Raw genomic sequence first — 110051 nt, forward strand, 5'->3', positions numbered from 1 at the left:
GTTCGAGAACACCGCTAATGAGCGATGGGTGTATCGATATGATGCGCTCGGTCGGCGTATTGGCAAGCAGGCGGCGGATGTCAGGCCGGAGGTGGGGCACAGGCATCGCGATGAGGGAGCGCGGACCTGGTTCCTGTGGGACGGCGATGCGATGGCCGGCGAGGTGCGGCAGACGGCGCTTATCGAGAGCGAAGCGCGGTTTTATGTGTATCGGCAGGAAGGCTTCGAGCCTCTGGCGATGCAGGTCGATGATGGGGCTTGTAAGCGGATTTACTTTTATCAGAATGATCCGAATGGTGCGCCAGTCAGGTTAAGCAGCGCGGACGGTGACATCGTTTGGGAAACGCACTACAGTGTTGCGGGTGGGATCGATTGGTGCGAAACGCGGAAGGTCGAGCAGGCGATTCGGTTGCAGGGGCAGTACTTCGATCATGAGTCGGGGTTGCATTACAACCGGTATCGGTACTTTGATCCCGGCACTGGGCAGTTCATCTCGCAGGATCCGATCGGACTAGATGGTGGAGAAAATCCATATCAATTTGCGCCCAATACTTTTGGATGGGTAGATCCATTAGGGCTGAAGTGTGGAAAATCACTCTCGCAACGATTGTTTGAAAGTAGGTTGTTCGGAATCACTTCTAAGCTGCTCGGGCATAGTGCGGCTACGGCTGATCGATCGCATGGTGTGTTAAATAAGCCGGGTGGCCTGTTTAAATTTGGTTGGTCGAGCAATCAAAGTAAAAGCAATGGTTGGGGGCAACAACTAAGAATCGGAATTGGAAGCAAAAAGTCCCAACCAAATCAGGCGTTATTTCACGTCTATGTTCCGGGAACGTTTGTGCCGAACGTTAATGCCAATCCTGTTATTCAGGCCGCACAGAGGGCAAGAGGGCGATGAAGATGTCTGATTTCCATTCGAACATTGTCTGGAAGATTGAGATAATTAATTCGATCCTCGAGAAGGTTCACCTTAAAAGGCTTGGTGATAGAGATTGTGTTTTTATCCCGCAGACAAGCGACAGCTATTTTGCTTCGTATTTACTTGATAAAAATCCGTTCGTTAGACTGGCAATCGAAATTGGCATGGATTATGTTCAGATTGGGATTGATAGGATAGCAGAGGCGATTGTGTGGAATGACTTAAATATCAAAGCCGATCCAAGGTCATTTGAGGATGAAATTTATTCGTTATTATCTGGTGAGTTTAATGTGAGGCATTGTGGGCAAGGGTACACTCGCGTCAAAATTTTTAGAAAAGGGGTTTTAGTAAAGGATATTAAGTATGTGAGTGGTCTGTTTAACTGGTTTGGTTGTGATTCAGAACAATACCCCCCTTTGTGTGGCGTTTAGTTGGGATGGTTTATTTCTTAATTTAATTATATGGGCCGCAAAGGCGGCCCCTTTGCATGTTTATTCGGCGGTAATCACAAGCCTACCGTGGCCAACGTTAATCTTGACGCGCTGCCCAGGGCTGAATCCGGCCTGCTCGATCCATCGTCCGGCGAGCTTGAGCCACGGATAAATCGGCGGTTCTTTGCGTTGCCAATGCGGCTTCTTCGAACGGCTGTCGCGTTGGATCTGCTGAACGGTCACGAAGCGTTCCGTGACGGATGGGCTTGCTTTAAGATTGGCGTCAGCCATAGTCAACTCCCTCATTGAGTTGGTTGAGGTCAGCGAGCCGCCTGGGTTGCCGCCCGTGCGGCTCGCGCTTTTACTGCGTTTGCTATCTCGCCATCAGCTTGCTCATCTGCGAGCGTTTGACGAGACTGTCCATCAGAACGATCAGCGCCTGCTGGTCTTCGTCCGAAAGCAAATCCATCTGTTCGTAAAGCTCATGCAGCCGCGGGTTGTGAATGCGCGGCTCGGTGGGCGGTTCAAGCCCGACGAGGGCATCGACGCTGGTTTGCAGCGTCTGCGCGATCCGGACCACTGCGTCGAGCTGTGGCAACGAAGCGCCGCGCTCCCATCGGTTGTAGACCCGTTTGTCCACTGAGAGCAGTTCAGATAGACGGGTCTGCGTCATCTGCCGTGCTTCGCGAGCAGCGCGCAGGCGAGCGGCGAACTCTTCCATGTTGATCTCACAAAACCAAAGCTGAAGGGAAAGTGGTCATTGTAAGAACCCCATGTAGAGCGAACGCCTGATGTCTATATTGTAGTCCAAATATAAATCTACGACAATGTCCATTGAAAGGTTTTAGACGGAGGCGGATCGATGGCGCGCATCGCGGAAGCAGAGCTTGAGCGGCTAAAGGCGGAAGTGTCGGTGGAGCAACTGGTGCGTGCGCAGGGTATCGAGCTGGTGAAGTCGGGCCGTGACTGGCGCGGGTGTTGCCCACGGCGTATCACTTGTATCTGCCGGGGCCGCGCCGGGGCGTGTTCAATGCGGAAGGCGTGCGCGGTCAGAAGGAAGTGATCGTGTGTGAGGCGATCATCGATGTGTTGACGTTCTGGTGTGCGGGGTTCCATAACGTGACCGCGGCGTTCGGCGTGGATGGCTTCATGGATGAGCATGTGGCGTTGTTCAAGACGTCGGGCGTTGAGCGGGTCATCATTGCGTTCGATCGTGATGCGGCGGGCGACGCGGGCGCATTGAAGCTTGCCGAGCGGTTGATGAGCGAGGGCTTCAGCTGCTATCGGCTGAAGCTGCCGCACGGGTTGGACGCGAACGAGTACGCGCTGAAGGTGACGCCGGCGGCGAAGAGCCTGGGCATGTTGATCCGTAGCGCCGAATGGCTCGGGAACGGGAAGGCGCCTGATCGCGCATGGGCGCCTGTTGCGAGCGCGGTCGTGAAAACCACTCCCTCTTTAGCCGCTAAAGAAGAGGTCGAGCTGGCGAGCGCGCCCGAGCTGGCCGCGCCGGCGGCGTTGCCCGCGACGGTTGAACCTGCTGCGCCGTCGCTCGATATTGGTCTGCGCCAACAACTCTTCGATTCCCGCCTCACCGAGTCGTTTGCGCCAGCGCGTTAGGCTCGACGGATCGATGGGTGGCTCGGTCTGCAGAAACACTTCGCCCGTGAAGACTTGCCAATAAGGGTTTTCGACCCACTGCCACACAACCTTTTCATCGGACAGGTCAAACGTGTGTTGAAGATAGAACAAACCAGCAATCAAGCGCGGGGATGTCGCGGAGCGTCCGGCAACAGACACGAAGCTTGCACTCATCGTCGTGCCGAGATGCGCCCAGTCGATCAACCCGGCCAGGCGCACCAGTGGATGCCTCAAATTGATCTGCTCAAGCAGCGGCTGGCGGAAGAAGTCTCGCTCTGTCACACGCGCTTTCGGACCCATTCGAACCTCATCGGAATTTGCAGGCTTGCACGCGCTAATATGCCTGTATCCTTCAATCCCGGTAATCCAGTTTCGCCCTTAACAGCTCGTCAGCAAGGGACTTCGAGATTTTTAAGGATCGACTGATTACAATCCACCGTGTTCGACGTTGATTCTCACGCGCTGCCCGGGGCTGAACACCCGGCCTGCTCGATTCAGTACCCGGCGAGCCTGAGCCACGGATAAATCGGCGGTTCTTTGCGTTGCCAATCACGCACAGTCGATCCGCTCGGGCGCGTGTTGAACATCCGTTGCGATCCGTTGGGACGGATCGTGAGTCGCATCGCGGCGCGCAGCTGAGAGGACAAGCACGATACCCGTTTCCCGACAAACCAGTCCCTTCTCCGCAACTTCCGACGCTTCAGATACATTCGCCTAAGGGTTAACGATCCCGGCAGTTCAGATTAATCGTGTATTCCCTGCTCCAGCCGCTTCATAAAATTACGCATATAAGAAAAGCTTTGAAGGCAGAGCGCGTGTTGGTTTGAGAGGCGAGCCAACTAGGGATAGCGCCCCGCATAGGCGGGGCGCGCGTCCTGACGGCAACTGCGGACTCACTTCAAAGAAGCACGCAACGTCTCCGCCGCCGCGACCATATTCCTGAGCGCCGGAATAACCTCATCCCACTGACGCGTCTTCAGCCCGCAATCCGGATTCACCCACAGGCGTTCCGCCGGAATCCGCTCTGCCGCCTTCCTCATCAGATTGACGATATGTTCCTGGCTCGGAATGTTCGGCGAATGGATGTCATACACACCCGGCCCAATCTGATTCGGATACTTGAAGTCATCGAAGGCATCGAGCAGTTCCATATCCGAACGTGACGTCTCGATGGTAATCACATCCGCATCCATGTCAGCGATCGAGGCGATGATGTCGTTGAATTCCGAATAGCACATGTGCGTGTGAATCTGCGTTTCATCCTGTACGCCATTGGCCGTGATGCGGAACGATTCCACCGCCCAGCGCAGATACGCGTCCCACTGCGCGCGCCGCAACGGCAAACCTTCGCGAAGCGCCGCTTCGTCGATCTGAATCACACGGACGCCGGCCCTCTCGAGATCCAGGACTTCCTGACGAATCGCGAGCGCCAACTGCTGGCATGACACCGAGCGAGGTTGATCGTCACGTACGAAAGACCAGTTAAGGATCGTGACCGGACCGGTCAGCATGCCTTTCATCGGCTTGCTGGTCTGCGAGGCCGCGTACCGCGTCCATTCCACCGTCATGGCCTTCGGGCGGCTGATATCGCCGAACAGGATCGGCGGCTTGACGCAGCGCGATCCATACGACTGCACCCAGCCGAACCGACTGAACGCATAGCCGTCCAGCTGCTCGCCGAAGTATTCGACCATGTCGTTGCGTTCGGCTTCGCCATGCACGAGCACATCGAGCCCGAGCGCCTCCTGTTCGCGCACCGCACGGGCGATTTCCTGCTCCATCGCCGTGCGATAGCTCGCGTCGTCGAGTTCGCCGCGCTTGAACCGGCTGCGCGCCTGACGAATCTCGCCGGTCTGCGGGAACGATCCGATAGTTGTCGTCGGGAATGCGGGCAGGCCGAGAATCGCGGCCTGCTTCTTCGCCCGTTCTTCGTAGCCGTGTTGACGCTTGCCGAGCGTCGCGTCGATGCCTGCAATGGCTGCCTTCACCGCCGGGTTATTGACGCGCGGAGACCGACGCCGGCTTTCGATGGCGGTTGCGTTCGCGCCAAGTTCATCGGCGACGGATTTTCGGCCATGATTCAACGCGCCGGCCAGCACTTCCAGTTCCCCGAGTTTCTGCAGCGCAAAAGCGAGCCACGACTTGATCTCGGTATCGAGTTGAACTTCCGTGTCGAGGTCGACCGGCACGTGAAGCAGCGAGCAGGACGGTGCGATCCACAACCGATCACCAAGTTGCCGGTGCAGCGGTTCGAGCCATTCGAGAATCGCGTTCAGGTTGCTTTTCCAGATATTGCGTCCGTCGATCGCGCCGACGGACACCACCGCCGTGTCCGGCAGCTCAGCGGCGGCGGCCTCGATTTCTTTACGTGCGTTGATCGCATCGATATGCAGCCCGTCGATCGGCAATTGGCACGCGAGCGAAAGGTTCTCCTGCAACTGGCCGAAGTAGGTGGTGAGGAGCACTCGCACGCGTCGGGCGGACAGTGCATCGTAAGCAGTGACGAACGCAGCGCGCCATGCTTCGTCCAGTTCGGTGACGAGCGCCGGTTCGTCGATCTGCACCCAGTCCACACCTTGCGCCGCGAAATGATCGAGCAACGCGGCGTAGACCGGCAGGATGCGCGGCAGCAGTGCGAGCTTGTCGCTGTCGTCTTTCGCCTTGCCGAGCCACAGATACGTCACCGGCCCGATGATGACCGGCTTCACATTCACGCCCAGCGCGCGCGCCTGCGAAACCTGTTCGACCAGACGTGACGTATCGAGTTTGAAGTGCGTGTTCGCATCGAACTCGGGGACGATGTAGTGATAGTTGGTATCGAACCACTTGGTCATCTCGCCGGCGGCGACGCCCGCGCAGCAGGCGGCGTGCGCTTCAGCACCCGCCGCCGAGCGGCCGCGCGCAACGCGGAAGGTGTTGTCCAGCGTGTCGCCGTGGAAGTCGCGCACGCGTTCGGGCAGATTGCCAAGCGTGAAGCTCATGTCGAGCACTTGATCGTAGAACGCGAATTCGCCGACGGGTACATAGTCCAGACGCGCCTGTTGCTTCCAGTGACGTTCACGCAGCTGCGCGCCGACCGTTTTGAGTTCATCGAGCGACGACTCGTCCTTCCAGTATTTCTCGAGCGCGAACTTCAATTCGCGTCCGGCGCCGATGCGCGGAAAACCCAGGTTGTGTGTCGTGACCATCGCGCGTGTCGTCCATGAAAGTGGCGGTAGCGACGATGATAGAATTTCCGATGTATGAATAAAAATGGTAAGTTTTCATACAATGATCAAATTCGTTCATGGAGCACGTCATGCTGGAACGCAGTCATTTGCTCGTCGTGCGTGAGGTCGAGAGGCAAGGTTCGCTGACTGCCGCAGCGGAGGTCCTGAATCTCACGCAGTCGGCGCTGAGCCACACGGTCAGGAAGCTCGAACAGCAATTGGGCACGGCGGTCTGGACGCGTGAAGGCCGTTCCATGCGGTTGACGCAGGCGGGGCACTACCTGCTTGGTCTGGCGAATCGGCTGTTGCCGCAGTTCGAGCATGCCGAAGCGCGCATGAAGCAGTACGCACAGGGCGAGCGCGGCACCTTGCGCATCGGCATGGAGTGTCATCCCTGCTATCAATGGCTGCTTCGCGTGGTCTCGCCGTATCTTGCGAGCTGGCCCGACGTCGATGTGGATGTGAAGCAGCGTTTCCAGTTCGGCGGAATCGGCGCGCTGTTCGGCTTCGACATCGACATCCTCGTGACGCCGGACCCCTTGAAAAAGGAGGGTTTGCGCTTCGTGCCGGTGTTCGACTACGAACAGGTCCTCGTGGTCCCGGAGGACCATGCGCTGGCATCGGCGGACTACGTCACGCCGGAACAGATCGGGTCCGAAGTGCTCATCACCTATCCGGTGGAAACTGACCGGCTCGACATCTACACGCAGTTTCTGACGCCGGCCAACGTCGTGCCGCGGCGGCACAAGGTGATCGAGACGACGGACATCATGATGCAGATGGTAGCGAGCGGCCGGGGCGTCGCCGCGCTGCCACGCTGGCTCGCGGAAGAGTATGCGGACCGGATGCCCATTGCGCCGCTCAAGCTGGGCCGGAAGGGCATCGCGAAGAAGATCTATCTCGGCATGCGCGAGTCGGACCAGGGCATCGACTATCTGGCGGCATTCGTCGACCTGGCGCGCGGGGCCGACGGCGCGCACGCACGCATGCGGGCGTGAACCTCGGCTTCACGCGTCGATGTGAAAGCTCACCACCTCCTGCACCCGTTCCAGCGCAAGCCGTAACGTCTCCACATCCACCGATCCCAGCGCCAGCCGCAACGCATGCGGCACGTGCGCCGTCGTGCAGAAAGGCTCGGCCGTCGATACCGAGATCCGTTCCTGTATCAGCGCCTTCGCGATGCGGTCCGCGCGGACGTCTTCCGGCATCGGCAGCCAGATGAAATAGGACGCGGGATGCGCCAGCCGTTTCAGGCGGCTCAACGCGCGGGCCGCCACTGTCTGGCGCATCGTGGCATCGGCGCGCTTTTCCGCTTCGAGTCGCTCGACCGTTCCGTCTTCGAGCCAGCCACAGGCCAATGCTGTCATTACGCCAGGCGTGTTCCACGTCGTCACCCGGATCGCGCGTTCGATCTTCGACACCCGCTCGCGCGGGGCCACGACATAGCCGACACGCAATCCCGTTGCCACGCTCTTCGAGAAGCCCGACACATACACCGTGATGTCCGGCGCGAGGGCCGCGAGTGGGGGCGGCGCGTCATCGGCGAGAAAGGCATAGGCGGCGTCCTCGATGATGAACAGCCCATGCTTGCGCGCGATCGACACGAGTTGCCTGCGTCTGCTCGCCGTCATCACCCAGCCGAGCGGATTGTGCAGCGTGGGCATCGTGTAGATGGCGCGGACGCGACGCCGCTTGCAGAGCGCTTCGAGCGCATCGGGATCGGGTCCGGCGCCGGACGCGGCGAGCGGTGCGAGTTCCAGCCGCTGCGACTGCGCCAGCAACTTGAAGCCGGTATAAGTGAGCGCGTCCACCGCTACCACATCGCCGGGCTTGAGCAAGCCCATGACGGTGGTCGCCAGACCATGCTGCGCGCCATCGACGAGCAAGACCTGCTCTGCGTCGATCGAAAGTCCGCGGCGTTCGAGATGGCGCGCGACGCACGCGCGTTCGTGAAGCCGTCCGGCATGCGGCTGATAGCGCAGCAAGGCCTCCAGATTCCCCGCAGATGCCAGTTGCCGCAACGCCGTGCGCAGCAATTCCGTCTGCCCCGCAAGCGCGGGATAGTTGAAGTTCAGATCGACCATGTCCGAGGCGATGGCGACCTGATCGATGCCCAGCCCGTTCGGCAGGCCGGCTTCCTTCACGAAAGTACCGCGCCCGGTCTCGCCGCTGACGAGTCCCATGGCGTCGAGCTCGGCGTACACGCGCGTGGCCGTGACGATGCCGAGTCCTTCGCGCGCGGCCAGTTCACGATGCGTCGGCAGACGTGTGCCCGGCTTAAGTTGGCCCGATGCGATATCTTCAGCGATGCGGTCGACGATCTGTTTGTAACGTGCAGGCTGTGGCATGAGACGCGTCCGGAACAGGATGTATCCATGACAATCATTTGATTGTATTCATGGCTGACCGTAGCATGCCTGAACTATCCCCGCCATGAAAGGTTGTCGCCATGCACATCGCCATTCTCACGTTCAATGGGTTCAACGAACTCGACTCGCTGATCGCGCTCGGCATTCTGAATCGCATCAGGAAGCCGGACTGGAAGGTCTCGATTGCGTGTCCGTCGGCGGAAGTGACGTCGATGAACGGCGTCGTCATCCGGGCGCAGGCCACGCTGGAGGAGGCGAGCGCGGCGGATGCGGTGATCGTCGGCAGCGGCAGGCAAACGCGCGACGTCGTGGCCGATGCCGCATTGATGGCGCGCATCCGCCTCGACCCCAGCCGCCAGTTGCTTGCGGCCCAGTGCTCGGGAACGCTGATCCTCGCGAAACTCGGCCTGCTGAACGATGTACCCGCCTGCACCGACCTCACCACGAAGCCGTGGGTTCAGGAAGCCGGCGTGCGCACGCTCGATCAGCCTTTCGTCGCGAACGGCAATGTGGCGACGGCGGGAGGATGTCTTGCATCCCAGTATCTGGCAGCCTGGGTGATCGCGCGTCTGGAAGGTGTCGATGCGGCATGCGCCGCGTTGGATTATGTCGCGCCGGTCGGCGAAAAAGACGAATACGTCGAACGCGCCATGAAAAATATCCTGCCGTTCGTGGACGCTGCCGCGCCCGTGTGACGCAGCGGAATTCGTGCACTGCAAAGCCCGTCGCCATGCGCGCGACGGGCATTTTCATGCTGCATCCGCGCATGAAGCAAATCTCCATCGAGGCGCAGAACCGTCCGGGAAAGTCCCGAGAGAAACATCAGACGTCTGATGTACATTTCAGTGACTGCCAACCGAGAGACCTTCATGCGCCTGAGCGTCGAGCGTTCGATGAGCGACAAGATCCAGGCGTCGCTTCTCGACATGATCCATGAGCGCAAGCTCAAGCCCGGCGATCAGATTCCCACTGAAATAGAGCTTTGCGAGCTGCTCGGCGTCGGCCGGTCCAGTCTGCGCGAGGCCGTGGCGCAGATGATCTCGCACGGGCTGCTGTCGCGTCTGCAGGGCAAGGGCACCTTCATCAGACAAATTTCGCTGAAGCTGCACGGCGGGCTCGATGATCTGATGTCGGTGACGGACATGATCCGCAGCGTGGGCGCTGTGCCGTCGACGAGCCGCAAGCAGATGGAGCATGTGGCGGCATCGGAGAGTCTGGCGGAGAAGCTCGGCATCCGGCCCGGCGATCCGTGCGTGCGCATCGAGCGCGTGCGCCGCGCGGATGACGCCATCGCCGCGTACTGCATCGATACCATCCCGAAGCACGTCTTCGACGGCGCGGAGGGCGAGTTGGGCGAATCGCTGTTCGGCATGCTGGAGCGCACCGGACGCCGGCTGTCGCACACCCACACGTCGATCCAGCCGACCATCCTGACGCCGCGCGACCTGCCGGAACTCGGCGATGGTTTCGGCCTGTTCCTGCTGCTGGACGAAGTGGATTTCGATCAGAGCGGCGAGCCGCTCTGCTACAGCAACGACTACTACAACACGAGCATCTTCAAGTTCGATCTGGTGCGCAAGCGTCGTTGAGCGCGCGTGCCGGAGCACATCGGAGGAGGCACCGATGGAGTTTGAAGCTTTCACGGCGCAGGAACTGGCCGCGTATCTGGGCGGCGTGCCCGACGTGCGCGCGCTGCTGGGCGATCCCGCGGATCTGGATGTCGCGGAAGTCGGCGACGGCAATCTGAACTATGTGTATTTCGTGACCAACACGAAAACGCCGCAGCGCAGTGTCGTCGTGAAGCAGGCGCCGCCGTTCCTGCGTCTGGTCGGCAAGACCTGGCCGCTGTCGTGTCAGCGCATGGAGCATGAAGTCGCCGCGTTGCGGCGCTTCGGCGCGCTCTGTCCGCAACATGTGCCGAAGGTCTATCACGCGGACAGCACGCGCTTCCTGATGGTGATGCAGCATCTCGCGTCGCATCGCATCCTGCGGCAAGGCCTGATGGACGGCACGGTCTATCCGATGCTCGCGCAGCATCTGTCGGCGTATCTCGCCCATACGCTCTTTTTCGGCTCCGATCTCTTTCTCTCGGCCGACATCAAGAAGCAGGCAGCCGGCGCGGCCATCAATCCGGAACTGTGCAAGATCACCGAGGATCTGGTTTTCACCTTTCCGTTCGAGGCGCATCCTTCGAACGTCTACAGTCCCGCGCTGCCGCAGGCGGCCATCGAACGGCTAAGGACCCACGAACCGCTGCGCGCCGCCGCCGCCGACATGAAGTGGGCCTTCATGAACCACGCGGAAACGCTGCTGCACGGCGACCTGCATACCGGCTCGATCATGGTGAACGCGGAAGACACCTTCGTGATCGATCCCGAGTTCGCGTTCTATGGCCCAATGGGTTTCGACGTCGGTGCGCTGCTTGCGAACCTGCTGCTCGCGTACTTCTCGCGCGACTGGCACGGACGTCTCGACGGACGCGATCCGCTCGAATACCAGGAATGGCTGCTCGACCAGATGACGCGCATCTGGAACGGCTTCAGCGCGCAATTCGTGGCGCTGTGGCGCGATCACGAAAGCCGCAGCAAGCGGCCGTTCATCGGCGGCGGCGCGGACGGCCGCGCGGTCGCGGCCTATCGAGCGCACTTCATGCGCCGGCTGCTCGCCGAGTCGCTCGGCTTCGCGGGCTGCAAGATGATCCGGCGCATCGTCGGCATGGCGAAGGTCGCGGAGATCACGCGCATCGCCGATGCCGAAGCGCGGGCCCGCATCGAGATGCGCTGTCTGCGTTGCGCGGAGACCTTGCTCGTGCAGCGCGCGGCGCTGGGCGACATCGAACAGGTCGCGACGCTGGCGCGCGAGCTCCAGCGCGATGCGGTGTCAATGTAACGGCGGCTCGTTTCGCACAGGTTTCGCACAGGGAGACTTCATGGATTCGCAGCGCTTGTTCAGCACGCTTCCCCCGACGATCGAATGGCGCGACGGCGATCTGCTGCTGCTCGACCAGACGCGTCTGCCGCATGAGATCGTGGTGGAGAACGTGGCGGACGTGCAGTCCGTCTGGCGCGCCATTCGCGAGTTGCGCGTGCGCGGTGCGCCGGCCATCGGCGTGGCGGCGGCATACGGGCTGTGCATCGCGATGCGCGACTCGACCGCGTTGCCCATCGCGGAGTTTCGTGCGGCGCTCGAACGTCAGGCGGTGTGGCTCGAATCCGCGCGGCCCACGGCGGTCAATCTGAGCTGGGGCTTGCGGCGCATGCTGGACCGCGCCCGCGCGACCGACGCACACGATGCCGCGACGCTGTATCAGGCTTTGGTCGAAGAGGCGCGCCGCATCCACGAGGAAGATGTGGCGCTGTGCGAAGGCATCGGCATGCATGGCATGGCGCTCATTCGCGAAGGCAGCGGCGTGCTCACGCACTGCAATGCCGGTGCGCTTGCGACCACCGGCACCGGCACGGCAACCGCGCCGATCTACGCGGCGCATCGCGCGGGACGCGCCTTCAAGGTCTACGCCGACGAAACGCGCCCGCTGTTGCAGGGCGCGCGCCTCACGGCGTTCGAATTGCAGCAGGCGGGCGTCGACGTGACGCTCATCATGGACAGCGCGGCGGCGTCGATCATGTCGCAAGGACTCGTCGATCTGGTGATCGTCGGGACGGACCGCGTCGCGGCGAACGGCGACTTCGCCAACAAGATCGGCACGCTCGGCGTCGCCATCGCGGCGCATCACTACGGCATTCCGTTCTATGTCGCGTGTCCGTCGTCGACGCTGGACCTGCACACGGCCGGCGGCGCGCGTATCGAAATCGAGGAACGCGCGGCAGAGGAAGTCACGCATCTGGCCGGGCGTCGCGTCGCGCCCGACGCCATCCAGGCCCGCAATCCGGCTTTCGATGTCACGCCGCATGCGCTCGTGACCGGCTTCATCACGGAGCGCGGCATCGTGAAGCCGCCGTTCGAGCACGCGCTGCGCAGTCTGTTCGCGGCCGAGGGGAATGCCGCATGAGCGCGATGCAGGAAGTCGCGCTGCGGCAAGGGATCGTCGAGACAGCGCTCGAGATGGAACGGCTGGGCATCAATCAAGGCACGTCGGGCAACGTGAGCGCGCGGCATGGCGACGGCTTCCTGATTACACCAAGCGGCGTCGCCGCGCGCGAGCTGGACGCAGGACAGATCGTCCGCTTGCCGCTCGACATCGCCGACGACGCCGACGTGTTGCGCACCGCGCGGCCGTCTTCGGAATGGCGCATTCATCGCGACATCCTGCGCGCGCGCGGCGACATGCATGCCGTCGTCCACACGCATTCGATCGCGGCCACCGCGCTTGCCATTCACGGCCGCGAGATTCCCGCGCTGCACTACATGGTGGCGGCAGCAGGCGGCAACTCCGTGCGTTGCGCGCCCTATGCGGTGTTCGGCAGCCAGCAACTGTCGGATCACGCGCTGGCGGCGTTGCAGGACCGCCGCGCGTGTTTGCTGGCGCATCACGGCGTGATCGCGTTGGGAACGGACCTGGCGCGCGCGGTCTGGCTCGCGCATGAAATCGAAGTGCTCGCGCGGCAGTATCTGCTGGCGTTGCAGATTGGTGCACCGCCCGTGCTGTCGGATCAGCAGATGGAAGAAGTGCTGGAGAAGTTCAAGACTTATGGCAGGCGCAGCAACGAAGCTCGCTGACGGCAGCACGGAGCAAAAAAGCCAGCGCAGCGCTCACCGCAACGTCATCGCATTGAACCACTCGTACAACGGAGACAACCATGGCCTGGAGTTCAGCAAGATTCGACAGTTGGGGCACGTTCGGCAAATCCACGGGCGCCGTCGTGCTGTGCGCGGCCGCCGCGCTGACCGGATGCTCGAAGAGCGACAACTCATCGTCCACGAGCAGCACCAGTTCAGCGGCGAGCGCGAGCGCGCCCGCCAGCGCACCCGCGAGCGCGGCGGCGACGAGTTCGGCGGGCGGCAAGCCGAAGATCGGCTTCTCGATCGCGACGCTCAACAACGCGTTCTTCGTCGGCCTGAAGGCGGGCGTCGAACGCGGTTCGAAGGAGCAGGGCTTCGAGCTCGTGCAGACCAACGCGAACGGCGACGCCCAGCAGCAGGTCAACGACGCCCTCAACCTGCTGAGCCAGGGCGTGACGGCCATCGTGCTGAATCCGATCGACTCGAAAGCGATCATCCCCGCCGTGCAGAAGGCGAATGAAATGAACGTTCCGGTGTTCACGCTGGACCGCGGTTCGGATGGCGGCAAGGTGACCTCGTTTGTCGCGTCGGACAACGTGGCGCTCGGCCAGACCGGCGCGAAATGGATCGCCGAGCAACTGAAGAAGCGCTACGGCGAGGAGAAGGGCAACGTGGTGGACCTGATCGGGCTGGTCGGCACGACGGCGGCGACGGACCGTGAGAAGGGCTTCAGCGAGGAGATCGCCAAGTATCCGAACATCAAGGTCGTCGCACGTCAGGAAGGCGCGTTCGACCAGGAGAAGTCGCTCAACGCGATGACCAATATCCTGCAGAAATTCCCGCAGATCGATGCCGTCTTCGGCGCCAACGACGACAACACCGTGGGCGCGGAAAAGGCCATCGACAATGCCGGGCGCTACAAGCCGCTTGGCGACAAGGAGCATATCCTCGTGATCGGCGCCGACGGCACCGCGCAGGCGCTCTCAGCGATCCGCGCGGGCAAGCAGGACGCCACCATCTCGCAGAATCCGATCATGATGGCGGCTAAGTCGCTGCAATTCATCGCGGATTACAACGCGAAGAAGGACGTGCCCGCGAACTACGCGTGGCCGACGATGCTGATCGACAAATCCAACATCGACTCGGATGAAGTGAAGAAATACGGGCTGTGGTCGGAGGAAGTGAAGCAGTAAGGGCAACCGGCGGCCGTGTGTCCTTCCGGGACATGCGGCCCGCACACGGAATGCGGATCATGACAGTCGAAACACAGGCTCACGCGCGTACCGCCGCCACATCGGCCAAACCGTTGCTGCGCATGCAGGGCATCGTGAAGAGCTTTCCCGGCGTGAAGGCGTTGCGCGGCGTCAGCCTCGAGCTGCACGCAGGGCACGTGATGGCGATCGTCGGCGAGAACGGCGCGGGCAAGTCGTCGCTGGTGAAGACGCTTTCAGGCGCCTACGAACCCGATGAAGGCACGATCGAGATCGACGGCATGCCGCTTGCGCGCGGCACGAACGCCGCCATCGACGCGGGCGTGGCCGTGATCTATCAGGAGCTTTCGCTCATCAACGACATGACGGTCGCGGAGAATCTGTTCCTCGGCCGCATGCCCGCGCGCAACGGTTTCATGAGGATGCGCGAAGCGAACCAGATGGCGCGTGAAGCGCTCGCGCGCGTCGGGCTGGACAACGTGCCGCCCTGGATGCGCCTCGGCGATCTGCCGCTGAACAAGCGTCAGCTGGTGGAAGTCGCGAAGGCGATTGCACGCGACGCACGCATCCTCGTGATGGACGAACCCACCGCCGCGCTGCAAAGCCACGACATCGCGAATCTGTACGCCGTGGTGCGGCGGCTGCGCGCGGAAGGCATGGGGATCATCTTCATTTCGCACCATCTGGAAGAGGTGTTCGAACTCGCGGACTCGGCGGTCGTGATGCGCGACGGCGCGACGGTCGGCGCGCGCCCGATGTCCAAATGGACCGAGGCCGATCTCGTGCAGGCCATGGTCGCGCGCAATCTCGAATCGTTCTATCCGTGGGAGCCGCGTGAATACGGTCCCGTGGTGCTCGAAGTCCGCGATCTCGCCAGCGCGCCGCTGCTGCGCAACGCGAGCTTTGCGGTGCGCGCGGGGGAAATCGTCGGCATTGCGGGGATCGCAGGTGCGGGGCGCACGGAGTTGCTGAAGACCATCTTTGGCGCGCTGCCGGTGACAGGCGGCGAAATCCACGTGCGCGGCAAGAAAGTGAGCAATCACTCGCCGACGCAAGGCGTGCGGCATGGCCTCGTCTACACGTCGGAGGACCGCAAGCTCGAAGGGCTGGTGCTGGAGGCGAACATCGAGGAGAACATCGCGCTGTCGAGCCTGAAGGCGCTGGCGAGCGGCGGCTTCGTCAGCCGCGCGAAGAAGCGCAAGCTCGCGCACGAAGCCAGCGCGCGTTTCGGCGTGCGAGCTTCGTCCGTGTTGCAGATCACCGGCACGCTCTCCGGCGGCAACCAGCAGAAAGTGATTCTCGGCCGCGCGACGGCAACCAGCCCGTCCGTCATCATGCTCGATGAACCGACGCGCGGCATCGACGTGGGCGCGAAGTCGGAGATCTACGCGCACATGGTGACGATGGCGCGCGCGGGCGCGGCGGTCGTCATGGTGAGTTCGGAGCTGCCGGAACTGCTCGGCATGTCGGATCGCGTGCTGGTGATGTATCGCGGCACTATCGTGACCGAGATTCCGCGCGCTCAGGCGAACTCGGAAACCGTCATTCAGTGGGCAACGACAGGAGCAGGCGCATGACCTCCACAGCAGCCGATCGTGCAGATTCCGAGGCGCTCTCGCGCCGCGTGATCCGCCAGTTGCGCAGCGGCATCGGGCCGTTGTTCGCGGCGCTCGTCATCATATGCGTGGCGCTTTCCATTGCATCGCCGGAATTTCTCACCACCAGCACGCTGACCAACATCATGGTGCAGGTGTCCGTCGTGGGCATCGCGGCGGTGGGCGGCACCTTCGTCATCATCACGTCGGGAATCGATCTGTCGGTCGGCTCGCTCGTGGCGCTGAGCGGCATGGTCGCCGCCACCGTGATGGCCGGCTCCAGTCCGGGCGCGGTAGGACTCGGCGTCGCGGGGCTGTGCGTGGCGCTCGCCGTCGGCGCGGGCGCGGGCGCGCTCAACGGCCTCGCGGTCTCGTGGCTGCGGCTCGTGCCGTTCATCGTCACGCTCGCGGCAATGGCCATGGCGCGCGGTCTCACGCTCGCCATTTCCGATGGCCGCACCAAGTTCGATTTTCCGAGCGCGTTCACGCTGTTCGGCGCGAAGACGGTCGCCGGCCTGCCCATGCCGATGGTCGTCATGCTCGTGGTCTTCGTCATCGGCCACGTATTGCTGCGCAAGACGACTTTCGGACATCAGGTGTTCGCCGTCGGCGGCAATCAGGAAGCGGCGCGGCTCGCGGGCATCCCGGTGCGGCGCGTGGTGTTCTTCACCTACATGCTGGCCGGCGTCACGGCGGCGATCGCGGGCATCGTGCTGGCCGGGCGGCTCAATTCCGCGTTGCCTTCCGCTGCAAATGGACTCGAGTTGCAGGTCATCGCGGCCATCGTGATCGGCGGGACTTCGCTCGCGGGCGGGCGCGGGTCCATTGTCGGCACGTTCATCGGCGTGGTGCTGATCGGCGTGATCAATGTCGGCTTGTCGCTGCTCGGCGTGAATCCGTTCTGGACACAGTTCATTCAAGGCGGCGTCATCTTCGCCGCCGTGCTGCTCGATGCCCTGAGCCAACGGCGCAAGCCCTGAACACATTGGAGACGCCCACCATGAAGAAAATCATCAACCAGCCGGACGTATTCGTCGACGAGATCATCGAGGCGCTGCTGCTCGCCCATCCGCACTGGATCCGCGCCGCCACCGCCGATCAGCGCGCACTGGTTCGCGCCGATGCGCCGGGCAAGGGCCGTGTCGGCATCGTGACGGGCGGCGGCTCGGGCCATCTGCCGGGCTTTCTGGGTTACGTAGGCGAGGGCTTGTGCAGCGGCGTCGCGGTGGGCAACGTGTTCTCGTCGCCGTCGTCCGAGCAGATTTTCGAAGCGACCAAGGCCGTGAGCGGCGGCGCGGGCGTGCTGTATGTGTACGGCAACTACGGCGGCGACGTGCTCAACTTCGATCTCGCGGCGGATCTGGCGGAGGCTGAAGGCATCGACGTGAAGACGGTCGTGCTCACCGATGACGTCGCCTCCGCACCGAAAGACCGCGCAGCCGACCGGCGCGGCGTCGCTGGCATGGTGTTCGCGTTCAAGTGCGCGGGCGCGGCGGCGGAGCGCGGCGATTCGCTCGACGACGTGACGCGCATCTGCGCGAAGGCCAATGCCAACTGCCGCACGATGGGCGTCGGCCTCTCGCCCACCATTCTCCCCGCCGCCGGAAAGCCGACCTTCACGCTGCCCGAAGGGGAAATGGAGATCGGCATCGGCATTCATGGCGAACCGGGCACGCATCGCGGCAAGCTGGAATCCGCCGATGCGATCGCCGAGCGCATCACCACGCAGATCACCAGCGATCTCGCCGCTCCGAAGGGCTCGCGCGTCGCGCTGCTGGTGAACGGGCTGGGCGCGACGCCGCTGGAAGAACTGTATCTGCTGTACCGGCGCTCGGCGAAGCTGATCGCGGATCAGGGGCTGAAGATCGCGCGTTCGTATGTCGGCGAATATGTGACGAGCCTGGAAATGGCGGGTGCGTCGATCACCCTCATGCTGCTCGACGACGAACTCGAAGCGCTGCTCGACGCCCCCGCGCGCTCGCCTTTCTTCCGCGACGGCACCGAATCCTGAAGGAGCGATCCATGAGTGTGACGAGCCAGGAGCTTCGCGACATCCTCACGCGCACGCTGAACGCGCTGCCTGCCCATGCCGATGAGCTGCGTGATCTCGACGCAGCGCTCGGCGACGGCGATCTCGGCATTACGGTGCAGTCGGGATCGGTGGCCGTGGTGAAGGCGCTGGCCGCGCTGCCCGCCGAAGCGACGCTGAACGAAACGCTGCTGGCGGCCGCAAAGGCGTTTTCGACGGCGAATCCATCGACGTTCGCGGCGCTGATCGGCGGCGGACTGCTCGCGGCGGCGAAGACGGTGAACGGCAAGGACGCGTTGAACCGCGATGATGTGCTCGCGATCGGTCAGGCGGTGGCCGGTCGCATCATCGAGCGCGGCAAGAGTCAGGTCGGCGACAAGACCGTGCTCGATGCGCTCGTGCCGAGCCTCGACGTGCTGGCCGCGTCGCAGGGCAGCACCAGTGACGCGCTCGATGCGATGATCGCGAAGGCCGACGAGCAGGTCAACGCAACGGCCGCGATGCAGTCGAGGAAAGGCCGTGCGGCGTGGGTGCAGGAGCGCAGTGTCGGTCATGCCGACCCTGGCGCGACCGCGTATCTCCGCTTTCTCCAGGCCTTGCGACAGACACTTTCAGCCTGAGCACGGGCAAACCTAAGCGCGCTTCTTCTTCAACACGACTTCGCCCTTGCCCGAATGCACGACCTTGAGTTTCGTGCGGGCGAGGGCGAGCGCTTCTCCCTGCGTGCCGACACACGGACTTGAGCCAGGCAACGGCTTGCGCGCGCTTTCTTGCAGCGCGAACACCGACATCATGCCGATCACCGAGGCCGCCATCAGATAGTAGGCGGGCATCAACAGGTTGCCGGTTGCATCGACGAGCCATGCCGTGACCAGCGGCGTCGTGCCGCCGAACAGCGATACCGAAACATTGAAGCCGATCGCCAGCGCGCCGTAGCGGATGCGCGTCGGGAAGAGGGCGGGCAGGGAAGAAGGCATGACGCCGGTAAACGTGGACAGCAGCGCGCCGAACATCAGCAGGCCGAGAAACACGAGAGAAGGCGCACCGGTGCGCACGAGCAGCAGCGCCGGAATCGAGAGCGCGAACAGGCCGATACACCCAGCCATCATCACGGGCCGGCGGCCGAGACGATCGGAGAGATGGCCGGCGCACAGCGTCATCGGGATCATCAGCAGCATGACGAGCAGCACGAGCAGCAGGCCGCGCGTCTCGGCGAAATGCAGCGTCGCCGACAGATAGCTCGGCAGATACGAAAGCGCCATGTAGTCGGTGACGTTGAAGATCAGCACGAGGCCGACGCATTGCAGCATCGGCTTGCCCTGATGCGACAGCAACTGCAGGAACGATTCCTTCGGCCGCGAGCGCTCGTCCTTCTCGCGCGCCTGCGCCTCCTTCTTGAACGCAGGCGTTTCCTCCAGCCTCATGCGGATGTACAGGCCGACCAGACCCAGCGGCCCGGCGATCATGAACGGCACGCGCCAGCCCCACGAGAGCAGCGCATCATGCGGCAGCAAGGCGGTCAGCAGGGCGACGGTGCCCGCGCCGAGGATGTAGCCCATCAGCGTGCCCACTTCGAGGAAGCTGCCGAAGAAGCCGCGCCGCGCATCGGTGGAGAACTCGGCGATGAAGGTCGCCGCGCCGCCATATTCGCCGCCGGTGGAGAAGCCCTGCACGAGCCGCGCGAGCAGCAGCAGGACGGGCGCGAAGATGCCGATCGACGTATAGGCCGGAATGAGGCCGATGCAGAAGGTGCCGGCGGCCATCATGATCATCGTCATCGCGAGTACGCGCTGGCGGCCGATGCGGTCGCCGAGCGGGCCGAACACCATGCCGCCAATGGGCCGCACGAGAAAGGCTGCCGCGAAGGTGCCGAAGGTTGCGATCAGCTGCGCGGACGGACTGCTCGACGGAAAGAACACCTGGCCCAGCACCACGGCGATATAGCTGTAGACGCCGAAATCGAACCACTCCATGGCATTGCCCAGCGCCATTGCGCCGACCGCGCGTTTGAGCAGCGCGTGATCGACGACGGTAATGTCGTCAAGCGTGACGGGCGGTGACGGCTGCGAGGCGGCATGACGCGCGTGCGTGGGGCTCACTAGTCTCACTCCTTTAGTGCAGGCTAGGGAGTGTGCGGATCATCGCGCCTGACTGCCTTCGCTCACGCGTCTGGAAACCGGCGGAAAACGACACGGCTGCATGGCGGTGTCGGAGACGCGCGAACAGGGCGGCTTCAGAGCGTCGTCGTGCCGCCGACACATGGAGCATGCGGCGGCCGCGTGCGCTGACGCGCTCGCCCTTTCATGACGGGCTTTGCGGGCATCTGCCGCGCACACTGGCATGGGCCATGCACTTTGGGGCGCGTGACGTTATCGATCCGCGAAGGAAGCCGCCATGAAACCCCAGTTCATCATCATTCTTCTCGCCGCGAGCGTGGCATGGTCCGCCGTGCCTGCGTTAGCCGGCGATTGCAGCATGTCGAAACGCGTCTGCCGGGTTTCACATGCGGACCGATTCGCCGGTGCCAAGGCGTCGCCGCACGCGGTGCGCGGCGTCGACGCCCATCGCACGCAGCCCGGAAAGCACGAGCAGCGCGACAGCATCGACGCCTGGTATCGCGGAGGCTGAACTCCCCGCGCGGCGCTCAATCGAGCGTGATGCCGTCGAAGCGGTGTCCGCCAAGCGGGCTGATCAGATAGCCGTGAACGCGCTTCGAGATCGGCTGGAAGATGTTGGCGTGCGCGAGCGGCGTGTACGGCACCTGATCCTTGAACACCACCTGCGCTTCCTCGTACAGCTTCGTGCGCGCGTTCTGATCCGTGATGAGCCGGGCCTTCGCAAGCAGGTCGTCGAACTGCTTGTTGCACCACTTCGCCATGTTGCTGCCGTGCACCGCGTCGCAGCCCAGCGTGGTGCCGAGCCAGTTGTCAGGATCGCCGTTGTCGCCGAGCCAGCCGTAAAGAATGGCGTCGTGTTCGCCGTCGGTCTTCGCGCGCTTGTTGTACTCGGCCCATTCGTACGTCACGATGTTCGCCTTCACGCCGATCTTCGCCCAGTCGGACTGGATCAGCTGCGCCATCAGACGCGCGTTCGGGTTATAGCCGCGCTGCACCGGCATGGCCCACAGCGTGATCGTGAAGCCGTCCGGAAAGCCCGCTTCCTTCAGCAGCGCCTTCGCCTTCGCGGGGTCGCGCGGCGCGTCCTTCAGCGCCTTGTTATAGGACCATTGCGAGGGCGGCATCGGATTGGTCGCCACCGTGGCCGCGCCTTCGTAGACGGTCTTGATGATCGCTTGCTTGTCGATTGCCATGTCCAGCGCGCGGCGCACCTTCACGTTGTCGAGCGGCTTGTGGGTCGTGTTGTAGCCGACATAGGCCACGTTGAAACCGACGCCCGACAGCACCGTGAGTTTCGAGTCCTGTTTCGATGTGGTGATGTCCGCGGGACGCGGGAACGACGTCACCTGGCATTCGCCGCTCGCGAGCTTCTGCTGACGCACGGCCGCGTCGGGCGTGATCGAGAAGACGAGCTTGTCGATATGCACGTCCTTGCGGTTCCAATAAGTCGGATTCACTTCGTAGCGGATGGTCGAATCCTTCTGGTAGTCGCGGAACACGAACGCGCCGGTGCCCACCGGCTTCTGGTTGATATCTTCCGGCTTGCCTTGCTTGAGCAATTGCGCCGCATACTCGGCCGAGACGATCGACGCGAATTCCATCGCGACGTTGCGCACGAACACCACGTCCGGCGTCTTTAGCGTGAAGCGGACCGTGTTGTCGTCGAGCTTCTCGACCGAGGCGATGTTCTTGTCGTAGCCGAGATCGGTCAGATAGGGAAAGCTGACCGGATGCGCCTTCTGGAACGGCTCGTTCGGGTCGATCATGCGCTTGAACGTGAACACCACGTCGTCGGCGTTGAAGTCGCGCGTCGGTTTGAACCAGGGTGTCGACTGGAACTTCACGCCGCGTCGCAGATGGAAGGTGAAGGTCTTCGCATCCGGCGACTCGTCCCATTTCTCGGCGAGGCCGGGCGTGAGATCCAGCGTGCCGCGCTTGAATTCGACCAGCGTGTCGTAGACGGCGTGAGCGCCCGCGTCGAAGTCGGTGCTGGTGGTGTACTGCGCGGAATCGAAACCGGCGGGGCTGCCTTCGGAACAGAACACGAGCGTCTTGCTCGCAGCCGATGCAGCCTGTGAAGACAGGGCGAGCGCGGCAAGGAGGGATACGGCGAGAGTGCGTCGTCTGTTGATCATTGTTCTTGTTGCCCGGAAGAGTTGGCTGGCCGCCCTGCGGCGGACGCGAACCCTACTCTACCCGAGCCGACTTTTTTTCTCGCGACGCGGTTCTACAAGGTCCGCAAAGCGAAACGCTTGAGCTTGCCGGTTTCCGTGCGCGGCAAGGCCGCGAGGAAGGTCACCAGACGCGGATACTTGTAGGGCGCGACGTTGCGCTTCACGAAGGCCTGCAACTCGGCGGTGAGGGCATCATCGCCGATGAAACCCGGATTGAGCACGACGAAAGCCTTCACGATCTGGCCGCGCGTCTCGTCCGGCACGCCGATCACGCCGCACTCCGCCACGGCTTCGTGCTTCATCAGCACGCTTTCCACTTCGGGCCCGGAGATGTTGTAGCCCGCCGAGACGATCATGTCGTCGGCGCGCGCCTGATAGAAGACATAGCCGTCTTCATCGATCACGACAGCATCGCCGGGCAGGTTCCAGCCGTCGCGCACGAAGTTCTGCTGACGCGGGTCCGACAGATAGCGGCAACCGGTCGGACCGCGCACCGCGAGCTTGCCGAGGGTGCCGGGCGGCACGGGCTGCATGGCGTCGTCGACGGCCTGCACGACATAGCCAGGCACCGCGCGGCCGATGGCCTGATCGCGCACCTCCGCGCCCGCCGACGAGATGAAGATATGGATCATCTCCGTGCCGCCAATACCGTCGATCATCTCGATCCCGCTCGCGTCACGCCACAGAGCGCGCGTGGAGGCAGGCAAGGCTTCGCCGGCGGAGACGGCTTTTTTCAGGCTCGATATATCGAAGCGGCCGATCAGCGGCGCCATCTGCCGATAGAAGGTCGGCGCGGTGAACACGATGCTGGCCTTGAAGCGCTCGATGGTGTGCAGCAAGGACTCGGGCGTGAGCTTTTCCAGCAGCACCGTGGATGCCCCGGCGCGCAACGGAAAGCACAGCAGCCCGCCGAGCCCGAACGTAAACGCGAGCGGCGGCGTGCCGCAGAACACATCGTCGGGCGTGGGCTTGAGGATATGGCGCGGGAACAGGTCGCACATCGCGAGCACGTCGCGATGAAAGTGCATGCAGCCCTTCGGCGCGCCCGTCGTGCCGCTCGTGAACGCGATGAGGCAGACATCGTCGGCGGCGGTGTCGCAGGCGTCGAAATGATCGGGCTTCGATGCCGCCAGCACCTCCAGCGCGTCCGGGGCATCGTCGTGGAAGGTGAAGACTTGCGTGAGCGTGGCGCAATGATGCTCGCCCGCCTCGCGACAGCGCGCGAGTTCTTCGGTGAGGCGCACGTCGCAGAGCGCCGCCGAGATGCGCGCCTTGTCGATGATCTGCTTCAGTTCCTTCGCGCGCAGCAGCGGCATGGTCGGCACGACGACCAACCCCGCTTTCAACGCCGCGAGGAACGCCACCGCCATCTGCAAGGTATTCGGTCCGCGCAGCAACAGCCGGTTACCGGGACGCAGGCCCATTTCATCGACGAGCACATGGGCGCTGCGATTCACGAGCGCATTCAGTTCCCGATAAGTCGTCGCGTGCGGCGCGCCGTCTACGTCCGACCAGATGGCGGGACGCTCGCCATGACCGGCATCGATGGCCCGGTCCAGCAGTTCGGTCGCGCAATTCAGGCGCGGCGGATAAGCAGTGTCGGCATTGTCCAGCAGAAGCACGGGCCATTGATCCTGAGGCGGCAATGAATCGCGCGCGAAGGTATCGACGTGTGCGGACGGTTCCATGGCGCGCTCCGTTCAGTCGGGAATGACAGCCGTTGCTTCGATTTCCACGAGCGCATCGTCTTCGATCAGCGCGACGACCTGCACGGCGCTCATCGCGATGTCGTAGTCGCCGATATGCTCGCGAAACGCCGCACCGATCTCCTTCGCCGCCGCGAGATACGCGCGCTTGTCGGTCACGTACCAGGTCATGCGCACGATGTGGTCCGGCTTGCCGCCTGCCTCGCGCAGCACGGCCGCCACGTTGCGCAGCGCCTGCGCGGCCTGCGCGCCGAACTCGCGGCTGACGAAGCGCGCCTGTTCGTCCCAGCCAATCTGGCCGGCGATGTACACCTGCGTGCCACGCACCGCGACGCCGTTCGCATAGCCGCGCGGCTTGATCCAGCCCGGAGGCAGAAGCGTTTTCTTCATGTGTCCGATTCCTCCTGCAAGGCGCGGCTCGTGCCCGGCGCGAACTGTTCGATGGCGCGGGCGATGTCGCCGGGAATGTCGATTGAACGGCCATCGTCGAGCGAGGTCGTCACGAGAACCTGTCTGGAGCGGAAGCGCACTTCGCCGTTGCACTGGCACACGATCCCGATGCGCACCGAACGCTGCCCCACCGAATCGACACTCAGCGAGAGCGTCACGGTTTCGCCGAGACGGCTGGGACGCGAGAATTCGCAGTTGAGCTTGACGATGGGCAGCCCGACGCGGCGCACCGAAATCATGTGCGCATACTCGATGCCGAGCGCGTCGTCGAACCAGTCTTCGACCAGCGCATTCGTCATCACGAGGTATTGCGGAAAGTAGACGATGCCGGCCGGATCGCAGTGCGCGAAGCGGATGCGTACCGGCATCTCGAAGGTGGGTGTCATCGCGTGCTGTCTCCCTGCGCCTTCAGCAGATCGCGCCCGACAATCAGTTGCTGGACCTCGGTGGCGCCCTCATAGATGCGCAGCGCGCGAATCTCGCGATACAGCGACTCCACTGCCATGCCGCGCTTCACGCCGAGCCCGCCCCACAGTTGCACGGCTGCGTCGATGACCTGCTGCGCGCCTTCGGTCGCATGCCATTTCGCCATGGCGGCTTCGCGCGTGACGCGTTCGCCCTGATCGCGCAGCCAGGCCGCGCGATAGACGAGCAGCGCGCTGGTATCGATGGTCAGCGCCATCTGCGCGAGCTTCGCCTGCGTCAGCTGGAAGTCGCCGAGGGTCTGGCCGAACATCTGGCGTGATGTTGCGCGCGCCAGACCTTCTTGCAGCGCACGCCGCGCAAAGCCCAGCGACGCTGCCGCGACCGAAGTGCGGAAGATGTCGAGCGTGCGCATCGCCAGCATGAAGCCTTCGCCAGGCGCGCCGAGCATCTGGTTGCGCGGTACGTTCAGCGCGTTGAAACGCAGCCGCGCGAGCGGATGCGGTGCGATCACGTCGATGCGCTCGGCAATCTCGAGCCCGTCGGTGTCTGCATCGACGATGAACGCGCTGATGCCTCGCGCACCCGGCGCTTCGCCTGTACGCGCGAACACCACATAGAAATCCGCGATACCGCCGTTCGAAATCCAGGTCTTCTCGCCGTTCAGCACGTAGGTGTCGCCATCGGCGTGAGCTTGCAGCGACATCGCGGCTACGTCCGAGCCGGCTTCGGGCTCCGACAGCGCGAACGCCGCCAGCGCCGTGCCGGCTGCGACGCGCGGCAAGTAGCGCTGCTTCTGTGCATCGGTGCCGGCGAGCGTGATGGCGCCCGAGCCGAGCCCTTGCATCGCGAACGCGAAATCCGCCAGGCCGTCGTGCTTCGCGAGCGTTTCGCGCAGCAGACAGACGGCGCGCGTATCGATGGCATCGCCCGACGCGCCGTAAGCCGTGCCGCCGATGCAGTGCCTCAACCAGCCCGCCTCGCCGAGCATGCGCGCAAGCTGCTTGCAGGCGGTGTCAGGATCGGCGTGATCGATGTGCTTCAGATGCGCCGATGCCCATGCATCGGCCTCGCAAGCCAGCTTACGATGACGGTCCTCGAAAAACGGCCACGCGAGCGCGCTGTGCGGATCGACGGTCAATTCAGTCTCCTTCGAACACGGGGCGGGACTTGGCGGCGAAGGCGCGGTAGGCGCGCTCGAAGTCGCGCGTGCTCATGCAGATGGCCTGTGCCTGTGCTTCGGCTTCGATCGCTTCGTCGATGCCCATGTTCCATTCCTGATGCAGCATCTTCTTCGTGATGCCGTGAGCGAAGGTCGGTCCCGCGACGAGATCCGCGGCGAGGCGTGCCGCTTCATCGCGCAGGGAATCCGGTTCGCACAGGCGGTTGTAGAACCCCCAGGCATGCGCTTCCTCGCCCGACGCCGAGCGGCCTGTGAACAGCAGTTCCGACGCGCGCCCCTGCCCGATGATGCGCGGCAGGATCGAACACGCGCCCATGTCGCAGCCCGCAAGCCCGACGCGCGTGAACAGAAACGCAAGCTTGCTGCGCGCGGTGCCGAGCCGCAGATCCGATGCCATCGCGAGAATGGCGCCCGCGCCCGCGCAGACGCCGTCCACCGCTGCGATCACCGGTTGCGGGCAATGGCGCATGGCCTTGACGAGATCACCGGTCATGCGCGTGAAGAGCAGCAGCTCGGGCATCGGCAGATCGATCAGCGGCGCGATGATGTCATGCACGTCGCCGCCGGAGCAGAAGTTCTCGCCCGCGCCCTGGATCACGACGGCATGCACGTCCGTCGCATACGCCAACTGGCGAAACAGGTCGCGCAGCTCGGCATACGATTCGAAGGTCAACGGATTCTTGCGTTCGGGCCGGTTCAGCGTGATCGTCCCGACACCGCCCGCCACGCACCACAGGACATGTTGCGCGCGATACCCCGCGAGTTCGATGCGGTTGCCGGCGAGAAGCGCTGCGGCGGCGGATGAGCTCATCGATCGCTCCTTCATTCCTTGAATGTCTTCAACAGATGCTGCTTGAGTTTGCCGAGGCGCTGATGCGTCTGCGACTTCTCGTTCAGTTCGAGTCCGCCAAACATCTCGACGACCCATTGCTCGTGAGCGGCAGCCATCTTGTCGAACGATGCGCGGCCTTGCGGCGTGAGGCGAACGCTGATCGAACGGCGGTCGTCGGGATCGGCGTAGCGCGACACGAGCCCTTCCTTTTCGAGCTGATCCGTGATGCCCGTCACGTTGCCACCCGTGACCATCATGCGGCGCGACAACTCGGTCATCCTGAGCCCTTGCGGATGCCGTTCGAGCTGCGCCATCAGATCGAAGCGCGGCAGCGTGGTATCGAACTCGGCGCGCAGGCGCTTGCGCAGTTCGGCCTGGACGAGGTTGGTCGTGGTCAGCATGCGCAGCCACAGACGCAGGCCCATGTGGCTGTCCGCGCCAGTGCTCATTTCGAGATCGACGACATTGTCCGCCGGCTTTTCGACGCCCTTGCGCGGGGCTTTTGCGTCGCCGGCGGCGGGCGCTTTTCGGTTGCGTGCGGCTTGCGTCACGTGACTTCTCCACCGGAAACGGAAATGGACTGGCCGTTCATCGAAGCCGATGCGGGCGCGCAGAGCCACAGCACGGCACTGGCGACTTCCTCGGGCTGGATGAAACGGCGTTGCGGATTGTTGCGCATGAGCGCTTCGCGTGCGTCCTGCTCGCTGCGCGAGGTCTTCGACATGATCTGGTCGAGCGATGAACGCAGTAACTCTGTCTCCGTATAGCCGGGACAGACGGCGTTGACCGTGACGCCCTTTGTCGCGACTTCGGCGGCCAGCGCGCGCGTCAGGCCGATGACGCCGTGCTTCGCGGCGCAATAGGCGGCGACGTAGGCATAGCCGGTCTGCCCGGCCGTGCTCGCGACGTTGACGATGCGGCCGAAGCCGCGTTCGAGCATCGATGGCAGCACGGCGCGGGTACAGAGAAACACGCCTGTGAGGTTCACGTCGAGCATGCGTTGCCACAATGCAGCATCGGTTTGCGCGAAGGGTGCGGCCTGGGCATGGCCCGCGTTGTTGACGAGCACATCGACCGGGCCATGGCGTTCCACGGCACGCGCGAAGGCAGCGGCGACTGCGGCTTCATCGGTCACGTCTACCGGCACGCAGGCTGCGTCCGCGTCACTGCGCATTGCATCGCGTTGCGCTTCCAGGCGCGCAAGGTCGCGGCCCATCAACGTGATGCGCGCACCGGCTTGCGCCAGCGCTTCCGCGCATGCAGCGCCTATGCCGCTGCCGCCACCGGTTATCACCGCATGTTTGCCGTTCAGAGAGAACATTATCAGACGCTTCCTTCGGCGCGTTGTGCGCGTTCTTGCGGACTGAGACTCGCATGCTCGGCGGCGCTGGCACGCTCGCGCTCCAGATTGCGTTCGAGTTGCGATTTCGCGGCGGCATATTGGCGAGGCCACGCGATATCGAAATAGCCGATCTTCGCGGCTTCGGTCAGCGTCCACGATGGATTGGCGAGATGCGGGCGCGCCACCGCGCACAGGTCGGCGCGCCCGGCAGCGATGATGCTGTTGACGTGATCCGCCTCGGAAATCGCGCCCACGGCCATCGTGGCGATGCCTGCCTCGTTGCGGATGCGGTCGGCGAAGGGCGTCTGGAACATGCGCCCGTACACCGGCTTCTCGTCCTTGCTGACCTGGCCCGACGAGACGTCGATCATGTCGGCGCCCGCCGCCTTGAATGCGCGTGCGATCTGCACGGCATCGTCGGGAGTCGTGCCGCCATCGACCCAGTCGTGCGCCGAAATGCGGACTGACATCGGCTTGTCTTGCGGCCAGACGGCGCGCATCGCGCTGAAGACCTGCAACGGGTAGCGCAAGCGGTTCTCGAGCGAGCCGCCGTATTCATCGGTGCGACGGTTCGTGAGCGGCGACAGAAAGCTCGACAGGAAATAGCCATGCGCGCAATGCAGTTCGAGCCAGTCGAAGCCCGCTTCATCGGCCATGCGGGTGGCGCGCACGAATTGCGCCTCGATCTCGCGCAGGTCGTCGTGCGAGGCTTCGCGCGACCACTGGCTCACGTCGCGCAGATACTGCTGCGGCGATGCGGAGACGAGCGGCCAGTTGCCGTCCGGAAGCGGTTGATCGATGCCTTCCCAGGCCAATCGCGTCGATGCCTTCGCGCCCGCATGACCGAGCTGCATGCCGATCTTCGCGTCCGACTGCGCATGCACAAACGCGACGATGCGCCGCCACGCCGCAAGCTGCCCGGACGTGTACATGCCGGGGCATCCCGGCGTGATGCGAGCCTCCGCTGACACGCAAGTCATCTCCGTCATCACGAGCGCGGCGCCGCCCATGGCGCGCGCGCCGAGATGCATCAGGTGATAGTCGCCCGCGATGCCATCGACGGCGGAATACTGCGCCATCGGCGATACGACGATGCGGTTCTTCAGCGTGACGCCGCGCAGCGTGAAGGGCGTGAACATCGGCGGGACGGCGCGCTGGTTCGTGTCGCGCACGATGCCGGAGCGTTCCGCGAGCCAGTGTTCGAACGACGCGAGATAGCGCGCGTCGCGTTCGCGCAGGTTTTCGTGCGAGATGCGTTGCGAGCGGGTCAGCAGCGAGTAAGCGAATTGCTCCGGCTCGAACGACGCGTAGCGGTCCACGTTTTCGAACCATTCAGTCGAATTGCGCGCGGCGTTCTGGATGCGCAGGACATCCACGCTGCGGACTCGGGTGTAGTGATCGAGCGCGCCTTCGAGATCGCCGTCACGCCTGGCGAACGCGGTGTCGATGCTGTTCGCCAGTTCGATTGCATCTTCCAGCGCGAGCTTCGTGCCCGAGCCGATGGAAAAGTGCGCGGTGTGCGCGGCATCGCCCATCAGGACGACGGGTGTGCGCTCGCCGTTCGCGTCCTCTCGCCAGTGAACCCACTCGCGATTCACGACGCGCGGGAAGCGTATCCACTGCGCGGAACCGCGCAGATGCGATGCGTTGGAAATCAGCGGATGGCCGTCGAGATAGCGGGCAAAGAGCTTCTCGCAGAACGCGATGCCTTCCTCCTTGCTCATATCGGCAAGGCCTGCCGCGCGCCAGACGCGTTCTGGCGCTTCGACGATGAAGGTCGAGGTGTTGTCGTCGAAGCGATACGCATGCGCCTGGAACCAGCCCCATTCGGTCTTTTCGAACGCGAACGTGAAGGCGTCGAAGCATTTGTTCGTGCCGAGCCAGACGAAGCGGCAGTCGCGCAGGTCGATATCCGGCTGATACGTGGCGGCGTATTTCTGCCGGATCGCGCTGTTGGCGCCGTCGCAGGCAATGATGAGATCGGCTTCGTAGTCTTCGTCGTTCACGACGTGCGTTTCGAAGACGAGCTTGACGCCGAGTGCTTCACAACGCGTCTGCAGGATATTGAGCAGACGTTTCCTTCCGATGCCGCAAAAGCCGTGACCCGACGAACGGACCGTGCTGCCGTTGATATGGACTTCGATGTCGTCCCAGTGATTGAAGGCACCGAGAATGGCTTCGGCGCTGGGAGCGTCGGCGGCGCGCAGATTGCCCAGGGTTTGATCGGAGAAGACGACGCCCCAGCCGAAGGTGTCGTAAGGGCGGTTGCGCTCGACCACGATGACCTCGCTGGCGGGATGCCGGCGCTTCATCAACAAGCTGAAGTAAAGCCCAGCCGGGCCGCCGCCGATGCAGACAATGCGCATGCCGGGTTCTCCAGTTCGCGTTTGCTCGTGGAGATAATTTAGAGTCGAATAGTTTAGATGTCAAGTAAATCGAGTTGTGAGCGACCGTTGCGGATCCGCTCGAGGAGAGCGTTGCAGGCGTGTCCCTTGGGTTATCGCGAAGGCGCGTGCCGGGGAACAGGATGACTTGTGCGCCGATGCCAACGAAGTCATCCAATGCTCTGCGGTGGAGACTTGCATCAAACCCATGCAGCGCCTATACAGAGATATCGTTCCGGAATGCGTGGCCGTGAGAACGATAGGGCGCGTTCTGCAGATGGATGTCGCCGATGAGATCGACGCCGGATGTCACCGGAACCAACCCAACACACCTGTCGACATGACCAAAGTCTTCAATGCATCAGCCGCCGATAGCGGGCTGAGTGTCAAGGCTTACTCGGGCGATCATTGCGTTCTGCTCGCATTCAGTCTGGCCGATGACCTGACTGAACGCCTGGCGGGATTCGCCGTTCAACGCTCATCTTCGGCGAGAGAACATTGGACATGGCTCGGCAACCGTCTGAATTTTGCAGGCGCCTATACCGATCCGGACGTATCGCACGATCATAAATTCTTCCCTTCCAATACGGCGCCGTTTCAGAAGTTCTGGTGGATCGACTTTCCGCCGGAAGACTCGAAAGGAAGTCTGCGTTATGAGGTCATCGTCAGACGTTTCAAGGACGGCAATGATGACACGTCGATCGAACTGGTCGATGATCAGCGCGTCAAGCTCGAAATAGAAGTGGCTCCGTTCCGAAGCGGTCTGATCGAAGTGGCTTTCACGCGCGGTTATCTGTCATCCCAGGCCTACGCGGACAAGTTTCACAATGCGCCCTTTCAGCGCCGGCAGAGCAAGGGAAAATGGAATTTTGCCACCGCCCCATTCATCGAACAGTGGACCTGGCTTGGCGGACATGCACGTCAGGCGATTATCGACTTTCTGAACGACTGTCATACCGACACGACATGCACGCTCGATGCATGCGTCTATGACCTGAACGAGCCTGACATGATCAATGCGTTCGCGTCGCTAGCGCAAGCCGGACGCTTACGCCTGCTTGCCGACGATGCCAGACTTCACGGTCCAAAGTCCGCACACGGGCAGGCGTTCGAATTCATTCGCAACTCAGCGGAAGCGGAGCATCAAGCCAATTTCAAGCGTGGCAAGTTCGGGCGCTTTCAACATAACAAGGTGTTGATCAAACGGGATGCGTCCGGGCAGGCGATACGAGTGCTGAGCGGGTCGACGAATTTCTCGGTCACCGGACTGTATGTCAACGCAAATCATGTTGTCGTGTTTGACGCCAGGGCGGTAGCCGCGAAATACGCAGCGGCGTTTCAGGCAGCATTCGACACCGGAATGGACGCCTCCGCGTTCCAGAAAGCCGACATCGCGCGCAGCGAGTTCAATATCGATGACGCCAGCTTACCTGCGATCGCGCTGTCCTTCGCGCCACACGCGCATCCGACGTCTTCATTGGAGTCGCTTCTGTCTGCCTTGAAGGACGCCGAGAGTTCCGTTATCTTCGCCGTGATGGAACTCGGCGGAACGAGCAAGGTGCTGGAAACACTGCGTGAGCTACACAACTCGCACACCGTTTTCTCGTACGGCATCTCCGATAACGTCGAAGCCGTCGACAATACGGTGAATGGAACGACAGTCTATACGCCTGATCGGGGTGGCGAGCTTGTCTATTCGAAGGAGAACCCCGAGAAGTTTCCGCCGCCGTTCAACGCCGAGCTTGAGGTGCGCAACGCCGTGGCCCACATTGTTCATCACAAGTTCGTGGTGGTCGACTTCAACAGCGCTCATCCCGTTGTGTTTGGCGGTTCATCGAATTTGGCCGAGCTTGGAGAAGAGCTGAACGGCGACAACCTGTTCGCGATTCATGACAAAGCGATTGCCACCGTTTTCGCCATCGAAGGTTTGCGTCTGGTGGATCACTATGCGTTCGCGGCGGCACTCAAGCGCGCCGAGGCGGGTGGAAAAGCCCCTGCGCCCTTGTGCCTGAAGAAGAACAGCGAAAGATGGTATGCCTCGTACTATCAAGAGGGCAGCATCCGGCAAACGGAGCGTTTGCTCTTCACCCGCTGACACGCACTCTCGTGCTCAGTCCAGCCGTTCCCGCGTAACCAGCCCGCTCGCCGCATCCCACTCTTTCGGCGTCATCCTCTTTACCAGCACGCCGATCGTCCAGATATGCCCTTCCGGATCTTTGGCACGATAGGTCCGCTCGCCGTAGAACTGCGTCTCCGGCTCCGCAACGATAAGGGCGCCTGCTGAACGGGCGTGTTCGCAATGCGCGTCCACGTCCTCGCCCTCCGCGAGTTGCACATGGACGGACTGCGTGTTCTTGCCGTCGATGGAACGCGGGCTGCGATGATCGTCGCTCCATTCCCGGCCGATCATGACAACCGAGTCGCCGAAGGTCAGCTCGCCGTGCACGAAGTCGTCACTGGCGTCGAGGATCACGAAGAGCGGCTCGAATCCGAATGCCGCTTCGAGAAAGCGAAAGCCGAGTTTCGGATCGCGGTAGGACACCGCGCTCGACAAACCTTTGAGGCGATAGAGTTCATTCATGTCGCTGCTCCCGGGTGAGGGTTGAATGAAAAGCGTGAACGCCTGCTCATTCCATGCCTCACGGCCGGGGCGCTTCGCCGGTCAACGCCGTGCGTAATCCCTTGCGGAACACAACGATGAGGCGAGGGCGAGCTTCGTTTCATCCTCGCCACGAAGACGCGCGAGCCAGCGGTTCGCGTCCTTCGACATCGCCGTGATGGGGCTCGTCAGACGTTGCAGCATGGCTTGCCCTTTGGTGACCACCTGCACGTTTTCCATCATGCCGCGGTCTTCATGATCGAGGATATGGCAATGCATGACGAACTCGCCCGTGTAATCCTCGTAGACGGTGCGCATGGTGAGCGTATAGCCCGCCTTGATGAACAGCGTGTCACGCACCACGCCCTTGAGATGGCAATACTCGGTATCGGTGCCTTCTCCGGAGTTGCAGTCGCCGTTCGCATCGAAGATGGACGTCGTGCCGTTCTTGATGTCCATGATCTTGAACTTGTTGATATGGATGTGGAACATGTGCGGAGCAAAAGGCGACGCCGTGATGTTCCATTCATCGGTCGTGCCGAGTGTACCCGTTACGGGAATGCTGGCGGGATCATAGCCTGCGCCATTGATGGTGAAGCCCGTCGGAAGCGTGATGTCGAACGTCGCATTGTTCACCTGTTCGATCGGACCATCCACTTCGGCGGTCGGCGCAAAGGCGGTCAATTGCAGCGAATTCAACTGGCTCTTGACCGTGGACGGCAGGAGCGGATTGGCCGCGACAAGCTGATTGCGGATATAGACCCAGTACTTCGAGTGACTGCCTTCCGTCGTGTTCGGGATATTCACGCCGGGACCGACCCGCGCGAGCGACAACAAGCGCCGATCCTTGACCTTGGTCGCGGTCGGGCGGAAGTTGATGGTCTGCGAACTGGGCGCGGCTTCATCGAGAACGCAATAAAGTCCCGGCGATGGAAACGCCACGAGCACGTCGCTGCGATAGCCGGGATTCATCGCGTTGACGTCTTTTTCCAGCATGTTCGTCATCGTGATGCCGTCTTCGGCGAATTCCAGCTGCTTGACGACCTCACCGCTGCACACCTGATCGAGCGTGATGGTTTGCGATGCCTTGGTGTGCGAGTTGGAGAGTGCGTTGGCGGCCGTGTTGGTGGCGGCGTTGACTTGTGCCGCGCTCAGCGAAGTCGAGTCCGCCACACCGAGCACCGCGAGGTTCGCACGCACGATCTTCACGTTGATCGTGTCGCGATTGCCGCCATGCACCATGCGGAAGCGGCGCACCTCGCCCGCCGGCACGAAGGTCAGCGCACTCGGAAAGACCGGCTGCACCACGCCGTTGATCTGCGTGTAATGCCCCGAGACGATCCACGATGAATTGGCGCCGGGTGGCTGGCCCACGCGCGTATCGAAGATAAAGCCGAGTTGATTGTTATAGCCGCGAATCTGCCCGATCTTGCCCGCCGGGCAGGTCCACTCGCCGGTCGTGGGATCGAGCAGGGGCGTGGTGGAGGTGGCATCGGAGAAGCACGCGTACTCGATCTGCTGGAACAGCAAGACATGTTCACGCAGCGGCAGCGGGAGCAGACGGCGCTTGAGTATCGTGTCGATATCCGCGCTGCCCGCCTGGGTGCTGCGCGCCTGCCGCGAGCCGCGCACGATCAGCACGCCGGCCATGCCGCTCGATACGTCGATTGCCGTCGAGCCATGCAGGTGCGCGTGATACCAGAACGTCCCCGACGGATGATCGGAAGGAATCTTGTACACGTACTTGTGCTGATACGCGCCCAGCGCAGGGTTGGCCTGGACATCGGCTTTCGGATGGACCGTGAGCAGCACGTTGTCGGCGGGGTCCATCGGCGAGACATGCAGGCCGTGCGTGTGGATGTTCGTGTCGTTGAAGCAATGCGGCGTGATGTGCTCGATGCCCGGAATGGTGCTCGCCGGGCAGGTATCGGTCGGATTTTTCGGAAGGTTGTTCGTGAAGTTGAGCGTGAGCGTCGACCCGGTCTTGATGCTGATGGTCGGTCCCACCGGACAGCCGTTGTACGAGCGCATGTTCACCGTATCGAATGCGTTCGTGGACGGGTTGTAAAGCTGATACGTCGCCATTTGCGCCGTCAGGGAAACGCTTGCGGTGTTGCCGGATGGATTCAGCCCCGCTGCGCATTGCAGACGCTGGATAATCGAAGCGAGTCCGTTCGAAGTGGATACGACCGTGTTGTCGGCCGTGCTGTCGGCGGTATCGTCGACATCGGTGAATGAACGTGCGTTCAGGTTGGCCTGGGCGAAACATAACCCAGGCATCACCGCAAGCGCGAAGATCAGAGCGTGGCATGCCTTGACCATCGATGGAATGGCATTCATAACCTTCTCTCCTCGTTGCGATTCATTGCGATCGCTCATCCGCGCAAAGGGAGATTAGGTAATTACAAAATCGGTCGCGCGGCTATCGATTCTCTAACGTGGGGTAACGCACATAGCATTTTCAGGCACCGGAACGTGGCCATGTTTTCACTTTTTTAGTGCCATCTTCCTTGCGCGTGCGTTGTCCTCATCAAGCTTCTCAACTACCTCCCCGGTAAATCTCGCGCATCTCCGCAGCCTGGGCGCTGTTCTGGAAGTCGGCCTGTTCGCGCATGACCTGCTCGCGCGTGAGGGGAGCGGGCGTGTCGGATTGCATGGATGTTGCCGTCGAGGGGGCGGGCTGATCCGTCGCGGACTGGGCCAGGCACGATCCTGCCGTGACCGTTGCCACCAGTGCGATACCGGCGGCGATGATTCGATTGCATTGCATGATGTTCTCCCGGGACGTTTGCTTCGTCAGCCTGATTGGCCCGTGCCGATCAGGTGCTGTGAAGTGTCGGTCGATGCCGTCATGCTTTAAAGACACACAGGTAGGCGTATCGAGTTTCCGGTAAAGAAAGATGTAGATATCCGCAATCAGGAAAGCTCGTTCGGATCGCTACATGTGTATATGTCCCTTCGAATCGCATGCTGCTATTCTGATTTGATCGGCATGCAGCAGCATTCGCGGACAGTGGAATTTCTGACCGGGCATCGTCATGAAATCGTCAGGTTTCGGGGTGCGCAAGTTCAGATCGGCGGCTCAGGAACGGGCGTTCAGGAAAGACTATGCGCGCCGTTTCTCTGCGCAGCGTCTGTTGGCCATTGCCATCTTTACCGCGTTGTGGATTCTGTTTTCCGTCATCGATTCGCGACGCCTCGACGTGCTCGATCCCGCGCATCTGCACCATGCCGAAATCCTGCTGTTGAGGACAGGCGGCGCAATCGGCATGCTGATTCCCGTCGTGCTCTGGACGCCGCGCGCACTCGACGAACGCTGGGCTGTCGGCTTGCTGAGTCTCTGGACATTCAGCAGCTGGTTTTCCGTCGTGCGCTTGCTGGAGATCTATGTCGGCAACTTTCCGTGGCGTGAAGCCTATTCGATCCTGACGCTTACGCTGTTCATGGTCTTCACGGCTTTCAGGCTTCGCGCGATCACGGCGGCGTGGCTCATAGGAACCTGTGTCGCGGCCTATCTGCTGATGCTGCTTTTCGCACCTCCCGACGAGAAGCCCGGCTGGCATCCCGAGGCAGCGCTGGGTCACGGCGTGGTCATCGTCATGACTTATGTGATCGGCGTGATCGTGAGCATTCCGCTCGAACGCGCGGCACGGCGCGAATTCATCTATCGGCGTAACCTGCGCGCGGCCCGGGCGCGTGTCGAAGCGGCCTCGCGCGCGGTCAACGAGCAGAATCAGCGCATGCAGGCGTTGCTCAAGGAAAAGGAGCGGTTCTTCTCAGCGGCCTATCACGACATCCAGCAGCCGCTCGCCGCAATCAATCTCTTCATACGCAGTGCGCGAGCCCGGATCAAGGACGGAGAGGCGGCAGAGCGGGATCTCGCGGTGGTGGAGGAAACAGCTTCCGACATTCTCGGCATGTTCAAGGACATCCAGGACTACAGCGAGCTGGGGATGTATGTGCCGCGACTGACGCCTGTCAGCACGCACGACCTGCTGACCGAAGTGGTCGAACAATTCCGCGAGGCGGCGCGTTTGCAGGGAATCGGCCTTGCAATCAGCGCGCGCCGGCAGCATCCGCCCTTCATCGAAACCGACCGCCTGCTGTTCAAGCGCGCCCTGTCGAATCTGGTGTCGAACGCAATCAAGAACACGAAGTCAGGCGGCGTCGTGCTCGGCTGGGTACGGCTCGGCGACCGGCTGCGCATCGATGTGCGCGACACGGGAATCGGCATCGCGCAGGTGCATCGCGAGGCGATCTTTGCCGAGTATTTCCAGATCAACAATCCGGGTCGCGACCGCTCGAAGGGACTGGGGCTGGGGTTGTCGATCGTGCAGCGTGTAATCCGCATCCTGCCGGGACATGAGATGAGCTTCGCCTCGGTGGAAGGGCGCGGGTCGCGCTTCTCGCTCTACGCAAAAATATCCGAAGCGAAGCCCGCGGCGTGCGCGAGCGAGACGGCCATCCCAGCCAACGCGCCCGATCTCGACGGCCTCTACGTGCTGCTGTGCGACGACGAACCCGCCGTGCTCGAAGGTCTGCGGCGTCTGCTGTCGAGCGCGGGCGCACGCGTGGATGCGGCCGAATCGATGGCGGGCTTCGAAGCCATCCTCGCCGATGACTCCCGCATCCCCGATCTCATCGTGACCGATATCCGCCTGCGCGACGGCGTCACCGGCACGGACGTGGCGCAGCGGATCCGTCGGCACTTCGCATGGACGGGCACGATCCCCGTTGCGTTCATCACCGGCGAACTGCTGTCCGATCACGTCCTCCAGGACTTCCCGCAACCGTTCCTGCTGTTGCGCAAGTCGTCCGCGCCTGCGGCTCTGCTGGCGTCGATCAGCGAATACGTCACGGCCCGGCGGCGGGTCAATGTCGATCTGGCGAAGGATGCGTGACCGGCGGCACGCCGAGCGTGATGCCCTTGTCGGCCATCATGACGATGAGTTCGGTCCGTCGCCGCACGTCGAAGTGCGCCAGCAGGTGGCTGATGTACTTGCGCACCGTGATGTCTTCGAGTCCCATCTTCGCGGCAATGGCCTTCGACGGCAGACCGCGTACGAGCCATGCAAGCGTTTCGAATTCCCTGGGCGTGAGTCCGAAACCTGGCGCGTCCCACGGCGCGTGTGCTTCCTGCACTGGCGGCTCCGGCTCCTGACCGGCTTCGAACGCGCGTCTCATGCCGGCGATGCTCACAGCCGGCAGGAACACGCCCCCTGAGAGCACGGCGCCGATCGCGGCATGCAGCGCCGAAGGCGAGGACGACTTCGGCACATAACCCATCGCGCGCAGTTCGATGCAGCGGCTGACCGTCTCCACGCGTTCATCGGCGGAGATCACGACCACGGGCAAGGCAGGCCGCGCGTCCTTCAGGCGGACGAGGCCCTCGCAGCCGTGGCCGTCAGGCAGTTCGAGATCGAGGAAGACGATGTCCGGATGATCCTGCGTCGCGAGCTGCATGCCTTGCGCCAGGGTGCTGGCATGCAGCAGCTCCACATCGGGAAAGCGCTCCGTGACGAGCAATGCGAGCCCGGCTCTGAAGAGTGCGTGATCGTCGATGAGCAATACGCGCATCGCATCGTCTCCCGTTCACACGTGCGAGTTATCCCGAAGCTCAAAGCATGGTACACGCGCTTGGCGGTGCCGGCAGGACGATGTGCTGGTCCATGCCGCATGCAGATCGGGACCAGGACGTCGCTGGTCCGCCGCCGCTGTGCCGAAATCGTTATCGGCGCGGGTGTGTTCGACCAAGACCGCGCAGTGGCCCTTGCTTATGATTTTCGCCATGAAAACACTCTCTCATATCGACATCGTCGATTCGCATACCGGCGGCGAACCCACGCGCCTCGTGCTCTCCGGCGGTCCCGATCTCGGCCGGGGGCCGCTCGCAGAACGGCTCGCGATCTTCCAGCGCGACTTCGACCGCGTGCGCGAAGCGGTCGTCAACGAGCCGCGCGGCTCGGACGTAATGGTCGGCGCGCTGCTGTGCGAACCGCACGATCCCTCGTGTTCGGCGGGCGTGATCTTCTTCAACAACGTCGGCTATCTCGGCATGTGCGGTCACGGGACCATCGGCCTGATTGCCTCGCTCGCGCATCTCGGCAGGATCGCGCCGGGCATGCACCGGATCGAGACGCCGGTGGGCGTGGTCGAAGCCGAACTGCACGACGACGCCAGCGTGACCGTGCGCAACGTGCCCGCGTATCGCTATCGGGCCGACGTGGCGCTCGATGTGCCGGGCGTCGGGCGCGTGCATGGCGACATCGCGTGGGGCGGCAACTGGTTCTTCCTCGTCGCCGATCATGGCCAGGCGCTCGATTACGCACGCGTGGAAGCGCTCACCGACGTCACGTGGGCCATCCGTGCCGCGCTCGAAGCGAACGGCGTGACGGGCGCAGACGGAGCGGTCATCGACCACATCGAACTGTTCGCGGATTCGCCCACGCCCGGCATCGACAGCCGCAATTTCGTGCTCTGTCCCGGCAAGGCCTACGACCGTTCACCTTGCGGCACGGGCACGAGCGCCAAGATCGCGTGCCTCGCGGCGGACGGGCTGCTCGCGCCGGGCGTGTCGTGGCGGCAGGAGAGCATTGTCGGCAGCGTGTTCGAGGCAAGTCATGAGCGCGACGACACGCTCGCGCCGGGCTTCATCCGGCCCAGCATTCGCGGCACCGCGCACGTGAACGCCGAAGCGCGGCTGATTTTCTCGAACGACGATCCGTTCGCATGGGGCATCCGCACATGACCATGAGTGCCGGGTCGGGGCTTCGGCATCCGGATGTGATCGTGGTGGGCGCGGGCATTGTCGGGGCGGCGTGCGCGCATGAACTCGCGCTGCAGGGCGCGAATGTGCTGGTGCTGGATCGCGCGGGCATCGGCGGCGGCGTGACGGCGGCGGGTATGGGCCACGTCGTGGTCATGGACGATACGCCGGCCGAGTTTGCGCTCTCTTCGTGGTCGCGGCGCTTGTGGCTCGATCTCGCGCCGCGCCTCGATGCGCGTCAGGCGTTCGTGCGTTGCGGCACTGTCTGGGTGGCCGCCGACGACGAGGAATACGACCTCGCCGCGGAACGCCGGGATGCGTTGATGCGTCAGGGTATCGCGTGCGAGATGCTCGACGCACGGCAGTTGCGCGACGCGGAGCCGTTTTTGCGGGACGGCTTGCGCGGCGGCATGATCGTCCCCGACGATGCCGTGGTCTACGCGCCCTCGGCGGCCGCGTGGCTGCTGGGCAATGTATCGGACATGGGCGCGTCGTCGGGGCATGGAAGCATTGCTTGCCGGACTGGCGCGCAGGTCGCGCGGCTTACTGGCGAAGGCGTGATGCTCGCCGATGGCGAACAGCTTCGCGCGGGCGCAGTGCTGCTTGCCAACGGCCTGCAGGCCACGGAACTGCTGCCCGATCTGCCGATGCAGGCCAAGAAAGGGCATCTGCTCATCACCGACCGCTATCCCGGCACCATCCGCCATCAGATTCTCGAACTGGGCTACATCAAGAGCGCGCACAACACGACGGGCACCTCAGTGGCGTTCAATGTGCAGCCGCGTCCGACCGGGCAGTTGCTGATCGGTTCGTCGCGACAGTTCGACAGCGTCGATCCGGCCATCGAGCCGGCCATTCTGGCGCGCATGCTGCGGCGCGCAAGCGAGTATCTGCCGCAACTGGCGACGCTCAACGCGATCCGCGCGTGGACCGGTTTCCGGCCCGCCACAAGCGACGGTCTGCCGCTGATCGGTCCGGCGGATGGTGCGCAGACCGTGCCGCTGTGGCTCGCGACGGGTCATGAAGGGCTCGGCGTGACGACCGCGCTCGGGACCGCGAAGCTGATTGCCGCGCAGATGACGGGCGCGCAGGCAGACGTGGCGATCGATGCGACGCCTTTCCTGCCGTCGCGCTTCGGCGATACGCGTTCCGTGCAAGGGGTCAGCGAGGGAGTCGCGCATGTCTGAAACGCAGTTGGCGGTGCTCATCGACGGACATCGTGTCAGCGTCGCGCGCGGCAGTTCGGTCGCGGCGGCGGTGGCGCTTGCGGCCGGCGGCGCGAATGCGGTCACGCGACGCTCGGTGAGCGGCGCGGCGCGGGGTCCGCTGTGCGGCATGGGCGTATGCCAGGAATGCCGGGTCACGATCGACGGCGTGCGGCACAGACTCGCCTGTCAGACGGTGTGCGCACAGGACATGTCGATCGAGACGGGACTCTCACGGAAATGAAGTACGACATTCTGGTTGTCGGCGCGGGGCCGGCGGGATTGCAGGCGGCACGTGTAGCGGCCGAGGCGGGCGCGAAGATCGCGCTCGTCGATGACAATGCGTTGCCCGGCGGCCAGATCTGGCGGCAGGGACCGAACCATCCCGCGAAGGGCGCGGCGCGAACGGCCATCGATACGCTCACGCGCTCCGGCAACGTCACGCATCTCGGCGGGACTCGCGTGGTGCAGGGATTGCCCGAGCGACAGCTTCTCGTCGAGGATGCATCGAGCGGCTACCGGATCGGCTATGAAAAGCTGATCGTGGCTACCGGCGCACGCGAGCGCTTTCTGCCGTATCCCGGCTGGACGCTGCCGGGCGTGACGGGCGCGGGCGGATTGCAGGCACTCATCAAGGGCGGCGTGCCGGTGCAGGGCGAGCGGATCGTGATTGCCGGAACCGGACCGTTGCTCTGGGCAGCGGCAGTGACCGCGCGGGAGCAGGGCGCGCAGGTGGCGGCCATTGTCGAGCAAGCCGCTCCGGGTGACGTGAGACGCTTCGCCATGGGGCTGGCAGGCACGCCTGCGAAGCTCGTCCAGGCGTTGCGCATGCGCTTCGATCTGCGCGCGACACCTTATTACTGCGGCGCTCACGTTGCTGAAGCGGAAGGCCAGTCACACATCACGCACGCGCGCATTCGGCGTGGCAATGAAGACATAAGAATCGCATGCGACCGGCTTGCGTGCGCATACGGTCTGGTGCCGAACACGCAGACCGGACTGGCGCTCGGTTGCGAACTGATGACCACGATGGACGGCACGACTGCCTTGCAGGTCGACGAATGGCAGGCGAGCTCGGTGCCGCATGTCCTTGCGGCAGGCGAATGCACGGGCGTGGGCGGCATGGAGCTCGCCGCGCTCGAAGGCCGGATCGCGGCGCATGCGGCGCTCGATCAGCGCGACCACGCGCAAGCACTGTTCGGTCAGCGCGCACGCTACCGGCGTTTCGCTCGACGCCTGCACGAAGCCTTCGCGCTCGATCCGTCACTGCGCGCACTCGCGGCTCCCGACACGATCCTGTGCCGTTGCGAGGACGTCCGCTTCGGCGAGGCGGCGCAGTATCGGACGTGGCGGGACGCGAAGTTGCAGACACGCTGCGGCATGGGTCCGTGCCAGGGCCGGATCTGCGGCGAGGCCGCTGCGTTCTGCTTCGGCTGGGGACCGGAAGGACAGCGTCCGCCGTTCTCGCCCGCGCGCATCGAGACCTTGCTCGAAGCATGATGCGTGCGATGACCGAAGGCGTAATCGCCGCGCCAGATGCTGCTGAAGACCCGGCTCGATGCCGCGTCGCGACTGCTTGCCAGCGACGACAGCATCACCGGCGTCGCCACGCAGTGCGGCTATATCGACCACAGCGCCTTCACGCGTCAGTTCAAGGCGACGGTGGGCATCACGCCGAGTCAGTATCGCGCGCTGCTGCGCACCGCCGAGCGTCGCCAGGGGCCACGAAGGCCACGCGCCACTGTGCCGATTTCGTCTTTTCGTGGCGCGAATGCACGCAAGCCGCAGGCCTTTTGATTGGCGATACTTCAGATCATGGCCGAGGGCATGAAGCCGCCGCCGAAACGTCACGCGGGCACGCCCTCCATGCAGAATCATTCAACGCCCAGAGGAAGCACATGAGCAAGAACATTTTCACGGGTGCCATTCCGGCGCTCATGACGCCGTGCACGGCCGAGCGCACGCCCGACTACGACGCACTCGTCGCGAAAGGGCGCGAGCTCGTCGGCCTGGGCATGAACGCCGTCGTCTACTGCGGCTCGATGGGCGACTGGCCGCTCCTGACCGAAGCGCAGCGCCAGGAAGGCGTGGCGCGCCTCGTGGCCGCCGGTGTGCCGACCATCGTCGGCACGGGCGCGGTGAACTCGAAGGAAGCGGTGTCGCATGCGGCTCACGCAGCCAAGGTCGGCGCACACGGGCTGATGGTGATTCCGCGCGTGCTGTCGCGCGGCGCATCGGCGGCTGCGCAGAAGGCGCATTTCTCCGCGATCCTCGAAGCAGCTCCCGCGCTTCCGGCCGTGATCTACAACAGCCCGTACTACGGTTTCGCCACGCGCGCTGACCTGTTCTTCGAACTGCGCGCGAAGTACCCGAATCTGATCGGCTTCAAGGAATTCGGCGGCGCCGCGGACATGCGTTATGCCGCCGAGCACATCACCAGCCAGGACGACACCGTCACGCTGATGGCAGGCGTCGATACGCAGGTCTTCCATGGTTTCGTCAACTGCGGCGCCACGGGTGCGATCACCGGTATCGGCAACGCGCTGCCGCGTGAAGTGCTGCTGCTGGTGGACCTGTGCGGCAAGGCGGCGAAGGGCGATGTCACCGCGCGTCGCCAGGCGCGCGAACTCGAGGCGGCGCTCGCCGTGCTGTCGTCGTTCGACGAAGGAACCGATCTGGTGCTGTACTACAAGTATCTGATGGTGCTCAACGGCGACAAGGAATACACGCTGCACTTCAACGAAACCGATGTGCTCAGCGAAGCCCAGCGCCGCTATGCCGAGACGCAGTATGAGCTGTTCCGCAAGTGGTTCGCGGGGTGGTCGAAGGAAGTGATCGCCTGACGGGTAGCCAGCCCGCTGCCGAACGATCCCGGCACGGGCTCAATCCGGAAAGGGCAGTTCGACCTGCCCTTGCGCGCGATTTTCAAAGACGTTCAAGGTCATCGCGACCAGCGTGTAGTAACCGAGCAAGCCGGTCAGGTTGACCACGATCACATGGCCGAACCGCGCAACGGTCCGCTCGTAGGTCTCATCGGACACCCGGCGCGTCTCGTTCAATTCCCTTGCGAAGGTGTGGATCAGGCGATCGTCGTCATCGTCGAAGGCCGGAGCCGTTCCCTGGCGAAGCGCTTCGGCTACGTGGGCGGGCAGGCCGGCCTTCAGCGCGATCGGATGGTGAATGTGCCACTCGGCCTGCGAGCGCCAGTGCGCCGCCACCTCCAGAATTGCCAGCTCCGAGAGCCGCAACGGCAACCCTGTTTCATAACGGCAGAATGCGCCGAGCCGCTGCGCGTGGCTGGCCAGCGCCGGACTGTGGATCCAGCTCAGGAAAGGACCATCCAGATTGCCGCGCGGACCGTTCTCGATCTCGTCGAGAACGGCGCGCTGTGTTTCGCTGGCGGCGGTCCGGTCGAACGCGGGAAGACGTTTGCATATCATGGAGCGGTTTTCCTTTGATGGCCGCACGGACGACGCGTCAGTGCATGGGCTCGCCTTCGAGCCGATGCGTCGGCAATTCGCCGGGCGATGCCGTGCGGCCGGCGGGCAGTGCGAAGCTTGCGATCAAGGCGATGCCGCAGGCCCCGATCACGAAGTAAGCCGGCGCGGCGAGCGAGCCGGTTTCGCGAATCAGCATGGTCGCCAGCAAGGGCGCGAAGCCGCTGAACACGAGCACCGACGCGTTATACGAGAGCGCGATGCCGCTGAATCGTACCTGGGTGGGAAACTGGTCGGCAAGCACGGACGCCCAGGTTCCGCTGGCGAGCGAGAACACCACGCCTGCGAGCACGAACAGCACCATCAGGTTGACCGTGTGGCCGACGAGCGCCTGATAGAACGGATAGCTCAAGAGCACAAGCAGCGCGGCCGAGGCACGCAGGAGATGGCGGCGCGGCACCTTGTCTCCCAGCCAGCCGGCGGCGAGCAGCCCGAACGAGCTGACGATCAGATAGGCATTCTGCGCGAGCGCCGCGGTCTTCGGCGCATAGTGAAGCTGCTGCACCAGATAGGCCGGCATGTGTCCGTACAGGATGCCGTTGACGCCGGCCATCACCGCGATGGTGAGCGCCGCGGCCGTGACCGCCTTGCCGTGATGCCGCAAGGTTTCGCGAAACGGCTGCCGGTTCACGGCGCCATGCATTCTCCTGAACTCGGGTGATTCGTCGAGATTGCGCCGCATCCACCACGAAGCGATCCCGCACACTCCGCCGAACAGGAACGCGACGCGCCAGCCGTACGCTGCTGCATCTGCGCTCGACAGCACCGTCTGGATGACGAGATTGACGATCGTCGCGAGCAGCACGCCCACGTTGACGGCGCAGATGATGATGCCTGCGGCAAGACCAGCCCGTCGCGGCGCGGCCTCCACCGCATAGGTGATGGCGCCGGGCATTTCCCCGCCGACGCAGAAGCCCTGGATCATGCGCAGCACGATCAGCGCGATCGATGCCGTGATGCCCCAGCTCTGGAAGTTCGGCAACACCCCGAGGCAGAGGGTCGCGGTCGTGACCACGATGATGGAGCCGATGAACACCGGGCGGCGGCCGAAGCGGTCGCCCCAGCTGCTCAGCACGATGCCGCCGAGCGGGCGGATCACATAGCCGATCGCCAGCACGGAAAACGCGGCCAGCATGCTCAGCAGCGCGGACGCGTTCGGGAAGAACTGCGCCGCGATGTGATGGGCGAAGAATCCGTACACAATGAAGTCGTAGAACTCCAGCGAGCCGCCGAGGCTCGCGATGAGGATCATCTTCCACTGCGCGCGCGACAGTCCCGGCGCGGGCGCGCCGCCGGTCTCGCCGATGGGATTGCGGGTTGTCTCCATGATTTCTCCGTAAGACTGGCTTCTGTGTCCAATGCACGACGTGCACAAAATGCGCGATGCGTTCAGGCGTGTTCCATGCGATACCGCGGCAAAGCGCGGGCGAGCAGACCGTCCACGGCCTGCAGGTCCGGTGCGACGCCGAACACGTAACGGTCGGGCCGCAGCAGCACGGCGACCGCGCCTGTCGCTGCGAGCCAATCGCGCACCGGAGCCGCGTTGCTCTCGACGAGCACGAGGTCCGCCTGCGCCGCCGGTTCGTGCAGATCCGGGCAGGCGGCGAGCACGCCCGGCAGCGCGACCAGCGCGAAGCGATAACCGACCGTGTCGTCGAGCAGCCGGCCGTCGTCGAGGCGAGGCTGCGGCGCGACGTGCCCTGCAGTGCCCGATGCGTCCTCCTGCCACGCGCCGGGTCCAAGCTGCGGTTGCGGCGTGACGAAACGGCGGATGGCGTCGGCCATGTCGCGGTCCCGGGCATTCGCCAGATCGGGATGCGTCATCTGGATCACGGCGCCGAGTTGCACGGCGGTTTCGATGAACTCGCGCACATGTGGCGAGCGTTCCGATTCATAAGTGTCTAGCAGGGATTCGGATGCTTCGCCGCGCAGCACGGCGCCGAGTTTCCACGCGAGATTCGATGCATCGCGAATGCCCGCGGCCATGCCCTGTCCCATGAAGGGCGGCGTCTGGTGCGCCGCGTCGCCTGCCAGAAGCAAGGCGCCGCGCCGCCAGCCGCGAGCGACGACGGAATGGAACGTGTAGAGCGCCGAGCGTTCGAGCCGCGCATCGGCAGGCGTGACCCAGCGCGCCAGTTTGTCCCACAGCCAGTCGGAGGAAGAGAGCTGCGCGGGGTCGTCGTCGGGCATCACCATGATTTCCCAGCGACGCCGGTTGCCAGGACCGCGCGTGTAGGTGCACGGGCGGGCCGGGTCGCAATACTGGATCGAGTAGTCGCCGAGATCGGGGCGGGGCGCGTCGAGCATCACGTCCACCACGACCCAGCGTTCGTGCGATTTCAGATCGGTCAGTTCGGTGCCCATGAAGCGCCGCGCAATGGAACGTGCGCCGTCGCAGCCCACTACATAACGCGCAGTGGCGCGGCCGAACCTGCCGCAACTCGTGTCCTCGAAGCGCAGCTGGATCCCTTCGGCGGTTTCGTCGAGCGCGAAGACCTCGTGACGCAAGCGCACGTCGGCGTTCGCCTGCCGCGCCAGACGGTCGCGCAGCGCGTTTTCGAGTTCGGGCTGATGAAACTTGTAGCTGGCGCACCAGCCGTGCGGTCCGATGCAGGTCGGACGCTGCCAGTCGATCAGCAACCGGCCCTGCGCGTTCACGAACTTCATGCCCGGACCGACGAACAGATTGGGCAGCAGCGCATCGGCGATGCCGAGGGTCTGGAAGACGCGCATGCATTCACCGTCGAAATGCAGCGCGCGAGGCAGCCCGAAGATGTCCTTGTCGCGCTCCAGCACGAGCACCCGCAAACCCTGGAGCGCGAGCAGGTTGCCCAGCGTGGCGCCGGTCGGTCCGAGGCCGATGATCGCGACGTCGTACTCGCACGTATGCGTGGGGATGATTTGATCTGCCATGTTCAACTCCGCCTGAAGAGACGCCGGGCGCATTTACGCTTCGTCCGCGACCGGATTGGACAGCACGCCGATGCGGTCCACTTCCACTTCCACGACATCGCCCGGTTTCATGAAAAGCGGCGGAGTCCGCTTCGCGCCGACGCCGCCCGGCGTGCCGGTCACGATCACATCGCCGGGAAAGAGCGGCGTGAAGGTCGAGAGATAGGCAATCTGTTTTGCGATGCCGTGAATCAGCATGTCGGTGGTCGCGCGCTGAACTTCCTGTCCGTTCAGGCGGGTGACGAGCGTCATCAAGGTGTCGGGGCCAAGCTCGTCGCTCGTGACCATCCACGGGCCGAAAGCGCCGGTGCGGTAGAAGTTCTTGCCCGGTCCCCATTGCGTGGTGTGGCGCTGCCAGTCGCGCACCGAACCGTCGTTGTAGCAGGCATAGCCCGCGATGTGATGCCACGCGTCCGCTGCGGCGATGCGCCGTCCACCGCGTCCGATGATCACTGCAATCTCGCCTTCGTAGTCGAACTGCTGCGACTCGGGCGGACGCAGCATCGGTTGTCCGTGTCCAACCTGTGAGGCCGGCAGGCGCATGAAGATCACCGGCTGTTCGGTGGTCTCGCGATTCGTTTCCCGCACGTGCTCGGCGTAGTTCAGGCCCACGCAGAAGATTTGCTGCGGATTGGGAATGACGGGCAGCAGGCTCACGTCAGAGAGCGTGTAGTCAGGCGCACCGTCCTGCGCGGCGCGCGCCGCCTCGCTCAGTGCGTCGGCGGCAAGCAGCGCCTTGAGGTCGGCGAAGCGTCCGCCGAGACGCGCGCCCAGATCGAAGACGCCCTTGTCCCGCACGATGCCGAACGAGGAACCCTGCAAGGTCGAGAAGCTGACGAGTTTCATTGATGCTCCAGTGATAAAGAGGTTGGCTAAGCTGCTGGGCTTGTCGAAAAAAACTTGTGCAATTATCGTATTTTGAGAATAAACTGGATTTACCAAGCGAGACAACGTATTTTTCTTAAGGGTTTATCACTACTGGAGACGAAGATGGATGGGATCAAGCAGAAGCGGCCGGGACTTTCACTGAGCCACATGGGCTTTTACGTGAATGATCTGGCACGTCTCGAAGACTTTTATGCGCGCGTGCTGGAGTTCACCGTGACCGATCGCGGCACGTTGCAGACACCGAACGGCGAAGTGCGGCTGGTGTTCCTGAGCCGCGACCCGGCGGTGCATCACCAGATCGTTCTCGCGAGCGGACGGCCTGCGCATCTCGCGTTCAATCCGATCAACCAGATTTCGCTGGAGGCGGACAGCCTCGCCACGCTCAGGCGGTTTCATCGCCGGTTCAAGGAGGAAGCGCTCGAAGACATTCATCCGGTGACGCACGGAAACGCGGTGTCGATCTACGCGCGCGATCCCGAGGGCAACCGCCTGGAGTTGTTCATCGACACGCCGTGGTATGTCGACCAGCCCATGCGCGTGCCGGTCGACTTCAGCCTGCCGGATGCCAAACTGATGGCGGAAGTCGAGCGTCACGCACAGACGCTGCCGGGCTTTCGTCCGCGCAGTGTCTGGCAGGCCGAGATGGCGAAGCGCATGGGACTGGTGTGAAGGCGCGGCGCGCAGGGGCAGGGACGAAGGCAGCGCTCGCTATAATCCATTCACGTCCACGGGATCCCTTGTCCAGATGTCGAGCATCACCAGACTCTTATCCATCCTCGAACTGTTTTCGGAAGCCAGGCCGTTTCTGTCGGCGGAAGACGTCGGGGCGGAACTCGATTGCTCGATTCCAACCGCGTACCGTTATGTCCGCGAGCTCGTCGATGCAGGCCTGCTCGTGCGGTTCGCGGGAGGCGACTATGGCCTGGGTCCGCGCATCATCAAGCTCGACTATCACTTGCGCATGTCGGATCCGCTGCTGGCGGCGGGTCAGCCGGTCATGCACGAGTTGAGCGAGCACACCGGTTTCGACATTGTGATGTCGCGCTGGTACGGGAACGAACTCGTGGACACGCATCGGGAAACGCACGATGCCTCGCTGGATCTCCGCTACGGCCGCGGGCGTCCGCGCCCGCTGTTCCTGGGCGCGGCGTCGAAGGCCATCCTGTCGACCTTTCCCAAGGCCAAGCTCGCGGCGCTGTTCGAGCACTACGCCGAAGACATCGCGCAAAGCGGCCTCGGCGATTCGCTCGACGCGTTTCGCGGCGCGCTGCTCAAGATTCGCCGGGCAGGCTTCTATTTGTCGAGGGACGAACTGGAGACCGGCGTGTCGGCAGTGGGCTCGCCGCTGTTCACGGACGATTCGGGCGAGGCGGTCGCCGCGCTTGCGGTGATCGTGCCCACGCAGCGTCTGGAGTTCGTGAACCTGGAGCGCATCGTCGAATCGGTCAAGGAGGCGGCCGCGCGGATTTCACAGCGCACGCGCGGCGTGATCGAGAGCCGGCAGGGCGCAGTGGAACAGCAGACTCGTAACCGCGTTTCGACGTAGTATCAGTCGAACCCGTTGACTGGAGCCCTTTCGTGAACACGACCATCAAGGCCATTGCATTCGGCATCGCCCTCCTTCCTGTGGTGTGCCACGCGCAGGCAGGCGGCTGCGACGCCAAGCGCCGTTCACTGGAGCAGGAGATTGCCTATGCCCAGGCGCATGGCAACAAGCAGCGCGTCGATGGACTGGAAACTGCGCTCGCGCAAATGAACGCGAATTGCACCGATGCCTTGCTCAAAGACCAGGCACAACGCAAGGTGACGCAGGCTCAGCAGAAGCTGGCCGAACGCGAGCGCGATTTGCGCGAGGCGAAAGCGGACGGCAAGAGCGCGAAGAAAATCGCCGAGCGTCAGAGAAAGGTCGATGACGCCCACGCGGATCTCGAACGCGCGCAGGCGGAAGCGGCGCAGTAACGTCCGCTGCCGGCGCCTGACGAGGCGATCGCTAATCGGGCGTCTTCATATCCAGCTCGAAGTGCGGCGCGTTGCGGCTTTCAAGCAGATGCAGGAAGCGATCCTGCGTCGCTCGCGCATGCGCAGGGAGATACTGCACCAGGGCCGCGCGATCCTTGCGTTTCACGATATCGATGATCTGCTCGTGTTCGCGCAGGTTCAGATCGAACTGTGCGTTCTGTTCGTCGGGCGTCGCTTCGGCTTCCATCTTGTAGAGATGCACCAGCAGCCGCCTGACATGACGGTGCGTCGATTGCGCGAACTCATAGAAGAAGCCGTTGCGCACGGCCTGATTCATCCGCATGTGAAAGCGCTCGTTCAGCGCGGTGATGTTGAGGAACGCGCGCGCTTCCACCTGCTTCACATACTGCGCCTGGATGGCTGACAGGTCGTCGGCCAGTCCCGGTTCGAACCGCATCAGTTGCGCGAGGATGTTCTCCGCCAGTTGATGCGCGACCAGAATCTCGCCGATCTCCTCGAAGTCCAGCTTGCGCACAAAGGTCCCGCCGCGATTCGGCAGGATATTCACGAAGCCTTCCGCCACCAGCCGGTTGACCGCCTCCCGCGCGGGCGTGCGGCCGAGCATGAAGTCGTTGAGCAGCATCGGTTCGTCGATACGGCTGCCCGGCGGAATCGACAAGTCGATGATGCGGGACCGGATGGCGTTCACCGCGGCATCGGTCTGGCTCATCGACGCTTCTCCCGCCGCGCCGTCGACGGCGTCTTCCGGCAAAGCCTGCACCTTCTCTTCACCCTTCTTTCGCATGGTGGTCTTACGCGCGCTCTTCGCCGTTGCGGCACGTGTTCTGGGCATGAACCTGCTCTCCTGCGACAAATCGTCGGAATTTACATATACGGCAAGTATATAGAAATTCCGTATCGACCCGGAATCCGCGTCATGAAAGCCTTCGAGCGAGCCAGAAGTACGTTATTTTGAAAAGTATACGCCACGTATATTAGCGTGCTATGTTTGCTCCAACGGTGCTTCGGAGCGGCCTTCGAGGTGCGCTTGAACGCCGCTTCCACGACTCGAAGGACAGGGACATCGCATGACAGAAACCATTGAAGGCATCGAAACGCTCGTCGGACAAAAGGTCCGGCGCGACATCAGCCGTCTCGTGGCATTCGCCAGGGGCAACCTCGCCCGCGCGGCCGAGTCCATCGCAACGCATGCCTCGCCGCATGTCGGCATCGTGTGCGGATTCTTCGTGCGCCATGCCGAGCCGCCCTCGCCGGAAACCGACGGACTCAACGGCATGGCGCAACTGGCCGCGGGTCTCGTGGAAGCGGGCATTCGCGTGACGGTCATCACCGACGCGCCCTGCGCCAAAGCCGCATGGGCCGTGACGAAAGTGCTGCCGGGCAAGGTGGGCCTGGAAGTCGTGGCGGTCGACGATTCGGCCGTGCGTGATCTCCGCGCGCGGCTCGAAGCGGCGGAGCATCCGCTCACGCATCTGGTCGCCATCGAACGCTGCGCGCTCGGCTCGGACGGACGCGCGCATCGCGAGCACGGATGGGACATCTCCGACGACACCGCCGCGCTCGACTATCTCTTCACCGATGAAGGCTGGACCGCGCCGTGGAAGACCATCGGCATCGGCGACGGCGGCAACGAGATCGGCATGGGCGTGTTGCCGAAGGAGATCGTCGAGCAGGACATTCCGAACGGGCCGCTGATCGCCGCGCGCACCCCGGCGGACTATCTGATCGTGTCGGGTGTCGCCAACTGGGGCGCCTATGGACTGCTGGGCGCGATCGCGGGCTTGCGGCCCGAACTCGCTACGCGCCTGCTGACGCACTTCAACGGCGCCTTCGAACATCAGGTGCTGGAGGCCGCGGTGCAGATCGGACAGGCCATCGACGACAGCCGTGTGGACCGTCTCGGGCAGTTGCAGATGACGATCGACCGCCTGCCGCTGGAGGATCACGTGGCGATCATCGACGGCATCAGCGCGCTGGTCGCGCGCGGCGCGGCGTCGGGCGTCCCGGTCTGAGGCAACGCTCATGCGACCCGACCCGTCCATTGTCCTGCTGCATGCCACGCCGGTGGCGATCGAACCGGTCGTGCGGGCGTTCGCTTCGATGTGGCCGGAAGCGCGCCTGTCGAACCTGCTCGACGACGGCCTGACCACCGCCCGCGCGCAGTCCGAGGAGTTGACGCCGGCGCTCGCGCAGCGCTTCGTCGATCTGGTGCGCTACGCCCATGCTACCGGCGCCGATGCAATCCTCGCGACGTGTTCGGCGTTCGGGCCGGCCATCGAGGCTGCGGACCGCGCGTTGCCGGTGCCGGTCTGCAAGCCGAACGACGCAATGTTCCAGGATGCGCTCGCATGCGGACGCCGGTTCGCGATGCTCGCCACGTTCGCGCCCGCGTTGCCGACGATGCAGGCCGAGTTCGCGGAGGAGGCCGCGCGGCTCGGCGTGGAGGCGACGCTGGACGCCTTCGTCGTCGCTGATGCAATGACGCGTCTGCGTGCCGGCGATGCGGACGCGCACAACGAACTCGTGGCGCTTGAGGCCGCGAAGCTCGAAGGCTACGACGCCGTGTTGCTCGCGCATTTCTCGACGTCGCGCGCGCTGGAGCGGGTCAGCGCGGCGGTTCGCGTGCCGGTGTTTGCTGCGCCGGAAAGCGCGGTGCGGCGACTCAGAAGCCGTCTCGGACTGTAGGGGAGATATCGACATGACGAACCCGACTCGTTCTCGAACGCCGCTCGTGCTGATGAGCACGCTGGCCGTGCAGGGTGCGCTGGCTGAAGAAGTGCTGCCGGCGTTCGAAGCGCAATTCGGCTCGAACGTGGAGCCTGTCTTCGACCCGACGAATGTCCTCATCCAGCGCATCGCGCAGGGCGAACGCGCGGACGTGATGATCGCGGTGAGCGCGTGCATCGACGACCTGATTGCGCAAGGGGTGTTGAGCCCGCATGGCGCGCGGCAGATCGTGCGCACGGGCATCGGCGTGGCGGTGGCGCACGACGCGCCGCTGCCGCCGCTTGCCACGGCCGGCGATCTTCGTCATGCGCTGCTCGACGCGCGTTCCGTGGCGTACTCGCGCACCGGCGCAAGCGGCGTGTACTTCGCGGACTTGCTGGAACGCATGGGCATCGCGGAACGCATCAATGCAAAGGCGACCGTGATCCCGAAAGGCTTGACGGGCGAATGCATCGTGCGCGGCGAAGCGGACCTGGCCATCCAGCAGCTGAGTGAACTGGCGATCGTGAAGGGCATCCGGATAGCCGGCCCGTTGCCCGACGAGGTCCAGTCCCATACCCGCTTCTCCATCGCAGCGTTCGCGAACGCGACGCGGCGTCCGGAAGCCGAAGCCCTGTTGAACTGGCTGGATGCGCCGCTTGCCCGCAGCGCCTATGTCCGCCACGGCCTCGAATGTCTCGACCGATCTTCATCGGAGCGTTCATCATGAACTATCACTTCGACTTCAGTTTCCTGCACGAGTACTGGCGCGATCTGCTCTACGGCGTCTGGCTCACGATCCGCATGACGCTGATCGCCACCTTGCCCGGCTTCGTGCTCGGCATCGTGATGGCTGTCGGGCGTCTGCACGGAAGCGCGGCCGTTTCACGCGCGATCCGCGCCTATGTGGAAGTCATCCGCAATACACCGCTCGTGCTGCAGGTGTTCTGGATCTTCTTCGGACTGGCCGCGATCCGTCTGCATGTTCCGGCGTTCGGCGCGGCCATCGTCGCGCTCGTCGTCAACGTCAGCGCCTATACCGCCGAGATCATGCGCGCAGGACTGGAAGCCGTGCCGCACGGGCAGATCGAAGCGGCCTCTTGTCTGGCGATGTCGCGCCGCCAGGTGCTGTGGCACGTCGAGATTCCGCAGGCCATCGAGAAGATGTATCCCGCGCTGGTGAGCCAGTTCATTCTCATGTTGCTGGCCACGTCGATCATGTCGCAGATATCGGCGGAAGAACTGACGGGCGTCGCCGATCTCATCCAGTCCATCACCTTTCGAGGCTTCGAGGCGTATGTCGTCATCGCCGTCGCCTATCTCGCGCTGGCGAGCGCACTGCGCTGGCTGCTGCTCGCGGCAGGCGGTGCGCTGTTCCCGCGCCTGCGCATGACCGGCGCGCGGGGAGCACGCTCATGAGCTTCTTCAATCTCACCGATGCGCAACTGGCCTTCATGCTGAAGGGCGCGCTCTCCACGCTGGAACTGTCGGTCGCGGGCGCGCTGGGCGGCGCGTTGATCGGTCTGCCGGTGGCGCTGATGCTGGTGTCGTCGCGCGGCGTGGCGCTGGCGCTGAGCCGCGCTTACGTGCACATGCTGCAGGGCATTCCCTTGCCGGTGGCGATGTTCGTCGCGTACTTCGGCATCGGGCTCTTCGGCTTCGATGTGCTGCCGGTGATCGCGGCCTCGATCGCGCTCGCCATCAACGCCGGTGCCTATCTCGCGGAGATCTGGAAAGGCGCGATTCTCGCCGTGCCCGCGACGCAATGGGAGGCGGGCGAATCGCTGGCGCTCTCGTACCTGCAGCGCATGCGCTATGTGATCCTGCCGCAGGCATTGCGCATCTCGGTGCCGCCGACGGTCGGCTTCATCGTATCGCTCATCAAGAACACGTCGTATGCAGTGGTGATCGGCATGGGTGAGCTGACTTATTCGTCGCGCATGGTCAACAACACCACGTTCGAACCGTTCCTCATCTTCACGCTCGCGGCCGGCGTGTATTTCCTGCTCTGTTATCCGGTCGCGCGCATCAGCGTGCATCTGGAGCGTGCCGGCCGCTTCGGCGCGCGCTCCACGGGAGACTCCACACAATGAACACCATGGTCAGTTTCCGCGGCGTGCGCAAGGCGTACGGCTCGACGGAAGTGTTGAAGGGCATCGATCTAGACGTGCAGCGCGGCGAGGTGATCGCGCTGATCGGCCGCTCCGGTTCAGGCAAGAGCACGGCGCTGCGCTGTGTGAACGGTCTCGAGCGCATCAGCGGCGGCTCGCTCGAAGTCTGCGGACACCGGCTCGACGCTGCCGAGGTGGATCTGCGCGCGTTGCGGCTCGATGTCGGCATCGTGTTCCAGAGCTACAACCTGTTTCCGCATCTGACCGTGCAGCAGAACATCACGCTCGCACCGCTCAAGGTCAGGCGGACCGGACGCGCGGAAGCGAACGAACTGGCGGCGCACGTGCTGGACCAGGTAGGACTCGGCGCGCGCGGGGCGGCGTATCCGCATGAACTGTCGGGCGGTCAGCAGCAGCGCGTGGCCATTGCACGGTCGCTTGCCATGCAGCCCGCGGTGATGCTTTTCGACGAAGTGACCTCGGCCCTCGATCCGGAACTGACCGGCGAAGTGCTGCGCGTGATGGAGCGGCTGGCGCACGACGGCATGACGATGCTGATCGTCACGCACGAAATGGCCTTCGCGCGCTCGGTGGCGCGCAAGGTGGTCTTCATGAACGACGGCGTGATCTGGGAGCAGGGCGGCGCGGAGATGCTTGCTTCGCCCCGTTCGACCGAGCTTCAGTGTTTCGTCGGCAACGGCTTGTAGTTCCTGTTTATCTCTCTTCCAGAGGCACATGAAATGACCTTCAAAAGCAACCTCAAAGGCCTGTTGACGCTTGCGCTGGCCTTATGTGTGACGACCGGCGTGGTTCGGGCGGACACGCTCTCGGACATCAAGTCGCGCGGCACGATCAACGTGGGCATCGACTTCACGCATCCGCCCTACGGCATGATCGACAAGAACGCCGTGCAGACCGGCACCGACCTCGATATCGCGCGCCTGATCGCCAAGGACCTGGGCGTAAAGCTCAATGTCGTGCCCGTCAACGGACCCAACCGCATTCCGTTCCTGCTGACGGGCAAGGCGGATATCGTGATCGCTTCGTTCTCCGTGACCGACGAGCGCAAAAAGGTCATCGGCTTCAGCCGCGCCTACGCAACCGAGCCGATCTTCGTGGTTGCGCCCGGCAAGAACACGCTCAAGGATGTGACGAGCCTGTCCGGCAAGACGGTGGCGACCGCGCGCGGCACGACCGCCGACCTCGATCTCGTCGCGGCCATCAAGGACAAGAACGTCAAGGATGTGAACATCGTGCGCTATCTCGACGAAGCGACGGAACGCACGGCGGTTTCATCGGGCCAGCAGAGCATTTTTGTGGCCGCGCTGGCGGATGCGCTCGCCGTCAAGCAGGCCAGCCCGGACGCCAACTTCGAGTATCAGTTCCAGGTGGCGGAAGATCCGCTGGCAATCGGCCTGAAGAAGGATGACGCCGCCATGCAGGGATGGCTCGATTCCTGGGTCGCGAGCAATCTGCAGAACGGCAAGCTCAACGCGATCTGGAAGCAGTACTTCGGCATCGATCTTTCACGCTCTGTCTATTGAGGGCCGACGCCATGACAGCTTCGAATGCACAGGCGCCGAGCACGCTGCTCACGCCGGTGAGGGTAGTAGGAACGCTCGCGTTCGTCAGCGGGCAATTGCCGCGCGAACAGGGCGAATTGAAGTACCGCGGCAGGGTGGGCGATGCCGTGAACCTGGAAGACGCCGAGTCCGCTGCGGCGCTTTCGGCGCGCGCGTGTCTTGCCGCGCTCGAACGCGCGTTGGGTTCGCGTGAACGCATCGCGGCCATCGTCAAGCTGACGGGCTTCGTCGCCTGCACGAGCGAGTTCACGGCGCAGGGCAAGGTGATCGATGCCGCGTCGCGCGTGTTCATCGACGAACTCGGCAGCACCATCGGCGCGCACGCGCGCAGTGCGATCGGCGTGCAGCAATTGCCGCATGGCGCGCCGGTGGAGATCGAGCTGATCGTCGCATTGCGCGAGGCGGCGTGATGACGGTCGCGAGCGAAGCCGAGCCCTTGCGATTCTGCGCGAACCTCAAGTGGCTGTTCACTGAACTGCCTTTCATCGAGCGCTTCGAGGCGGCGGCGAAGGCGGGCTTCGCCGCGGTGGAGTACGCATCGCCGTATGAATTCGATGCGGCCACGCTCCGCGCGAAGCTTTCCGCGACCGGCCTCGAACAGGTGCTCATCAATACGCCGGCGGCCATGCCGGGCCAGCCAGGCGCCAATGGCTTCGCGTGCATGCCTGGCGAACGCGAGCGCTTTCGCGAGGGCGTGCAGCGGGCGCTGCGTTATGCGGCGGAACTGCGCTGTCCGCTCGTTCATGTGATGGCGGGTCTCGTTCCCGCAGACGTGTCACGCGACCAGGCCGGCGCTACGTTTCGTGAAAACCTGCGCTGGGCGTCCGATGCCGCGCAAGACAGCGGCGTCACGCTATTGCTCGAATGCCTCAATCAGACCGATGCGCGGGGTTACTTCCTGCGTGACCTCGATCATGCGAGCCAGATGATCGAAGAGAGCGGGGCATCGAATGTGCGCCTGCTGTTCGATGCCTATCACTGCCGCATGATGGGACAGGATGTGGTGGAGCAGTTCGCGCTCCACGCGCGACATATCGCTCATGTTCAGTTCGCCGATGTGCCGGGTCGCCATGAACCCGGTTCCGGCGACATGCCATGGAAGGAACTGACAGCGTGCATTCGCGGTCATGACTATGATGGCTGGATCGGTTGTGAATATCGGCCGCGGGTATCGACACTCGAAGGTTTGGGATGGCGGACTGCGTTTCCTCGGCGTGCGTAGTGGCGGGGTACATGAACGTACGTGCCTTGCATTGCTTTTCTGTCTGCCGTAAAAGTTCGATATCCACGCCGAGGCTGCGCGGGACACAGTCCATCGTTTCAATCGAGCCCGTAAATTTCACAATATGCGCGCTAGTCTGCGCATAGTCAGACCGCACCCGTTCCGCCGCTCTGCATCTTCAAAGCTTCACGCAACGCCAGCACAACAGCGGATCGCAATTCTTCGTATGAAACCCGGTGCGCAAACGTTTCAGCGCGTGCCCGATTGTTGCTTCCGGTCTCGCCGCGCCACACACACGTGGGCAGCCTCAGAACTGATGAATACGTCATCCAGGGAGTTTCGATGGAGAGACCCTCCGCCAGCTCGCCGCGTTCGCCTGAACTTGCGCCGAACGCTTCCATGCCCGTTTCGTCCGGCAAGGCCGGCACGTTCATAAACGATTTACTGTGTGGAAGCAGGCCGCTGTCCGGCCGTGCTTTCTGGGGCATCTGTATCGCGATCGGGCTGCTTGCGCTTGCCTTGCGTCTGATTACGCTGGGCAGCCGCTCATTGCAAATGGACGAGGCCTACAGCGTATGGTTCGCTGCGCGGCCATGGTACGAGCTATGGCACGTCGTCCCGCTGTATGAGATTCATCCGCCGATGTACTACTCGCTGCTCAAGATATGGATCGGCTGGTTCGGCGACTCCGAATTCTCGGTGCGTGTGCCATCGGTCATCATCAGCACGGCCACCGTACTGGTCGTCGCCTTGAGCGGCAGGCTGTTGCGCGCGGGTCCGGTGATCGAGCGCGCGGGGCTCATCGCGGGGCTGCTCATCGCGGCCAACAAGGGCAGCATCCTCTATGGCGAACTGGCGCGTCCCTACGCGTTCGAAGCCTTCGCGGCAACCGTTGCCATCCTCTGTTCCGTGATCGTGCTGAGGGAACTCACCGACAGCCGCGCACCGGAAGAAGGCAATGCTGCACCTCAACGAGGACGATTGCTGCCCGCGCTGGTGGTGCTTGCGCTTGCCGCATGCGGGACCTTGTGGTCGCACAACACGGCGGTGCTCGTTGCCTTTGCAGTCGGGCTTGGCATGCTGGTCGCGACGCTCGGCTGGGCGCGCGGCAACCGCCTCATGGCGGCCTTGATCATCGGGGCGCCATTCTTGGTGGCGCTGGCGCTGTGGTCGCCTTACGTCCACTTCCTGATTGCCGCAACGAAGTATGTGCAGTCGTCGTTCTGGGTCAAGCTCGAATGGGTCGACTTCCTCAAGGCATGGTCGCTGGCGGCCGGCGCGCGGCTCACGCTGCTGCCCGTGTTGCTGCTCTGTGCCGGGGCATGGCTGATCCTGTGGCGCACCTGCCGCGCCGTGGCGGTGCATGTGGCGATCGTCCTGCTGCTGCCCTTCGTGTTCATCGTCGCTTATAGCGTGCTCGTACGGCCCATCTTCATGGACCGCCTGTTCGAGTGGATGGCCGCGCCCATCATGTTCCTGACGGCGCTCGGCATCGTGTGGGCGTTGCCGCGCAACCGCATTCGCCTCGGCGTGCTCATCCTGTTGTTGCTGCTGTCCGGCGTGCAGGCGGTGCAGCTGTATCGCGGCGTACAGGAAGACTTCCGCGCAAGCGTGGCGGATGTCGCGAATCATCGCCGCAGCGGCGACCTGCTGATTGTCAGTCCGAATGAAGTCGACGTGGCCGTGCAGTATTACGCGAAAAATTATCGCGACTTCCCAGACGTGCTCGTCATGCCTTCGGCGTTTCCCGCGATCGGACTGAAGCGGCCGTACATGAGCAATGTCGCCGCGCCCGGGATCATTCCTGAGGATCGCGAGATTGTCAGGGCCGCGCTCGCGACGCACGGGCGCGTCTGGCTGATCCAGCGCAATCCCGGCGGCTTCGATCCCGACTCCGTGGTGCGCAACGAAATACTGTCGCTGCGCAAGCCGGTGCAGGTTCACGACGAGCATTCGCCTGAGCTGCAGCCTGAGCTGTTCCAATGACTTGACGGAAGAATTCGAGTTATGTGCGCTGGCGCACATAACTCGTGCGACATCCTCGCTATCTGCCGACAGAGGTTAGCAAAACGCGTGTGCGGGAATGAGGATTGCAAATGTTCGCACGGCGTGAATCGCATCTGCGCGATGAACGTTTTCATTTCATGGGTGTCTTGTAAGACAGCCCATCAGGACGAGCCAGTATCGCTGATGTCACTGCAACGCGAGGCAGCCTGAAGTCTTTGCAGGTTCGCCCTGTCACCGAATCGCACGCGCGCGCTTCTTTCAGCGCTGCTGATGATCGGTCATCAGCCACGGTAAAGGAAAGTCATGAACACTCCTGTTTTCGAGGCCGTCCGGCTGGACGATGTCCTGCTGAAGCCCGATCCGATCGATCCCGCGTGGATCATCGAAGGACATCCGGTGGCACGCAGCGGCCAGTGGTCGCGCAGCCGCGACACGACCACGTCGTCGTGGGTCTGGGATTGCACGGCCGGCCGCTTCAGATGGTATTTCGATGCCGACGAAACCATCTATGTAATCGAAGGCGAAGTGATCGTCACGTCGGAGGGGCAGGCGCCGCGTTCACTGCGGGCCGGAGACGCGGCGCTGTTTTATGCAGGCACCTGTTCCGAATGGTATGTGCCGAAGTACGTGCGCAAGCACGCGATCCTGCGTCCGCATATCTCGAAGCCGGTGTTGCTGGCGCTCAAGATGAGCCGCAGGCTCAGGCGCAGGCCGAGCGGTTATCTGCCTCGTTCATCGCTCTGAACGAAGCGGCCTTGCAAGCGAACAGGCCGGACCTTGTACAGGTCCGGCCTGATTCATCACTCGAAACGCCTCAACGCAAGCGTCAGAAGTTGAACTCGGCGGACAACAGCACCGTGCGCGGCGCGGCATTCGTGATGTACGTGCCTTGCTGGATCCAGTAGCGGCTGCCGAACAGGTTCTCGATGTTGGCGCGGAAGATCACGTCCTTGCTCGCAATGCGCGTGCTGTAGCGAAGGCCCGCGTCATAGCGCGTCCACGACGGCAGGCGCAGCGTGTTGGTCGCGTTGTAGTACTGCGCACCCGTGTGGATGATGCGGCCATTCACACTCAGGCCCGGCACCCACGGCAGATCATAGTCGGCGCCCAGGTTGAGGGCGAACTTCGGCACGCCGGCCGGATCGTTGCCGTCGTTCGCGCCGCCAGCGGTGCCTTCGAGCTTCGGATCGTAGAAGGTCGCGCTCGCCATCATGCGCAGGTTGCGGAACACTTCGCCGTACGCCGCGAGTTCGAGACCGCGCACCTTGGTGCGGCCGTCGTAACCGTAGACCAGCGTCGTCGGGTTCAGCACGCCATTCGGCTGCGAGATCTGGAAGACCGACACCGAGGTCATCACGCGTCCCCAGTCCGCCTTCACGCCCGCTTCGTACTGGTTCGACTTGTACGGCGCGAAGACCTGTCCCACGTTCACCGCACCGGCGGGCGCGCTGCCGCCGTTGGTCAGCCCCGACGTGAAGTTGCCGTACACCGAGATGTTGTTGAGCGGCTTGAACACGATACCCGCGAGCGGCGTGATCGCTTGCTGATCGATCGTGCCGGTGCGCGAGCCCGACGACACATCGTAGTTGTCGAGGCCGATGGTCTGACGGCGGAAGCCGCCCGTGATCAGCAGACGGTCATTGAACAACGACATCGTGTCGATGACCTGCTGGCTGTTCAGACGCAACTGCGCGCTGCGTTGCGCGTCGCCGCGCGGCGTGGTCATCGGCGGGAGCGGCGTCGGGTTGTACAGGCTCGACGGCACCGCCTGGGCGGCTGTTCCGAGCGCGTAGAAGTAGCCATCTTCCTTGTTCAGGCTCGTGATGCCGGTGACCAGCGTGTGCTTCACGCCGAAGGTATCGAAGTGGAAGCGCAGGCCCGCATCGATCGTCTTCGTGCGGTTATAGGCGTCGTAGTAGCCGTTGCGAACCGAGAAGTTGCCCGCGTTGGTCATGCCGCTCGCCGCCGGGAAGTTCTGCGCCGACGTGCCGTAGTGTTCGCCCGCCGCGCCATAGACGGTCACGTGCGGGTTGATGTCGTATTCGAGGCGCGTCATGACGGCCGAATCGCGCAGCTTGAGCTTCGAGCCGGGATAGAGGTTCGCATAGCCCGACGGCACCGCCGGCACCGCGGTAGCCGTGCCCAGGCCGATCTGCGAGCGGAGTTCGTCCGTGTTTTCGGAGACGTTGTAGGCATCGAACGACCAGCGCAGGTTCTTGCCGCGATAGTCGAGGCCCACGGCGCTGTCGCCCTGCAGCTGATTGCCGTGCGCGATGCTCGTCTGCCCATCCTTGATCTGGCCGTTCACGCGAATGCCGAACTGGCCTTCATCGCCGAAGCGCCGGCCCACATCGGCTGCGACACCGAACTGTCCTTTCGATTGATACAGCGCGGTGAGACGCGTGAGCGGGGTGTCGTCGGCACGCTTGGTGACGATGTTGATCGCGCCGCCGACGCTGCCCGACGGTCCCATGCCGTACATCAGCGAACCCGGACCCTGCAGCACTTCGACGCGGTCCAGCAGGTTCACCGGCACGCGCGCCGCCGAGACCATGCCGTAGAGGCCGTTCAAGGCGACATCGGTGGCCTGCACCGCGAAGCCGCGAATCTCGAACACGTCGCCGAAGCCGCCGCTGCTTTGCTCGGTACGCACCGACGCGTTGTTCACGACGACATCGCCGATCGTGCGTGCCTGCGTGTCCTGGATGAATTGCTCGGTGTAGTTGGTCGTGTTGAACGGCTGGTCCATCACGTTCGACGTGCCCAACACGCCGATGCCGCCGCCTCGCGCCACCTGGCCGCCGGCGTAGGGCGCGGGCAGATCGCTGGTGGTCGTGCCCTTCACCACGACGGCGGGCAAGGAGGCCGGCTGAACTGACGAAGCGGCATCCGCGCTTTGCGCGTGAGCGATGCCCGCTGTTGCCGAGGTGGCGATGAAACCGAAGAAAAGATGCTGGACGGCGCGGGAAACGGCGGTGCGTCGGCAATTCGACGCCTGGGTTTGGCGATGAGACATGACGTGCTGGATCTTCTGGCTGGAGGGGTGAAGGCGACGCAACGTGGAACGTTCCGAATGAGAATCGTTCGCAAGTGTAAGTTAAGCGTTCACTGGAGGAAACGGTTTGTTACGAAATTTCTGCAGAGCAAGGATTTAAGTCGGAGGAAAACGTTTGCGCGCGGAACATCTGTTGCGCCGTAATTACACGCGATGTAATTGGCACGCCGCGCCCGCCTCACTACTGTGTGGTCATCGCGCGGCCATTCCGGCTGCGCTGGCCAACAGGAGAGATTCATGTCCAGCCACATCATTCACACGACAACATCCGCACCGGTGCGATCGCGGCCCGTGCTCGAGCAACTGCAACAACGCTTCGGCCTGATTCCGAACATCGCGGGAGCGATGGCGGCATCGCCGGTATTGATCAACGGCTTTCTCGGGCTGTTCGAGCGCGTGCATGCGAGCAGCCTGACCGAGCCGCAGATCCAGACGCTTCTGCTGACCAACGCCGTGGTGAACGCCAGCGAATGGCCGGTCGCGTTTCACACGGCGCTCGCGCTGAAGGAAGGCGTGCCGCCCGCCGATGTCGACGCCATCCGCCACGGCGCCTTGCCCGGCGACGCCACGCTGGCGGCCCTGTCAGGGCTGGCGCGCGCGCTGATCGAAAGGCGTGGCCGGATCACGGCGCACGACCAGGAACGCTTTCTCGCAGCGGGCTTCAGCGACGAGCAGATACTGGAGGTCATTGCGGTAGTGGCGGCATCGACGATCACGAACTACGCGGCCAGCGTCACGCAGCCGCCGCTCGAACCGCAGTTCGAAGCCTTCGCATGGCGTCAAAAACAGGAGATCCGATGAACGACACGCGGTCCGACCGCCCGGCGCCGGTCTCCGGTCTCGGCGACCTGCTGCGCTACTGGCGCGACGTGCGCGGCGTGAGTCAGCTCGATCTTTCGCTGGACGCAGGCATTTCGCAGCGGCAGATCAGCTTCATCGAAAGCGGACGCAGCGTGCCGGGCCGCGACACGCTGCTGACGCTCGCCCAGACCCTCGACGTGCCGCTGCGCGAGCGCAATGCGCTGCTGCTCGCAGCGGGCTATGCGCCGATGTATTCGGAAGCGCCCTGGAGCGCGCAGGAGATGCACGGCGTGATCCGCGCGCTCGAACGCGTGGTGCGCCAGCACGAACCGTTTCCGGCCATCGTGATGGACCGGCACTGGAACGTGCTGATGACCAATGACGCCGCGCCGCGCTTCTTCGGCTGTTTCATCGACATGGCCGCGCGCAAGGGGCCACGCAACATGCTGCATCTGATGTTCGATCCGCACGGCATGCGGCCGCACCTGATGCAGTGGGAAGACCTCGCGCGCAGTCTGCTGCAGCGTGTGCAGCGCGAGTCAGTGGGCCGCGTGCTGGACGCGGGCACCATGCGGCTGCTGGATGAACTGCTGGGCTATCCCGGCGTGCCGCAGGACTGGCGGACGCATCACGAGCCATCCGCGACGCCGGGCGCGCCGGCCATGCCGGTCATTCCGATGGTGTTTTCACGCGGTGCGCGCGTGCTGCGCTACTTCTCGCTCGTCACGACGGTGGGCACGCCGCAGAGCGTGGCGGCGCAGGAGTTGCGCCTCGAATGCATGTTCCCCGCCGACGAGGAAACCGAGGCGCATCACCGGCAACTGCTGGCCGATGATGCGCATCATCGCGGGAAAACTACCAGCGCACGTTGAACGTGCTGCACAGCTCGTCGATAGCGGATTGTTCGAGCGGTTCAGGACGCGGCGTGGTCATGAGCCACAGGCGCGCGGTTTCTTCCAGTTCTTCCAGCGCCCAGGACGCGTGCGAGACGCTGCGTTCCCATACCACCGGACCGAGGCGCTCCAGCAGCACGGCGCGCACCGAAGCCGCACGCGCCGCGATTTCAGCCGCCACCTGCGGATCGCCCGGACGCCGATAGCGCACCAGCGGCACATGTCCGACCTTCATCACGTAGTACGGCGTGATGGGCGGCAACACGTCTTCATCGCTCCACACGCCCGCGAGCGTCAGCGCGACGAGCGAAGTGGAATGGGTATGCACGACGCCGCGCGTGTCCGCGTTGTTCGCGTAGATGCGCCGATGCAGTTCCAGCGTCTTCGAAGGCCGGCCGCCGGAGACGTGCTGGCCTTGCGCATCGACCTTGGCGATCTCGGCGGGGTCCATGCGGCCGAGGCAGGCGTCGGTCGGCGTGATGAGCCAGCCGTCCTCGCAGCGCGCGCTGATGTTGCCCGCGCTGCCCACCGTGTAGCCGCGCGCATAGAGACTCGCGCCGACCGTGCAGATTTCCTCGCGCAGCGCCGCGTCGCTGCCGGTGTTGATCATCGCGCTGCTCATGAACGTTTTCCCTCGGCATAACGCAGCGCCTTCGCGAAGAAATCGCGTGCGCCGAAATTGCCCGACTTGAGCGCGAGCACCAGCGGCGTCTCGCCCAGTGCGACCGTCACGGGCACGCCCGGATCGATCGGCGGTCCGATCTGCAGCATGTTGACGTCGAGCGCCTGCACCACCGCGCCCGAAGTCTCGCCGCCCGCCACCACGAACTTGCGCACGCCGCGCGCTTTCGCTTCACGCGCGATGGCCGCGAGCGCGTCTTCCACGAGCTTGCCTGCCGCCGCGACGCCGAGTTCGCGCTGCACTTCGCCCACTTCCTCGGGCGCGGCCGTCGCGTAGATCAGGACCGGCTGTCCGGCGTGGCTGTCGATGAAAGCGAGTGCCGCTTCGACCACCGCCTCGCCGCGCGCGAGTGAACGCGGATCGACGCGGAAAGCGGGACGCGCGGCTTGCCATTCGGCCACCTGCGCATTGGTCGCCTTCGACGCGCTGCCGGCCAGCACGAGCGCCGGGCCGCTGACGGACGGCAGGTCGGCGGCCTGTTCGTTCGGTTCGATCAGCCCCGCGCGGCGGAAGTTCTCCGGCAGCCCGATGGCGACGCCCGAGCCGCCCGTCACGAGCGGCAGGTCGGCGCAGGCTTCGCCGAGGGTACGCAGGTCGGCGTCGGTGAGCGCGTCGGCGATGGCGAGGCGCACGCCGTCCGCACGCAGCCGCGCGATGGCTTCACGCACGGCCGTGGCGCCGGCCGCAACAGTGGCGCTGCCGATCAAGCCCACTTTTGATTGCGACTGCCGCTGCAACACGCGCACGAGGTTGGGATCGCGCATCGGCGTGAGCGGATGGTTTTCCATGCCCGACTCGTTCAGCAGCGCATCGCCGACGAACAGATGCCCGCGATACACCGTGCGCCCGTTCTCCGGAAAAGCCGGGCAGGCGATGGCGAAGTCGTCTTCGCTGCCTTGGGCCGCGAGTGCGCCGAGCAGCGCTTCGGCGACCGGGCCGATATTGCCCGCGTCGGTGGAATCGAAGGTCGAGCAGTACTTGAAGAAGAACTGGCGGCAGCCTTGGGCGCGCAGCCAGTCGAGCGCGGCGAGCGATTGCGCGACGGCGTCCTGCGCGTCGATGGTGCGCGATTTCAGCGCGACCACCAGCGCGTCCACGTCTTCGGCCACGGCGGATGCGGGCACGCCGATGGTCTGGATCGTGCGCATGCCGCCGCGCACGAGGGTGCTGGCGAGGTCAGTGGCGCCGGTGAAGTCGTCTGCGATGCATCCCAGTACGGGACGGCGTGTGCGTGTGTGCATGGTGTTCCCTCCGTGCATCGATTGTACGGCGCGATGATCGATTCGTGTTAAACGGTGTTAAAAAAATTGACGTGAGTGGTAAAGAGCGTTAACGTCTGCGGTATTCGACGTAGACGTTGTCCGCGTTCCTTTTTTTCCTTTATTTCCCCGTCGTCGGCGGAAAAATCTGCCGGCCACGCCTTTTTGCGCGGATCCCAAGATGAATTTCGAGCTTCTCTTCGCCTCGCCGTCGCCGGCCCAGACAGTCCAGCCGGTGCGCTACGCGCTGACCGGCGCCAAGGGCGGTTTTGCCCGCACGCTGCTGGCGCAGACGCGGCTGATCGAGCGGCTGGTGCCCGCCGCGCTGTGCGATCTCGACGTTCCCGGCCTGCGCGCGATGTGTATCGAACTGGGCTTCGCCGAAGCGTCGCTCGTCGAATGCACGGACGCAGCGAGCGTTGCCGCGCTCGCGCCCGGCCAGATCGCGCTGGTTGCGGATGTCGCGCTGCTGGCGTCGTCGGAATGGGACATCCTCGTCGAGGCGACCGGCAATCCGTCGGTGGGCTATCGCGTGGCGGTGGCGGCGCTCGAAGCGAAGCGCCACGTCGCGATGGTCAGCAAGGAGGTCGATTCGGTCGCGGGCGTCGCGCTCGCGCGGCTGGCGGAGCGCCAGGGCGTCGTGTACACGACGGCGGACGGCGACCAGCCGTCGAACCTGATCGGCTGGGTGACGTGGGCGCGCGTGCTGGGCCTCGACGTGGTCGCGGCGGGCAAGTCGAGCGAATACGATCTCGTGTTCGATGCCGACACCGGCAACGTCACGCAACTCGACCAGACCTTCCCCGCGCCGGAACTCGCTGGCCTGATGACGCTCGGCGACGACATCGCCGCGACGCTCGCCGCGCGCCGCGAGGCATTGCGCGGCCGCAAGACCTCGGCGACGGCGGACTATTGCGAAATGAGCGTGGTCGCGACCAACACGAATCTCGTGTCGGATGTCGAACTGCTGCATTACCCGGTTGCGCGCACCACCGAACTTGCGGACATCTATGCGCTGCGTGAAGACGGCGGCGTGCTGTCGCGCAGCGGCGTCATCGAAGTGTTCAACATGCTGCGCCGTCCCGACGAAGCGAGCTTCGCGGGCGGCGTGTTCGTCGTCGTACGCACCTTCGACGCGCCGACCTGGGAACTGCTCGCGCAGAAGGGCCACGTGGTGAGCCGCAACGGCCGCTACGCGTGCATGTATCTGCCGTATCACTTCATGGGCGTCGAAACGCCCATCTCGCTGCTCGATGCCGTGCTGCACGGCCGGCCCTCGGGCGCCGCGAAGCCGGCGCAGTGCGTCGTGCTGGCGGGCCGCGCGAACGTCGATATCGCCGCGGGCTCGGTGCTGCACATGGGCGGCCATCATCACGACGTGACCGGCGTGCAAGCCGTGCTGCTCGATCGCAGCCGCGCGCCCGGCGACGTGTCGCCGCTCTATCTCGCGGCCCACACGACACTGGCCCGCGATGTGAAGGCAGGCGAACTCATCACCATCGCCGACCTGCGCAACCCGGACGAAGCGCTGCTGCGCGCGTGGGAAGAGGGCTGCGAATAGGCGTAGCGGGCTACAACACACACTGAAACAGAAGGAAGGGGAGACCATGCGGGGAGAATTTGGAACGATCACGATGGCGGTGATCGCGATCATCGTGCTGATCGTATTGATTGCGCGGTTCAAGCTGAGTCCGTTCATCGCGCTGACGCTGACGGCGCTCGGACTCGGCCTTGCTGCAGGCGTGACGCCGGAACATGCCATCGACAGTTTCACGAAGGGCTTCGGCGGCGCGCTCGCGCGTACCGGTCCGGTGGTCGGACTGGGCGCGGTGCTCGGCGGCATCATGATCGGCACGGGCGGTGCGGACCGCATCGCCAATGCGTTCGTCGGCAAGCGGCCGCTGTGGCTCGCGCCGTGGACGGTCTGCGCGGCGGCGCTGCTGATCGGCATGCCGCATCTGTTCGACGTGAGCTTCATCATGCTCGCGCCGCTGGTCTATACCATCGCGCGCCGCACCGGCAGCCATCTGCTGTATATCGGCTTGCCGCTCGCTGCCGGCCTGTACGTGTCGCACGGTCTGCTGCCGCCGCATCCGGCGCCGACGCTCGCCGTCAACGCGTATCACGCGAACACCGGCCTCACGCTGCTGTACGGCCTGATGATCGCGATTCCGGCGGCCATCATCACCGGTCCGCTCTTCACGACGCTCGCGCGCCGCTTCTTTGGTCCGGCGCCGGATCTCGCGAAAGGTCCGGGCGGCACGCGCACCGACACGGAAAGCACCGGCGAAGTCTCGCTTGCCCTGTCCGTGCTGTGCCTGCTGATTCCGCCGGCCTTGATGCTGATCGGCACGCTCGGCATGGACTACAGCGTGAAGGGCACCGGGCAGTACGTGTTCTTCCAGTCGCTCAACGACCCGATTCTGTCGCTGCTCGCCGCGGTGATCTTCGCGTTCTTCGCGCTGGGCATCAAGGGACGCTTCCCGCTGGCGGACATGCAGAAGATGATCAGCAAGGGCATCGCACCGCTGTCGGCGATCCTGCTGATTCTCGGCGCGGGCGGCGGCTTCAAGCAGATGCTGACGTCGATCCATCTGGACACGATCATCGTTTCTCATACAGCGACGTGGGCCGTGAGCCCGCTCGTGCTGGCGTGGCTGATCGCGGCGCTGCTGCGCGTGTGCGTCGGCTCGGCGACGGTTGCGACCGTTGCGGCGTCGGGCATCGTCGCGCCGCTGCTGATGTCGCATCCGGGCGTCTCGCCGGAACTGATGGTGCTGGCGACGGCGTCCGGCGCGGTGATGTTGTCGCACGTGAACGACTCCGGCTTCTGGCTCTTCAAGGAGTATTTCCAGCTGACGGTGGCGCAGACGCTGCGCACCTGGACGCTGATGCTGTGCGTGCAGTCGCTGGTGGGACTGGGCGGCGTGCTGCTCATCAATATGTTCATCGGCTAAGATAGGCGACCCGCCGCGCGCGCAGTGCGTCACGCGGGACGCCCAACCCAGAACCCTTCATGTCGAGCCAAGCCAAACCCGATCCCGCCGAAGTCCCGCTGATTCCCGATCAGCGGCGCGAGGCCATGCTGCGTCAGCTACGCCGGGACAAGGTGCTCTCCGTGCATCAGTTGATGGAATCGTTCAACTGTTCGCACATGACGGTGCGGCGCGACATCGCCGCGCTGGAGGAAGCCGGCTTCGTCTATACGGTGCCGGGCGGCGTGCGCATTGCGAGTCACCTGAACACCGAGCCGAGCCATCAGTCGAAGGCGGTCGTCGAGCAGCCGCAGAAGCAGGCCATCGCGCGCCGCGCCTGTGAAGGTCTGCGCCCCGGCATGTCCATCTATCTCGATGCCGGCACCACCATGCTGTCGTTCGTGCCGCATATCGCCGAACTCTCGAACATGACGGTCGTCACCAACGACTTCGAGATCGTGCGCGAACTCGCGAGCGCGCAGCATGTGAACGTCATCCACATCGGCGGCCAGCTCGATCACAAGAACCTGTCGAGCGTCGGCACGCTGGCGGCGGCCACGTTGCGTCAGGTCGTGCTCGACGTGGCCTTCATCTCGGCAAGTTCATGGGATCTGCGCCGCGGCGTGACCACGCCCTCGGCGCCGAAAGTGGAAGTGAAACTCGCGGCCATGGACGCCGCATCGCGCACCGTGCTGACGGTCGCGAGTTCCAAGTACGGCACGGTCGGGCTGTACAAGGTCGCGAGCCTGGAGCGCTTCGACCAGGTGATCACCGACGACGGCCTCGCCCCCGCCGCGGCGACCGGCATCCGGCAATCGGGCATCGATCTCGCGCTGGCTTCGGTGGCGTGACACGCTGCGTTCGTCGGATTCTCTGCTTCAATGCGGCCTGGCGCGCTCCGCACGCCTGAATAACCCCACTACAATGAGCGCCGCACCCGGCGCGTCAATTCTCATTCGAATGGCCTGAGGAATCGGGCGGACCCGCCGCGCATGGCGACAGCGTTCGCCCCCTTCCTGGAGCGTCCATGTTCGGTAACTTGCGTATCGAAAGAGGCCCTGACTGGCAGGTCCACGTCTCCACGGACAGCTGGATGGTCGCGACACTGCTGGTCGTCGCGCTGCTGCTGGGCATCCTGCTCGCAAGCACCGTCTGCTATTACCTGACGCGCTGGATCATGCTGATGATCGTCAGCCGGCTCGCGCGCAAGGAAGGGCGCAAGTGGCTGGTCGCCGCGGAGCGTCATCGCGTGTTTCACCGGCTCGCGCCGCTCGTGCCCGCGGCGATCGTGTTCTGGGCGGCGCCGCTGCTCACCGGGCTGACCTTTCCGATCATCCCGGCGCTCGGGCAGCCGCTCGCCATCCTCGCTGCATGCTTCATGGTCGTGACGCTGGTGCGCGCCGCGCTCGCGCTGCGCGACAGCATCGAGGAACGCTACAGCCACTTTCCGTCCGCGAGCGAGCGGCCCATCAAGAGCTTTCTGCAGATCGCCACCATCGTGGTCTATCTGGTCGCGCTGATCGCGATCGTCTCGATCGTGCTGGAACGCTCGCCGGTCTATCTGCTGACGGGCCTCAGCGCGATCACCGCGCTGCTCATCATCATCTTCCGCGATTCGCTGCTGGGCTTCGTCGCCAGCATCCAGCTCGCGGCGTACGACATGCTGCGCGTGGGCGACTGGATCGAGGTGCCGGGTTTCGTCGCCGACGGCACGGTGATCGATATCGCGTTGAACACCATCAAGGTCCGCAACTTCGACAACACCATCGTGATGTTGCCCAGCCAGGTGCTGCTGGCGAACAGCGTCAAGAACTGGCGCGGGATGACGGAAGCAGGCGCGCGCCGGTTGCGGCATGCCATCCATTTCGATGTCGATACGATTCGCTATCCCGACGATCGCTTGCTCGCGCAATTGCATGAGGCGTTCGACCTTCCGCTCGCCGTGCCCGACGACGAACGCCGCACCAATCTCGGGCTGTACCGCCGCTATCTCGGCGCGTGGTTCAGGGCGCATCCGGCGGTGCGGCGCGACATGCCGGTGGTGATACGCCAGGTGCAGTCGGCGGCGCCCGTGCTGGCGCTGGAAATCTGCGTGTATCTCGCGGAAATCCGCTGGGAGCGCTACGAAGCGCTTCAGTCCGACATGCTCGATCACGCCTATGGCGTCGTCCCGATGTTCAGCCTGCGCTGCTGGCAACCGGACCGCGGCACAGCCGTAATGCAATGAGCCAATGCTCGTTTAACGGGTCGACAGGCATGAATGCGGCAGTGCGGCATTCCGGATTCAATGATATCGATTTAACTTTCTCGATTAAAAGATTGAATCGAGTCCGATTAACTGGAATACGGACTGCTTCCACAACATAAATTGCCGATTGCCTGCATTATCGCGGGTTATTTTTTCTGCCTGTTGTCTTTTGCTCAATCCTTTCGCGCCTGAAGAAAACGGGGATGCAAAAAGAATGAAACCCGATAATTGAAAGCGAATTGCGTCGGACGATTTCGTTTATCGAAACAATAATAAGGTTTGATTGATATGAACATTGCTTTCAGGAGAATAATTTTTCTGCCGAAGGCGTGCGTTGAGAGACAACTGAGCTTGGAGGCGAAAGAGAGGGTGGCCTATGCTTGCGCTTAGCCGTTAAAGAGAAGCTCGACGAAGGATGAGTCCTGGCTTTTTTTGAAGCGGGTGTGAGACAGGAGCGCCGTAAGCCTGAGGAACAGCGCAAACGTTTCCAAAACCCGTGCTAAAAGGACCACTTCGTCGGCTCAAAACCTGAGAGAACTGCGTGCGCCTGAAAACCGCTCCCGCCACACCGGGAGCGGTCGACAATGCACGCAAGCCGGAGCTGACGATGGCCGTCGAATACAGCTTTGCAAGAAAAAATGATCTGGTCGCATCTTCGCGCTTCGGTTGGTTTAACTCCTTTCCCCTATTCATCGCTTTCTCCCTGGCGATAATCGCCAGCCTGGCGAGCACTGACGCGCAAGCGCTCTGTCTCGGCACGACTTCGGTGTCGTGCACAGGCGCGAATGGCGCCTTTGTCGGCACGACGCCGCAGCAGACGGTGACCGTCCAGTCCGGCGCGACGCTCACTCCAGGACTCGGCACGGCGCTCAGCATGTCCGGCGCCAATCCGACGCTCGTCAACAACGGCACCATCGATCCCTCGCTGCTCGGCGTCCTGAGCGTGCTGGCGACGGGCGCGGTGGTGGGCAACGCGTCGGCGAACAACGTGAGCGTCACCAATGCCGGCACGATCAGGGGCACGACGGGCCTGCTCGGCGTCAATCTCGCCGACCTGACCGGCCTCGCGCTGGTCGCGCAGAACGGCACGGGCGGCACCACGACGATCAACAACAGCGGCACGCTGGGCACGACGGCGCTGCTTGGCGTCACCCTGATTCCCAACGACGCAGCCACGGTGGCGTCCTACGGCGGCGCGCGCACGGACTTCACCAACACCGGCACGATCAACGGACGGGTCGCGTTTCAGGCGCCGACCTCGGGAGCGGGCAACACCTTCACCAATGGCGGCACGATCAACGGCAGCGTGTCGATGGGTGCGGGAACCACGAACACGTTCACGGCGCAGACGGGCTCGTCGGTGAGCACCGCGCCCGGCGCGAGCCTGAACGTGCTGGGTGTCGCGGGGCTGTCGCTGGGCTTTGCGGTGCCGGGCATCGTGGACGGCGGCGCGGGCGGCAACAACACGCTCTTGCTGACGCAGGCGGGGGGCGGTCCGACGACGGGCACCATCAATACGTCGAACTACATCAACTTCCAGCATCTCGGCTTGAACAGCGGCACCTGGACGCTCAACGGCGCCTCGACGGTGCTGGACACGACGCTCCTCGGCGGCTCGACGGCCATTTTCAATGATGGCGGCGCGTTCGGCACCGGCACGATCACGTCGACCGGCGGCACGATCCAGGCGGGAACCGCGGGCCTGACGGTCGGCAATGCGGTGACGCTCGGCACGGGCGGCCTCACGGTGCAGGGCACGAACGGCACGACGCTCTCGGGCGTCATGTCGGGCACAGGTGGCCTCACGAAGAACGGCACAGGCACGTTGACGCTTTCGGGCGCGGACACCTACACCGGCGGCACCAGCATCAACGCCGGCACGCTGGCGCTGGGCGCGGGCGGCAGCCTGGCGCCGGCCGGCGCCGTGACGCTCACCGGCGCGGGGGCGGGCTTCAATATCGCGGGGGCGAGCGGGCCGCAGACCATCGGCGGGCTGAACGGCGTGGCAGGTTCTCTTATCGGACTCGGGGCGAACACGCTGACGTTCGGCGATGCCAACAACGGCGCCTTCGGCGGCACGATCAGCGGCACAGGCGGAATCGTCAAGAGTGGTACGGGCACCGAAACACTGACGGGCGCGAACACCTACACCGGCGGGACCACGATCAACGCCGGCAAGCTCGCGCTGGGCGCGGGCGGCAGCCTGGCGCCGACCGGCGCGGTGAATCTCGCGGGCGCGGGCACGTCGTTCGACTTGAGCGCCGCGTCGGGCGCGCAGACCATTGGCGCGCTGAGCGGTATCGGCGGAACGTCAGTGCTGCTGGGGGCGAATTCGCTGAGTCTCGGCGGCGCGACCAGCGCGGCGTTCGGCGGCGCGATCAGCGGCACGGGCGGCATCACCAAGACCGGCACCGGCACCGAAACGCTGACCGGCGCGAACACTTATACCGGCGGCACGACGATCAGCGGCGGCACGCTCGCGCTGGGCGCGGGAGGCAGCCTGGCCTTGACGGGCGCGGTGAATCTCAACGGCGCGGGCGCTGCGTTCAATATCGCGGGCGCGAGCGGCCCGCAGACCATCGGGGCGTTGAGCGGGATCGGCGGGACGTCGGTTGCGCTCGGCAACAACGGGCTCACCTTCGGCGATGCCGGCAACGCCACGTTCGGCGGCGCGATCAGTGGTGCGGGCGGCATCACCAAGGCGGGCACGGGCACCGAGACGCTGACCGGCGCGAACACCTTCACCGGCGGCACCACGATCAATTCCGGCACGCTGGCTCTGGGCGCGGGCGGCAGTCTGGCCTCGACCGGCGCGGTGACGCTCGCGGGCGCAGGCTCGGGCTTCAACATCGCCGGGGCGAGCGGGCCGCAGACCATCGGCGCGCTGAACGGCGTGGCGGGCTCGACGATCGGACTCGGCGCAAACACGCTGGGATTCGGCGATGCCGGCAACGGCACGTTCGCCGGCACGATCAACGGCACGGGCGGCATCGTCAAGAACGGTACGGGAACCGAAACACTCACTGCGGCCAACACCTACACCGGCGGCACGACGATCAACGCCGGAACGCTCGCGCTAGGAGCGGGCGGCAGCCTGGCATCGACGGGCGCGGTGAATCTGGGGGGCGCGGGTGCATCGTTCGATCTCAGCGGCGCGACCGGCGCGCAAACGATTGGCGCGCTGAGCGGAGTCGGGGGAACCTCGGTGGCATTGGGCGGGAACGGACTCACGTTCGGCAACGGCGCCAACGCGATCTTCGGCGGCTCGATCGGCGGAACGGGCGGGATCACCAAGGCGGGCACGGGCACCGAGACGTTGACGGGCGCGAATACCTACACCGGCGGGACGACGATCGGCGCCGGCACGCTGGCGCTGGGCGCGGGCGGTAGTCTGGCGTCGAACGGGGCGGTTACGCTCACGGGCCTGGGTTCGGGCTTCGACATCAGCGGCGCGAGCGGGCCGCAGTCGATTGGCGGTCTGAACGGCGTAGTTGGATCGACGATCGGTCTCGGCGCCAACACGCTGGCATTCGGCGACGGCAACAACGGCACGTTTGCCGGTGCGATCGGCGGCACGGGCGGCATCGTCAAGAATGGCGCGGGGGTCGAAACGCTGAGCGGCGCGAACACCTACACCGGCGGCATGTACTTCCGGCTCCAAACGCCCGCCCAGCTTAGATTGTTCAAAAATCGTTCACTATTTGTTTAAAATTAGGTAGGGCCAATGCGTACCTTCACAGGCTCTGCTCCACGCACGTCCGCATAAAGGTCGGCCATCGTGTCTGACTTGTGTCCGAGCAACGCCTTGGTGTCGACGTTGCCTTGCTCGATGTAGAGACGCTTGCTGAGACTACGGATCTCGTGAAAACTCGGCGCGCCTTTTCCCTTGATGCCGGCCAATTTCCGGGCGGCGGCGAAGCGCGTGCTGATCGTGCCTCGCTGCACCGGGTCGCCGACGTTCGTCGGCCCCTGACGGCGCACGTGATGGATCAGATATTTGCTTACAACCCCGGTTGAGCGACAACGCGCGATAACATCCGAGAGTGACATTCCGATCGCGTCGAGCCGCAGTTCAATAGGAATGGCGATGCGCGCACCAGTCTTGGACCGCTCAAGTATGGCCATATTCCCTTTCACGAAGGCGCGTTCCCACCGGGCGACGGTAGATCTGTCTTGGGCAGACACGAGCGCTAGCAGCATAGCGTTCTCCAGCCAGGGTGCCACGTCGCCTGCCTTTGCGCGGATCGAGTTGAACGCTTCGAGCGTCAGCCTTTGGCGCTGAACTTTGATGCGTGCGCGATCCGTGGCTTCTGCGGGGTTCTTGTCCATCCACCCAAGAGCCATACCCCGCCGGCAAATCGCGCGCAGTCGGCTTCGAATGTTCGCGGCCCATTGCATCTTCCCTGCAGCCTCGAACGACTCCAAGACCTCGGCGATGTGCTTCGTAGTCAGTGCCGAGCACGCAATGTCGCCAAGGCGCGCCTTGATGGCACGGTCCAGATACTTGCGCTGGTCGATAGTTGCCTTCGCCACGCCGGCATTCGACATCTTTAGCAGCAAGTCAGCTACCGTCTCCCCCGTGTCATTCATGCGCTCGACAAGCCGCTTCCCCGGCGCAAGCTCCTTGAGCTTTGCATTCGCTTCGACGACCTCGAAGATAGCTTGTTCGACCGGCATATAGCCGAGCGTGATGCTCTTTTTCGTCCTCGGGTCGCGCCAGACGTAGTATCCCGGACGAGGTTCGTGCAGATTCGCGGGCCAATTGGCCCGGCGGCGAATGCGAGGCCTAGCTGCCATAACCAAAAGCCCTGTGGACGAGCCGCGGGGTCTCGATCGCGTTGCGGAAAACCGCCTTTTCGTCGACGTAATATGCGCGGCCGACTTTCTCTGGCGCTGGAAAGATCTTTTTGTCCCGGATCCATTGCCGGGCCGTGCGGATCGCGGGAGGCGGATCGAATTCGCGCCTCAGCCATTCGTCAAGCCTAATCTTCATCTCGCTTCCCTCAAAATAGCGCACCACGCGCATTGAATTCGTTGAATTGCTTCTGCATTTCACTTCCTAAAGTTTTGCCCAAGCGTGCCGATACAGTGGCCATGAACAAGAGCCAAGCAACCCATATCCTTGAATCCTCCGACCAGGATGCCGAGACCATCATCGCGGCTCAGTTCGGTGAATACGACGACGACAACAGCGTGCATCGCCATGCGCATCAGGCCGTCTTCGAATCGCTGGTGAAGGCCCGCGCTCCGGGATACACGCACATCGACCTGCTTGCGATCCTCGAGCCGCCGTTCGAGCAACTCAGACCATCACGCCTGCACTGACGCTCACTTGATCTCGATGTTCGGCACCAGTACTGCCGGCTTCCAGACCGCCTTGTAGTGGTAGTCGCTCACGGACGCATCCTCGAGCTGCTGGACAACGTAGGTGACGTTGCGCGACAGCCCGAGGAATTCCTTGTGGAAGCGGGTTGGGCCGGTCTTGCACACGACCGACAATTCCCCGGACTTGTCCTGGTTGCCCAGCGAGCACAGCCCTTCGATGGTCAGCATGATGGTGTCGCTCTGCGTGTTGTAGAACACGATGCGGCGCTGGATCTGGAAGTTGTCGGCAGCCTTGGACAGGTTGCTCGAGGCGATGTCTGCGTCATTGCAGCCAGCGAGCACGGCCATGCAGGACGCGGCCAGAATCAATTTTTTCATCTCAATTTTCCCCTTTGATCGGCGCGCGCGGTGCTGCGCAGCGCTCGAAATAGAACACGATTGGCGCTTCCAGAACGTGGAGCATCCCGAACCTGAGCGCGTGCCGAAAGGTGGGCGAGTTGTTCGTCAGCACCTGGATGGTCCGCGCCAGCTTGCCGCGCCAGTTCTCCAGCGACATCGCGTGCTTGTCGATGTTGCAGGGCGGGCACGCGGGCATGTAGTTCGTCAGTACATCGCGATCGGGGCGCGTGGTAGCGCCGGCTCGCCACTGCGCGCCGCGGGCGGTCTGGACGATTTCCAGCTTGCGCAGCGACGGCTCGACATGGTCAACGTGCCAGCGCTCGGAGAGCTCGGCGCCGCAGTACGCGCACCGGCCGCCGAACATCGTGCGCACGGCCTCGCGGTCCGCCTTATTCAGTCGGGCCATCATGCTTCTCCTTGGCAATGGCGGCGGTAATGCGTCATGCCGACTCCAGCATCAGGCCTAGCTGGCGTAGGCGATCGCGCTGAAGCTGCTCGTACTCCGGATTCAATTCGCAGCCGATGAAGCGACGGCCGAGACGCTGCGCTACCTGTCCTGTCGTGCCGCTGCCGAAAAACGGATCGAACACGACGTCACCTGGGCGAGACCCGGCGAGCACGCACGGCTCGACGAGAGCTTCCGGGAAGGTCGCGAAGTGCGCTCCGTCAAACGACTGCGTCGGAATCGTCCAGACCGAACGCTTGTTTCGCAGGTCAGCTCCGCCGGCCTCGCGCACCTTTGATGCGTAGTCGACGAGCCCGGCCTTCGTTCTGTGATGCTCATCGCCGCTTTCGTAGGCATCCGCGCCGCGATGCGTCTTGTTGCCCGGCCCCTTGTACCGGCCGGTCATTTCGCGATGGCCGCCGTCTCTCGTATCCCATCCGGACGGGACACGCTTCACGCGCTCGCGGCCGCGTTCTTCCGCGTCAGTGCCGAATCCAAAGCCAACGCCGCGGGGTTCTAAGCCGGATACCGCCTGTTCCTTCACGGCCTCCGCGTCGTAGAAATACTTCTCGCTCTTCGAAAGCAGGAACACGTACTCATGCGCCTTGGTGCAACGATCGCGCACGCTCTCCGGCATGGGGTTCGGCTTGCTCCAGATGATGTCCTGCCGCAGATACCAGCCCGCGTCCTGCAGCGCGAACGCCAATCGCCACGGCTGGCCCATCAGGTCTTTCGGCTTCAGATCCGTGCGCCAGCGCGAGCCGGTACCGGTGACGCGCTTCTGCGCTTCGGTGATCTGCCGCGCGCTGATGATCGAGCGATCGGACATCTGGCCGTTGCGCCCCTGCGCGCCCCATGATCCAGCGTATGCATCGCCCATGTTCACCCACGCGGTACCGTCATCGGCAAGCAGCTTGCGGCACAGTTCGAACACATCGACGAGCGTGTCGATGAACTCGCGCAGCGTCGGCTCGTGACCGATCTGGCCATCGACGCCGTAGTCGCGCAGGCCCCAGTACGGAGGGCTCGTTACGATCGTCTGCACCTTCCTGCCTTCGGCGATCATCGCGCGCATCGTGTCTCGGCAGTCGCCGAAGTGGCATTGATCGATCCATCCCTTCATGCTGCAACTCCAGAAATTTGCTTTTCATGCGCGAAGTTCGCGACGATCAGTGCTGTGGCCAGGTCTGGGCAGACGCTGTTGCCGATCATCCGGACCTGCGAGGTCTTCGACAGCGGCTTGCCGTTGAACAGCGGATCGAGCACGTAGCTGTCCGGGAAGCCTTGCGCGCGCGCCAGCTCGCGGGGCGTGAGCATGCGCATGCCGATGTCGACGATCGCGTAGTCCTCGCCGCGGATGGTGACCAAGCCGAACCGGTCGTGCGTGGGCACGGTGTGCAACGGCTCGCGCAGGTCGACGCCGTCTTTCTCGTTGCCGTAGTACTTCACCAAGAAGGCGCGCACCTCGGCGTGGTGCATGCCGCCGGCGCTGATGGTGTGCAGCGGTTCGTCCGTCGGCTGGCCGTCGCGGCATGTGCCGCGCAGCTTGATCAGATTCGACGTCACGAGCGCGTGATGGTCGACGGTCGTTACCGTGCCGGCCGGTACGTCGATGGGCGTGCCAGTGACGCCGCCATAGTGCTTCGCAAGGAAGGCCGCGACGAGCGCATGTTTCGCGCCGCCGGCGACGATCGTGCCGAGAGGCTTGTCCAGGCCCGGCACGCGCGGCGCTTGGCCGGGCCGCTCGCCGTATCCCGTCTGCACGAGCGTGGGCACGATCACCGCCTGCTCGCCGCGGTGGGCGCCGGTCACCGTCGCCAGCGGGAAATCGATGCTCGCTGTGCGGTCGGCGCCGTGATGCGTGAGATGGACGATGAACGGGTCCGCGCTGTTCACGACGAACTTCATGATGCCGCGCGCGATGCGCCGCAGCGTTGCGTCCTTCAGCGGGCGCGTGCGCTCGAAGATCGACGGGCACGGGATCGACCAGTCGATGCATTCCGCCGCGGTGCGCCACGGCTGCAGCTTGCCGGACTTCACACCGGCGCTCGCCGGCGCGCCGTGCGTCGGGGCCGGCCAGACGATCGGCAGGTGGTCGCGCCGCGCGACGAGAAACAGGCGCTTGCGGATCGTCGGCGCGCCATAGTCGCAGGCGCGCAGCTCGCGCCACTCGACGCGGTACCCGTGGCGCTGGAGCGCGTTCACGAACGAGCGGAACGTGCGGCCGCGCTGCTTCGAATCCGGCCGGCCCTCGGGCGTGAGCGGGCCCCAGTGCTGGAACTCTTCGACGTTCTCCAGCATGATCACGCGCGGCTTGACCTTCGCCGCCCAGCGCAGCGCGATCCACGCCAGGCCGCGAATCTTCCTGTCGACCGGCTTGCCGCCCTTGGCCTTCGAGTGGTGCTTGCAGTCCGGCGACAGCCAGACGAGCGCCACCGGCTGATTCCCTGTGATCTCGTCCGGGTCGACGTCGAACACGCTCTCGCAATGGTGCGCGGTGTGCGGGTGATTCGCCGCGTGCATCGCGAGTGCCTCGGGATCGTGGTTGATTGCGACATCGACCGGGCGGCCGAACGCGCGCTCAAGGCCAGTGCTCGCGCCGCCGCCGCCGGCGAAGTTGTCCACGATCAGCTCGCTGCCGAGGTCGAGCGGCAAAGAGATCAGGTCACGTTTCATGCGTGTTCTCGTAATGTGTTATCCGGCGACAAGCGCCGAAACTTGGTAAGTCGACGTGATACGATTTGCTCCTAAATCCGGAGCCTGCTATGTCACGCGATCCGATCAGAGTCGGCACCCTCGAAATTCAAATCTCCGTACAGCCGTTACGGGACGGTGGTTTCACATACACAGTCGTCGAGATCGAACATGGCGGCGCGCGTAGAGTCGAAAGCCGGTTTGACAGCCACCTTCGCTTCGAAACCGAGGAAGAGGCATATGAAGGCGGTGCCATAGACGCACGTCGACGCGCAAAGAGAGTTGACGGCTAGCTGGAACAGACCGTCCGATCGTCGGTGCTGAACACCAGCTTCCCCACCGCGAGCAGGGAATGAGTACTCAAGACAGTTTTCATTCGCTCCTTTTTGAGCTCAGAAAGGAGGGCCGCTCGGCCGAAGAGATAGACGAGTTCAAGTCTCGGTGGTGGCTGTCGGGCAACATCGCCTGTCCGCACTGCCTACTCGATCGACGTAGCGAGCAGCCGCTTTTCAAGATCACGGGTACCGAGGGCAGTTCGTATGCGCTCGTGTGTCCGAGTTGTCGTCGTCGGTTTGCAGTGAATGTCGATTGAACGTGTGGTCTGTCCATTCGATTTTGCTTTTCTCGCCCATGCTAGGATTCCGCGAAATCTTGGAGACAGACATGTCGACTCATAAATACAAAGGTCACACGATCGATGTGTGGGTCAAAAAGCTGGGTAGTCGCTACGACTGGGAATTCAAAGCGGGCGATCTTCCGCTTCGCAGAAACTCGGGTTTCTTCGCGCCCTCCGAGGCCGTTGCGGAGGAAGAGGCACTGTCATTGGCCCGCCGTATGCTCGACCAGATGATCGAGAGGGGGCACGGCTAGACGCGTCGGAATTCGACGACCCAGACCCACGGATTGGAGGCCCATGACACATCGCCGTTGATGTCGCGCCAGAGACGCGCGAAGCCTTGACGGTAGGTGGGCTGGCCAATGTTCACCGTCTCGCCGTCGACATCCAGCCACGCCGGCGGCGCGCCTTCGGCTTGGGCGTCGTCCTCGGTGATCTGGTCGAGGCGCTCGACGCGCACGCCGGTGACTTCGAGGGTGATGCGCGACATGGCGCCCGGCATGTGGATAGCGGGCCGCTTGCGCAGCTCGTAAGGCTCGATAAAGTCCGGGTCGTCCGACTCGCCCCAGCCCCACGCGGCAGCGTTCGCGCCTGCCTCGGATTCGACAAACACCGGCCCGACGTATCCATTTCGCCCGACGTCGTACGTCGTCTCGCGCAACCACAGGCGGTCGCCGGGCTTCCCATATCGGCAGCGGATGTGATTGCTTACGACGTTCGCGGCGCTGCACCAAGCCCATTCGCCGGTGGGCTCGTCGGCGCCGCGCGCTTCATCTTTCCCGCGAAACTGGAAGATGTGATGCGCTCCGGTCGGCTTCACGACGCGCCGCGTCTGCGTCTTGCGACCGTCGAGCAGAGCGCGCACCATCGGGCCGCTGAAAAGGATCGGACGTTCTTTCATGCTAGGATTTCCTTTCAACGAACTTGGGGTGAACGATGGCCACGCCGAACGAACAAAGCCTTGTTGCCGGAAAGCTGATCATCGTCGCGTTGGTTCCCGGAAAAGGCGAAGCGACAATCTCAGTTGGGAAGTCACGTCCCGCGAAGGTCCGCATCCAATCTTTCTTGGATGCGGGCCTTGACGAGCGAGAAGCTTTGAAACGGGTAATGGAGATTGCATCCATCGCCGTGCAAGCGGCCGCGACCTGACGGCGGTTCTAACCCAGACGGCAGGACATAAGGCCAGCCCGCTTTCTCGTTCTTTAGCCGGAAGATCTATTCGGGCGTGCCGAGCAGGATCTTCGTGGCCGTCTGCTCTTCGAGCTGCGCCCAGACTGCGCGGAACGCGGCTTCGAGCACCTTGTGCGGGCGGATCAGCTCGTACCAGATCTTCAGCACGCCATCCTTGATGCGGTACTTGATCCGCGCGTCGATCGAGTACGGCGCGCCATTCTCGAAGACAGGGATGCTGAGCGTGATCTGTGACGGCATCGCGATCTTGTTGCCAGTGGCGTTCACGTCTTCCTTCCAGACGAAGTTCGTGCTCCCGTCCTGGAGGCGCGCTGCCGACACGAAGTTGCCTTCCTTGCTGGCTTCGAAGTTGAGCGCGATGCTGAGCATCGTCGAGCCGTCCGGGCTGATGATGTCGGGCAGGTTGTCCTCGATCAGTTCCGCGAGTTCAAGCTGGCCCATCGGCTGGCGGTCTTTGCCGGTCCACGTCTTCCACTCGCGGGAGGCGGGCACCGGGAACTCGACGCGGTACGCGCGCCAGTTGGCTCCATCGTGCGCATCCTTGAGCGACCCATACGCGCGGTGGTCGTCGATCACGCCGAGGATGCGCGCCGGGTCGAGCGACGCGTAGATGAGGCTCTCGGCGCGCTTCTGGCGGTTGAAGTACGCGATGAAGCTTGCAGCGTCGCGCAGCTTCACGGTGCCGGTGGCACGCGCGGGGCTTTCGTCGCGTTCGAAGATGTGCTCGAGCTTGTAGCCTTCCGGCACGACCGCGTACGGCACGCCATCGGGCAACGGGCTCTTCTGCGGACCTGCGAGCGCGGTGCCCGCACCGAGGATTGCTGCGACATCTCGTTCGTCGTGGAATGCGTTGATCATCTGCTTTTCTCAGTGGTGGATGGACGTGTTGCTCAGCCGTGGGCGGCGGAGCGGGAATCGGCGAGCGAGATGCCGGGCAGCTCGGTCTGGCGCTCGCTGTGGCGTGACAGGTTGTTCTCGACGGTCGGAAAGAAGACTTCAGCCGATTCCTTCTCGCGCGGCAGGGTGGAGATGACCTTGCCGGTCACCTCGAGCGCGTCCTGGACTTTGGCGAACGGCTTCACCTCGACGGTGATCGTGATCTTTCCTGCCTTGCCGGTGTCGCGGACCATCGCGACGAGGGTGTTCAGTTCGTTCGTCGCTTCTTCGACGACTGCGCCGCCGCGCAACTCCATTAGCGTCTGCGTGAAAGCCTTCTTCATCCGATCCTCCGATCGTGTGGTTGAATTTGTTGGCCGTGACTCTCCGGCCTGTCACGCCTGGCGTCGGTGGCGCGCGGCGTTCTGTTGGGGTTTCAGTTCCCTGCCGGCCACTGGATGCGGTTCTTGCGCTGCTCGATGTCAGCCAGGCGTTCATCAGCGCCGCGCACCAGCAAATACGCCATGGCCGCGCAGATAAGCAGTCCTATGCAGATTAAAAACATGGTGAGCCTTTTTGGGAGGGTGATTCAGATGCAGCGCGTGTGAGCGCAGCGTTCCATTTGAGCGTTGCGGTGCGACGTTTCTGAGTCGAGGGCGAGGAATACGGCCACGACGATGAGCGTCACGCCCCAGATCTGCCAGAGCTTCATTGCCACAGAGCCTTGGCGGGCACTGCCACGCAAAGGAACCAGCAGAAGCCGACTGCGATGAATGTCGCGGTGGCCATGCCGATCGTCTTGTAGATCGTCTGCACGTCTTGCAAGCGCTCGACGTCGCGAAGCAGGGCGTTGTCGTTCAAAACACGATTCATGTCGATCTCCTTGTCTTACCGCTGCGTCATCGCGTGGCGCACTGGTGAGACATCCGGCACTCTCGTGGCCGGTGGCCGGCGGATTCCTCCCCTGCGGGTCTCCGCGCGCTGGCACTCTTAAAGAACGATCGCATTCCGCCCAGGCGGTGCGCGGCCTCGTCAGATCGACACCAGCCAAATGCCACTCACTGTCGCCAGGATGCCTACGACGAGACCGACGCTTACCACTGCCAGCTTCACCATGACTGTCTCCCTAATGGCGGGTGAGCGCATGGGGGTATAGTAGTCCGACTGCTTTTATAAGTCAACAGTCCAACTAATAATTCGCTAGGGTAATTTGTAACAAGGGAGGGAAGGGAAGTGTTGGTTGTGTTCAGGCAACAAAAAGCCCGCGCTCGGCGGGCTTAACCTGCGAAGACGCAGGCGTTCTCAAGTGATTTTATGTTGATGCCGGCTCTGTTTGCCAGTTTGTTGCCCTCGGAGGCAAACTGAATTTACGCCCAAGTAGCGTGGGCGCAAATTGGTGAACGTCCGGACTAAATACTTCCATAAAAGCGTCGTTATCCCTCCGGGTAGGGGGCGCAGGCAAAAAAAATCCCGCCAAGGGAAGCCGATGGCGGGACGTGGCTACCCCGTGAAGGGTAGAAAGTTGGGTGTCGCGAAGTCAGTATATAAAGCGGATCACAGAAGGCAAGGTCGAAAGACAAGAAAAAGGCTGCTGGGCTGAGGCCAGCATTACGGTGAACTTAGGCTAGCAGCCGCAAGGACCCGAGAGAGTCGGTGCTCGCCTCGACGACATTATCTGAGGGTCGCATCACAAATTTACCCAGTGCTCTGTTGATTACAAAGCTAACAGTAACCTTTTGTAAATCGTCACTTACCCTCGAAACCGCCGCCTATCATAAGAGAAATACGAGCGGAGGTCGCCATGATAAGGATCGGCGGTTATTACGTGAAGTGTTCGACCGAGGATTACAACGGCGCCTGGAGAGCAATAGTGGACTTCTCACACGTACGCAAGCACGCGAATGAGAGTCCAGTGGCGGCGCGGTATTCGGTGCCCGTGATTCTCACTACGCCGACAGCCGCAGAGCTCGCCGCACTAGCATGGGCGCGCCGACTGGTCGAGACAAGTTGGGAGAGCATTGATCTGGCGATTGAGGGGGTGCAGCTGGACAGCGCAGCGGCGGTGGATGATCCACAGCAACATGCACAGATACCGCTGCCTCTCTAGATGCTTTCGTTGTCTATCTGTGCGAGCAGATCGGTCAAGATAGCCATTTGACTTGGGATTAGGGTGGCAGAATCGAGCAAGTCGGTTATGCGTCGGCGCCAATATGCTCGGGGCAATGTCGGATTTGGCTCACGAAGTGCGGCCGAGACGGCAAGACGCAGATGACTGACCTCCGCGTCGGTCATCAAAAGCTTTGGCTTCACCAGCAGGGGTACCAGCTTCGGTTCCATACCCCTTATATCGGCATGGAATTCGCGTTGTAAAGAGCGCGTGGACAAAAAGTGGGCAGGCGTGCGATTCGCCAGCGGCAGGCAACAAAAAACCGCTGGAGCGGATTTGGATGGCGCGGGCAGAAGTTACTTCTGGGCTGGCGCGGCAGCCGGAGGTGTGGTCGTCGTGGAGGTTGGAACCTGGATTACGATCGGCGGGCTCGATTGTGTTGGCGCGGCGGGTGGCGTCATAAATCGGCTTGCGATGCCGGTCGCGATGACGGCCCCTACAACCCACAAGATAATTTAGTTTCGGCTCTGGACGGGCGTGCATCGACCCCGTCATCCGTCGCGAGGTCAGGCAGCTTCGCTTCGATAATGGCAACAGCGTGTTCGAGTTGTTTCAGACGATCGTCCATGCCGCCATCATTGCCGTTCCCACTGCCCCCGTCAACCGGCCTGTGCACCGTGGTGAACTGTCGAACCTGACCCATCAGCTATTCCTCAATCGAGCGATCACGTTCAGGCGGTTGTAGAGCCAAAGGTATCCGCAAACCGCGCATTCTACGGTCACGACGGGAAGCGCGGATGAAAGGATGCCTGTGCCCTTCGCACAAGCGAGGGACGTGCATGCTGCTCCATTGTCATGCACGATCATCCCAGGATCTTTCGTATGGCATGATGGGCATTCCGCGATGTGGATGCCCACTTTTTCCGCGTATTCCGCGAAGACGGTCGCATCGATTGGCCGGTCAGTATCCATACGCAGAGTTCAAAATGGGCATCGCAGACAGCACCGCTCACTCATCTAGCAACGAAGAGACGTCTACTGTGGTAGCCACGATCGTACCGAGGAGCTGGTCAAGGAACGTCCGGAGTTCCGGCGTAAGGCCTGATTTATTGAGCTTTGCGGAGATTTCGTCGATGTGCGCTTGGATCTCGCCGAAGCCGGCTTGGTAGGTGCGGAGTGCCTCGAACATCTGCGTTTTGGTCCAGCGAAGTTCGTCGTTCAACACGGTCAAGCCTCAATGTTTCAAAAGGAATTAAAGATAGCGATGCGCAGCCTGCATGAACCTGCTCGACTTCTCTACACGTGCGGCACAGAGCTGCCCTTCGACATGAGATCGACGATGCAGATGAGCGCGGCGAGGATCGTCCCGCCGGCGAACAGGCGAGACACGCTGCGTCGGCCGCTGTCGACGACGACGACGATCATGCGGGTAATGATGTAGAGGCCGATCATGAGGCCTATATCCGGAATCATCTCAACCTTTCCCTCGTTACATTCGTTGTTTGATTTTTCTCGCGGGCACTGGGTGCGCCACGTAGTAGAGCCAAGTGATGTCAGCTTCTTTGAAAAGCAGTGTTCCAGGCTCGTTGTACGACGCCAGCGTGATGCCGCCTCGTCGTGAAATCAACCGCTTCAACATCGTTTCGCCGGTTGCCAGCCGCACAAGTACGTCGTCTTCCAACTCAGGCTCGGTGCCCGGCTCGACGAGTGCAAACTCGCCTGGGTTGTACCGCGGTGACATCGACGTGCCGACGATAGGCGATAGAAAAGCGTGCGGATCCGTTGTCGCAATTTCCGCGAACTCGTCTGTTGCTCCCACTGGGTAGTCCCCGTCAGTCCAAAGTCTCTCAGGCATTCCGCCCTGCGCGCGCCCAACAACAAATACGCGCCGGACGTTCCAATTGTCTACGGAATACTGGAGAGGGACCGGGACGTTTCCCGTCTCGGTTCTCATCTGTAAGTTTCCAGTATTCCCGCCTTGGTGCGTCGTCGATGGACTGAACTGAACACCGTTTTCAGCGTTCTTTGAAGAATTGACGTCCCCCGTTTCTTTTGCTAAGGGGAGCAGGCCTTTGTCTCTTAATTCACTCGTCAATTGCGGACTGATCTCCTCCGGACGAACGTCAAAGAGCTTCGAGAAGGCCATGAGTTTGTCCGGGTTGAGAGGGATCTTTCCCTTCAGATATTGACTGAAGCCGCTTTGACCAATCCCGAGCTCTCCGGCGGCCACTTCCTGCGACTTCTTTAAGCCGGCGGCCGCGCGCTGATCCTGCCAACGATGAAAAAGCTGATCGAGGCGTTTCGCATCTTTTAGTTGGGACGGGGTGAGTGGTTTCGCGGGCATGGCGGAAAGATATAAGTATGGCTAATATTAATCAAGCAGTCAGGCTGTTGACAATAGTTAGCAGTCGGACTAATATGACTGCATGAACGGACTAATCACACTTCGCAAGCGTCTCGCGCTGTCGCAAGCCGAAATCGGGGCGGCGATCGGCATCACTCAGTCGACGATCTCGCAGAGCGAGCGCGGTGACATCACGCTGTCGGTTGAGGTCGCGAAGCGGCTCGTTCAGTTCGCTCGAAGCAAGGGCATCAAGGCCACGCTCGATGAGATCTACATGACGGATGCGGAGGCTGCGTAATGGGAATCAAGTGTCTGTATGCACGGGTCGTCCTGTGGCTGATTCGTCCGGCGCTTGACGTCCGAGCCAAGCAGCAGAAGGTCGACTTGGACCTACATCGACAGGTCACTCTTTCGGTACGAGAGTCAATTTTTGAGTCTCGTCGCCGCTTTTGACGTGGTCGATTGCAATCCTCAAGGACCGCTTGGCTTGCTCGTGAGTAGGTTCATCATCGGACAACCCCTCGAAAGCCGCGCTCAATGCCTTGGTAAGGACGCGGCGCATGTCAGGCAACGGACCATCCAAGTAGTTGAGAAGCGCGCCCAATACGTAGTGGTTGGCAACAGCAACGTCAAGTTCTGAGTAGTCGTTCATGGGGTTTCCGTTCAGGTCAGCTTCAAGGTGTGGGAGCCAAGATTCTGCCAGAGGACGGAGACCCCACCAGCAACAGGAGAGAGTGGTGCAAGTAGCGCTTACGGCGGCGGTACAGAAGGAGATTCGAGCAATGGCAATCGACATGCTGCGTGATGGTCACAGCGTGGAGCGTGTCCGGGAGGCGATGAAGAATGCGGCCGTGCTGTTCCGCGAACTGCAAGCGGACTCAGCAGGACCAGCCAAAGCAACGAAGTAAGCGGCGCCGCGTCTGCGGCCGGTTTGGATGGATGGCCTACCGGTCTGACATTCGCAGTACTAACGGCGCAATGGTCTCTCGCGCTTGTTGTCATTTTTGTTCTACCCCGTCAAACGTGTCGTTTTTGTTTAGACGGATAGTACTTACCCTTAAGGGAACGGTCATGCGAATCGAATCGCAGAAAACGAAGTTGGCGATCCTGTCTGACCACGTCGAGGCGTGGAAGGCCCGCGTAGGCAGCCGCGAATCGGTCGCGCTGCTGATTGTCGAAGCGCACCGCGCATGGGGCGGCGACAAGCTGCCGAAGCTTGACTTCGACATGTCGGGAGACGCATTCACTTGCGCGAAGAATGCCGCGGATCGCATCTTTCGCTGGCTCGACGACCGCACGAAGGACGGCAACTTCATGCCGGCTAACTTCGAGCGCTCAATCCTTGCGGCGATGCCCGAAGACCTGCGCATCTCGTATCTGAATGAGTGGCTGGGTCAGATCGACGTGACAGCCCGGCAACGCTCGTCTGCGGGCGAACTCGACGTGAACCCGCAAGCCATCGTCCAGGCCATTGTCCGCGCAAATCACCGCACCGAATCCGACGCGGCCGACCTGCTTGATGGAATCGATCCCGGCGAACTGCCGCGTCTGCACAACAGCCTGGTCAACGACGTCACTGTGAAGAAGACGCTGATCGGGCAGGTCGAGTGCGCCATGCAGCGCACCGGCGAGGCCGTCGTATCCCTGTTGAAGAAGGTGTCGTGATGAGCGCCAGTCCCGATTTCATCCCCACGCCGTATCCCGAATGGCTCACGGGCTGTTTCTACGACGGCCCGCAGGCCACAGACGCTGATCGTGCTGCCGTCCAAGCTCGCCCGGCGGACGCGGCTCGCCTGATCTGTCTCGTGTGCGGCGAGGCCGTTCGTGAGGACGGTCATCTTCCCTGTGGCCACGACAGCATCTGAGGTCACCATGCAAGCTTCGCAAACCCAAATCGATGCCTTCCATTCGCTGTCGACGGATGACGTCAGCGCGTCGAAGCGCAAGATCCTCGATCTCTTCAAAGGCGATCGCCGAGTTCTGCTCACGCGCGACGAGATCGCCGCCCGCACGAACATGCAGGTGTCGACCGTGTGCGGCCGCGTGAACGAGCTCGTGATGGCCGAAGCGCTCGCTGTGCGCGACTCCGCGCGTCGCCCTGGCCGTCGCTGCCGCCAGCAACTCATCGGGTTGCCGGCTGAGGTGGATGCGTGAAGCTCTCAGATTTGCTCCGCGAGATCGGTCGCCCGATCGCCTATCACCCTGGCCTTGCGCCGAAGCTCGGCGGGGTAAACGCGGCCGTCCTGTTCGGTCAGCTTTTCTATTGGCAGGCACGCACGCAGAACCCGCTCGGCGTGTTCAAGACGGCTGATGAGTTGCAGGAAGAAACAGGTCTTTCGTACGAAGAGCAGCGCAACGCGCGCAAGGCTCTGCGCACGCGTGGCGTACTGGTGGAAACGAACAAGCGACTCGAGCACAAGCTGTATTTCCGCATCGATGAAGATGCCCTCGAAGCCCTTCTATCGGGCGCCGCGCCGAAACGGGAAAAGTCCATTTCCCGAAATGGGGAAAGTCCATTTCGGGAAACAGGGAAAGTCCAGTCCGCCGACGAGGGAATCCCCACTCCGCCGACACGTGAAACCCTCGACCGCGGAGAGGGGAAAGACCATGTCGTTATTCAGACAAAGACTACTGCAGAGACTACAGCAGCAGCAGCGCACGCGAAGCCGCCTGTGGATAACTTTGCCGCTGCTGCTGCCTGTGATTCAAAAAGCGAAAGCAACCCCGAGCGCGATCTCACGGATTTGCTGATCGCGCTGGAAGCGCAGCGCGGCAAAACCCTGACCATCGATCGCAGCAAGGATCGCGTCCATGTGCTCACGTGGGTCGGCAAGGGCGCCAATGCCGAGCATCTCCGAGAAGCGCATCGCCGCGCCGCCGCGCGCCGCGATGAAGACGGCGACGAGCGCCCGACCTATCCCGCGTTCGTTTCTCCGTTCGTCACCGAGGTTCTGGCGCCTGCCGCCGTTCCCGCATCGACCGTTGCTGCGCACGTTGGTGAATGGTTCAAGTCGCCCGAGGGCGTGGACGCGAAGGGCAAGGAACTCGGTCAGCGTGAGCGCAAGCCCGACGAGGACTGGCGCTACTACCGGGTGCTCGTGGTCCGTGCCGCGAAGGATCGGAAGGCCGCTGAGCACGTGCTCAACGATGCGCAGCGTTTCAACTCGGTCGACCTATATCAATTCGCGCGCCGGATGTTCGGAGATGCGCTCATGCCTGTGGACGACTACGCGTCATGAGCAAGAACTCACTCCGTTTCCCTGAGAGCGCGATTGCGGATGGCCGGATGGGCACGTCGACCGTATGCGAGCCGTGGCCAGCTCGGCAATCGAGCGAGCATTCGTCAGCCGCGCCGTCGATACCTCATCGCCAAGCCGTTGCGCCCGCGAAGAGAGCGCTTCACGCGCTCGGCCGCCTTCGTGATGGCGAAGAGAACGCTACAGAAAAGCGGTATGCCGCGCACCTGGAGCAGCGCAAGAGCGCAGGCGAGATCCGGTGGTACCTGTTCGAGGGCATCAAGCTGAAGCTCGCGCCGAAGAGTTTCTTGACCGTCGACTATGCGGTCATGGCGGCGGACGGACAACTCGAAATGCATGACGTAAAGGGCGCGCGCGCGATCTTCAGCGATGACGCGAAAGTGAAGATGAAGGTCGCCGCGGACAAGTTTCCGTTCGTGTTCAAGGTCGCGTTTCCGAAGAAGCAGCGCGACGGCGGCGGGTGGGATGTGGAGGAAATCTGATGGGCAAGAAATGGACCGACCGCGAAGACGCGATCGTTAGAGAGATCTGGGACGGCGAGAAGCTGGTTAAGGAAAGCCTGCATCTGTTGCCGACCCGAACGGAGCGCGCGATTCTGGTCCGCGCCCAAGCGTTGAATCTCGGCCGCCGCACCGGCCGGGCGGCGTTCGCGCGCTCCGCGACCTATAAAGCGCTCAAGTCTCTGCTTCAGGGCGGTGCTGTGCTGTCGTCGCCGGATGTCGCCGACAGGTACGGGTGCTCAGTGAATCACGCCGGATACTTGCTGAAGCATGCCCACGTGATGAAGCTCACGCATATCGCTTCATGGCGCCGCGCGTACCCCGGCGGCCCTTACATGCCGGAATACGCGTGGGGAGGTGCGTCCGACGCTGAGAAGCCGGACCCGAAGTCGCAATACGAATACAACCGGACCCGCTACCTGAACAAGCGCTTGAAAGAAGGAAAGACGATCGGCAACGTGTTCGCTGTAGCGATGGCGCAGGTGATGGGCGATGAGCTGCCGCCGATCAAAACGAAGAAGCCTGTCCATGGAGGCTACCGTGCGCGGGTCTTCACGCAGGAGGCCGCGTGAAGATCGGGGAATGGATCATCTCGCGCATCACGCGGCGCGCGCCGGACGTGGTGATCGGCGGGCACGACAACCCGTATCTGCTTCGCTGGTGGGTCATCCCGCGCAACCGCTTCTTCAACGTCTATCTGCATCGCTTCCTGCGCAGCGATGACGACCGTGCGCTGCACGATCACCCTTGGACGAATCTGTCGATCCTGTTGCGCGGCACGTACACCGAACACACGATCGCGCCGGGCGGCATCAACGTGCGCACCGAGCGCACGGCGGGCCAATGGAAGATGCGGCTGTCCGGCACGTTCGCCCATCGCATCGAACTGACGCACGGCGAGTGCTGGACGATCTTCATGACCGGCCCGCGCTATCGGCACTGGGGTTTTCACTGTCCGGAGCATGGCTGGGTGCACTGGCAGAAATTCACGGCACCGAGCGACTCGGGTGCGATCGGCAAGGGGTGCGACCAGTGAAGCGCACCGCGCTGCAACCGAGCAAGAAGCCGATGAAGCGCTCGCCGTGGCCGCTCGCTGATCGCGCGACGGCGCTGCGCCGCTCGACGCTGAAAGCGCGCGTGAAGAAGCCGACCGTCGAGGAAGGCTCGAAGTATCTGGCGGCGTGCCGCGGCGAGTCCTGCTATCTGCGCGTGCTCGGCGTGTGCATCGGCCGCAACACGGTCGTGCCATGCCATTCGAACCAGGCGCGCCACGGTAAGGGCATGGGCATCAAGGCGAAGCACGAGTTCACAGTGCCCGGCTGCCAGGCGTGCCATGCATGGATCGATCAGGGGCTGGCGCCGCGCGAGGAGAAGTTCCAGCAATGGGATGTTGCGTACGCGAACTGGGAGCCTGTACGCGCCGCGAAGATGGGATTGACGGAGAAAGCAGCGTGAGAACGATCGAGCCGATGCGGCTGACTATTCGGGTGCCTGTGGCGGGCGTGGTGACGGAGAAGTGGGCGCGCGGCCGCATGCTCATGACGACCGAGCAGTTGCCACTGATCGCAATGGTTCACGGCATGCGCCGCGTGCGCAAGCTGGATCACGGCGGCAGGCAATACATGTTCATGGCGCTGGCCTACATCCAGGTGGGGTACCGGCGCGAAATACCGGAGCGGGACCGGGTGACCGACGAATACGCGTGGGTCGAATGCCTCTACGCGATGAACTGCAGCCTCAAGTCCGTGGCGGCCTACGCGATCGAGACGCTCGATGCGTTTCGCGAAAGCAACGATTACCAGTGGCTCGCCGCAGATGCGCCGACGCCGGCAACGCGAGGAGACGCAGCATGACGCCAGCCCGATTTCATGCAGCAGTCTGCGGCCAATCTGCCATCGCGAAGAAGGTTCTGGAGATGGTGCCGATACAAGAAGCGTGGTCGCGTTCAGAGATCGCGCTCAACTTGCGGCGAGTGACGAAAAGCTCGCCGGATGTCGCCGTGCTCGACGGCTGTCTGGCCCGCCTGAAGGATGCGGGCCTCATTCGCGAGAGCCAGAAGGGCAAATACCAGCGGATCGAGATTCGGGAAAAGGAGGCAACAGACGTGTCGACAGCAAAGCGGGAAGAACCTTTCGTAAAGGCCATCGAGCCGAGCAAGTCGCCGATCGACATTCTGTCGGGGCTGTCCGAGCGAGTGCGCAAGATGGCTACAGACCTCGTGGAGTTGGCATCCGACATCGAGACGGCGGCGTTGACGATCGAGCAGGGCAACGCGGAGAGCAATGCGAACCTCGAAAAGCTGCGCCAACTCCAGGCGCTGCTCAAGAGCCTCGCATAGGAGCCGAACGTGATCAAGATCCATACCGGACGCACCAACACCCAGACGCACCGCGCAGTCCTTGAACCTGCGCAGATCAAGCGCATCCTCGCTGAACATGTGTGCGCCGCCGCAGGCGTGCCGCGCGAGAGTGCCGGCACGAGCGTTTCGGTGCAACTCAGTAGCCGCATGGGCAACTACGGAACGGAATACGAGGCCATCGTCACGATCACCGTCGATTTCGAGAAGCTGCCCAGCGCTGCGGAGGTATCCAGTGATTCCTGACAACTTCGATCCGCTGTGGGTGGCGCTGGGCATCAAGCGCCGTGACTGGAGCCAAACCAGCCAACCGAAAGGAAACTGAACATGGAACGCACACAGCATCCATCGAACAACGCCGTGCTCGGCGCGCCGCAGGGCTGGGATCAAAAGCAGCTTCCATGCGGCGCCCTGCCTATCACGCGCATCGCACATGAGGGCGTTGAACACGTCGTGTCTTTCTGGAAGCCTTCGCCTGCCGAACTTGCCGACCTCAACAATGGCGGTCTCGTCGCCTTGTGGGTTGTCGGCACGACGCATCCGCCTCTCTCGATCGCAGTGGAGCCGAAATGACCGAACGGCGCGTGGAAGTGAAAACCTTCGAAGTCGACTATGCATGTGACGTGGACGGCTGCGACGGCCTCATGCGTCCGACGGGCATGTCGTTGATGTCACACCCGCCGAAGTTCACGCACGCCTGCACTGTTTGCGGCGCGCGCCGCGCATTCGACGTTCGCTATCCGGCGCTGGTCTACAGGCGCGTCCAAGCGGGGGCCGGCCAATGAACGTCGCTCAACTCGCCGGTGCGCAACTCGACTACTGGGTGGCGAAGGCCGAGGGTATGCAAGCCGAAGTGAAGCACGCCTGCGGCATGGACTGGTGCCAGGTCGACGTGCAGTACGTCGGCTTCATCCAGTATCAACCGTCCGAGAACTGGCACATCGCCGCGCCGATCGCCGAGCGCCAGCGCTACGTGACATACCCGCGCGTGCGCGAGGACGGAAAGATCGAATGGCTGGCGGAAGCGCAGTTGAATCCCGAGTTCCACGCCATGTTCGCGGACGAGTCGCCGAAGGTGGCCATCTGTCGGCTGCGCGTCGCGGAAGCGTTCGGTTACGAGGTGAACGAGTGAGGCGCTTCGAGTTCATGGATCCGGCCGTCGTCCTTGAGCGCAAGCAGGACGGCACATGCCTCGGATGCGCGGCGCTGGATCTCTCTCGCTGGGGCGGCACGCGCAAATACGTGTGCAGCCAAGGAAATCAAAAGGCGTCGACGGAATGGACCGCGATGCGTCGATGTAGAAAATACGAATCGGAGGATGTATGACGGAGCAAGAACTCACAACCCGCCAAAGCAATGCCGCCGACGACAACATGAATCGGTGGGTCGAGTGGTGCCGCACGCGCCGTTTCTTCGCGCCGCAGGTGAAGCAGAACGTGCTGGCCAGGCTGCAAGCGCCGCGCGTGCTCAGCGCTGGCGAGCCCGACTCGTTCCTCGAAGCGGACATGCCGTACCTCAACATGGCAATCCATGCGCTGTGCGAGCAGGGCGGACATGAGGACGAGGCCGAGTGCTTCCTCGGTATCTACTGGTTTCGCACGAATATCAAGGCGCTTGCGGCCGAGCGGCAGTGCGCGCGCGGCACCATCTACAATCGCGCGCGCCGGTTCGCGGTCCGTGCGCAGTCGCTGAGCCGATCGATCCGGCGCGTGCACGAGCAGCACATGGGTGAGACGTGTTCAAAAATCATTGAACAAAATAGTTGTACTACCGGTTGAACACTTTGGGCTAAAATCACGCCCTAATAGATAGGCTGCGTAACTGCCTCTAAAGCCCGGACGGTTCGCCGCTCGGGCTTTTTGCATTCAACAGCGGGTGTAAGCCACCGGTAGACAGCGAGTCTCATAAGCTCGAAGCATGCGGTTCGATTCCGCACCCCGCTACCAACAACGCCATGAACCGACCGAAACTGCAAACCCTCAAGCCGCGCCTGCAACAGGCCGCTGGCCGAGTGGCGACGATGCAGCCAGGTTCGTGGCGTACGGACAAGTCGAGCAGCACGCAGCGCGGCTATGGGTACAAGTGGCAGAAGGCGCGCGGCGCGTTCCTCGCCGCTCATCCCTTCTGTGCTTTCTGTTTGCGTGACGCAGGCATCATGGCGACGAGCATCGAGGCGATCGTACTCGCATGCACCGAGCGCCGCATCGCATTGCCGTACGCGTCAGTCGTTGATCACATGGACCCGCACCGCGGCGACATGCATGTCTTCTGGGACAGCAGCCGCTGGCAAAGCCTGTGCGCGCGGCACCACAGCAGCGAGAAGCAACGGCAGGAAGCGCAGGGCTGAGCGAGACGGCTGGCATGGTTTTTACAAATTCATAAAAATCTTATTTTTTTAAGCGAAAAAGCATCGCGAGGGCTACGGACTGCCTCATATATGAGCAGACCCTCACACTTTCGTGAAACTGTTGCGTGAAACCAACGCGCGCGGACGACTTCGCACCGAAGTGGTGCGAATTGTAGAAATTTCCGTTGTAAAGGTGGGGGTGGGTCGAAAGTTCACAGGTAATTTCGTCCTAGACCGCCCGTTCCCTCACGCGCAGAAAATTTCCCCTTTTTGGAGTTTTGTTAATGGCTTTAACAGCGAAGAAACGGCTGTTTGCCGACGCTGTTTTGGCCGGCAAGTCCAATAAGGACGCGGCTGTCGAGGCCGGATACAGCGTAAAGACGGCCTCGGCCGCGGGTTCGCGCCTTGTTAAAGACCGGGACGTAGCCTCGTACCTTGCCGAGCGTCGAAAGAAGGGGGCGGCGAAGGCACCGCGTGCGCAGAAAGCTGCGGCGGCGGCCGAAGACGCCTCGGGCTCCGCCGAAGATGAGGCGATGGCGGGCGCCGCACTCGCGGCCGGGTTCGACCTGACCGCGATGACTCACTTCTCGGATCCGAAGCAGTTCCTGCTCGCTGCCATGAACGACGGTCGGACCGAGCCGCGTCTGCGCGTGACGGCCGCGCAGGTGCTCATGCCATTCGTGCATCAGAAACTTGGTGAGGGCGGGAAGAAAGAAGCGCGCGACGAGGCCGCCAAGAAGGTCGCGAGCCGGTTTGCGCCGGGTGCGCCGCCTAAGCTGGTAGCGAATGGCGGCAAGAAGGTCTGAGCATGGATTGGACGACGGCGTGTCCAGACTGGGAGTCCAGGCTGGTTGAGCGCCGTTCGATCATTCCGAGGCCGATCTTTCCGGCTCAGGCAGAGCATGCGCTGGCGATCTTCAAAGAATTGCGAGTCGTCGACCTGCCGGGAAAGCCCACTTTCGGCGAATGCAGCGAGCAGTGGGTGTTCGACTTCGTTGCGGCGATCTTCGGCGCGTACGACGCGGAGAGTGGCGCGCAGCTGATACGCGAATTCTTCCTGCTGATCAGCAAGAAGAACACGAAATCGACAATCGCTGCCGGGATCATGCTGACCGCGGTGATCCTCTGCTGGCGCGACGAGGAAGAACACCTCATCCTCGCCCCGACGAAGGAGGTCGCGGACAACAGCTTCAAGCCGGCCGCAGGCATGGTGCGCGCGGACGACGAGTTGGCCGCGCTGTTCCACATTCAGGATCACATTCGGACGATCACGCACCGCGTGACGCGCGCTTCACTGAAAGTGGTGGCGGCCGACACGGACACCGTCTCGGGCAAAAAATCAGGGCGAATCCTCGTCGATGAGCACTGGTTGTTTGGCAAGAAAGCGAACGCCGAAAGCATGTTCATGGAAGCGACGGGCGGACAGATCTCGCGTGACGAAGGGTGGGTTATCTACCTGACGACGCAAAGTGACGAGCCGCCGGCAGGCGTCTTCCGCGAGAAACTGAACTATTACCGCGACGTGCGCGATGGAAAGATCATCGACCGCAAGTCGCTTGGCGTGATCTACGAGTTTCCGCAGAAGCTGATTGCGTCGAAAGGCTATCTCGACCCGGCGAACTACTACGTCACGAATCCAAACATCGGCCGCTCTGTGAGCGCTGAGTGGCTTGAGGACCAACTGCGGAAGATTCAACACAAGACGGACGGCAGCTTCCAGCAGTTCCTTGCAAAGCATCTGAACGTCGAGATTGGCCTGAATTTGCGAGCCGACCGATGGGCTGGCGCCGATTTCTGGGAGAGCGCCGCGTGCGCGCCGCGCATCACGCTCGAGCAGCTCATCGAGCGCAGCGAAGTGATCGATGTGGGGATCGACGGCGGCGGCCTTGACGACTTGCTGGGTCTCGCCGTGATCGGCCGTGAGCGCGATACCCGCCGTTGGCTGCTCTGGACGCATGCGTGGGCGCATCCGTCCGTGTTCGAGCGGCGAAAAGAGATCGCATCTCGGCTACACGACTTTGAGAAGGAAGGCGACCTGACGGTCGTTGCGCAGATCGGCGATGACGTGACTGACGTGGCCGACCTCGTCGCGAGCATCGAGCGCGCGGGGCTGCTCGACCGTGTCGGCGCCGACCCGGCCGGCATCGGCGGCGTGCTCGACGCGCTGGTCGAGGCGGAAGTGCCTCAGGACAAGGTCATCGGGATCTCGCAGGGCTGGAAGCTGTCCGGTGCGATCAAAACGGCGGAGCGGAAGCTCGCTGAAGGCGTGCTGATCCATGGCGGGCAGAGCCTGATGGCCTGGTGCGTCGGGAATGCGCGCGTCGTGCCCGTCGGCAACGCCGTGAACATCACGAAACAGGCCTCCGGGACGGGCAAGATCGACCCGCTGATGGCTACGTTCGACGCTATTTCCCTGATGGCCCTGAATCCTCAGGTAACTGGCAACGACTGGACCAACGACATGATCATGGTGGGCGTCTAATGGCACGAAAGCCGAAAAATGCGGGCCCGGGCCGCTTTCGCGCAGCTCTGGTCAGCTGGCTTTCCGGTGGAACGATCGACCTGACCAACACGGAATTTTGGAACGATTTCTACAACCGTCAGTCGGCAGCCGGGAAGGTCGTAGGCGTCGACGCTGCGCTGCAACTGTCGGCTGTATGGGCATGCGTGCGATTGCTGGCGGAGACAGTTTCCACGCTGCCGATGGGGTTCTTCCAGCGGCTGAGCGATGGTTCGCGCGTTCCGGCGGTCGACCATCCTCTGTACACGTTGCTCCGGGTGCGGCCGAACAGCCAAATGACCGCAGCGCGGTTTTGGCTGTCGGTGATGGCGAGTCTTTTGTTGCGAGGCAATGCGTACGTTGAGATCAAGCGCCTCGGCGCCCGGATCGTATCGCTCGAAATCCTGTTGCCGCAGCGCATGGTGGTCAAGCAGCTGACGAACGGCGAGCTTCAATACGTCTATAACGACCTCGACGGGACGCAGCGCACGCTGAGCGCGGTGCAGGTGATGCATATTCGTGGCTTCGGCACGGATGGGCTGATCGGTCTGTCGCCAGTGGCGTGCGCGCGCGAAGTGCTCGGCCAGGCGACGGCGGCGAATGAATATGCCGCGAAATCCTTCGCGCAGGGAATGGCGGCATCGGGCGTTCTGGCAGTTACCGGCTCGCTGAAGCCTGAGCAGCGCGAGGCGCTGAAGAAGTCGCTCGCTACGTTCCAAGGTTCGACCAACGCTGGAAAGGTGATGGTTACCGAAGAAGGCGCGAAGTTCGAGCAGATCAGCATGAGCCCCGCCGACGCACAGATGCTGGAGGTGCTGAGCTTCGACATTGAGGAAATCTGCCGGTGGTTTCGCGTGCATCCGACGATGGTCGGGCACACGGACAAGGCGTCGTCGTGGGCATCGTCATCCGAGCAAATGAATCAGCAGTTTTTGACGTACACGCTGCGCTTCTGGCTCGAAAACATCGAGCAGGAGATCAGCGGCGCATTGCTGACGCCGCTTGAGCGCAGCAAGTTCTTCGCGGAGTTCAACGTCGAAGGCCTGCTGCGCGCGGACAGCGCGGCGCGCGCCCAGTTCTACGCATCGGCGCTGCAGAACGGCTACTACAACCGCAACGACGTGCGGACGAAGGAAAACCTTCCCCCATTCCAAGGCGGCGAAATCTTCACTGTCCAGTCGAACATGATGCCGCTGGATCAGCTTGGCAAAGCAGCACCTGCACCTACGCCCGAACCAACCGGGAAATAACACATGAGCCTGAAACGACTTCCCACCGCCCCGAGCATGGCGGTGCGTCCGAGCGCGCGCTCGGAACTTTCGGCGCGTGCCGTGGAGCAGTGGGATAGCGGCATTCGCGCGTCCGCAAGCGACGACGCTGCGACCATCAGCATCTTCGACGTCATTGGTCAAGACTGGGACGGTTCCGGCGTGACAGCCGCGCGCATCAGCGCGGCGCTGCGCTCGATTGGCAACAACCCGGTCGTGGTCAATGTCAATTCGCCGGGCGGCGACATGTTCGAGGGTCTGGCGATCTACAGCCTGCTGCGTGAGCATCCCGCGCAGGTCACCGTGCGCGTCCTCGGGCTGGCTGCTTCGGCCGCTTCCATCATCGCGATGGCAGGCGATGAGGTGCAGGTCGCGCGCGCCGGCTTCCTGATGATCCACAACGCGTGGGTGGTCGCCATCGGCAACCGAAACGACCTCATCGCGATGGCTGAAACGCTCGCGCCATTCGATGCGGCCATGGCCGACATCTACGCGGCGCGCACCGGCCTGAAGACGGCTGAAATCGAAAGCATGCTCGATGCTGAGACATGGATCGGTGGGTCCGACGCAGTCGCGAAGGGGTTCGCTGACGGCCTGCTGCCCTCGGACGCCACGAAGAAAGACACGAACGCAAGCAGCCGCGACAGCATCGCGGCGCATCGCATTGATGCATTGCTCGCAAAGCAGGGTGTGCCGCGCTCGGAGCGTCGGCAACTCATCAAGGAAATCAAGAGCGGCACGCAGAACGCTGTCGCTCCCGGTACGCGTGACGCTACCGAAACCGTGTCGGCCGATGCAGCCGACGTAATCGCCCGACTGAAGCTCGCGCTTGCGGCTTTCTGAGGCGTCACAGACCACTGGAGTATCGAATGGATAAGGAACTTGAAGAACTGTTAGGCACCGTCACGGCGAAGCTCAACAAGGTGTCCGGCGAATTCTCGGCGCAGGCCGAAAAGGCGCTGAAAGAAGCGAAGGACGCAGGCTCTCTCTCGACGGAAACGAAAGCTTCTGTCGATGGCCTCGCCGTTCAGTTCAATGCGCTGAAGGGAACCGCCGACGAGATCAAGGCGCGCCTGGGCGAAGTCGAACAGCAGGCTGTGCGCAACGCTGGCCCCGCCGCCCGCGAGATGCCGAAGAGCTTCGGCCAGCAAGTCGTCGCGAACGAAGGCCTCGATCAGTTCAAGGCACGCATCGCCGGCAACGAGCGCGCGCGTTTGAGCATCCCCGTTCAGGCCGCACTGACGAGCCCCGGCGTCGCCGACGGCGTCGTGCAGCCGCAGCGCGACACGACCATTGACGTGGCGCCGAAGCAGCGTCTGTTCATCCGCGACCTGATCACGGGTGGCCGCACGACCGCGCCGGCGATCTTCTGGGTGCAGGAAACCGGCTTCACGAACAACGCCGCTGTTGTGCCGGAAAACACGAAGAAGCCGGAATCGACGATCGCCTTCGCGACGAAGATCACGCCGGTGACGACCATCGCCCACCTGTTCAAGGCGTCCAAGCAGATCATGGATGACTTCGCGCAGTTGGCGAGTCTGGTCGACGCCGAGATGCGCTATGGCCTGCGCTATGTCGAAGAGCAGGAAATTCTGTTCGGCGACGGCACGGGCGCGCACCTGCACGGCATCGTTCCGCAAGCTTCGGCGTTCAATCCCGCGTTCGAGGTCGCGAACGGCACCGGTATCGACGATCTGCGTCTCGCGATGCTTCAGGCGCAGCTCGCGCGCTACCCGGCGACGGGCTTCGTGCTTCACTTCATCGACTGGGCGAAGGTCGAGCTCACGAAGGATTCGACGGGCCAGTACCTGTTCGCGAATCCGCTGCGTCTGGCATCGCCGACGCTGTGGGGCCTGCCGGTCGTGCCGACGGAAACGGCCGCGTTCCAAGGCAAGTTCCTCACCGGCGCGTTCCAGGCCGGCGCGCAGATATTCGATCGTGAAGACGCGAACGTCGTGATCTCGAGCGAGAACAACGACGATTTCGAGAAGAACATGCTGACCGTGCGCTGCGAAGAGCGTCTCGCGCTGGCTGTGAAGCGTCCGGAAGCGTTCGTGTATGGCGCGTTCTCGGCCGCTGCCGCAGGCTAACTCGTCGCAACCTGATCCCGGCGGCAGGCCCGCTTGCCGCCGGAATGGAGACAGCCATGAAAGTGAAGACGAAGCGCCCGGTGTTGCACAACGGCGAGATCAAGACCGAGTTCACGACCAATGAGCAGCACGCTCGCGAACTGGAAACCAAGGGGCTGATCGACAAGGTGCCTGCAAAGGCCGACGACGAGAAGGCGGGCGAAGAAAAGCCTTCCGCGAAGCCGAGAGCCCGCAATGGCGGCTGAGCTGATTCCGGTTGCGACCGCGCTCGCGCATCTGCGCGAGGACGCGGGAGTCGCTGACGATCTCGTTGCGCTGTATCTGAGCGCGGCAATTCGAACGGCGAGCGAGTATCTGAATCGGGAGCTGTTCGCGAACGCCGAAGACATGGCTGCCGCCGTTCTTGCCGGCACGGCGGGCACCGATCCGATCGTGATCAATGATGCGATCCGGGCGGCGATCCTGCTGATCCTCGGCCAGTTGTACGCATATCGCGAGGATGCGGTGATCGGGACGTCGTCGAGCGTCATGCAGTTGCCGGTCGGTTCGAAGCAACTGCTTCAGCCGTTCCGAACGGGGCTCGGCGTCTGATGCGCGCGGGCGATCTGAACCGGCGCGTGCGCATCGAGCGCAACGGCGGCGGCTTCGACGACATCGGGCAGCCGATCGAAGGCTGGGCCGAGGTCGCGACCGTATGGGGCAACGTCCGCATGCTGACCGGCAAGGAAACGCTCACGTCGGACGCCGATGTAGGCACCGCGTCGGCGAGTATCCGGATCCGGTACCGGACGGACATCACGAACGGCATGCGCGCCATCGTCGACGGTGTCGTGTTCAACATCGGCGCGCCGCTGCCGGATCTCGCCGGCCGCGAGTATGTCGATCTGCCGTGCACAACGGGGGCGAATCTTGGCTAGCGCGGAATCCGTCACGTTCGGCGCGATCAAGGCGCTTGCCGGCGGCCGTGTGTATCCGGACGTTGCGCCCGCTGGCGCGGCGCTGCCTCGGATCGTCTATCAGGGCGTCGGAGGCGTTGACGAAACCACGTTCGACGGCGCCGACACGCTGCAGAACAGCCGCATGCAGGTCGTCGTTTGGTCGACGACGCGCGGCGAGGCGGCAATCATCATTCAACAGGTTCGTGCTGCGCTGACTGCCGAGCCTGTTCTCGGCGTGCCGATCGGCGCGCCGGTGAGCGTCTATGAGGACGACACGAAGCTTTACGGCAGTCAGCAGGATTTCTCAATCTGGTATCAGGAGTGAACCCATGACCAGCACCGCAATTTCGTCGCAAGGCACGAAGATCTCGAAGAACACCGGCACGACGCAGACGCCGGTCTGGACCGCGGTCAAGAACGTGTCGAACCTGAACGGCTTTTCCGGCTCGGCAAGCGACATCGACGTGACCGACTTCGACAGCACCGCGAAGGAGTACCGCCAAGGGCTCCAAGATTGGGACACGGTGTCGTTCGACATCAATGTCAACATGAAAGAAGCTAGCCACGCCGCGCTGCTTGCCGACAAGCGCTCGGGCGTGGTCGCGCAGTATCAGGTGATGCTGAGCGATGGCACGACCATCGAGTTCGAAGGCTACGTGAAGTCGTTCCCGATCACCGCCGGCGTCGACGCTGTGGTGAAGGGCACGGTCGCAATCAAGATCTCCGGCGACATCGATGTCACGCCGGCGACCGCTTAAGGAGCGCTTGCGCATGCTGACGAAAGAGCAACTCCTGTCGCTGGGACAGCCGACCGTCGAAACGGTCAATGTCGAAGGGCTCGGCGAGATCCGCGTCAAGGTGATGGACGGGTTCGCCCGCGACGCCCTGCAGAAGACGCTGCAAGAGCAGGGCACGAGCGACAGCGTCTACTTCTCTGCGGTCATCGTTGCGACGGTCGTCGACGACAAGGGCGAACCGATGTTCACCACTGCCGACCTCGATACGCTGCGCGGAATGAGCGCCGAGACGGTGCGTCGAATCGGTCTGGCGTGCACAAAAGTCAACGCTCTCGGAACGTCGCAGGCGCAGGAAGCGGAAAAAAACTCAGACGCCATCCAGAACGACTCTTCTGGCACCGCCTAGCGCTCGCGCTCGGCATGTCAGTCGCGCGAGCGCAACGCGAGATCAATAGCGTTGAGTTCGCCGACTGGATGGCTTTCTACAACATCGAGCCGTTTGGCGAGCGCATTGCGGACATTCGCATGGGCATGCTGGCGGCAACGACAGCCAACATCCACCGCGACCCGAAAACGAAGGCGTTCGAGCCTGCCGATTTCATGCCGTGGGTGAAGCAGCCAAAAAAAGAAATCCTGTTCGACGATCCGAAGGACCAGGCGCGATTCGTCGCTCTGGCTCTGTTCGGCATCGACATTGGGCAAGCGAAAGGCAGGAAATTCAAGGTCAAACGGAGATCCGGTGGCGAAAAAAATTGAGATCGTCAATCCGACCGCGCTCACCGACTATCTCGACCGCGGGCGCGCGCGTCATCCATTCCGAGGTACGCCTGCGCGCGCCGGTCGGCACGCCATACGAGCGGAAGAGCACGCAGCACGTGCCCGGTACGCTCAAGCGATCGATCCTGATCGCCTACGACAAAGAGGAATCGATCGCAGGCCACCTCGCGATTTATCTCGTGACCTGGTCGAAGGATGCTTTCTACGGGCGATTCGTCGAATTCGGCACGTCGCACTCGGCGGCGAAGCCTTTCCTTCGCCCGGCCTTCGAGGCGACGAAGCGGGCCGCGGCCGATGCCGTCATCGAAGTGATTCAGAAAAAGGCTGAGGAGGCCGCGCGTGGCGAATGAAACCGTCGTTAAGGTAGGGGCCGACTCGTCCGGCTACACCGCCGAACTCGACAAGGCACGCAAATCCGCTACTGCGTTCATGAACACGCAGTCGGAGATGGCGCAGCGCGCCGCCGTTGCGCAGGACGCGATCGCCGAGGCGACTGCGAATGGCTCGGATGCCAGCGCGCGCGCGGTGAAAGCTTTCACCGATGCGCTGCTGAAGAACGCTTCCACGGCCGGCAAGTCGCGCGCCGAGATCCTCGCAATGCGAGCGGCAAATCTCGGGCTGTCCGACTCGGTCAAGCCATACATCGACCAGATTGCGAAGGCATCGGAGCACACGCACAGCTTCAGTCTGGAATCGTCCGCGGCAAAGCGCGAGTTGCTCGTGCTCGGGCACGAACTGTCGCAGGGCAATTACAAGCAGTTCGCCGGCTCCCTGCTGGTGATGGCAGAGGCGACGGGCGCATTCAACATGCTACTCAACCCGGTCGTGCTCGGCGTCGGCGCGTTCGTCGGCGTGCTGGCGATCGCCGCGCATTCGACGTTCGCCGCGCGCGAGCAGCTGGCGGCCTATGGTGAAACCGTCGAGAAAATCTCGAAGCAGACGGGCCTGTCCACTGACGACGTCCAGAAGTTCGGGTTCGCAGCGAAGACGGTCGGTATCGAGACGAAGGATGCAGCCGAGGCGCTCGCCGATCTGACGAAGGCGCAGAACGAAGCGCAGCACGGCAATAAAGACGCGGCGGCGGCATTCGCGGCGGTGGGCGTCTCGCTGAAGACGCTGAAATCGGCGTCGCCGGAAGACCTGCTCGCGCGCGTCGCGGACGCGTTCTCGAAGAGTGCGGACGGCGCTAGTAAGGCTGCGGTCGCCAACGAACTGTTCGGGACCGCCGGCAAGAACCTGATTCCGTTGCTGGACCAAGGGTCGGCTCGGCTTGCGCAGCTGGGAGCCACGGCGACCGACGTCGGCGCCGTGCTCTCTGCGAAGACGATCGCGCAACTGTCCGCTCTTCAGGAGCAGCTCGAGCTGTCGCACGCGAAGATGGACGCGTTGACACTCGCGGCGAAGACCGCGCTGCTGCCCACAATCATCAACCTGACGGACGCCCTCGCCGACAACGTCGCGATGAAGCCGCTACTGAACGACTTCTACGCTGGCGTCGCGATCATCATGAAGACCGCGGCGAGCGCTGTAGCGACGCTCGTCGCGGCGTTCGAGGAAACATCGGAGGTCGTCGCCACGCTCGTGACGGTGGTGGCTTACGGGATGACGGGCCAGTTCAAGATGGCTGCGGCGTCCGCGCAGGCCGGCTACGACAACCTGAAGAAGCAGGGGCAAGGCTACGCTGACTTCATGTCGCGGCTCTGGTCCAATACCACTCCGGGAGGAGATTCCCACGGCGCCGCGCCCACCGGTCAGATCAACTTTTCGAAGGGCGACAACGCGCCGAAGGCCTATCAGGAAAGCCGCGCCGACTCGTTGATGGATCAGGCGAAGCAGGCACAGGCGACGCTTGAGGCCTCGCTCAATGGGCAGGAAAAGTTGACCGGCTGGGCGGCGAAAGAAGTCGAGTTGCGCGCGGAGATCGATGGCCTCGCCGGCAGGACGCTGACGAAGGCGCAGCAGAGTGTCCTCGCGCATCAGACCGAGCTTCTGGCTCAGTACAGCCTAAACGCGTCTCTTGAGAAGCAAATCGACCTGAGAACGCGCATCGACAAGCTGAACACCGAGGCGTACGAGACCAACTCGAAGATCCAGGACCAGAACGACGCGCTGTCGGCGCAGCACAAGATCCAACTCGACACCATGACGCTCGGCACGAAAGAGCGGCAGCGTCAGATCGAATTGCTGAACATCGAAACGGAGCGGCAGAAGGAACTTGCCGACTGGCAGAAGAAGGCAATCAACGAGCGGCTCGACGGTACGCCGCAGGATACCGAAGAGCGGGCGTCAATCAACAGCCGATTCGACGCCCGCCGCGACGAAACCACAAGTTTCTTCGATCGAAGCGATTTGGCCAGTCAAAACTGGGTGGCCGGCGCGAAGGGCGGTCTTCAGGACATCATCGACAAGACGAACGACTTCGCGTCGGCCGCGAATAACACCGCGCAGAACTCGATCGCCAGCCTGGGCGATGCGGTCGCCGATTTCGCGACGACCGGCAAGCTCAACATGGGCGACTTTGTGAAGGCGGCTATCGGCAGCCTGATCAAGCTCGAAACCGAAGCGCTCATTGCGAAGGCGATTCTTGCGTCATTCAACTTCTTCGGCGCGGCCGGAAGCGAGGCTGTTGGCGCCTCGGCAACGAGCACGCCAGACGACCTCATTTCAGGGTATGGGCATGCGACCGGCGGATACATCGCCGGACCGGGCACGGGCACGAGCGACAGCATTCCTGCGCGTCTCAGCAACGGCGAATTCGTGATGACCGCTGCGGCTGTGCGGCGCATTGGAGCTTCGAATCTTGACGCCATGAACAACGGCGCTGCCGTGCACAGCGTTGCGCGTTTTGCTTCGGGTGGCTTGGTCGGAGCAGCGTCTGGCGTCTCGCCGAGCGCTCGCGCCGGCGACATCAACATCGACGCGCCCGTGACCGTGCAGGGCGGCGCGGACGCCGGCGCCAACGCTTCCGGCGCTGCCGACCTCCAGAAGAAGATCACCGCTGCGGTGCGCGCGGTCGTCGTGAACGAGCGGCGCCAAGGCGGTGCCTTGTGGAAGATGCAGAACGGGATCGCGTAATGGCTGACACCTTCATCTGGAAGCCGACCGTCGCAAGCACGTCGGGAACGACGACGCTGAAGACGCGCAAGGCGCAGTTTGGCGACGGATACGCGCAGCGTGTCGCTGACGGCCTGAATAACGCGGCGTCGAGTTTCAGCCTGCAGTTCGTCAACGACGCCGCGACCATCAGCGCGATCCTCGCGTTCCTGCGCGCGCACGCGGGCGCAACTGCGTTTCTGTGGACGCCGCTGCTCTGGACGGCGCCCGGGTTGTTCACCTGCGAATCCTTCTCCGAGCCGACGCGTGACGGCGCCGTCTACACGATCACCGCGACGTTCGATCAAACCTTCGCACCTTAAATCTCGATGGCTACTCTCCAGAAAGTCAACCTCGGCACTCCGCCGACGGCGGTTGACGGCGACACCGTGCGCGGCGCAAACACGAAGGCCAACGCCAACGTCGACGTGCTGAACGCGCAGGCTGCGCTGACCAGCGCGGCGGCCACGATCACGACCGCCCAGGCGCTGACTGCGGCGCACGTCGGCAAACGCGTGAACATCAGCCTCGCCGCGGCCGGAACGATCAACGTTCCATCAGCGGCGACGATGGGCCTCGACGGCGTCGTGCATTTGCGCAACGTGGGCACGACGCTCGTCACGCTCGCGGTGGCGGCCGGTTCCGGCGATACGATCGCGCTTACGAAGCTTCGCGCCGGTGAGGCGGTGGATCTAGACTCCGACGGCGTGCACGCCATCGGCTGCCTGCTGCGCGGTCGCTCCTCGGCCGACGACGAGGTCGTAGCAGGCGCGCTGACGGTCGGGGGAGTGGTGTCGGCGACTGGCGCAATTTCTTCGGGCGGCGCGATCACCGCTGGCGGAACGGTCACTACGGGTGGCACGCTTGCCAGCCCCTCAGTCCAAGCGTTCACCATCAACGGTACGGAGCGTGCGCGGATCGACGCGAGTGGCTTCCTGCACGTCAACGAAACGACCGGTTGGATCGGAGCGCCGCTTTCCGTCCGCGCCACGTCTGTAGGTACTGCATGGGCCGTTTCCTCGTACGGCGCATATCAGTCCGGCGGTGGTTGCTACCTCGGCCGGGTCGAATCGCCTCAGTCGGGATTCGCTGGCTGGTTCTTCGGAAGCACGCAATGCGGCTCGATCACGACGCCAAACGGCGCGAGCACGAGCTACAACACGACTTCCGACTATCGCCTGAAGCAGAACTATGTGCCGATTCCGGAAGCCGCATCGGCGCTGAGCAGGATCAAGTTCTACCAGGGCGAATTCAAGTCTGTTCCCGGTGAAATCGCGCACTATGTCATCGCGCATGAACTGCAAGAGGTTGTTCCCTCTGCCGTCACTGGTGAAAAAGACGCCATGGGTGACTGGTATGCCGTCTATCGCGACGGATACGACCCGACGGATGTCCTACCGGAAGACATTGTCGGAGCGGAGCAGGAGATCGTCCCGCAGGCGGTGGATTACTCGAAGCTGGTTCCGCTGCTTGGCGCCGCGCTGCAGGAAGCGCTGGCGCGCATCGAGGCGCTTGAAGCCAGGGCAGCGGCATGACGATCGTCGCCGACATCCAGCAGCTTGAACCGGGGCGCCTGGTCGAGCTGTTCGAAGTCGACTGCACGTCGATCGACGGCGACCTGCTGCGCTTTCAGGGACATCTGCAAACCGCGTCGATCTTCTGGCAGGGGAACGAATACAAGCCGTGGCCGATTCAGGCGACCGGCTTCGAACACACGTCTGACGCGCAGCAGCCCGAGCCGAAGCTGACGGTCGCGAACGTCGACGGCACGATCTCGGCGCTGTGCGTGTATTTGGCCGACCTGGTCGGCGCCAAGGTGCGTCGCCGGTGCACGCTCAGCAAATACCTCGACGCGGTCAATTTTCCGGGCGGCAACCCGACGGCGGACCCGACCGAGGAGATGGCCACCGAGCTCTGGTACATCGAGCAGAAAAGCAGCGAGACGAACGTGCAGGTCGAGTTCACGCTGTCCAGCGCGCTCGACTTTGGCGGCCAGCAGCTGCCGGCGCGCCAGATCGTCACCATCTGCCAGTGGCAATACCGCGATGCTAATTGCGGTTACACGGGCTC

General features: G+C 63.2%; 123 protein-coding genes, 1 tRNA gene and 3 pseudogenes (1 of these 127 cut by a window edge). 83 read left to right on the plus strand and 44 right to left on the minus strand.

Going from position 1 to position 110051, the window contains the following annotated elements; all coding sequences use genetic code 11:
* Positions 1-898: RHS repeat-associated core domain-containing protein (locus QCE69_RS22195; RefSeq protein ID WP_309933018.1), on the plus strand; the 898-nt coding region annotated here is incomplete at its 5' end.
* 2 nt (positions 899-900) lie between these two features.
* On the plus strand, positions 901-1350 hold the full coding sequence (locus QCE69_RS22200; protein ID WP_309933021.1) for a hypothetical protein: 450 nt from the start codon (positions 901-903) through the stop codon (positions 1348-1350).
* 60 nt (positions 1351-1410) lie between these two features.
* On the opposite strand, the gene QCE69_RS22205 is transcribed toward QCE69_RS22200, so the two are convergent.
* Entirely contained in the window at positions 1411-1641 is a 231-nt protein-coding gene (locus QCE69_RS22205; RefSeq protein ID WP_309933024.1) for a SymE family type I addiction module toxin, read from the minus strand.
* Between the two features lie 82 nt (positions 1642-1723).
* On the minus strand, positions 1724-2071 hold the full coding sequence (locus tag QCE69_RS22210; RefSeq protein WP_309933025.1) for a helix-turn-helix transcriptional regulator: 348 nt from the start codon (positions 2069-2071) through the stop codon (positions 1724-1726).
* A gap of 344 nt (positions 2072-2415) precedes the next feature.
* Here QCE69_RS22210 and QCE69_RS22215 point away from each other — a divergent pair, with 344 nt between their 5' ends.
* A complete protein-coding gene (locus tag QCE69_RS22215) occupies positions 2416-2967 on the plus strand; it encodes a toprim domain-containing protein (protein WP_309934162.1) in 552 nt (183 codons plus the stop codon).
* On the opposite strand, the pseudogene QCE69_RS22220 reads toward QCE69_RS22215, so the two are convergent.
* A pseudogene (locus tag QCE69_RS22220) lies at positions 2908-3288 on the minus strand (transposase); the annotation flags it as partial. The gene QCE69_RS22215 and the pseudogene QCE69_RS22220 overlap by 60 nt on opposite strands.
* 593 nt (positions 3289-3881) lie before the next feature.
* The gene (gene metE / locus QCE69_RS22225; RefSeq protein ID WP_309933027.1) at positions 3882-6176 is read right to left on the minus strand and encodes a 5-methyltetrahydropteroyltriglutamate--homocysteine S-methyltransferase; all 2295 of its coding nucleotides are present in this window, start codon (positions 6174-6176) and stop codon (positions 3882-3884) included.
* A gap of 110 nt (positions 6177-6286) precedes the next feature.
* Here metE and QCE69_RS22230 point away from each other — a divergent pair, with 110 nt between their 5' ends.
* Positions 6287-7195, plus strand: a complete 909-nt coding sequence (locus QCE69_RS22230) for a LysR family transcriptional regulator (protein ID WP_309923203.1) — start codon at positions 6287-6289, stop codon at positions 7193-7195.
* Positions 7196-7204: 9 nt separating this feature from the next.
* On the opposite strand, the gene QCE69_RS22235 is transcribed toward QCE69_RS22230, so the two are convergent.
* The gene (locus QCE69_RS22235; protein WP_309933028.1) at positions 7205-8545 is read right to left on the minus strand and encodes a PLP-dependent aminotransferase family protein; all 1341 of its coding nucleotides are present in this window, start codon (positions 8543-8545) and stop codon (positions 7205-7207) included.
* Positions 8546-8646: 101 nt separating this feature from the next.
* Between QCE69_RS22235 and QCE69_RS22240 the strand changes: the two genes are divergently transcribed.
* The 10 genes from QCE69_RS22240 to QCE69_RS22285 all read left to right on the plus strand — a co-directional run bounded on the left by QCE69_RS22240 (position 8647) and on the right by QCE69_RS22285 (position 18701).
* Positions 8647-9261 (plus strand): DJ-1/PfpI family protein, encoded by a 615-nt coding sequence (locus QCE69_RS22240; protein WP_309933029.1) that lies wholly within the window; start codon positions 8647-8649, stop codon positions 9259-9261.
* 174 nt (positions 9262-9435) lie between these two features.
* On the plus strand, positions 9436-10155 hold the full coding sequence (locus QCE69_RS22245; protein WP_309818343.1) for a GntR family transcriptional regulator: 720 nt from the start codon (positions 9436-9438) through the stop codon (positions 10153-10155).
* Between the two features lie 34 nt (positions 10156-10189).
* Positions 10190-11455 carry an S-methyl-5-thioribose kinase gene (mtnK, locus tag QCE69_RS22250; protein WP_309933030.1) on the plus strand — a complete coding sequence of 422 codons (1266 nt, stop codon included), beginning with the start codon at positions 10190-10192 and terminating at the stop codon, positions 11453-11455.
* A 40-nt stretch (positions 11456-11495) separates the two neighbouring features.
* Positions 11496-12575: an S-methyl-5-thioribose-1-phosphate isomerase gene (gene mtnA, locus QCE69_RS22255; protein ID WP_309933031.1), complete on the plus strand. Its 1080-nt coding sequence runs from the start codon at positions 11496-11498 to the stop codon at positions 12573-12575.
* Positions 12572-13243, plus strand: coding sequence for a class II aldolase/adducin family protein (locus tag QCE69_RS22260; RefSeq protein WP_309923212.1), 672 nt, complete (start codon positions 12572-12574; stop codon positions 13241-13243). Before mtnA ends, QCE69_RS22260 begins: the two co-directional genes overlap by 4 nt.
* A gap of 80 nt (positions 13244-13323) precedes the next feature.
* The gene (locus tag QCE69_RS22265; protein WP_309923214.1) at positions 13324-14439 is read left to right on the plus strand and encodes a sugar ABC transporter substrate-binding protein; all 1116 of its coding nucleotides are present in this window, start codon (positions 13324-13326) and stop codon (positions 14437-14439) included.
* Between the two features lie 59 nt (positions 14440-14498).
* Positions 14499-16034 carry a sugar ABC transporter ATP-binding protein gene (locus tag QCE69_RS22270; protein ID WP_409021226.1) on the plus strand — a complete coding sequence of 512 codons (1536 nt, stop codon included), beginning with the start codon at positions 14499-14501 and terminating at the stop codon, positions 16032-16034.
* Complete coding sequence (locus QCE69_RS22275) at positions 16031-17032, plus strand: ABC transporter permease (RefSeq protein ID WP_309818355.1); 1002 nt, start codon at positions 16031-16033, stop codon at positions 17030-17032. The genes QCE69_RS22270 and QCE69_RS22275 overlap by 4 nt, the downstream gene beginning before the upstream one ends.
* A gap of 20 nt (positions 17033-17052) precedes the next feature.
* Positions 17053-18063: a dihydroxyacetone kinase subunit DhaK gene (locus QCE69_RS22280; RefSeq protein WP_309818357.1), complete on the plus strand. Its 1011-nt coding sequence runs from the start codon at positions 17053-17055 to the stop codon at positions 18061-18063.
* An 11-nt stretch (positions 18064-18074) separates the two neighbouring features.
* On the plus strand, positions 18075-18701 hold the full coding sequence (locus QCE69_RS22285) for a DAK2 domain-containing protein (RefSeq protein ID WP_309933035.1): 627 nt from the start codon (positions 18075-18077) through the stop codon (positions 18699-18701).
* A gap of 12 nt (positions 18702-18713) precedes the next feature.
* On the opposite strand, the gene proP is transcribed toward QCE69_RS22285, so the two are convergent.
* Positions 18714-20180: a glycine betaine/L-proline transporter ProP gene (gene proP, locus QCE69_RS22290; protein ID WP_309933037.1), complete on the minus strand. Its 1467-nt coding sequence runs from the start codon at positions 20178-20180 to the stop codon at positions 18714-18716.
* Between the two features lie 295 nt (positions 20181-20475).
* Here proP and QCE69_RS22295 point away from each other — a divergent pair, with 295 nt between their 5' ends.
* Positions 20476-20709, plus strand: coding sequence for a hypothetical protein (locus QCE69_RS22295; protein ID WP_309933039.1), 234 nt, complete (start codon positions 20476-20478; stop codon positions 20707-20709).
* Between the two features lie 16 nt (positions 20710-20725).
* Here the strand turns inward: QCE69_RS22295 and QCE69_RS22300 are convergent, their stop codons facing one another.
* The 9 genes from QCE69_RS22300 to QCE69_RS22340 all read right to left on the minus strand — a co-directional run bounded on the left by QCE69_RS22300 (position 20726) and on the right by QCE69_RS22340 (position 30674).
* Positions 20726-22333: an ABC transporter substrate-binding protein gene (locus tag QCE69_RS22300; protein WP_309933041.1), complete on the minus strand. Its 1608-nt coding sequence runs from the start codon at positions 22331-22333 to the stop codon at positions 20726-20728.
* Positions 22334-22425: 92 nt separating this feature from the next.
* Positions 22426-24060, minus strand: coding sequence for an AMP-binding protein (locus QCE69_RS22305; RefSeq protein WP_309933043.1), 1635 nt, complete (start codon positions 24058-24060; stop codon positions 22426-22428).
* A 12-nt stretch (positions 24061-24072) separates the two neighbouring features.
* Entirely contained in the window at positions 24073-24468 is a 396-nt protein-coding gene (locus tag QCE69_RS22310) for a RidA family protein (protein ID WP_309923235.1), read from the minus strand.
* Positions 24465-24914: a thioesterase family protein gene (locus QCE69_RS22315; RefSeq protein WP_309818371.1), complete on the minus strand. Its 450-nt coding sequence runs from the start codon at positions 24912-24914 to the stop codon at positions 24465-24467. The genes QCE69_RS22310 and QCE69_RS22315 overlap by 4 nt, the downstream gene beginning before the upstream one ends.
* Entirely contained in the window at positions 24911-26092 is a 1182-nt protein-coding gene (locus tag QCE69_RS22320; RefSeq protein WP_309933045.1) for an acyl-CoA dehydrogenase family protein, read from the minus strand. Before QCE69_RS22320 ends, QCE69_RS22315 begins: the two co-directional genes overlap by 4 nt.
* A 1-nt stretch (position 26093) precedes the next feature.
* Positions 26094-26945: an enoyl-CoA hydratase family protein gene (locus QCE69_RS22325; RefSeq protein WP_309933047.1), complete on the minus strand. Its 852-nt coding sequence runs from the start codon at positions 26943-26945 to the stop codon at positions 26094-26096.
* An 11-nt stretch (positions 26946-26956) separates the two neighbouring features.
* Complete coding sequence (locus tag QCE69_RS22330; RefSeq protein WP_309923241.1) at positions 26957-27517, minus strand: MarR family transcriptional regulator; 561 nt, start codon at positions 27515-27517, stop codon at positions 26957-26959.
* A complete protein-coding gene (locus QCE69_RS22335; RefSeq protein ID WP_309933050.1) occupies positions 27514-28287 on the minus strand; it encodes an SDR family NAD(P)-dependent oxidoreductase in 774 nt (257 codons plus the stop codon). Before QCE69_RS22335 ends, QCE69_RS22330 begins: the two co-directional genes overlap by 4 nt.
* 2 nt (positions 28288-28289) lie before the next feature.
* Complete coding sequence (locus QCE69_RS22340; RefSeq protein WP_309933051.1) at positions 28290-30674, minus strand: bifunctional salicylyl-CoA 5-hydroxylase/oxidoreductase; 2385 nt, start codon at positions 30672-30674, stop codon at positions 28290-28292.
* Between the two features lie 295 nt (positions 30675-30969).
* Here QCE69_RS22340 and QCE69_RS22345 point away from each other — a divergent pair, with 295 nt between their 5' ends.
* On the plus strand, positions 30970-32787 hold the full coding sequence (locus QCE69_RS22345; protein ID WP_309933053.1) for a phospholipase D-like domain-containing protein: 1818 nt from the start codon (positions 30970-30972) through the stop codon (positions 32785-32787).
* Positions 32788-32802: 15 nt separating this feature from the next.
* On the opposite strand, the gene QCE69_RS22350 is transcribed toward QCE69_RS22345, so the two are convergent.
* The 3 genes from QCE69_RS22350 to QCE69_RS22360 all read right to left on the minus strand — a co-directional run bounded on the left by QCE69_RS22350 (position 32803) and on the right by QCE69_RS22360 (position 36061).
* Positions 32803-33273 (minus strand): VOC family protein, encoded by a 471-nt coding sequence (locus QCE69_RS22350; protein WP_309933054.1) that lies wholly within the window; start codon positions 33271-33273, stop codon positions 32803-32805.
* A gap of 81 nt (positions 33274-33354) precedes the next feature.
* Complete coding sequence (locus tag QCE69_RS22355) at positions 33355-35631, minus strand: multicopper oxidase domain-containing protein (RefSeq protein ID WP_309933057.1); 2277 nt, start codon at positions 35629-35631, stop codon at positions 33355-33357.
* A 199-nt stretch (positions 35632-35830) separates the two neighbouring features.
* The gene (locus QCE69_RS22360; RefSeq protein WP_309923254.1) at positions 35831-36061 is read right to left on the minus strand and encodes a hypothetical protein; all 231 of its coding nucleotides are present in this window, start codon (positions 36059-36061) and stop codon (positions 35831-35833) included.
* Between the two features lie 268 nt (positions 36062-36329).
* On the opposite strand from QCE69_RS22360, the gene QCE69_RS22365 reads away from it, so the two are divergent.
* Entirely contained in the window at positions 36330-38192 is a 1863-nt protein-coding gene (locus tag QCE69_RS22365) for a hybrid sensor histidine kinase/response regulator (RefSeq protein WP_309933059.1), read from the plus strand.
* Here the strand turns inward: QCE69_RS22365 and QCE69_RS22370 are convergent.
* Entirely contained in the window at positions 38164-38868 is a 705-nt protein-coding gene (locus QCE69_RS22370; RefSeq protein WP_309923257.1) for a response regulator transcription factor, read from the minus strand. The genes QCE69_RS22365 and QCE69_RS22370 overlap by 29 nt on opposite strands.
* Positions 38869-39079: 211 nt before the next feature.
* On the opposite strand from QCE69_RS22370, the gene QCE69_RS22375 reads away from it, so the two are divergent.
* The 6 genes and pseudogenes from QCE69_RS22375 to QCE69_RS22400 all read left to right on the plus strand — a co-directional run bounded on the left by QCE69_RS22375 (position 39080) and on the right by QCE69_RS22400 (position 44105).
* Complete coding sequence (locus tag QCE69_RS22375) at positions 39080-40039, plus strand: 4-hydroxyproline epimerase (protein WP_309923259.1); 960 nt, start codon at positions 39080-39082, stop codon at positions 40037-40039.
* Between the two features lie 2 nt (positions 40040-40041).
* The gene (locus tag QCE69_RS22380; protein ID WP_309934163.1) at positions 40042-41244 is read left to right on the plus strand and encodes an FAD-dependent oxidoreductase; all 1203 of its coding nucleotides are present in this window, start codon (positions 40042-40044) and stop codon (positions 41242-41244) included.
* On the plus strand, positions 41237-41506 hold the full coding sequence (locus tag QCE69_RS22385; protein WP_309933062.1) for a 2Fe-2S iron-sulfur cluster-binding protein: 270 nt from the start codon (positions 41237-41239) through the stop codon (positions 41504-41506). Before QCE69_RS22380 ends, QCE69_RS22385 begins: the two co-directional genes overlap by 8 nt.
* A complete protein-coding gene (locus QCE69_RS22390; RefSeq protein WP_309933064.1) occupies positions 41503-42762 on the plus strand; it encodes an FAD-dependent oxidoreductase in 1260 nt (419 codons plus the stop codon). The genes QCE69_RS22385 and QCE69_RS22390 overlap by 4 nt, the downstream gene beginning before the upstream one ends.
* Before the next feature lie 24 nt (positions 42763-42786).
* Positions 42787-43059: pseudogene (locus tag QCE69_RS22395) on the plus strand (helix-turn-helix domain-containing protein); the annotation flags it as partial.
* Between the two features lie 101 nt (positions 43060-43160).
* On the plus strand, positions 43161-44105 hold the full coding sequence (locus QCE69_RS22400) for a dihydrodipicolinate synthase family protein (protein WP_309923264.1): 945 nt from the start codon (positions 43161-43163) through the stop codon (positions 44103-44105).
* Between the two features lie 39 nt (positions 44106-44144).
* Here the strand turns inward: QCE69_RS22400 and QCE69_RS22405 are convergent, their stop codons facing one another.
* From QCE69_RS22405 to QCE69_RS22420, 4 genes are all read right to left on the minus strand, one after another.
* On the minus strand, positions 44145-44702 hold the full coding sequence (locus QCE69_RS22405; RefSeq protein WP_309934165.1) for a carboxymuconolactone decarboxylase family protein: 558 nt from the start codon (positions 44700-44702) through the stop codon (positions 44145-44147).
* Positions 44703-44739: 37 nt separating this feature from the next.
* Complete coding sequence (locus QCE69_RS22410; protein ID WP_309923266.1) at positions 44740-46086, minus strand: MFS transporter; 1347 nt, start codon at positions 46084-46086, stop codon at positions 44740-44742.
* Positions 46087-46148: 62 nt separating this feature from the next.
* Positions 46149-47672 (minus strand): bifunctional 3-(3-hydroxy-phenyl)propionate/3-hydroxycinnamic acid hydroxylase, encoded by a 1524-nt coding sequence (locus tag QCE69_RS22415; RefSeq protein ID WP_309933066.1) that lies wholly within the window; start codon positions 47670-47672, stop codon positions 46149-46151.
* A 33-nt stretch (positions 47673-47705) separates the two neighbouring features.
* Positions 47706-48557, minus strand: a complete 852-nt coding sequence (locus tag QCE69_RS22420) for a fumarylacetoacetate hydrolase family protein (RefSeq protein ID WP_309933068.1) — start codon at positions 48555-48557, stop codon at positions 47706-47708.
* A 144-nt stretch (positions 48558-48701) separates the two neighbouring features.
* On the opposite strand from QCE69_RS22420, the gene QCE69_RS22425 reads away from it, so the two are divergent.
* The 3 genes from QCE69_RS22425 (at position 48702) to QCE69_RS22435 (ending at position 50558) form a co-directional block, all read left to right on the plus strand.
* Positions 48702-49268, plus strand: coding sequence for a VOC family protein (locus tag QCE69_RS22425; protein ID WP_309933069.1), 567 nt, complete (start codon positions 48702-48704; stop codon positions 49266-49268).
* 76 nt (positions 49269-49344) lie between these two features.
* Positions 49345-50145, plus strand: a complete 801-nt coding sequence (locus QCE69_RS22430; protein ID WP_309933070.1) for an IclR family transcriptional regulator — start codon at positions 49345-49347, stop codon at positions 50143-50145.
* Between the two features lie 32 nt (positions 50146-50177).
* Positions 50178-50558, plus strand: a complete 381-nt coding sequence (locus QCE69_RS22435) for a DUF1090 domain-containing protein (protein WP_309923277.1) — start codon at positions 50178-50180, stop codon at positions 50556-50558.
* 31 nt (positions 50559-50589) lie between these two features.
* Here the strand turns inward: QCE69_RS22435 and QCE69_RS22440 are convergent, their stop codons facing one another.
* Positions 50590-51411: a GntR family transcriptional regulator gene (locus tag QCE69_RS22440; protein ID WP_309933072.1), complete on the minus strand. Its 822-nt coding sequence runs from the start codon at positions 51409-51411 to the stop codon at positions 50590-50592.
* 235 nt (positions 51412-51646) lie between these two features.
* On the opposite strand from QCE69_RS22440, the gene QCE69_RS22445 reads away from it, so the two are divergent.
* From QCE69_RS22445 to QCE69_RS22485, 9 genes are read left to right on the plus strand one after another with little or no spacing between them, the layout of a single operon-like run.
* Positions 51647-52591 carry a glutamate cyclase domain-containing protein gene (locus QCE69_RS22445; protein WP_309933074.1) on the plus strand — a complete coding sequence of 315 codons (945 nt, stop codon included), beginning with the start codon at positions 51647-51649 and terminating at the stop codon, positions 52589-52591.
* 10 nt (positions 52592-52601) lie between these two features.
* A complete protein-coding gene (locus tag QCE69_RS22450) occupies positions 52602-53264 on the plus strand; it encodes an aspartate/glutamate racemase family protein (protein ID WP_309933075.1) in 663 nt (220 codons plus the stop codon).
* Between the two features lie 13 nt (positions 53265-53277).
* Complete coding sequence (locus QCE69_RS22455; protein WP_309933076.1) at positions 53278-54015, plus strand: substrate-binding domain-containing protein; 738 nt, start codon at positions 53278-53280, stop codon at positions 54013-54015.
* Positions 54012-54704 carry an amino acid ABC transporter permease gene (locus QCE69_RS22460; RefSeq protein ID WP_309933077.1) on the plus strand — a complete coding sequence of 231 codons (693 nt, stop codon included), beginning with the start codon at positions 54012-54014 and terminating at the stop codon, positions 54702-54704. The genes QCE69_RS22455 and QCE69_RS22460 overlap by 4 nt, the downstream gene beginning before the upstream one ends.
* Positions 54701-55378, plus strand: coding sequence for an amino acid ABC transporter permease (locus QCE69_RS22465; protein ID WP_309923288.1), 678 nt, complete (start codon positions 54701-54703; stop codon positions 55376-55378). The genes QCE69_RS22460 and QCE69_RS22465 overlap by 4 nt, the downstream gene beginning before the upstream one ends.
* Positions 55375-56103, plus strand: coding sequence for an amino acid ABC transporter ATP-binding protein (locus QCE69_RS22470; RefSeq protein ID WP_309923290.1), 729 nt, complete (start codon positions 55375-55377; stop codon positions 56101-56103). The genes QCE69_RS22465 and QCE69_RS22470 overlap by 4 nt, the downstream gene beginning before the upstream one ends.
* Before the next feature lie 33 nt (positions 56104-56136).
* Positions 56137-56940 (plus strand): transporter substrate-binding domain-containing protein, encoded by an 804-nt coding sequence (locus QCE69_RS22475; protein ID WP_309933079.1) that lies wholly within the window; start codon positions 56137-56139, stop codon positions 56938-56940.
* Between the two features lie 11 nt (positions 56941-56951).
* Positions 56952-57389, plus strand: coding sequence for a RidA family protein (locus tag QCE69_RS22480; RefSeq protein WP_309933080.1), 438 nt, complete (start codon positions 56952-56954; stop codon positions 57387-57389).
* The gene (locus QCE69_RS22485) at positions 57389-58201 is read left to right on the plus strand and encodes a TIM barrel protein (protein ID WP_309933082.1); all 813 of its coding nucleotides are present in this window, start codon (positions 57389-57391) and stop codon (positions 58199-58201) included. Before QCE69_RS22480 ends, QCE69_RS22485 begins: the two co-directional genes overlap by 1 nt.
* A gap of 146 nt (positions 58202-58347) precedes the next feature.
* Here the strand turns inward: QCE69_RS22485 and QCE69_RS22490 are convergent, their stop codons facing one another.
* Positions 58348-58602, minus strand: coding sequence for a hypothetical protein (locus QCE69_RS22490; protein ID WP_309933084.1), 255 nt, complete (start codon positions 58600-58602; stop codon positions 58348-58350).
* On the opposite strand from QCE69_RS22490, the gene QCE69_RS22495 reads away from it, so the two are divergent.
* On the plus strand, positions 58601-60187 hold the full coding sequence (locus QCE69_RS22495) for a hypothetical protein (RefSeq protein ID WP_309933087.1): 1587 nt from the start codon (positions 58601-58603) through the stop codon (positions 60185-60187). The genes QCE69_RS22490 and QCE69_RS22495 overlap by 2 nt on opposite strands.
* Before the next feature lie 324 nt (positions 60188-60511).
* Positions 60512-60952: a cupin domain-containing protein gene (locus QCE69_RS22500; RefSeq protein ID WP_309818434.1), complete on the plus strand. Its 441-nt coding sequence runs from the start codon at positions 60512-60514 to the stop codon at positions 60950-60952.
* An 82-nt stretch (positions 60953-61034) separates the two neighbouring features.
* Here QCE69_RS22500 and QCE69_RS22505 read toward each other — a convergent pair whose 3' ends face one another.
* Positions 61035-63224 carry a TonB-dependent siderophore receptor gene (locus QCE69_RS22505; RefSeq protein WP_309933089.1) on the minus strand — a complete coding sequence of 730 codons (2190 nt, stop codon included), beginning with the start codon at positions 63222-63224 and terminating at the stop codon, positions 61035-61037.
* Between the two features lie 276 nt (positions 63225-63500).
* Here QCE69_RS22505 and QCE69_RS22510 point away from each other — a divergent pair, with 276 nt between their 5' ends.
* Together QCE69_RS22510 and QCE69_RS22515 are read left to right on the plus strand one after the other, a co-directional pair.
* A complete protein-coding gene (locus QCE69_RS22510; RefSeq protein WP_309933091.1) occupies positions 63501-64064 on the plus strand; it encodes a carboxymuconolactone decarboxylase family protein in 564 nt (187 codons plus the stop codon).
* Positions 64061-64936 (plus strand): helix-turn-helix transcriptional regulator, encoded by an 876-nt coding sequence (locus tag QCE69_RS22515; protein WP_309933093.1) that lies wholly within the window; start codon positions 64061-64063, stop codon positions 64934-64936. The genes QCE69_RS22510 and QCE69_RS22515 overlap by 4 nt, the downstream gene beginning before the upstream one ends.
* Here QCE69_RS22515 and QCE69_RS22520 read toward each other — a convergent pair.
* Both QCE69_RS22520 and otnK read right to left on the minus strand, forming a co-directional pair.
* Entirely contained in the window at positions 64920-65579 is a 660-nt protein-coding gene (locus QCE69_RS22520; RefSeq protein WP_309923309.1) for an aldolase, read from the minus strand. The genes QCE69_RS22515 and QCE69_RS22520 overlap by 17 nt on opposite strands.
* On the minus strand, positions 65576-66880 hold the full coding sequence (gene otnK / locus QCE69_RS22525; protein ID WP_309923311.1) for a 3-oxo-tetronate kinase: 1305 nt from the start codon (positions 66878-66880) through the stop codon (positions 65576-65578). The genes QCE69_RS22520 and otnK overlap by 4 nt, the downstream gene beginning before the upstream one ends.
* Before the next feature lie 199 nt (positions 66881-67079).
* Between otnK and QCE69_RS22530 the strand changes: the two genes are divergently transcribed.
* The 5 genes from QCE69_RS22530 to QCE69_RS22550 all read left to right on the plus strand — a co-directional run bounded on the left by QCE69_RS22530 (position 67080) and on the right by QCE69_RS22550 (position 75830).
* A complete protein-coding gene (locus tag QCE69_RS22530) occupies positions 67080-68459 on the plus strand; it encodes a homoserine dehydrogenase (RefSeq protein ID WP_309933094.1) in 1380 nt (459 codons plus the stop codon).
* A 46-nt stretch (positions 68460-68505) separates the two neighbouring features.
* On the plus strand, positions 68506-69855 hold the full coding sequence (locus QCE69_RS22535; protein ID WP_309923314.1) for a gluconate:H+ symporter: 1350 nt from the start codon (positions 68506-68508) through the stop codon (positions 69853-69855).
* A gap of 59 nt (positions 69856-69914) precedes the next feature.
* Positions 69915-70724, plus strand: coding sequence for a DeoR/GlpR family DNA-binding transcription regulator (locus QCE69_RS22540; RefSeq protein WP_309923317.1), 810 nt, complete (start codon positions 69915-69917; stop codon positions 70722-70724).
* Positions 70725-70900: 176 nt separating this feature from the next.
* On the plus strand, positions 70901-72100 hold the full coding sequence (locus tag QCE69_RS22545) for a mechanosensitive ion channel domain-containing protein (RefSeq protein ID WP_309923318.1): 1200 nt from the start codon (positions 70901-70903) through the stop codon (positions 72098-72100).
* Positions 72101-72887: 787 nt separating this feature from the next.
* Entirely contained in the window at positions 72888-75830 is a 2943-nt protein-coding gene (locus tag QCE69_RS22550) for an autotransporter-associated beta strand repeat-containing protein (RefSeq protein ID WP_309933095.1), read from the plus strand.
* 2 nt (positions 75831-75832) lie between these two features.
* Here the strand turns inward: QCE69_RS22550 and QCE69_RS22555 are convergent, their stop codons facing one another.
* The 3 genes and pseudogenes from QCE69_RS22555 to QCE69_RS22560 all read right to left on the minus strand — a co-directional run bounded on the left by QCE69_RS22555 (position 75833) and on the right by QCE69_RS22560 (position 77147).
* Complete coding sequence (locus QCE69_RS22555; protein ID WP_409021238.1) at positions 75833-76798, minus strand: tyrosine-type recombinase/integrase; 966 nt, start codon at positions 76796-76798, stop codon at positions 75833-75835.
* A gap of 3 nt (positions 76799-76801) precedes the next feature.
* A pseudogene (locus tag QCE69_RS39580) lies at positions 76802-76918 on the minus strand (phage integrase Arm DNA-binding domain-containing protein); the annotation flags it as partial.
* Positions 76908-77147 carry an excisionase gene (locus QCE69_RS22560; RefSeq protein WP_309933099.1) on the minus strand — a complete coding sequence of 80 codons (240 nt, stop codon included), beginning with the start codon at positions 77145-77147 and terminating at the stop codon, positions 76908-76910. The pseudogene QCE69_RS39580 and the gene QCE69_RS22560, both read right to left, overlap by 11 nt.
* A 68-nt stretch (positions 77148-77215) precedes the next feature.
* Between QCE69_RS22560 and QCE69_RS22565 the strand changes: the two genes are divergently transcribed.
* Positions 77216-77446: a hypothetical protein gene (locus QCE69_RS22565; RefSeq protein ID WP_309933101.1), complete on the plus strand. Its 231-nt coding sequence runs from the start codon at positions 77216-77218 to the stop codon at positions 77444-77446.
* Positions 77447-77449: 3 nt separating this feature from the next.
* Here the strand turns inward: QCE69_RS22565 and QCE69_RS22570 are convergent, their stop codons facing one another.
* Genes QCE69_RS22570 through QCE69_RS22585 form a run of 4 tightly spaced genes read right to left on the minus strand, consistent with a single transcriptional unit; the run spans position 77450 to position 80966 of the window.
* On the minus strand, positions 77450-77824 hold the full coding sequence (locus QCE69_RS22570; protein ID WP_309933102.1) for a lipoprotein: 375 nt from the start codon (positions 77822-77824) through the stop codon (positions 77450-77452).
* Position 77825: 1 nt separating this feature from the next.
* Positions 77826-78254, minus strand: coding sequence for an HNH endonuclease signature motif containing protein (locus QCE69_RS22575; protein WP_309933103.1), 429 nt, complete (start codon positions 78252-78254; stop codon positions 77826-77828).
* A gap of 31 nt (positions 78255-78285) precedes the next feature.
* On the minus strand, positions 78286-79413 hold the full coding sequence (locus tag QCE69_RS22580; RefSeq protein WP_309933104.1) for a site-specific DNA-methyltransferase: 1128 nt from the start codon (positions 79411-79413) through the stop codon (positions 78286-78288).
* Positions 79410-80966, minus strand: coding sequence for a DNA cytosine methyltransferase (locus tag QCE69_RS22585; RefSeq protein WP_309933106.1), 1557 nt, complete (start codon positions 80964-80966; stop codon positions 79410-79412). The genes QCE69_RS22580 and QCE69_RS22585 overlap by 4 nt, the downstream gene beginning before the upstream one ends.
* Positions 80967-81647: 681 nt before the next feature.
* Here QCE69_RS22585 and QCE69_RS22590 point away from each other — a divergent pair.
* Positions 81648-81854, plus strand: a complete 207-nt coding sequence (locus QCE69_RS22590; protein WP_309933108.1) for a hypothetical protein — start codon at positions 81648-81650, stop codon at positions 81852-81854.
* Here QCE69_RS22590 and QCE69_RS22595 read toward each other — a convergent pair.
* Positions 81851-82501 (minus strand): hypothetical protein, encoded by a 651-nt coding sequence (locus tag QCE69_RS22595; RefSeq protein ID WP_309933109.1) that lies wholly within the window; start codon positions 82499-82501, stop codon positions 81851-81853. The two genes, QCE69_RS22590 and QCE69_RS22595, sit on opposite strands and share 4 nt — an antisense overlap.
* A 35-nt stretch (positions 82502-82536) precedes the next feature.
* On the opposite strand from QCE69_RS22595, the gene QCE69_RS22600 reads away from it, so the two are divergent.
* Positions 82537-82749 (plus strand): hypothetical protein, encoded by a 213-nt coding sequence (locus tag QCE69_RS22600; protein WP_309933111.1) that lies wholly within the window; start codon positions 82537-82539, stop codon positions 82747-82749.
* Positions 82750-82815: 66 nt separating this feature from the next.
* Here QCE69_RS22600 and QCE69_RS22605 read toward each other — a convergent pair whose 3' ends face one another.
* The 7 genes from QCE69_RS22605 to QCE69_RS22635 all read right to left on the minus strand — a co-directional run bounded on the left by QCE69_RS22605 (position 82816) and on the right by QCE69_RS22635 (position 88118).
* Positions 82816-83649 carry a YfdQ family protein gene (locus QCE69_RS22605; RefSeq protein WP_309933113.1) on the minus strand — a complete coding sequence of 278 codons (834 nt, stop codon included), beginning with the start codon at positions 83647-83649 and terminating at the stop codon, positions 82816-82818.
* Between the two features lie 32 nt (positions 83650-83681).
* On the minus strand, positions 83682-84011 hold the full coding sequence (locus tag QCE69_RS22610; RefSeq protein WP_309933114.1) for a hypothetical protein: 330 nt from the start codon (positions 84009-84011) through the stop codon (positions 83682-83684).
* Between the two features lie 245 nt (positions 84012-84256).
* Positions 84257-84379: a hypothetical protein gene (locus QCE69_RS22615; protein ID WP_309933115.1), complete on the minus strand. Its 123-nt coding sequence runs from the start codon at positions 84377-84379 to the stop codon at positions 84257-84259.
* Complete coding sequence (locus QCE69_RS22620) at positions 84376-84540, minus strand: hypothetical protein (protein WP_309933117.1); 165 nt, start codon at positions 84538-84540, stop codon at positions 84376-84378. Before QCE69_RS22620 ends, QCE69_RS22615 begins: the two co-directional genes overlap by 4 nt.
* Before the next feature lie 2243 nt (positions 84541-86783).
* Positions 86784-86999: a hypothetical protein gene (locus QCE69_RS22625; RefSeq protein ID WP_309933119.1), complete on the minus strand. Its 216-nt coding sequence runs from the start codon at positions 86997-86999 to the stop codon at positions 86784-86786.
* 71 nt (positions 87000-87070) lie between these two features.
* Positions 87071-87226, minus strand: coding sequence for a hypothetical protein (locus QCE69_RS22630; RefSeq protein WP_309933120.1), 156 nt, complete (start codon positions 87224-87226; stop codon positions 87071-87073).
* A gap of 37 nt (positions 87227-87263) precedes the next feature.
* Entirely contained in the window at positions 87264-88118 is an 855-nt protein-coding gene (locus QCE69_RS22635) for a S24 family peptidase (protein ID WP_309933121.1), read from the minus strand.
* 82 nt (positions 88119-88200) lie between these two features.
* Here QCE69_RS22635 and QCE69_RS22640 point away from each other — a divergent pair, with 82 nt between their 5' ends.
* The gene (locus QCE69_RS22640) at positions 88201-88416 is read left to right on the plus strand and encodes a helix-turn-helix transcriptional regulator (protein WP_309933122.1); all 216 of its coding nucleotides are present in this window, start codon (positions 88201-88203) and stop codon (positions 88414-88416) included.
* A 105-nt stretch (positions 88417-88521) separates the two neighbouring features.
* Here the strand turns inward: QCE69_RS22640 and QCE69_RS22645 are convergent, their stop codons facing one another.
* Positions 88522-88770, minus strand: coding sequence for a hypothetical protein (locus QCE69_RS22645; RefSeq protein WP_309933124.1), 249 nt, complete (start codon positions 88768-88770; stop codon positions 88522-88524).
* Positions 88771-88900: 130 nt separating this feature from the next.
* Here QCE69_RS22645 and QCE69_RS22650 point away from each other — a divergent pair, with 130 nt between their 5' ends.
* The 35 genes from QCE69_RS22650 to QCE69_RS22820 form a co-directional block, all read left to right on the plus strand.
* Positions 88901-89026 (plus strand): hypothetical protein, encoded by a 126-nt coding sequence (locus QCE69_RS22650; RefSeq protein ID WP_309933125.1) that lies wholly within the window; start codon positions 88901-88903, stop codon positions 89024-89026.
* A 31-nt stretch (positions 89027-89057) separates the two neighbouring features.
* Positions 89058-89783: a hypothetical protein gene (locus QCE69_RS22655; protein WP_309933126.1), complete on the plus strand. Its 726-nt coding sequence runs from the start codon at positions 89058-89060 to the stop codon at positions 89781-89783.
* Positions 89784-89942: 159 nt separating this feature from the next.
* A complete protein-coding gene (locus QCE69_RS22660; protein WP_309933127.1) occupies positions 89943-90272 on the plus strand; it encodes a hypothetical protein in 330 nt (109 codons plus the stop codon).
* A complete protein-coding gene (locus QCE69_RS22665) occupies positions 90269-91357 on the plus strand; it encodes a hypothetical protein (RefSeq protein WP_309933129.1) in 1089 nt (362 codons plus the stop codon). The genes QCE69_RS22660 and QCE69_RS22665 overlap by 4 nt, the downstream gene beginning before the upstream one ends.
* Positions 91354-91857 (plus strand): hypothetical protein, encoded by a 504-nt coding sequence (locus QCE69_RS22670; RefSeq protein WP_309933130.1) that lies wholly within the window; start codon positions 91354-91356, stop codon positions 91855-91857. Before QCE69_RS22665 ends, QCE69_RS22670 begins: the two co-directional genes overlap by 4 nt.
* Positions 91857-92447: a hypothetical protein gene (locus QCE69_RS22675; protein ID WP_309933132.1), complete on the plus strand. Its 591-nt coding sequence runs from the start codon at positions 91857-91859 to the stop codon at positions 92445-92447. The genes QCE69_RS22670 and QCE69_RS22675 overlap by 1 nt, the downstream gene beginning before the upstream one ends.
* Complete coding sequence (locus QCE69_RS22680; protein WP_309933133.1) at positions 92444-92911, plus strand: hypothetical protein; 468 nt, start codon at positions 92444-92446, stop codon at positions 92909-92911. Before QCE69_RS22675 ends, QCE69_RS22680 begins: the two co-directional genes overlap by 4 nt.
* Positions 92908-93330 carry a nuclease domain-containing protein gene (locus QCE69_RS22685; protein WP_309933134.1) on the plus strand — a complete coding sequence of 141 codons (423 nt, stop codon included), beginning with the start codon at positions 92908-92910 and terminating at the stop codon, positions 93328-93330. The genes QCE69_RS22680 and QCE69_RS22685 overlap by 4 nt, the downstream gene beginning before the upstream one ends.
* Positions 93327-93728: a hypothetical protein gene (locus QCE69_RS22690; protein ID WP_309933136.1), complete on the plus strand. Its 402-nt coding sequence runs from the start codon at positions 93327-93329 to the stop codon at positions 93726-93728. Before QCE69_RS22685 ends, QCE69_RS22690 begins: the two co-directional genes overlap by 4 nt.
* Positions 93725-94213: a hypothetical protein gene (locus QCE69_RS22695; protein ID WP_309933137.1), complete on the plus strand. Its 489-nt coding sequence runs from the start codon at positions 93725-93727 to the stop codon at positions 94211-94213. Before QCE69_RS22690 ends, QCE69_RS22695 begins: the two co-directional genes overlap by 4 nt.
* Positions 94214-94222: 9 nt before the next feature.
* Positions 94223-94477 (plus strand): hypothetical protein, encoded by a 255-nt coding sequence (locus QCE69_RS22700; RefSeq protein ID WP_309933138.1) that lies wholly within the window; start codon positions 94223-94225, stop codon positions 94475-94477.
* An 81-nt stretch (positions 94478-94558) separates the two neighbouring features.
* Complete coding sequence (locus tag QCE69_RS22705) at positions 94559-94804, plus strand: hypothetical protein (RefSeq protein ID WP_309933139.1); 246 nt, start codon at positions 94559-94561, stop codon at positions 94802-94804.
* Positions 94801-95016, plus strand: a complete 216-nt coding sequence (locus QCE69_RS22710) for a hypothetical protein (RefSeq protein WP_309933140.1) — start codon at positions 94801-94803, stop codon at positions 95014-95016. Before QCE69_RS22705 ends, QCE69_RS22710 begins: the two co-directional genes overlap by 4 nt.
* Positions 95013-95363 (plus strand): phage protein NinX family protein, encoded by a 351-nt coding sequence (locus tag QCE69_RS22715; RefSeq protein WP_309933142.1) that lies wholly within the window; start codon positions 95013-95015, stop codon positions 95361-95363. The genes QCE69_RS22710 and QCE69_RS22715 overlap by 4 nt, the downstream gene beginning before the upstream one ends.
* A 14-nt stretch (positions 95364-95377) precedes the next feature.
* Entirely contained in the window at positions 95378-95557 is a 180-nt protein-coding gene (locus QCE69_RS22720) for a hypothetical protein (RefSeq protein ID WP_309933143.1), read from the plus strand.
* Complete coding sequence (locus tag QCE69_RS22725) at positions 95554-96009, plus strand: hypothetical protein (RefSeq protein ID WP_309933145.1); 456 nt, start codon at positions 95554-95556, stop codon at positions 96007-96009. The genes QCE69_RS22720 and QCE69_RS22725 overlap by 4 nt, the downstream gene beginning before the upstream one ends.
* Positions 96010-96101: 92 nt before the next feature.
* A tRNA-Met gene (locus tag QCE69_RS22730) sits at positions 96102-96177 on the plus strand.
* 8 nt (positions 96178-96185) lie between these two features.
* On the plus strand, positions 96186-96578 hold the full coding sequence (locus QCE69_RS22735; RefSeq protein ID WP_309933146.1) for an HNH endonuclease: 393 nt from the start codon (positions 96186-96188) through the stop codon (positions 96576-96578).
* Positions 96579-96862: 284 nt separating this feature from the next.
* Positions 96863-97384: a terminase small subunit gene (locus QCE69_RS22740; RefSeq protein WP_309933147.1), complete on the plus strand. Its 522-nt coding sequence runs from the start codon at positions 96863-96865 to the stop codon at positions 97382-97384.
* 2 nt (positions 97385-97386) lie between these two features.
* On the plus strand, positions 97387-99060 hold the full coding sequence (locus QCE69_RS22745) for a terminase large subunit (RefSeq protein ID WP_309933149.1): 1674 nt from the start codon (positions 97387-97389) through the stop codon (positions 99058-99060).
* Positions 99060-100328: a phage portal protein gene (locus QCE69_RS22750; protein WP_309933151.1), complete on the plus strand. Its 1269-nt coding sequence runs from the start codon at positions 99060-99062 to the stop codon at positions 100326-100328. Before QCE69_RS22745 ends, QCE69_RS22750 begins: the two co-directional genes overlap by 1 nt.
* A gap of 3 nt (positions 100329-100331) precedes the next feature.
* Positions 100332-101189 carry a head maturation protease, ClpP-related gene (locus QCE69_RS22755; RefSeq protein WP_309933153.1) on the plus strand — a complete coding sequence of 286 codons (858 nt, stop codon included), beginning with the start codon at positions 100332-100334 and terminating at the stop codon, positions 101187-101189.
* Between the two features lie 26 nt (positions 101190-101215).
* Positions 101216-102436 (plus strand): phage major capsid protein, encoded by a 1221-nt coding sequence (locus QCE69_RS22760; RefSeq protein WP_309933154.1) that lies wholly within the window; start codon positions 101216-101218, stop codon positions 102434-102436.
* Between the two features lie 56 nt (positions 102437-102492).
* Complete coding sequence (locus QCE69_RS22765; protein ID WP_309933155.1) at positions 102493-102681, plus strand: hypothetical protein; 189 nt, start codon at positions 102493-102495, stop codon at positions 102679-102681.
* Positions 102671-103027 (plus strand): head-tail connector protein, encoded by a 357-nt coding sequence (locus tag QCE69_RS22770; protein WP_309933156.1) that lies wholly within the window; start codon positions 102671-102673, stop codon positions 103025-103027. The genes QCE69_RS22765 and QCE69_RS22770 overlap by 11 nt, the downstream gene beginning before the upstream one ends.
* Positions 103027-103353, plus strand: a complete 327-nt coding sequence (locus tag QCE69_RS22775; protein WP_309933158.1) for a phage head closure protein — start codon at positions 103027-103029, stop codon at positions 103351-103353. Before QCE69_RS22770 ends, QCE69_RS22775 begins: the two co-directional genes overlap by 1 nt.
* Complete coding sequence (locus QCE69_RS22780) at positions 103313-103699, plus strand: DUF3168 domain-containing protein (RefSeq protein ID WP_309933159.1); 387 nt, start codon at positions 103313-103315, stop codon at positions 103697-103699. Before QCE69_RS22775 ends, QCE69_RS22780 begins: the two co-directional genes overlap by 41 nt.
* Positions 103700-103703: 4 nt before the next feature.
* Complete coding sequence (locus QCE69_RS22785) at positions 103704-104132, plus strand: phage tail tube protein (protein ID WP_309933161.1); 429 nt, start codon at positions 103704-103706, stop codon at positions 104130-104132.
* Between the two features lie 13 nt (positions 104133-104145).
* The gene (locus QCE69_RS22790) at positions 104146-104517 is read left to right on the plus strand and encodes a hypothetical protein (RefSeq protein WP_309933163.1); all 372 of its coding nucleotides are present in this window, start codon (positions 104146-104148) and stop codon (positions 104515-104517) included.
* Between the two features lie 14 nt (positions 104518-104531).
* On the plus strand, positions 104532-104867 hold the full coding sequence (locus QCE69_RS22795) for a DUF4035 domain-containing protein (RefSeq protein ID WP_309933165.1): 336 nt from the start codon (positions 104532-104534) through the stop codon (positions 104865-104867).
* Positions 104864-105238 (plus strand): HK97-gp10 family putative phage morphogenesis protein, encoded by a 375-nt coding sequence (locus QCE69_RS22800; protein ID WP_309933166.1) that lies wholly within the window; start codon positions 104864-104866, stop codon positions 105236-105238. The genes QCE69_RS22795 and QCE69_RS22800 overlap by 4 nt, the downstream gene beginning before the upstream one ends.
* Positions 105228-107963, plus strand: coding sequence for a phage tail tape measure protein (locus QCE69_RS22805; RefSeq protein ID WP_309933167.1), 2736 nt, complete (start codon positions 105228-105230; stop codon positions 107961-107963). Before QCE69_RS22800 ends, QCE69_RS22805 begins: the two co-directional genes overlap by 11 nt.
* Positions 107963-108304, plus strand: a complete 342-nt coding sequence (locus tag QCE69_RS22810) for a phage tail protein (RefSeq protein WP_309933168.1) — start codon at positions 107963-107965, stop codon at positions 108302-108304. The genes QCE69_RS22805 and QCE69_RS22810 overlap by 1 nt, the downstream gene beginning before the upstream one ends.
* A gap of 6 nt (positions 108305-108310) precedes the next feature.
* A complete protein-coding gene (locus QCE69_RS22815) occupies positions 108311-109516 on the plus strand; it encodes a tail fiber domain-containing protein (RefSeq protein WP_309933169.1) in 1206 nt (401 codons plus the stop codon).
* Positions 109513-110051, plus strand: partial view of a phage minor tail protein L gene (locus QCE69_RS22820; RefSeq protein WP_309933170.1) — the 5' portion only. 142 nt of this gene lie beyond the right edge of the window; the window shows 539 of its 681 coding nt (coding positions 1-539); it begins with the start codon at positions 109513-109515; its stop codon lies beyond the right edge, outside the window. The genes QCE69_RS22815 and QCE69_RS22820 overlap by 4 nt, the downstream gene beginning before the upstream one ends.

The organism is Caballeronia sp. LZ032 (genome assembly GCF_031451315.1).
Lineage (GTDB): Bacteria > Pseudomonadota > Gammaproteobacteria > Burkholderiales > Burkholderiaceae > Caballeronia.

Excerpts from the sequence above, each read along its gene's own strand:
- QCE69_RS22455 (WP_309933076.1), top strand. The coding sequence starts at position 53,278 with ATGACGAACCCGACTCGTTCTCGAACGCCGCTCGTGCTGATGAGCACG.
- QCE69_RS22445 (WP_309933074.1), top strand. The coding sequence starts at position 51,647 with ATGACAGAAACCATTGAAGGCATCGAAACGCTCGTCGGACAAAAGGTC.
- QCE69_RS22485 (WP_309933082.1), top strand. The coding sequence starts at position 57,389 with ATGACGGTCGCGAGCGAAGCCGAGCCCTTGCGATTCTGCGCGAACCTC.
- QCE69_RS22675 (WP_309933132.1), top strand. The coding sequence starts at position 91,857 with ATGGGCAAGAAATGGACCGACCGCGAAGACGCGATCGTTAGAGAGATC.
- QCE69_RS22765 (WP_309933155.1), top strand. The coding sequence starts at position 102,493 with ATGAAAGTGAAGACGAAGCGCCCGGTGTTGCACAACGGCGAGATCAAG.
- QCE69_RS22695 (WP_309933137.1), top strand. The coding sequence starts at position 93,725 with ATGACGCCAGCCCGATTTCATGCAGCAGTCTGCGGCCAATCTGCCATC.
- QCE69_RS22725 (WP_309933145.1), top strand. The coding sequence starts at position 95,554 with ATGACGGAGCAAGAACTCACAACCCGCCAAAGCAATGCCGCCGACGAC.
- QCE69_RS22750 (WP_309933151.1), top strand. The coding sequence starts at position 99,060 with ATGGCACGAAAGCCGAAAAATGCGGGCCCGGGCCGCTTTCGCGCAGCT.
- QCE69_RS22795 (WP_309933165.1), top strand. The coding sequence starts at position 104,532 with ATGTCAGTCGCGCGAGCGCAACGCGAGATCAATAGCGTTGAGTTCGCC.
- QCE69_RS22740 (WP_309933147.1), top strand. The coding sequence starts at position 96,863 with ATGGCTTTAACAGCGAAGAAACGGCTGTTTGCCGACGCTGTTTTGGCC.
- QCE69_RS22560 (WP_309933099.1), bottom strand. The coding sequence starts at position 77,147 with ATGCGCGTGGTGCGCTATTTTGAGGGAAGCGAGATGAAGATTAGGCTT.
- QCE69_RS22645 (WP_309933124.1), bottom strand. The coding sequence starts at position 88,770 with ATGAACGACTACTCAGAACTTGACGTTGCTGTTGCCAACCACTACGTA.
- QCE69_RS22260 (WP_309923212.1), top strand. The coding sequence starts at position 12,572 with ATGAGCGCGATGCAGGAAGTCGCGCTGCGGCAAGGGATCGTCGAGACA.
- QCE69_RS22770 (WP_309933156.1), top strand. The coding sequence starts at position 102,671 with ATGGCGGCTGAGCTGATTCCGGTTGCGACCGCGCTCGCGCATCTGCGC.
- QCE69_RS22355 (WP_309933057.1), bottom strand. The coding sequence starts at position 35,631 with ATGAATGCCATTCCATCGATGGTCAAGGCATGCCACGCTCTGATCTTC.
- QCE69_RS22295 (WP_309933039.1), top strand. The coding sequence starts at position 20,476 with ATGAAACCCCAGTTCATCATCATTCTTCTCGCCGCGAGCGTGGCATGG.
- QCE69_RS22305 (WP_309933043.1), bottom strand. The coding sequence starts at position 24,060 with ATGGAACCGTCCGCACACGTCGATACCTTCGCGCGCGATTCATTGCCG.
- QCE69_RS22235 (WP_309933028.1), bottom strand. The coding sequence starts at position 8,545 with ATGCCACAGCCTGCACGTTACAAACAGATCGTCGACCGCATCGCTGAA.
- mtnK (WP_309933030.1), top strand. The coding sequence starts at position 10,190 with ATGGAGTTTGAAGCTTTCACGGCGCAGGAACTGGCCGCGTATCTGGGC.
- QCE69_RS22520 (WP_309923309.1), bottom strand. The coding sequence starts at position 65,579 with ATGAGCAGCGCGATGATCAACACCGGCAGCGACGCGGCGCTGCGCGAG.
- QCE69_RS22230 (WP_309923203.1), top strand. The coding sequence starts at position 6,287 with ATGCTGGAACGCAGTCATTTGCTCGTCGTGCGTGAGGTCGAGAGGCAA.
- QCE69_RS22735 (WP_309933146.1), top strand. The coding sequence starts at position 96,186 with ATGAACCGACCGAAACTGCAAACCCTCAAGCCGCGCCTGCAACAGGCC.
- QCE69_RS22375 (WP_309923259.1), top strand. The coding sequence starts at position 39,080 with ATGAAAACACTCTCTCATATCGACATCGTCGATTCGCATACCGGCGGC.
- QCE69_RS22535 (WP_309923314.1), top strand. The coding sequence starts at position 68,506 with ATGCGGGGAGAATTTGGAACGATCACGATGGCGGTGATCGCGATCATC.
- QCE69_RS22280 (WP_309818357.1), top strand. The coding sequence starts at position 17,053 with ATGAAGAAAATCATCAACCAGCCGGACGTATTCGTCGACGAGATCATC.
- QCE69_RS22370 (WP_309923257.1), bottom strand. The coding sequence starts at position 38,868 with ATGCGCGTATTGCTCATCGACGATCACGCACTCTTCAGAGCCGGGCTC.
- QCE69_RS22530 (WP_309933094.1), top strand. The coding sequence starts at position 67,080 with ATGAATTTCGAGCTTCTCTTCGCCTCGCCGTCGCCGGCCCAGACAGTC.
- QCE69_RS22400 (WP_309923264.1), top strand. The coding sequence starts at position 43,161 with ATGAGCAAGAACATTTTCACGGGTGCCATTCCGGCGCTCATGACGCCG.
- QCE69_RS22570 (WP_309933102.1), bottom strand. The coding sequence starts at position 77,824 with ATGAAAAAATTGATTCTGGCCGCGTCCTGCATGGCCGTGCTCGCTGGC.
- QCE69_RS22405 (WP_309934165.1), bottom strand. The coding sequence starts at position 44,702 with ATGATATGCAAACGTCTTCCCGCGTTCGACCGGACCGCCGCCAGCGAA.
- QCE69_RS22335 (WP_309933050.1), bottom strand. The coding sequence starts at position 28,287 with ATGTTCTCTCTGAACGGCAAACATGCGGTGATAACCGGTGGCGGCAGC.
- QCE69_RS22415 (WP_309933066.1), bottom strand. The coding sequence starts at position 47,672 with ATGGCAGATCAAATCATCCCCACGCATACGTGCGAGTACGACGTCGCG.
- QCE69_RS22420 (WP_309933068.1), bottom strand. The coding sequence starts at position 48,557 with ATGAAACTCGTCAGCTTCTCGACCTTGCAGGGTTCCTCGTTCGGCATC.
- QCE69_RS22450 (WP_309933075.1), top strand. The coding sequence starts at position 52,602 with ATGCGACCCGACCCGTCCATTGTCCTGCTGCATGCCACGCCGGTGGCG.
- QCE69_RS22780 (WP_309933159.1), top strand. The coding sequence starts at position 103,313 with ATGTCGATCTGCCGTGCACAACGGGGGCGAATCTTGGCTAGCGCGGAA.
- QCE69_RS22630 (WP_309933120.1), bottom strand. The coding sequence starts at position 87,226 with ATGATCGGCCTCTACATCATTACCCGCATGATCGTCGTCGTCGTCGAC.
- QCE69_RS22470 (WP_309923290.1), top strand. The coding sequence starts at position 55,375 with ATGAACACCATGGTCAGTTTCCGCGGCGTGCGCAAGGCGTACGGCTCG.
- QCE69_RS22245 (WP_309818343.1), top strand. The coding sequence starts at position 9,436 with ATGCGCCTGAGCGTCGAGCGTTCGATGAGCGACAAGATCCAGGCGTCG.
- QCE69_RS22390 (WP_309933064.1), top strand. The coding sequence starts at position 41,503 with ATGAAGTACGACATTCTGGTTGTCGGCGCGGGGCCGGCGGGATTGCAG.
- QCE69_RS22620 (WP_309933117.1), bottom strand. The coding sequence starts at position 84,540 with ATGAATCGTGTTTTGAACGACAACGCCCTGCTTCGCGACGTCGAGCGC.
- QCE69_RS22790 (WP_309933163.1), top strand. The coding sequence starts at position 104,146 with ATGCTGACGAAAGAGCAACTCCTGTCGCTGGGACAGCCGACCGTCGAA.
- QCE69_RS22285 (WP_309933035.1), top strand. The coding sequence starts at position 18,075 with ATGAGTGTGACGAGCCAGGAGCTTCGCGACATCCTCACGCGCACGCTG.
- QCE69_RS22575 (WP_309933103.1), bottom strand. The coding sequence starts at position 78,254 with ATGATGGCCCGACTGAATAAGGCGGACCGCGAGGCCGTGCGCACGATG.
- QCE69_RS22465 (WP_309923288.1), top strand. The coding sequence starts at position 54,701 with ATGAGCTTCTTCAATCTCACCGATGCGCAACTGGCCTTCATGCTGAAG.
- QCE69_RS22640 (WP_309933122.1), top strand. The coding sequence starts at position 88,201 with ATGAACGGACTAATCACACTTCGCAAGCGTCTCGCGCTGTCGCAAGCC.
- QCE69_RS22265 (WP_309923214.1), top strand. The coding sequence starts at position 13,324 with ATGGCCTGGAGTTCAGCAAGATTCGACAGTTGGGGCACGTTCGGCAAA.
- QCE69_RS22785 (WP_309933161.1), top strand. The coding sequence starts at position 103,704 with ATGACCAGCACCGCAATTTCGTCGCAAGGCACGAAGATCTCGAAGAAC.
- QCE69_RS22365 (WP_309933059.1), top strand. The coding sequence starts at position 36,330 with ATGAAATCGTCAGGTTTCGGGGTGCGCAAGTTCAGATCGGCGGCTCAG.
- QCE69_RS22410 (WP_309923266.1), bottom strand. The coding sequence starts at position 46,086 with ATGGAGACAACCCGCAATCCCATCGGCGAGACCGGCGGCGCGCCCGCG.
- QCE69_RS22610 (WP_309933114.1), bottom strand. The coding sequence starts at position 84,011 with ATGAAGAAGGCTTTCACGCAGACGCTAATGGAGTTGCGCGGCGGCGCA.
- metE (WP_309933027.1), bottom strand. The coding sequence starts at position 6,176 with ATGGTCACGACACACAACCTGGGTTTTCCGCGCATCGGCGCCGGACGC.
- QCE69_RS22670 (WP_309933130.1), top strand. The coding sequence starts at position 91,354 with ATGAGCAAGAACTCACTCCGTTTCCCTGAGAGCGCGATTGCGGATGGC.
- otnK (WP_309923311.1), bottom strand. The coding sequence starts at position 66,880 with ATGCACACACGCACACGCCGTCCCGTACTGGGATGCATCGCAGACGAC.
- QCE69_RS22605 (WP_309933113.1), bottom strand. The coding sequence starts at position 83,649 with ATGATCAACGCATTCCACGACGAACGAGATGTCGCAGCAATCCTCGGT.
- QCE69_RS22310 (WP_309923235.1), bottom strand. The coding sequence starts at position 24,468 with ATGAAGAAAACGCTTCTGCCTCCGGGCTGGATCAAGCCGCGCGGCTAT.
- QCE69_RS22705 (WP_309933139.1), top strand. The coding sequence starts at position 94,559 with ATGGAACGCACACAGCATCCATCGAACAACGCCGTGCTCGGCGCGCCG.
- QCE69_RS22555 (WP_409021238.1), bottom strand. The coding sequence starts at position 76,798 with ATGCCGGTCGAACAAGCTATCTTCGAGGTCGTCGAAGCGAATGCAAAG.
- QCE69_RS22495 (WP_309933087.1), top strand. The coding sequence starts at position 58,601 with ATGCCCGTTTCGTCCGGCAAGGCCGGCACGTTCATAAACGATTTACTG.
- QCE69_RS22775 (WP_309933158.1), top strand. The coding sequence starts at position 103,027 with ATGCGCGCGGGCGATCTGAACCGGCGCGTGCGCATCGAGCGCAACGGC.
- QCE69_RS22720 (WP_309933143.1), top strand. The coding sequence starts at position 95,378 with ATGGATCCGGCCGTCGTCCTTGAGCGCAAGCAGGACGGCACATGCCTC.
- mtnA (WP_309933031.1), top strand. The coding sequence starts at position 11,496 with ATGGATTCGCAGCGCTTGTTCAGCACGCTTCCCCCGACGATCGAATGG.
- QCE69_RS22210 (WP_309933025.1), bottom strand. The coding sequence starts at position 2,071 with ATGGAAGAGTTCGCCGCTCGCCTGCGCGCTGCTCGCGAAGCACGGCAG.
- QCE69_RS22200 (WP_309933021.1), top strand. The coding sequence starts at position 901 with ATGTCTGATTTCCATTCGAACATTGTCTGGAAGATTGAGATAATTAAT.
- QCE69_RS22300 (WP_309933041.1), bottom strand. The coding sequence starts at position 22,333 with ATGATCAACAGACGACGCACTCTCGCCGTATCCCTCCTTGCCGCGCTC.
- QCE69_RS22475 (WP_309933079.1), top strand. The coding sequence starts at position 56,137 with ATGACCTTCAAAAGCAACCTCAAAGGCCTGTTGACGCTTGCGCTGGCC.
- QCE69_RS22590 (WP_309933108.1), top strand. The coding sequence starts at position 81,648 with ATGTCGACTCATAAATACAAAGGTCACACGATCGATGTGTGGGTCAAA.
- QCE69_RS22325 (WP_309933047.1), bottom strand. The coding sequence starts at position 26,945 with ATGAGCTCATCCGCCGCCGCAGCGCTTCTCGCCGGCAACCGCATCGAA.
- QCE69_RS22760 (WP_309933154.1), top strand. The coding sequence starts at position 101,216 with ATGGATAAGGAACTTGAAGAACTGTTAGGCACCGTCACGGCGAAGCTC.
- QCE69_RS22360 (WP_309923254.1), bottom strand. The coding sequence starts at position 36,061 with ATGCAATGCAATCGAATCATCGCCGCCGGTATCGCACTGGTGGCAACG.
- QCE69_RS22815 (WP_309933169.1), top strand. The coding sequence starts at position 108,311 with ATGGCTACTCTCCAGAAAGTCAACCTCGGCACTCCGCCGACGGCGGTT.
- QCE69_RS22515 (WP_309933093.1), top strand. The coding sequence starts at position 64,061 with ATGAACGACACGCGGTCCGACCGCCCGGCGCCGGTCTCCGGTCTCGGC.
- QCE69_RS22440 (WP_309933072.1), bottom strand. The coding sequence starts at position 51,411 with ATGCCCAGAACACGTGCCGCAACGGCGAAGAGCGCGCGTAAGACCACC.
- QCE69_RS22505 (WP_309933089.1), bottom strand. The coding sequence starts at position 63,224 with ATGTCTCATCGCCAAACCCAGGCGTCGAATTGCCGACGCACCGCCGTT.
- QCE69_RS22650 (WP_309933125.1), top strand. The coding sequence starts at position 88,901 with ATGGCAATCGACATGCTGCGTGATGGTCACAGCGTGGAGCGTGTCCGG.
- QCE69_RS22490 (WP_309933084.1), bottom strand. The coding sequence starts at position 58,602 with ATGGAAGCGTTCGGCGCAAGTTCAGGCGAACGCGGCGAGCTGGCGGAG.
- QCE69_RS22615 (WP_309933115.1), bottom strand. The coding sequence starts at position 84,379 with ATGAAGCTCTGGCAGATCTGGGGCGTGACGCTCATCGTCGTGGCCGTA.
- QCE69_RS22545 (WP_309923318.1), top strand. The coding sequence starts at position 70,901 with ATGTTCGGTAACTTGCGTATCGAAAGAGGCCCTGACTGGCAGGTCCAC.
- QCE69_RS22275 (WP_309818355.1), top strand. The coding sequence starts at position 16,031 with ATGACCTCCACAGCAGCCGATCGTGCAGATTCCGAGGCGCTCTCGCGC.
- QCE69_RS22600 (WP_309933111.1), top strand. The coding sequence starts at position 82,537 with ATGGCCACGCCGAACGAACAAAGCCTTGTTGCCGGAAAGCTGATCATC.
- QCE69_RS22350 (WP_309933054.1), bottom strand. The coding sequence starts at position 33,273 with ATGAATGAACTCTATCGCCTCAAAGGTTTGTCGAGCGCGGTGTCCTAC.
- QCE69_RS22430 (WP_309933070.1), top strand. The coding sequence starts at position 49,345 with ATGTCGAGCATCACCAGACTCTTATCCATCCTCGAACTGTTTTCGGAA.
- QCE69_RS22595 (WP_309933109.1), bottom strand. The coding sequence starts at position 82,501 with ATGAAAGAACGTCCGATCCTTTTCAGCGGCCCGATGGTGCGCGCTCTG.
- QCE69_RS22715 (WP_309933142.1), top strand. The coding sequence starts at position 95,013 with ATGAACGTCGCTCAACTCGCCGGTGCGCAACTCGACTACTGGGTGGCG.
- QCE69_RS22425 (WP_309933069.1), top strand. The coding sequence starts at position 48,702 with ATGGATGGGATCAAGCAGAAGCGGCCGGGACTTTCACTGAGCCACATG.
- QCE69_RS22385 (WP_309933062.1), top strand. The coding sequence starts at position 41,237 with ATGTCTGAAACGCAGTTGGCGGTGCTCATCGACGGACATCGTGTCAGC.
- QCE69_RS22500 (WP_309818434.1), top strand. The coding sequence starts at position 60,512 with ATGAACACTCCTGTTTTCGAGGCCGTCCGGCTGGACGATGTCCTGCTG.
- QCE69_RS22460 (WP_309933077.1), top strand. The coding sequence starts at position 54,012 with ATGAACTATCACTTCGACTTCAGTTTCCTGCACGAGTACTGGCGCGAT.
- QCE69_RS22240 (WP_309933029.1), top strand. The coding sequence starts at position 8,647 with ATGCACATCGCCATTCTCACGTTCAATGGGTTCAACGAACTCGACTCG.
- QCE69_RS22565 (WP_309933101.1), top strand. The coding sequence starts at position 77,216 with ATGAACAAGAGCCAAGCAACCCATATCCTTGAATCCTCCGACCAGGAT.
- QCE69_RS22340 (WP_309933051.1), bottom strand. The coding sequence starts at position 30,674 with ATGCGCATTGTCTGCATCGGCGGCGGCCCGGCTGGGCTTTACTTCAGC.
- QCE69_RS22205 (WP_309933024.1), bottom strand. The coding sequence starts at position 1,641 with ATGGCTGACGCCAATCTTAAAGCAAGCCCATCCGTCACGGAACGCTTC.
- QCE69_RS22345 (WP_309933053.1), top strand. The coding sequence starts at position 30,970 with ATGGATGTCGCCGATGAGATCGACGCCGGATGTCACCGGAACCAACCC.
- QCE69_RS22810 (WP_309933168.1), top strand. The coding sequence starts at position 107,963 with ATGGCTGACACCTTCATCTGGAAGCCGACCGTCGCAAGCACGTCGGGA.
- QCE69_RS22580 (WP_309933104.1), bottom strand. The coding sequence starts at position 79,413 with ATGAAGGGATGGATCGATCAATGCCACTTCGGCGACTGCCGAGACACG.
- QCE69_RS22745 (WP_309933149.1), top strand. The coding sequence starts at position 97,387 with ATGGATTGGACGACGGCGTGTCCAGACTGGGAGTCCAGGCTGGTTGAG.
- QCE69_RS22755 (WP_309933153.1), top strand. The coding sequence starts at position 100,332 with ATGAGCCTGAAACGACTTCCCACCGCCCCGAGCATGGCGGTGCGTCCG.
- QCE69_RS22710 (WP_309933140.1), top strand. The coding sequence starts at position 94,801 with ATGACCGAACGGCGCGTGGAAGTGAAAACCTTCGAAGTCGACTATGCA.
- QCE69_RS22540 (WP_309923317.1), top strand. The coding sequence starts at position 69,915 with ATGTCGAGCCAAGCCAAACCCGATCCCGCCGAAGTCCCGCTGATTCCC.
- QCE69_RS22480 (WP_309933080.1), top strand. The coding sequence starts at position 56,952 with ATGACAGCTTCGAATGCACAGGCGCCGAGCACGCTGCTCACGCCGGTG.
- QCE69_RS22315 (WP_309818371.1), bottom strand. The coding sequence starts at position 24,914 with ATGACACCCACCTTCGAGATGCCGGTACGCATCCGCTTCGCGCACTGC.
- QCE69_RS22380 (WP_309934163.1), top strand. The coding sequence starts at position 40,042 with ATGAGTGCCGGGTCGGGGCTTCGGCATCCGGATGTGATCGTGGTGGGC.
- QCE69_RS22270 (WP_409021226.1), top strand. The coding sequence starts at position 14,499 with ATGACAGTCGAAACACAGGCTCACGCGCGTACCGCCGCCACATCGGCC.
- QCE69_RS22655 (WP_309933126.1), top strand. The coding sequence starts at position 89,058 with ATGGCCTACCGGTCTGACATTCGCAGTACTAACGGCGCAATGGTCTCT.
- QCE69_RS22635 (WP_309933121.1), bottom strand. The coding sequence starts at position 88,118 with ATGCCCGCGAAACCACTCACCCCGTCCCAACTAAAAGATGCGAAACGC.
- QCE69_RS22585 (WP_309933106.1), bottom strand. The coding sequence starts at position 80,966 with ATGAAACGTGACCTGATCTCTTTGCCGCTCGACCTCGGCAGCGAGCTG.
- QCE69_RS22510 (WP_309933091.1), top strand. The coding sequence starts at position 63,501 with ATGTCCAGCCACATCATTCACACGACAACATCCGCACCGGTGCGATCG.